Raw genomic sequence first — 87,676 nt, 5'->3', positions numbered from 1 at the left:
ACTAATAAGTATATTATTATCTTTACAATTAAGATCAATCGAAAACACTGATGTTGCGAGTAACGACTCAGCTGGTTCGGCTTTATCGCTTAACTTTGCATACATGGTGTAAAGTGCCAATGAAGATTTTTCTACACGTTCATTTACTTTGTATGCATCAACTAGCGCACTACGTGTTTGAAGAGCCGTAAGAGGAGCTCCCGGTGGAAGTATATTCTGTATTCCATCAAGTATGTCTAACGATACGTCTATATCAGAAATATTGGAAATTTCCGACTCTCTAATGAAACCATAGTGTTCTGATGAGGTCCAAGAATATTTAAAGGCTAGACCTAATGTATGATTTTCTTCTTCAAAAACTATTTTATCGCCAATGGTGTTTTTATAAATGTTTCTTTGTATTTCATATAGGCCTTCATGGTGCTTATTAAACGGTTCCCATAATTTAATATAATCACTATTTTTGACTCTTACTATTGTTTTTGAACCAGTGTTTTCGGCGTTTTCATGGATATGATCTACAGAGCGGTATGGGAAGAGTGCGTTCTCTGGTCTAACTCTCCCTGCTGACAGAGAACCTGTTGAGGAAATAAAAATATAATGATCGCCTGATGAAACTACACTTATGAAAAAAGGTGACATTTCATCGACGTTCGATATTTTGTAAAATTTTTCTCCTTCGAAATCTAAAATTTCACCCGAGACCTGTCTATTTTGAATGAAATTGAAATTCATACTAGATCCTTACTACATTAATATTAAGTTTTTTACTGTTTTTCCTAGAGGGAACGCACAGATATTTATACGGTAAAAAATTGACCTAAGAGTAAATATGATGACAGCGTACATAATGATCCTCTGCGACTAGAGTAGGCGCAGGAAGAGTACTCTTACATTTCTCTGAGGCTTTTAAACATCTACCTACAAATGGACAACCAATACTGGTAGGCTTCCAAAAAGGTATTTCCGCTTTTTTTGCCGAAAGTTCGCGTTTTCCTGCCTTTCCTACCTCAGGAACTGCAGAAAGCAACAGTTGCGAATAAGGGTGATGAGGATTTTGAGTAACTTTATCACTATCACCCCATTCAACAAGATGTCCAACGTACATAACCGCAGTTTTTTCTGCGAAATAACGCGCTGTGGCTATGTCGTGTGTTATATACATAAATGAGATGTCATGTTTATCTTTAAGATCTGACATAAGGTTTAGAATACCTAACCTAACGGATACATCTAACATTGATATTGGCTCGTCTGCTAGAATAACCTCTGGGTCTACGGCTAGAGCACGTGCTATAGCTACTCGTTGTCTTTGACCTCCGCTCAATTCATGGGGATACTTTTCAGCGGTTTCTATGGCGGGTGAGAGACCAACCAAATCTAGTAGCTCGTATACGAGTTTAGGAATAAATCTCTTTTCCGCCCGATTATGAATTATAAGGGGTCTTGATATATGGTGATAGATAGAGTGTACAGGGTTCAACGATCCGAATGGATCTTGAAAAATCATTTGAACTTGTCGAGCATATTCAAGCTCACCGTTCTCTTTAATATATTGGTCTAACTCCTGGCCTTTAAAAAGTATATTTCCAGATGTTTTATCGAAAATACGTGTCAATATTCTAGCTCCGGTACTTTTACCCGAACCAGATTCACCGACAATCGCTAATGCTTCTCCTTTTCGTAGTTCAAAGGAAACATCGTTTACAGCTCGCATAAGGTTACTTTTCAGTGACTGGCCAACCGGAAAGTCTTTGGTCAGTCCTTGAATTGAAAGAATTATCTCAGGAAGATTATCTTTTTTCATTTCATTTACCTATTATATAAGATGGCATGACACATAACTGCCATTGCTGGCACTAACTAATTCAGGCTCACTTTCTTTACATCGCGAAAAGCATTCATTACAACGAGCTTGAAAATTGCACCCTTTAGGTAAATCTAAGAGATTAACGGGGTTGCCAGGAATGCCGTAGAGTCTTTCTTTTGGGCCATGAATTGTAGGAAATGATGAAATGAGTCCTTTAGTATATGGGTGTTGTGGCTCAGAAAACACCTTTTCCGCAGTACCAATCTCTACGATATTACCCGCATACATAACAGCAATTCTATCAGCAATTTCTCCCATTAGGCTAAGATCATGACTGATGAAAAGGATTGAGAATCCGAATTTTTCTTTCAATTCATAAAGCTCATTAAGAATTTCTCTCTCAACAACGACATCAAGAGCTGTAGTTGGCTCGTCCATAATAATAAGCTTGGGTTCAAGTGCTAGAGCTATTGCTATAACTACGCGTTGTCTCATTCCACCACTAAGTTGATGGGGATAGCTTTTCATTCTATCTCCGTGCATACCAACTGTGTTTAACAGCTCGACACCCTTCTCATAGGCTACTTTGTATGGAATGTCTTTATGAGCTTGAAGAACATCAGTTAGTTGCTCACCAATGGTGATGACTGGATTAAGCGAGTTCATTGCGCTTTGGAAAACGATAGAGACGTCATTCCATCTGAACTTTCTCAATTCTTTATCGTTCATTTTCAAGACGTCTTTTTTGTTGTAAATGATCTCACCTTCTGAGACTAGAGCAGGGGCCTTGTGTAAACGAGAAATAGCGAATGCAAGTGTACTTTTACCACATCCCGATTCTCCAGCTAGGCCAATTGTTTCACCTTTAGATATAGAAAGATTCGCACAATTTACTGCTCGAGCAAGACCGTTAGGCGAAACGTAGTCTACGCATAAATTATTAATCTCTAACAAGTGGCTCATTTTATCCCTCTTTTAATATCTGCTTCTCTTTTTAGCCGATGCCATACTTTTATGTGACGACCTGTTTTAAGTTTAGGGTTACTGACTTGATCAATGGACATATTAATCAATGAGAGAGCACCACCTGTTATAGCTAGAGCAATTGCGGGAACTAACATTTCCCACCATGCACCTGTATATAAAGAAGAAGACGTTTGCGCCCAATAAAGCATTGACCCCCAACTAACTTCAGTCGCATCTCCCAAACCTAGTATCCCTAATCCAGCTTCTGCGCCCATGGCATAGATGACTGCTCCTAAAAATCCACCGAATACAATAGATACCAAGTTAGGCAATATTTCTACGAGCAAGATGCGCAGCTTGGATTCGCCCATGACTTCAGCAGAAGTGATAAACTCCTTATTTCTTATTGCTAGAGTTTGTGAACGAATCACTCTAGCTCCCCAGGGCCAGGATGTAATTCCTAGTAGTAATGTGATCACTAATGAGCCAACTTGTCCTAAAAACGCGGCTAAGACAATTAGTAATGGTAACTGCGGAAATACCAGGAAGACATTTGTCAGAAAGTTTAGTCTCTCGTCAATTTTTCCACCAAAGTATCCAGCAGATATACCGACAATGACAGCAATCGTCATTGCAATACCACCTGCTGTGATTGCAACTGTCAACGATTTTCGTGCACCGAAAAGAACTTGGCTGTAAACGTCTCGACCACTTCGGGTCGTTCCTAAAATGTGCTCTGCATTTGGAGCCACGTGAGGTCTTGCAACCCGACGATCCGGGTCATGAGTCGCAAGAATAGGAGCGAATAACGCTGCAACCAACATGACGACAATCAGGAACCCACCAATAATTGCTGGAGGGTTACCAAAAAAGAATGAGTATGTTTTATTCAGAGTATCTTTGACTCTCTTCTTTAAAGAGCTAGGAGTATACAAATTGCCACTTGAGCCGTCTGAATGTTCATCGTAAATATACTTGTCCATAATATACCTTAATTGGAGATTCGAGGGTCAAGCCAAACATATAGAAGGTCAGCTATAAAATTTGCAGTTAAAACAGCTGTGACTAATATAAGTAAAATCGCTTGAATTAGTGGATAATCCCTTGCGACTATACTCTTTAGCAAAATATTCCCTAGACCCTGATAATTAAAAATAACTTCAGTCAGTATCGAGCCGGCAAATGAGAAACCTATTGCCATGGCAATAGCAGTAGCTACTGGTAAAATAGCGTTTCTACCTGCATACCGATACATAATACGATAGGTACTTAGTCCCTTTGCCTCAGACATCGTTACATAATCTTCACCCAGTACATTTATCATTGCATTTCTCATGTTAAATACCCAAGGAGAAATCCCGACAATGACCATCGAACCAACTGGTAATACTGCATGCTTTGCCACACTTTTCACGAATTCCCAGGTAAATCCAACATCGATTGCTGGATCATGAGTATAAGCAAGTGGAAGCACCTCTAGTTTGAGACCGAAAATGTAGAAAAGTAATAGAGCTGTAACAACATAAGGGAAGCTGCTAATGAAAGCTAAAATGGGTGGAATAAATTGACCAAAAATACCTTCTCTTCGATAAGAAGCGTATGTCCCAATACTTACTCCAATGATAAGTGAAACGATCAAAGAGCCGACTGCAAGAAATATTGTCCATGGTAACGCCATTGCTATAACTTCTGAAACACTGACAGGAAACATAAGTATAGATGGACCTAAATCAAGAGTGAAAATGCTCTTCATATATGAAAGATATTGAACAAATATATTGCCATCTACGAATCCATACATTTCTCGAACCGCGTCCATTTGTGACGGATCCATTTGCCCCTGGGCTGCGGCAAAAAGTGCATCTACTGGGTCACCTGGCATTAATCTCGGCAACATGAAATTGAATGATATCGCTATGATAAAAGCAGTAAAATAAAAGCTGAATCTGCGAACTAAAAACCACATAATTAATCCTTAAATAGAGACGCAAGCAAGCTTGCATCTCCCTTTTTAAATAAACAATTATTTCAAATGTAAATTGTTAATAATGATTACTCGTTTTCCTCCATCATACCATACAGGTTGAACGTACGGATTTTCCTCATTTGGCCAACCAACAATACGTTCAGTGCTATACTGGAACCATGTTGGATTGGAAAAGAGAGGGATGAAAGGGAGTTTTTTAGCCGTGAACTCCTGAAGCTTGGAAATGATTTCCTTTTGCTCTTTTTTATCGCCAGTTTGACCAAAGCTTTCTATCAGTTTGTCAATTTTTTTAGAGTGAACACCGTGGCCAGCATGCCATGTTTTTCCAATTCTAGACGTTGCGTAATATTCTTGAAAGGCCATGATCGGATTAGCAGCGACCATTGACCAATTAATTGCCATACTATAATTTCCGTCTTTTAGGTTTTTATCATACACAGCCCAGTCAACAGTCTTTATATTCGCCTGTATACCAATTTCGTCATAGTATTCTGTTACCATTTGGACTACTTGAATCCAATCCGTCCATCCATTGACAACTTCTATATCAAAACTGATTTCCGAACCATCTTTATTATCACGGTAACCGTCACCATCGCGATCAATAATACCTGACTCATCGAGGAGGCTCTTAGCTTTATCTGGATTATACTCGGTTAAAAACCCATAATCTTTGTTAACATCTTTGTCGATATGATTCTTGTATAGTTCAGCAATGCCTCCGGTATTATAGTTTGCTGTTGGATATCCATATGCAGCTATATCGACAATGGCTTCTCGGTCTAGCGCCATTGAGAGGGCTTGACGTACTTTTACGTCATCGAACGGTGGCTTTTTAGTGTTTACATACAAGTGGATAGCATCGTTAGCTGGATACCAGTAATGATGATTCTCTTCATTTGCTTTAACAAAGGTTGATTCAACACTTGCGATAAAGTTTGAACCCCAGTCAATTTCTCCCTTAATAAGTGCAGGCTGTATCTGCGAGTTATCATTGTATGAGCGGAAGTTGATACAATCTAAGTAAGGCTTATTCTCAATATAGTAGTGTGGATTACGGCATAATTCCATTTGTTGAGATTTTAAATAGCTGACCTCTGTCATTGGACCGCTACCGACCGGATCAGGGTTGGTGAAAGTAGTAAAATCTTCGACTTCGCCCCAAATATGCTTTGGAACAATATGATAGCGCTCGAGGTTCCATACGAAGGTTGAATCGGATTCTTTTAACTCAAAGCTTACTGTGGTCGAATCTGTTGCGACGATACTTTGCAGGTTACCGCCAGACCAAATACCTTTTTGATCAAATGCGGGAGCTTCTTTAGTGAGCATGAAGCTAAACACAACGTCCTCGGCCGTCAAATCGGTTCCATCAGACCATTTCAGATCGTCACGAAGCTGTAACGTAATGGTTTTAAGATCATCTGAGTAGGAATAAGACTTAGCGAGTCGAAAGTCGGTTTCGCCTGTCATATTGTTGAAAACCATCAATGGTTCGAACATGACACCGTGTAGCAAGTCTTTAGTTGTATAGGGGTTATAGTTATCGACAAAGCCTGTGTTGATAATCGGAACTGTCAATGTACCTCCATGCTCGATGTCACTAGCGTGTGTTGCCGGTGTTATAGCGAGACTGAAAGCGAGTGTAGCAAGTAAGGTCATTCTCATTATTTTTTCCTCGGTTAGTTGTTCAACGTCTGATCCAAACCACGTAAGAAAGCGCTTTCTTTGTATCCCATCTAAAACCTATGTTCAAAAATCAATATTGAAAACCTCTAACAGATCACAATCTAACGGCGATTAAAATTTTTGGGAGGAAAATCATAAAATGTTGTTTAGTAAGCTTTTTTATTTCTGATGAGATTGATAACCAAGTGCGAAAAATTACCAATTAGTGACGATGAGGTTGTTACAAAAGAGAAATATTCTTAGTTTGTTGATCTGTATCAATGGTTTTTTTCTGTGATTTTGGGGTCGATCACATTATTCTCGTTCACCTTTAAGAAAGCGCTTTCTTTTCAGGTTTGAGTGGGTAAGGTAGCTACATTTAGAGGTGTGAGATTAGTCAAATGATAGAGTTTTGGAATGGTAACAAGTCSTTAGTGCGGCAGCATTATGAATTAGAAGTTCTTAAGTTATTGCTAGAGAAAATGCGCATCACCGAAACTCTAGTGAACAATACGACGAGCTATAGTGATCCTGTTCAAGAAGGTGAGGTGCTGAATAATGGTGCAAGCCTGCTTGCGACTGTAGCTGGTAATCAGAAATTTGTAGGTCGAGATTTTATTGAAGTTCCGCTTCCACTTGCAAGAGGAGTCATGGGTTGGCGGTTATTAGTGATAAACAACGATAGAAAATCTAAATTTGATGTGACTACAGTTAATGATCTAAGACAAAAGATCGCGGGAATACCAGCTCATTGGGCTGATGCTGAGCTATTCCGTAAAAATGGACATGAGGTGGTTGAAAAGGGAACGCTAGACCAGATGCTCAAGATGTTACGTGATGCTAAAGTAGATTATGTTCCACTGGGTGCTATTGAAGCTGAAAAGGTTATCGAAAACTCTTCTTTGTCAAGTGAACTAGAGATTGAGATGTCTTGGGCTATTTATTATCCACTTCCTATTGTTTTTTATGTGAATTCACAGCGACCCGATCTAGCAACAATGTTGGAAAAAGCGCTTATGAGAACAGAAGAATCTGGCGAGCTGCAGTCATTATTTGACCAGTATTACAAAGACATCTTGGACAGCGCTAAAATAACTGATAGAAAGGTGATATATTTGGACAACCCATTTTTATCCTCATACTACATTAGTTAATTAAATAGGAGTTTCAGTTCGAAGTGCAACTGAATCGCGTTCGATCAAAGTTGGAAGTAAGGGTCGTTGCTTGTGCGTAGGTATATCTTGAACCATTGCTAGAACGCAGTTAGCCGCTTGTTCTCCCATTTCTGCTACCGGGAAATTCACACTCGTTAATCGAGGTCTAACATGCGTACTTCTATAATCATTATCAAAGCCAACAACAGAGAGATCTTTGCCAATAGCTAAACCGCGTTCTGTAGCTACATCATATACGGATAGAGCAATATTATCGTTTTGACAGAAAATGGCAGTGATTTCAGGAGCTCTATCTAATAGGCGTTGAATGTGCATATCCTTGCTTTGATAGTCAAACCTTCCTTCTATGACGTAATGAGGGTTATAAGGAATGTGAAACTTGTTGAGTGCGGCTCTGTACCCTTGGAGCCTGTCTCTGCTGTCTCCTTTACTGAGCTGTCCAGTAATGCAGCCAACATAATGATGGCCTTGACTAAGAATATAGTGAGTTGCCAAGTAACCCCCATACTCATTATCTAAGTAAATACAATTTCCTTCTATGTCAGGTATATGGCGATTCAATATTACCGTCGCGGGTTTACGGTCAACGACATTTATTAGCTCATCATCTGAAAGTATATCCGAGTGGAGAATTAGCCCGTCGACGCCTTTGTTCATTAGAAACTCCACTGAGTCTTTTTCTTTGTCGTATGATTCTTGTCCACTAGTGACAATTAAATGATTGTTATGGTTACGGATAACACGTTCAGTGTGATGCATGAGCGGGCCGTAGAAAGGGCTGTCAAGTGAACCGACTAACATGCCAATACTGTTAGAACGGCTTGATGCAAGAGCCTGCGCGAATGAATTTGGTCGGTAGCCAAGTTTTTCAATAGCATCGAACACTTTCTGACGGTTAGACTCTTTAACTGAACTGTGACCATTGATAGATCTTGAGACTGTCGATTGAGAAACATTTGCTAATTCCGCTACTTCTTTAATAGTGATCAAGATTACTCCCCTATGTTTAGGGCTGATTTTAATTGGTCGAAATGATGCAACATTGTAACCAGAAATGAAAGAAAGCGCTATCTGTTGACCGAAAACTCTTGTGTCCGGTCCAGCGACAATTATCCTGACCTAATTCAGGATGGGGCAGGGTCGGGATACTTTGTTTCTGTCCCATTGCATGCCTTTCTGGTGACGACAAGGATTTTGCCTTTTGCCTCCACGGCATACAACTTCTGGATCTAACTCAGGACCTGTCTTCCCTGTTTCGAACTCAGACCGGGGCATTTTTTAAAGTGCGCCGGGCATGCGGCTAACATCCGAGGTGGTGTCATGTTTTCTAGTATTCGCCAAGCTGAGCAGCCGTCGGTCATGAGCGTGCCTTGTTAACCATCAAGGAAGGTCTTGGGATAAGTGTCCCACAGCCCCGGCCCGATTGGTAGTCGATCAGCACCACCGGCGCAGTGCTTTACTCCGGGCTGTCTTGTCTGGCACTTTCAGTGCATGAAGCTTCGTCTCGTCACCGTGGATAACCGGCTATCCGAGGTAGTTTTTCTTTATAGCGTAAGCGGTTAATAAACCGGTGAACGCCTACTCGACATCACTGAGATCCACACACCATGGCATCAGATCTGACATATCGTCCGATGGCGACCGCTTGGGTAATTCAGCGAACAGGTGCCGGAAGTAATAGTAGGGATTGATGTCATTGGCACGGCATGTCATCACCAAGCTATACAGATTAGCACTCGCTTTTGCTCCACCGACAGATGTCGAGAACATCCAGTTCTTTCGACCCGTGGCGAACGGGCGGATGTCTCGCTCCGTCACATTGTTGTCGATGCTAATGCGGCCATCTTCCAGATAGGTCAGCAGTTTGGGCCACTGATTTTTCGCATACGTGATGGCCTGGCCTAAGACGCCTTTGGGTAACACATGCATGCTATCAAGCCAGCGTTTAAAGTCATTTAACAAAGGCAGACTTTCTTGCTGTCTGAGTTGTTGCCGGGCCTCGGCCGATAAGTGTTTCCCGCGTCGTTCGATGCCGTAGAGCTTTTTGATGAAGGTGAGCGCTTTTTCTGGCTTGCCGGCTTTCTTCGAGGGCGACGCCTATTGCGCATTGGTAAATTTACGGCGAACATGGGCCATACACGCTGCTTGCGTCACACCGTCAACGGTATCGTAAGCACTGTAACCATCGGACAGAAGATAGCCCTGATAATCGCCCAGGAACGCTCGCACACACGCGCCGGCTCGATTGGGTTGATAATCATAAATCACCACCGGGTGGTCGGTAAATTCACCACTGCGATACACAGCGGCTTCACGTTTAAACTCAGCGCTGAAAGTTCGTCTTGTGCGTTTGGTTATGGTTTCACCTGTCATGCTATGAGGCGTATCTTAACACCTCTAATCAGGTGGCCAAATTCACTATGCCACTACACAGTGACAGTCCAGATAGGAGCTAGTGAAGCTGAGGTTTACTCAGGGTGATCACGACATCAGGCCTTGAGCGAGGCCACTTGAAGGAGCACTTTTCTAGGCAGCGGTAATAGAGCTAAAATCCATTCGTATTCCAGAACAGGATTTTGAACTTATCACGACCACGATTACAGAAGATGAATCAGGCTTCACTTAAGGATCCATTTCAAGCTGTTCGGCCAAAATTAATGATAGACCGTCAACTAATAACTCCCAGTCAACTCCGTTCCGAAGGTAAACTCTTACCGGGCCAACAAAAACACCGAGCAGTGGTCAGCTGAAGACAAATTCGCCACCGTCAGCGCTATGAGCAAACCCGATATGACTATCACCAATGCGAGCAAGCTGCTGAAACCAGTCGGGTAGTGATCGCGCAGAAGCCAGCCAGTATGATCCCTAAAAGGGTTGGCAGTTCAGAGGCGTTTGCCGCCGTCGTTACCGCAAAGTATGGGGATGCACTGCCGCTATATCGTCAATAGTCAAGTCGATATCCTAAATCGAGCGGATATCGACATTAGCCGTGTCACTTTAGCCAACTAGTGTGTAACTGGCCACCACTGTAATTGTTGCTCAATACAGTGCTTGCGACACCGTCGACGGTGTGACCAAAGCCGCGTGTATGGCCCATGTTCGCCATAAATTTACCGATGCGCAAAAGGCGTCGCCATCGAAGAAAGCCGCCAAGCTAGAAAAAGCGCTAGGAGTATTCCTTTTGGGATCAGTGTATTAGGTGAACTGTCAACAACCTCGCCCTAAAGAAAAAAGAACGTTCAGTCATTAGGTAGTTAGAAATACCCACTTATCTTAATGACCTGTCCTTGCTGAAAGCGTCAGATTTTTTACAGATTTGAGTTTTTTTTGTGACCTCATACGTAAGAAAGCGCTTTCTTTGTGATTCGGTTATCAGAAATGATCACTAAATGACCGTTAATGTAATAGTGCGCTTAATGCAGAGGCTGTGGAAGATTGGCAGTAAGCTCTTCGAAAGCCTTCGAGATCTTTTTGACCATTCTGACCGTGACTAGCGTCTTTTTTTGGCCTTATAAAGAAAGCGCTTTCTTTTTACCCTACATGTTGGTGGATTTATTATGAAAATTTCTAAAATTAGTCTTGCTATTTTGGCAGTGTCTGCAGGTTTTGCTTCACTACCCTCGTTCGCGGAAAAATCAGACGGATTTGAATTTCATGGCTACTTTCGAGCTGGTTCCTTATTCAGCGAAAACGATGAGTTCAAACGTTCTAAATTTCCGGGGTCAAAAGAGAGGCTAGGCCGCTTAGGTATCGAGTCTGATAGTCACTTTGAATTGGCGTTGCAGAAAAACTTTGAAAATGAGAAAGGTCAGAAAATCCGAATTAAAACACGAGCTGGAGCTAATAATGCTGAATATGCTACAAACCAGCTAGGAGCCAATGCAGATGCGGCGAATAGTGAGATTGGTATGATCGAAACGTTTGCCGAGTTTGAGGGTGTCACGGAAACTGGAACCATTTGGGGAGGAAAGCGTTTTTACGGAAAAGATAATTACATCTTTATGACTGACCTTTTTTATACTGATATGTCAGGCACTGGTGTAGGAATTGAAGGTGTAGAGTTAGGTGGGAATAAGTGGGACTTTGCGTACATTGCTAGCGACGACTCAGGAGATACCGAATTTTGGGGGGATAGCAATAACATCATGCATGCCGCCCATGTAGGTATCGATTTCGACGGCGTTGAGCTCCATGCAATGGGTAAATATTTGCCTGATAACATGATTGATATCGACGGTAATGGCAACTTAGAAGAGTATGCTTCAAGTGGCTTTGACCTTACAGCGATTTTTCACTCAGAGAGCGTGTTTGGTCTATCTGATAAAGGGTTTACCAAGTACATTGGCCAAATGGGCAAAGGTTTAGGTGCAGGGCAGTTACTCGGTGGAACACTTACAACATATAATACCTATGCGCCAGGAAACAACTCGTTAAGCTACAAGATCACAGGCACTGACTGTGGAACGTCTTGTGTAAAAGCAGTAGATAGTGATGACGTGTCGGCACGGGCTTTAGTCTGGGGGGGATACTTCTTCGATAACGGTGTTAGCGTTTTCCACTCAATCCAAGGACAGTATAATGACATGAATGATGGTAGTACTGACAGCTGGGTATCAGCGATGGTGCGACCAACGTTCCCTATTAGTGAAAATTTGTCATTTGTAACAGAAGCTGGCTACTTACAGAATCATGGTGAAGATGCTGCAGGCAACACGACAGATAGCTACGACTATAAACTAACTGCTGCGCCCACATTTAAAGTCGACACTGGGTTTGGACCAACTCCAGAGCTGAGATTACTAGCAACGTATATTAATGGTGATGAACGAGACTCAGATGTAATCATGGGTATTCAAGCAGATATGTGGTGGTAATAGCCACACTCTATGACTACTGCCTTGAGCTTTTATGGAATAAGGCTCTTTTAATGAGAGTTCGTTTTCTACTCTTGCCGCTGTTATTGGCGGCTCTTTTTATTTTTGATGGGGGAGGCCATGTTTAGTTTTAAAAAAGTGAGTTTGGTTACAATTTCTATTCTGTTTTTTTCAGGGTGTTACAGTTTAAGTGACGAAGGTACGCTATCTTCTACTATAGAGGCACCCTATTTCCCTGAATGGAAAAAAATTGATAGCGAGATAAAAAAAGAATCTGCTATGGAAGAAGAAATACGGCATATCGTTTCATTGATGACTTTGGAAGAAAAAGTAGGTCAAATGATACAGCCTGATTTGCGAAATATTACACCTCAAGAAGCAAAAGATTATAAAATAGGTTCTATTTTAAATGGTGGTGGAGCAGCGCCCGGTGGCGATAAATATGCCACAGCTCAAGATTGGGCTAATGAAGCTGATAAATACTGGTTAGCACTTAACCAAGCATACTCAGACCGCGATTTCAATATTCCGTTTATGTGGGCGACAGATGCAGTGCATGGTCATAATAATGTATTTAATGCGACTATATTCCCTCATAATATTGGCTTAGGGGCAACCCGTAATCCGGACTTGATTGAAGAAATTGGTCGAGTTACTGCTCGTGAAGTCGCTGCTACTGGTCTTGACTGGACTTTTGCTCCCACTGTTGCAACACCTCGTGATTACCGATGGGGACGAGTTTATGAAGGTTACTCTGAAGATCCGGCACTCGTGTATGAGTACTCGCAACGTATGGTGAGAGGAATTCAAGGCGGAGAAGAAGGCTTAAAAAGTGATAAAAATGTTATTTCTAATGTCAAGCATTGGATAGGAGATGGTGGTACGTTAAACGGTGAAGACCATGGGAAGAATCGATACACAGAAGAGTATCTTCGTAATATTCATGCGATGGGATATATAGGGGGTCTCAATGCTGGCGCACAAGTCGTCATGAGCTCTTTTAACTCTTGGTGGAATCCCAGTAATTAYGATCCGATGGTTAACACAGAGTCTGACTATATGCAGAACCAGAAAATCCACGGCTCAAAATACCTTATTACTGACATTCTAAAGGGAAAAATGGGTTTTGATGGGTTTGTTGTTACCGATTGGAATGGTCAAGGAGAAATCAATAACTGTACTACTGCTAACTGCCCTCAAGCAGTAATTGCCGGCAATGATGTGTTCATGGTTACTGCTCGTAATGACTGGAAAGAATTCTATCATAATGTAATCAAACAGGTTAAATCAGGTGTTATTCCCATAGAGCGCATTGATGATGCAGTAACACGTATATTACGTGTTAAGATGCGGGCTAACCTATGGGAAAAACCTAAGCCTAGTATGCGTTCTTTAGCTGGTAAACAAGAAGTTTTGAGTGCTCCTGAACACACTTCAATTGCACGTCAAGCGGTATCTGAATCTCTCGTTCTTCTTAAAAATGAAAATCAAACATTACCTTTAAAAAAGGATGGAAAAAAATATCTTGTTGTAGGTTCGGCAGCTGATGATATTACAAAGCAAACCGGAGGTTGGTCGTTATCTTGGCAAGGAGATGGCAATACTCTTGAAAAAGACTTCCCAAATGCTCAAACAATGCAAATGGCAATGAAAGAGGTTGTAGGTGAAGAAAATATAATTACTGATGTATCTGACGCCTCTCCGGAAGAAGCCATAGCAGTAGTTGTTATAGGTGAAGAACCATATGCAGAAATGTTCGGAGATATTCCAGCATCAAAAACACTTGAGTTCTCTACCCTTAAAAAGGAATATAAATCTGATTCAGAACTAATTAAGTCTCTTAAAAATAAGGGTTATAAAGTGGTAACGATTTTTTATTCAGGTCGTCCTCTTTATGTAAACGAGGAAATTAATCACTCAGATGCTTTTGTTGCTGCTTGGCTTGTTGGAACTGAAGGGCTTGGCATTACGGACGTATTGTTTGGCGATAAGGACTTTACTGGGAAGCTCTCTTACACATGGGGCGCGACTAAATGTTCAACAACAATTAATCGAGCAGCGGTTAATATTCCAAATTATATTACCCCCGTTGACGGTCTTACGGGCGAACCTATTGAACAAGAACTTGATGGTCAGTTTGGGCAGCTTTTCCCTTATGGTTATGGCTTGAACTATGCAGGCGAAACAGCTGTGGATGCAGCTTATAAAGATTTAAATAACCTGCCACTAGATCCACGCGATTTCGGCTGTGGTGTTGAAAAACCTGACTCGGATATGGCTCAATTACCTTTAGAAATTTTTGGTAAGAACGCTAAAGGTGAGTTTACAGCTCGTATGAGCGGCGAAGTAAATGGTTGGGTTGGTGTGGATATATCCAAAGGAGAAACATCTATCGGATCTGTTACTACAACAGGTATTGACTATCAAGGAATGCAACAGTCAGCAATTAATGTGAAATTCGCAGGAAAGTCAGATAGCTTTAAAAATAGCTCATCTGCACAAATTTATATGCAAACACCCGACGGTAAAGGTATTGATTACACTCGATACATGAATGCTAAGTCGACGGTGGAATTCGATATTCGTATGAGGTCTAACAAACCAGAAAAGTTAATATTATCTACGCATTGCGAATATCCTTGCCGTGGGGAAGTCAATATCTCAGACGTTCTTCCTGAAGAATCTATGCAATGGAATAAAGTAAAAGTTCCGCTAAAATGCTTAAAAGAGTCTGGTATGTCATTTCAAAAAATGAACACCGCATTCTTGCTCTTCACAGATGAACAAGTAGAGTTTGATATCGGAAATATTCGCTTTGTTCCTCAAAACGAAAAGCCATCACAGGGTGTAGTATCATGCGATGACTTGCTAAACGAGTAATTATTAGTTGACGTAAAAGGGAGTGTAATATTAAATTGCACTCCTCCCCCCTGCAGTCGTGAAGGGTTTTGATCATATGTAAAGCATATTACATGGACTGTCGGTATGGTCATAATTGGAATATTTTAAGATGGGTGTCAGGTGGGTTATATGTTTTCTGAAATCACCTAGGTTTGATGAAGATTTAGATGTTTATAGTAAGTCGCCCTAGTTATTCGTTTCTCGGTCTATCGCTTTTGATTTTGATTTAGGCGTAACTTTTGTAAATTCCGGAAGATGTCTGGTTTTTTTCATTAAAATAGGATTTTTTGATATGAGGGGATCAGTTTTAATAAGAATGTATTTGGGGTTCTCTTTTTTAGTGATTTTGTTTGTTGTGGCTGTTGTCTTGCTTATATTTAACATGAAGAATATGTATTCTGATTTTGAGGCTGTGAGTGAAGAATCTTTTCCATTAGTGTTGAAGTCAAATGAGGCTAGAACTAATCTTTTACATTTGGAGAAAGTTGTCAAAAACTATATAAATGAAAATGAAGTCAAAAAGCTCGACGGTATTAAAGATAACTTCTTTAAGGCGAAGGATGTTTTTGATGACAAACTTTCAGAGATAGAAGATAGCGCCCGATTTCTCTCCATGGAAGGGAGTCACAATAATCCACTTATCGTTTTTGACAGCGAATACTCTTCAATAGCATCTTTAATCATGAGCTCTCATAAAAAAACATTGATATCTGAGAATCGTTTTTCACAGTTAATGAGAGATTTTCAGCGTTTAAATATGAAGTTAACTGTAGGGCTTAAAGAATACGTTGCAAAAAAGAATGATATAGCACTAACTTTAATGGCGGATGGGTTCTTTAGTCAGTTGCATAATTTACAAAATGACACATCAGATGCACTATCAAGTCGTGATCTTGCTTATGTGGATCAAGTCATTAAGAAAAATAGAAAATCGCTTGTGCATCTAAATTATGCATTTAAACTTTTATCTTCACAGGATCCTGATTTAAAAGATAAGTTTGATTCTTCGTTGAAGGAATTTACCAAGCATATAGGAATGAATGACGGAGTTCTGGAAGAATATAAAATAGTTCTGCATGACAAAAAAGAGCTAGATGAAAGGGTTATAAGATTAGATATGATGGCCAAGCAGGCAAGTTTCGAGTTGGGTGAAATAAGTAAAGTTGCCAAAAGTAACCTCGATAAATCTTTGTATCTTGCTAGCACGAAATACAAGGATGGTGTGGTGCATACGTTTGCTGTTGGGCTTATTTTGACAATAATTGCGGCCGGGGTTGGAATTAATGTGTCACGTAATGTTCGTCGGCCCTTATCTGACATTGTGAAAGTTCTAGAGGGATTGTCTGATGGTGATTTGAAAGGGAGGTTATTAAATAATTATAGTAATGAATTTTCTATAATTGGTCGACACATAAATCACATGGCCGATAGGTTACAAGAGCTGATCCTGAAAATTGGAAGCGCATCTGAGGATATGAATAAGGCAGCAATGAAAAACAGTGATGCTATTAGTGATACAAATAGTAAACTTTCTGAACAGAACGCTTTAGTGTTAAAAGCTAATTCAAGCATGAGAGGTATAGAGTTTTCAGTATCTAAAGTTAATGATAGTGTGAATGTGACATCTAATAAAGTTATTTCTGCAAAAAAGGCATCCGATAGTAGTTTAAATATGATGAACGACAATATGGAAATGATGGGTGTTTTGGAAGATAGGTTAGCTTCGTCAGTCGTTGCGGTCACTGATTTGAAAAGGAGTTGCGATCATATTGGCTTAATGCTTGACGTTATTCATAACGTGTCAGAGAAGACGAGTTTACTAGCATTAAACGCTGCTATAGAAGCCGCTAGAGCAGGGGAGAATGGACGTGGATTTGCGGTTGTCGCTGATGAAGTACGAGAGCTTGCTAGAAAAACATCGGAATCAACTATTGAAATCGAAGATAAAGTTCAGTATTTACAAAGCCGCGCAAGTGAGACACATAGTGTTATTCTAAACTGCGTAGAAGATATGAAAAAGTCTAAATCTTATGCTCTAGGAACGAGTAAAGCTGTGAAAGTGATTCAATGTTCATTACAAGAAATAGCCAACGAAAGTAAAGATATCGAGAGTTGTATGAAAGAACAAAATAGTATGACGACTGATACAGCTATGAGATTGAATGCAATAAAGGAGCTGTCTGATGAAAGTAATCTTGCTATATCTAATATGACTGAGGTGAGTGCTGGTTTATCAACTATCGCTAAAGAACAATTTGGTCTGGTAAGACAATTTGATCTATAGCGATCACTGATATACCCGTGATCATTGAAGATGCTTGATTTTACGTAGAAACAGGATCATGATTCCTACCTATGAAAGTGACTTTAACCAAACAGCAGAAGCTTGAACTCGACCGCCAACATGGGACGATATCAGTAAGATCACCGAAGAAGGTAAGGTGCTTGCTAGGTCAGATAAAAACTGGTCATGAGCCGACTTAGAGCACTGCTTTGACAGTGGAAAGGCCTTTTCATATGTTACTCTTCATGATTTGCTCCGGGAGTCAACAGGGATCACGGATCCCTTTTAGGCGTGCTACTAAATAATAACTACTTATCTTTCTTGCTCGGGCTCAACTGCTTATCACACCATTTTTCAATAGAGGGTGCGTATAAGGTGAACAGGCCAATGATCATGGCGATGGCGCAGATTACATAGATAGCTGTCATTACACCCCTCCTTATTGGTTAACTTTAGTATACACCTTGTTTAGCCTTTCCTCGGCCTCAAGTGCCGAGGATGGCCGTATTTTTAGGTTAGGTTGATGAAGATGGTTTGGTATCTGTATCAAACTGCTTGATCAGGACTGAGGTATCACTTCGACCGTATCCGCGTTGTTGCAGCTGACTGTACTGTTGATCTACTTGCTCGGTTAAGGGAAGGTTCACGCCTAATTTGGCGGCTTCTTCTAAACAAAAGCCAAGATCTTTACGCATCCAATCAATCGCAAAACCAAAATCAAACTGATCCTGTGCCATGGTCGATGCGCGATTATCCATTTGCCAGGAGCCCGCGGCTCCATGCTTAATGGCATTGATCATTTTTTCGATATCGAGATCAGCGGATTGCGCGAAGGTGAGTGCCTCGGATAACCCTTGCAAGACGCCGGCAATACATATTTGGTTGGCCATTTTACAGCGCTGGCCACTGCCATGCGGGCCAATATGCTGGATTGCGCTGGCATAGACGTTCATGACGGGTTCAACGTCACTGAACACAGTTGGATTGCCACCGACCATAATGGTGAGGGCGCCTTTTTCTGCACCGGCTTGGCCGCCTGAGACGGGGGCATCGAGAAAACTTAGCCCTTGACGCTCGCATACTTGTGCTAACTCAAGGGCCAGCTCTGCAGAGGTAGTAGTTTGATCCACCAAGGTACTGCCTTTTTTCATATTGGCCAGCACACCAATGTCGCCATAGACCACACTGCGTACGTCATCATCGTTACCTACGCACATAAAGACAATGTCAGCGTCAGTGACTGCCTCAGCAGGGGTACATCCACTCTGTCCTTGATAGGTTGTACACCAGCTTTCGGCCTTGCCGGGGGTTCGGTTGTAAACCCGGATTGGGTAGCCGTTACGTTGCAGGTGGCCGGCCATCGAAAATCCCATCACGCCGAGGCCAATAAAAGCCACTTTGGTCTTGTTCACTTGCATATCGTCACGCTTCCCTGTTGTGGATTAGGTAGTAATCTATCAAAAACTTAACCTTTCTTGTATATGTCAATGTTAAGCTTGTATCATCTTCTTTTGTGTTGTGGCACGGATTATTATGACAGCACGACAACCATTCTCATTAACCATCGCGCATATTAACGATACGCACTCACACTTTGAGTCTACGCCTGTCTCGCTCAGCTTAGATAGCGAAGACACACGGGTATATGCCAATTGCGGTGGATTCGCACGCATTGCATCGGCGGTGAAGCACTTTCGTCATCAGGCTGAACAAAATCAGCACGGCTTTCTGTTTCTGCACGCCGGTGATTGCTTCCAGGGCACGCTGTATTATTCCTTGTTTAAAGGAAAAGCAAATGCCGACATGCTTAATCGCCTTGGGATCGACGCGATGGCCATCGGTAATCATGAACTGGATCAAGGTAATGGGCCCGTTGCCGATTTTCTCGATGATATTGAGTTTCCTTTACTTGCCGGTAATTGGCATGTGGATGATGAAGCAAAAGACAAGCAAAAACGGGTAAGCGATAGGCCTAGCTTGATGCCATACCTGCCAGAGCACGCACGTGCGAGCACCCTGATCAAAACCTACGCGGGCCATCAGGTTGGTCTGTTTAGCTTGGCGGTTGAGCAAATGGCGGCACTGGCACATCCCGATCACGATACGCCGTTTTTGCCTGCCACCCAGATAGCTAAAAATACGGTGGCGTATTTGCGTGCTCAAGGGGTCAACACCATTATTTTGTTAAGCCACCTTGGTTATGACAAAGACAAGGCACTCGCTGCAGCAGTCAAAGGCATTGATGTGATTGTGGGAGGGCACACACATGTCTTACAAGGCGATTTTCAAAATATTGGTCTCGAGGCCCAAGATCCATACGGGTATCAAGTGAATGATACTTGGATTGTGCAAGCCGGGTGCCATGCGCAATCTATTGGCCGTTTTACGTTATCCATCGATGAAAAAGGTCGGCCAACAGCCTTTAACGGTCAAAATTACGTGCTGCTTGGACGCAGTTTGGCGATGGATGCGTCGCGCGAGCAGCAATTAACCGACACCTCTTATCAAGCGGCGCGCGACTATCTGAGTAGTCAGTCGAATGTACTCATTTTGCCGAGTGATTTAGATCTAAAACGCCACTTGCAACAGACATATCGTCCACAAGTGGCACAATTAGAGCGTGATATTGTCACGCATGTGCCCGAGCGTTTACGCCATGTTCGCGTCCCTGACGGCGAAGGTAGTAGCGACGTGGCTCCTTTGGTCACCGAGAGTTTTCTTTGGGCGGCGCGTGAGCAAGGGATTGATGCGGAGTTTGCGATACATAATGCGGGAGGGGTTCGAGTTGGATTGAACGCTGGCCCGCTTTCTGCTGCATTAATTGCCGGTACACTGCTGCCGTTTGCGATCGACGTGATTGCGTATCGAGTGACAGGCGAACAAATCCGCAGCGCGTTAGAAGGGGCAATCAATAACGCGACCAACAATGGCGTTGCTGGCCTTGGGACCGGCAGTTTCCCGTATTGTGCCGCTATCCGTTATCGTTATGAAGCGTGGCGCCCGATGGGGCGCCGCATCACCCAATTAGAAATCAAACGGGGTGAGCATTGGGTGGCGATGGACGATGCGCACCGATATACCGGTGTGTCCTCATCTTATACGGCACAAGGAAAAGAGGGCTATGACGCACTGCAAACAGGCCGTCGTCGCTCAATTGGTTTATCAATGGCGGAGTGTTTTATTCGGTATGCACGGCAGCAAAACGCACTCGCGCTCCCGAGCCAGCCTTTAGTGTGTTATTTGAGTACACCCGATCAGACTCAAACCTGTTGGGGTCAATAATTTGGCCCATCCTTTGCTTATTCATCGATAGGTTGCACGTTCGGCATAACGTTGCCGTTAGATTAAGTTTGGGTCGTTATTGTCGATAACAGTAATGGGTGACCTGAATGTAGCCATACTATCGAAAGGTGAAGGTGATGGAAAAACGTGATTGGTTTGATGTGGGGTTGATTAGCTTTTGGCTGATAGCTTGGGCATCTTTGGTTTATTTTGTACCGGTTGTATAAATCAACCGCGCTAGGGTACCTGCGTGTCAGCGCGATGCGCGTGACGCATGGCCCAGCGAACCAAAAGTGGCTGTAGGTAAATGGGTAACTGAATGGCACCGATTAAGGGTAAAAATACCGGGCCAAGTGCGACGCCGGCAACAGTATAGGTCAGTAATACATTGCGATTTACGGCGGTCACCGCAGCGATCATACTGGCTGCTTGTCCTTGTCGCCGGTATAAACCGAAGGCAATGGTAAAAAAAAGCATGCAAATTGCGACTGAAATTGCTAACAGTTCTAGGGCATACGCTTGATCGTTTTGCCAGGTTTGTCCAAATGGCCCCACCAGCCCCAAAGGAAAGCTAAACACCAGCACAATAGTAAACTGTGCGAGCTTGCCGTGAATGCGTTTGAGTTTTTCGGGCTTGACCAGCGCGTGAAAAATCGCAGCGAACGCCATGGGGCCGAAAATAAATACCACTAATCGAATCACGTAGCTTTGTAAATCGAGTGAAAAAGCATCACCACTGAATATTGTTAAATTGACGAATAAGACAACTGGCATCAGCAACGTTGAGGCGATGGTGTAGGCCATGGCGATCAGCGCGTCCATGCCTAACGAACGGATAATGGCGGGTGTGGCAAACAAGGAGCCGGTTGCGCAGATCCCACTAATCGCGAGTAATAACCCTGTCGATGCACCCAATAACCAAGCGATCGAACAGGTTATCAGCGTTAATACCACCGCATGAATAAATGCATATACCCACACTTGCCACTGGCCCAGTGCTTTTACCAGTAAACCTTGGTGGATGCCAAGCAGTGTAAATAGCATCAGCGCAAACAAAACATAGGGAAGAAAAGGAAACAACGCTAGCGATACCGCTGGAAATGTAAAGCCAATCAGCGCAGCAATAAAAAGAAAGATCGCAGAGTGTCGGGCTAGAAACGCAAGCATGGTCAACACCTTAGTGACATGTGTAACATTGATGTTATCAGGTTTTAATTGATAATCGAGCGATAAATCGCCATTTTTAATAAGTAAGACACGGCTATGTGCAAGTGACAAGGTATCGCATGGGTGTGGGGACGGCTTTCAAACAAAATAAATATAATGACAGCTCAAGGGCACATAAAAGCAAATAGGCGCTTTTTTAACCGTAAGTTAACATGGTTTTCTGATTAGCGATTGCTTGCTTTTCGGATTATAAAAACTAATCCTATGCTTTAATTTTCATCAATTTATCATTGTGGGTTAGCCACCTATACTACGCGCCGAGTGATTCAGAAAATAAAGCGAGGATCGTATGACGACTGCAACGGTTAATATGACACGTTCACGTCGATCTTACGCGGTAACTATCAAAGGACTGATCGCTCATGCCATGGATGTGTTGTTTACCCGCAGCACGCAAGCACCTGCTTATGATGCAAGCCGTTTACCGGCGCATTTGCAGCGTGATATCGGCATAAACCGATAAGACGACAAAAACGTAGACAGAACGCGAAACGCCACATCATCGAGATGTGGCGTTTTTTTATTTGTGGTTTAATCACCCTTGGCATTAACCAATCATATATTGCCTGATTTGTCCGAGCCGAAAGATAAAAAGGAGTAAAGAAAGATGGGATGGTTTTCCACACTTTTTTCTGGTGGTCAATCGAAACAAGCTAAAGCGCCTGTGACCCCAACAGATTACAAAGGCTATTTGATTTATCCCGAAGCGACCGCAGAAAGCGGCCAGTACCGTGTATGTGGGCGTATTTGCAAAGAAATCGATGAACAGGTGATGACCCATCACTTTATCCGTTCTGATCTATTGGGAAATCAAGATGATGCAAATAGCTTGATGATCACAAAGGCCAAAATGATGATTGACCAGAATGGCGACAAGATTTTTGCGCGTGGCGGTTAGGCGATGCTGAGTGATACCAAAATTAATGCATAACTATGAACAATAAAAACAGATAAAGTGTCGATTGGATCACATTTATACCCTAATGGCGATCCTCGCCCTGTGGTGATTAAGGAATAAACTCGTTAAGTTAAGGCTGTTGCGTTGCTAAGCACAAAATTACTGACCCCCGCAACTGAGTGAATAATGGGTGAAACCGTTTTCAATACGAATTTAGTCAGTGAATGTCTCTCAGGTGGTACTCACCTGTGACCATTAAAAAATTTCTTATAAGCCAACATTCAGGGAATAGCTATGCAGATTGGTGTTCCAAAAGAGAGGCTCGTTAATGAAACGAGGGTAGCTGCGACGCCAAAGTCGGTGGAACAGCTTATCAAACTCGGTTTTGACGTGGTGGTAGAAAAGGGAGCGGGCGAAAAAGCAAGCTTCGAAGATACTGCGTACGAACTTGCCGGGGCGACCATTGTTGATACGGATGCCGTTTGGCAGTCTGAGGTCATATTTAAAGTCAACGCACCGGGTGTGATTGAACAAACCGGTCAAGATGAAGTGGAACGACTACAAGCAGGCACCACGCTTGTCAGCTTTATCTGGCCTGCCCAARACGAAGAGCTGCTTGAGCGATTATCGGCGCGCAATGTTAATGTGATGGCGATGGATGCCGTGCCGCGGATTTCTCGTGCACAATCTTTAGACGCGCTGAGCTCGATGGCAAACATTGCGGGCTATCGCGCTATTGTCGAAGCGGCCCACGAATTTGGCCGTTTCTTTACCGGGCAAATCACCGCGGCCGGTAAAGTACCGCCTGCCAAGGTATTTGTTGCCGGTGCAGGGGTGGCAGGTCTGGCTGCGATTGGTGCTGCCGGGAGCCTAGGTGCCATTGTTCGTGCCTTTGATGTTCGCCCAGAGGTGAAAGAACAAGTTGAAAGCATGGGCGCTGACTTTCTTGAAGTGGATTTCAAACAAGACAGTGCAGGCAGCAGTGATGGCTATGCCAAAGAGATGTCGGATGAATTCAATCAGGCTGCGCAAAAGCTCTATGCGCAACAAGCAGAAGATGTCGATATTATCGTCACCACGGCGCTGATCCCTGGTAAACCTGCGCCAACGCTGATTACTAAAGAGATGGTAGACAGCATGAAATCCGGGAGTGTGATTGTTGATTTGGCAGCCGCCAATGGTGGCAACTGCGAGTACACCGAAAAAGACCAAGTCATCACCACGCCAAATGGGGTCAAAGTGATTGGCTACACCGATATGGTAGGGCGCTTGCCGACTCAGTCATCACAACTGTATGCCACTAACTTGGTTAACCTCACCAAACTGCTTTGCAAAGAAAAAGACGGCAATATCACCATTGATTTTGACGATGTAGTCTTACGTGGCGTCACCGTTATTAAAGAAGGCGAAGTGACGTGGCCTGCACCGCCGATTCAAGTGTCGGCACAACCGAAAGCGGAACCTAAACCCGAACCTGCACCGAAAGCAGAGGCGAAAAAAACGTCACGGGCAACCAAGTATGGCTTAATGGCCGCCGGGTTGGGGGCGTTTGGCTGGGTAGCCAACTACGCCCCAAGTGAGTTCCTTTCTCATTTGACCGTGTTTGTGCTTGCCTGTGTTGTGGGCTACTACGTGGTCTGGAATGTAACCCATGCGCTACATACGCCACTGATGTCCGTCACCAATGCGATTTCAGGCATCATTATCGTCGGGGCGCTATTGCAAGTAGGACAAGGGATCGGTTTTGTTACCTTCCTCTCCTTCATTGCCGTGTTAATCGCCAGTATCAATATTTTTGGCGGCTTTACTGTTACAAAGCGCATGCTTGAAATGTTCCGTAAAGGGTAAGGAGAAAGAATGTCTGAAGGATTGGTACAAGCTGCGTATATTGTTGCCGCACTCTGTTTCATTCTGAGTTTGGCTGGGCTCTCAAAGCAAGAGTCTGCGCGTGCCGGTAACTACTACGGGATTACCGGGATGGCCATCGCGCTGGTGGCGACGATTTGGGGTCCCGATGTTCAAGGCGTTGGTTGGATTATACTCGCGATGATCATTGGTGGCGCGATTGGTATTTACTACGCCAAACGGGTTGAGATGACCGAAATGCCGGAGCTGGTGGCGATGCTGCACAGTTTTGTCGGCCTGGCGGCGGTATTAGTCGGTTTTAACACCTATATTGATCATCCACCGCTGACTGGTGCGATGCTTAATATTCATTTAGTTGAGATCTTCTTAGGCGTGTTTATTGGTGCAGTGACTTTCACCGGGTCGATTGTCGCCTTTGGTAAATTGCGTGGCGTGATCTCGTCGAAAGCGCTGGCGTTACCGCATCGTCATAAGCTTAACCTTGCCGCCGTCGTGGTTTCCTTTTTACTGTTGATTAACTTCGTCAATGCCGAAGGCTCCACGTTCGCACTCATTGTAGTGACGCTCATCGCGCTGGCCTTTGGTTATCACCTTGTTGCCTCGATTGGCGGCGCAGACATGCCGGTTGTGGTGTCTATGCTGAACTCGTATTCCGGTTGGGCAGCGGCAGCGGCAGGCTTTATGCTGGCGAACGATCTACTGATCGTCACGGGGGCATTGGTTGGCTCATCGGGTGCCATTTTGTCTTACATCATGTGTAAGGCCATGAACCGCTCATTCATTAGTGTGATTGCTGGTGGCTTTGGTTCAGATGGCACCGCGTCATCGGGTGATGAAGAGGTCGGTGAATACCGCGAGAGTACCGCTGAAGAAGTCGCAGAAATGCTAAAAGACTCCAACAGTGTTGTGATCGCACCCGGCTATGGTATGGCCGTTGCGCAAGCGCAATATCCTGTTTACGAAGTAACAGAAAAACTGCGTAATATGGGCATTGACGTGCGATTCGCGATTCATCCCGTTGCAGGGCGTTTGCCTGGGCATATGAATGTGTTGCTCGCAGAAGCGAAAGTCCCCTATGACATCGTATTAGAGATGGATGAAATTAATGATGATTTCCCAGATACGGATACGGTACTGGTGATCGGAGCCAACGATACGGTTAACCCCGCCGCAATGGATGACCCGTCTAGTCCCATTGCGGGCATGCCCGTACTTGAAGTCTGGAATGCTAAAAATGTAGTGGTCTTTAAACGCTCAATGAATACCGGCTATGCTGGGGTGCAAAACCCATTGTTCTTTAAAGACAACAGCACCATGCTCTTTGGCGATGCGAAACAAAGTGTCGAGGCTATTTCTAAAGCGCTATAGTTAAATTCAAAGGCACTATAGTTGAACTCTGGGACGCTATTATTTTAAAGAGCTCGTCCTTCAAAAGAGCCAGTGATTCAGCTGGCTCTTTTTTTGTGCACGATCGCCGGCGCTGGATGTGAGTAAAAGCTATCTTGCCTAATAGCTATCTTGCGTAAAAGCTATCTTGCATCCTGACAGTCTGAACTTACAATGCACTGACATTATTTATAGGTTTGGTGGTAAGCTGTCACTATGCGAATTCTGCTGCTAATTATTTTTACGTTGACAGCTTGGCCAGCGATGGCGGCGAGTACATTTTCAGAGCAAATGACTGCGTTCCGGGCTCAGTTACTGTTGGCGGATCCTGTTGCTCGTTATAACCTCATCGGTATTAACCGTGCTTTTCCACGCGTATTACTCAGTCCAGAGAGCCTATTGCCACAGACGGCGCGCTACCCACTAAAAGATATTCGCCGGCTGTATCAGGCTGCGCAAAAGTGTCAAGGACCTTGGCCAGTGAATCCGCAAGTGACAGAGCCTTTGGTGTTTACTCGTGCCATGTGTAATAACACCCAGCTTCCGGTTGCTTGGTTTTCTCGCTCTGGGTTTATTCATCCAGGTGGCGGGAGCTATGCGGCCAAATACGCGGAGAAATATCCAGCGCGACGCAGCGAGCTTGTGCGCTTTTTTCATATCCAAGAGCGACCCAAAGCCGAACCTGACAGTTTACTCGGTCGACTGCAAAGAATGGATTCATCAGCCGTCGAGGCATTGAATAGCGGCGCTAAAACCTTGGTCAGTCAAAATGAAATGTGGATCCGTGTGGGCAGCTATTACCATTTGTATGCCGCGCAGCAATGGCAACCTCTTGTTGCTGAATTTGATTTACACCTTACGCCTCGGGGGGAGCAAGATTTTTGTTTGGCCCGTGTGGGGAACATTTGTTGGAATGAAGAAAAAGCGCCTAGCTATTGGCCTTATCTTGTCGGCGCGCTGATTATCATCAACCTGGTTGCCCTCGGTGGTTGGGGATTCAACCGATGGACGGTACAGCGTCGGTTGATGCAAGAGCGTATGCTGGTATTACAAATATTGACGCACGAGTTACGTACCCCCATTGCCAGCTTGTCGATGACGGTTGAGGGGTTTCGGCGTAAATTCGATACGTTACCAGAGCCCTTTTATGATGAGTTTCGTCGTTTGTGTGAAGATTCAAGGCGTCTAAAACAGCTGGCGGAAGCGAGTAAGGATTACTTGCAGTCGAATCAAAAGCCATTGGGCAAAGAAACGATTCCGTCTATTGAAGAATGGTTAGGATACATTTGTGAAGAACATCAAGTGACGCTTCAGGTGAGTCAAGATGGCGCGGTGCGGGCCAATGTCTATTGGTTGACGACATCATTGAACAATTTGATTGCCAATGCGGTCAAATATGGTGTCGCCCCGGTTGAAGTGCATGCAAAGGTATCAGCGGATCGTTTCACCATTGCAATATGCGACCAAGGCGATCTGACCGCCAAGGATTGGAAGCACATACGTAAACCCTTTGTCAGCCAAAGCGGTCTTGGGCTCGGGCTGACGATCGTAGAATCGATGATTGAGAGAATGGGGGGCAAGTTAATCCTTTCTGGTCCACCCACCACATTTACTTTGGAGATTCATTGTGACGCAACCGACGTTACTTCTGGTTGAAGATGATGCCAATCTAGCAGACGGCTTATTGGCAAGTTTGGAGCAAGCGGGCTACCAGTGTTTATATGCTGATAGTGCGACGAAAGTTGCTGAGTTATGGCGTGATGCGGATCTTGTCATCTTGGACCGCCAACTGCCTGAAGGCGACTCAATCGAATGGCTCGCGGATTGGAATAAACTCAAAACCGTGCCAGTGATCTTGTTGACAGCCATGGTGTCCGTGCGTGATCGCGTTGGCGGGTTAGACTCGGGCGCTACCGATTATATCACTAAACCCTTTGCCGAAGCAGAGCTGCTCGCGCGCGTGCGTGTCCATCTTCGTCACCCTGTCGGAGAAGCGGAAATATCGAGTGACGATCTCGTGATCAATGAGGTGAGAATCGATACCGCGAGTCGTGCAGTCTTTTGTGGTGACCAAGAGATGACATTGACACGCACTGAGTTTGACTTGTTGCATTTCCTCGCCAAAAACGCAGGGCGTGTATTTACGCGTGATGAATTGCTCGATCAAGTGTGGGGGTATAACCATTATCCTACCACGCGTACGGTTGACACCCATATATTACAACTACGCCAGAAGCTGCCCTCGGTGAATATCGAGACGCTACGTGGCGTCGGCTATCGCATGAAGGCATGATGAAAACGCGCGCTCTCTTTGGACTATTAGCAACTATGCTGGGTGCTGGTGGCGCGCAGGCCGCGTGGTTTAACGGCAATGACGCGTTAACCAGTGCCCATCAGCGCCTATTAAATGGAAAAACCGCAGCCAGTGTAGAGGCCATGATTGAAGCCTGGCAGCAACCCAATCTTTCTGCTGCCAAGCAGGATCATCTCGCTCAGCTGCTTGCGCTCGCGATCACGGAAGACTGTGGGCGCAGTTTAAGCCAAAAGACATTGCCTGATTGGTTGAGCAATATATCTGTGCGTCGCGAAACGGTCCAAACCACGAGTCGGGTGTATTATCGGCTCCAAGTGTCAGGGGAGTCGCAAACGGGGGTGGATGCACTCACGTTAAAAAAATGGCCGGATAAAACGGTGATGCATGGTGAGTTCTCTCCGGCGCAGCAACACGGTTGGCGTTTGATCAAAGATGGCCTTTCCGATCCTATTTCCCAAGGTCTTTATCAACTCACAGCAGAGTCAGTATCAGGCCATACGTGGTCGAGTTGGTTGCTTCTGACCCAGCCTCAGCCACGTCAAACATTGAGCTGGAAAGATACCCGAAGCTGGCACATTGCCCCTTTTGATGATTTTAACTCAACCTGTCAACGGCCCTTTCTGAGCCTTAATCTGTATCCGCACAATCAACCGGATGGTGCCCCGATCTGGTCTGCTGAAAAGCATAAGCGGCTTCCTACTCAGCTGCCAATGTTAGATGTGCCTAATGGTCAATACTGGTTTAGTGTTGCCCTGATTGAACGGCGCTGGCAGGGCGCGCTGTCAATTGAAGAAGTTCAGCGTATCGGCCGGGCGATTGATTTACCGGATTTGGATCCTGACGCTTTAAATAGGATAGCGCCGAGCCGCTCGGACAAACAAAGTGACGAATAAATAGACATTTGCGTTATGGTCAATTTGATAAAGTTCACACCTTTTTAGTGAGTTCGGTCCAATTTTTCACTTTTACCTCTATGCTTGCCTTTTAAATAGCAAATCAAAACATAGGGGTAACGCAATGACCTTTAAAACAAAAGCGCTTGTGGTGGCACTGGCCGCATGCTCAACCAGTGCGTTGGCGGCGACTAACCCAACCGATGCCCGTGCCAATGCCATGGGTGGGGTAGGCGTGGCATCGGGGGATTATCTTTCCGCAGGCTTTCATAACCCAGCTTTGGCTGCACTTGATCCCGATAGCGCGTTTGGGGTGCTTATCCCGTATATTGGTGCCGAAGCGCGAGATCCCGATGAGCTTATTGACGGCCTCGATGATGTCGCCGATGCGTTTGACCAACAAGATGCAACAAAAATTGAATCTTCACTGAGAGCGGTGCAAGGCGATAAAGCCTACGTCAATGCCGGTGTTGGTGCTGCGGTGGGGATTCCCACAGGCTCTATCTCGGCGACACTCTATACATCGGGGCTAATTGAAGGCGCGGTGTTACCTGATGTTCGAGACTCAGATATAAGTGATGCTCAGGGAGGAAATAACAATTTTACACCAGAATCTTCCGCAACCATTCTTGCCGCCGGGGTTGGTGAGTTAGGGGTGGCACTGGCAACCAACCTTGATATTGCCGGCCAGCGCGTTGCGGTGGGCGTGACGCCGAAACTACAGAGAATTACCACCTATAATTACGGCGTCGCGGTTGACGACTACGATACGGATGATTGGGATGACAGCCGCTACCGCGAAGAAGAAAATGCTTTCAATCTTGATTTGGGCGCCGTGTGGCAATCGGGCCCTTACCGGGTCGGCCTTGCTGGTAAGAATTTGGTTAGCCAAGATGTCGATACCGTAACCATTAAAAGAACGGGTAACCGTTTCACTTATGAGCTTGAGCCGCAATTTACCCTGGGCTCGGCGTTTGTGTCTGATTTTGTGACCGTTGCTGCCGATTTAGATCTCAACAAGAAAAGCGGCTTTAAAGGGACGCTTAATGTGGATGATGACACCCAGTTTTTCCGAGTCGGGGCAGAGTTTGACGCCTTTGGCCATGCGCAACTACGCACCGGCTATCGTGCGGATCTAGAGGACAATGTCGATAATGCCTTTAYCCTCGGTCTTGGTTTATCCCCCTTTGGTGTCGCCAATCTTGATATCGCCGCGAGTATCATCGATAGCAACAGCTATGGTGGTTCCGCTCAGCTGGCCTTTACGTTTTAAATCAGTTACTGCATGACAAATGATTGGGCAGGCCCTAAAATGGCCTGCCTTTTTTAATCATCACTTACCAATCATTGATCATCAAGAGAGTAACCGAATGTTTGACGGCGTTACGCTAAACCACGAGCAACAACAAGAAGCGGCAGAGCGCATTCACGCGCTGATGGCAAAAGGCATGAGCAGCGGTGAGGCGATTATGCAGGTTGCCAATGAAATACGTTCGCAAGCAGCGCAAGCGGCTCAAGCCTCTTCGTCTGAAGAGTGAGACACACTGCAAACATATTGTGTTTTTATTTACAATTCCAACAATCCCTGATTAATTTAAAGTAGGTCAGTAAAGGAGTGTTGGATGGGTAGTCGGCTGGAACAAGCGCGAGAGTGGGCGAGGGTAAGACATGCCCTCCAGCGGTATGGCGCTCAGCCCTATCGTTGTCACCTGGATCATGTCGAGCGGATTGCCACGCCTTTTGGTGAACAAGCACGTATTGTGGCGCAACTGCACGATATTTTGGAAGACACCGCGACGCGTGTGGATGAGATCTCTGCGCTTTTCGGCCCCACGGTAGCCCGCGCTGTGATGCTGGTGACCGATCCGCGCCGACCCAATCGCGAAGAGCGAAAACGCGCGTTAAACCAGCGTTTGATTGTGCTTGATGTCACGGATGAGGCGGCTTGGCTTGCCTTGGTGGTAAAAACCTGTGATCGACTCGCGAACGTCATTGCCAGTAGTGAACACAGCCCAAAACGGTTTGAGCAATATCAACGCGAACACGGCGGCTTTCGCGTTGCTGTATATCGCCCCGGTTTGTGTGACAACTTATGGCAAGAGCTAGATGGCTTGATTGATGCCGGCCAACACGCAGACCGACATCCTGATCATCAGCTCCACGCGTCGATCTCTTAACCGCTGTTTTCGACGACGCTGTTAATGCTTAGTCGTTAGTTATCTAAGTCATACACAGTCGGGACGGGCTGTCGTTTGTGCTGCGTTGCCTGGTACACCTTAATAATCTTCTCTTTCACCGCATTATCGACTGGCTTACCTTCAAGAAAATCATCAATTTGCTCATACGTGAGTTGTAATGCGTCTTCGTCGGCTTTTTGTGGCGATAAGTCTTCCAAATCCGCGGTAGGGACTTTATGAACTAACACATCCGGCGCCTCTAAGTGGGCGGCAAGTTGACGCACTTGGCGTTTATTGAGACCAAATAAAGGGGCAAGATCGCAGGCGCCATCGCCGAATTTGGTATAAAAGCCGGTGATGTTCTCTGCTGAGTGATCGGTGCCGAGGACCAAACCTTGGGTTAAACCGGCAATTTCATACTGTGCAACCATTCGGGCGCGTGCTTTAACATTGCCTTTGGCAAAATCAATCCGCCCTTCGTTTGCTGGCAATAGGCCGACTTCCGACACTGCATCGAGTACCGATTGATGTGTACCGTCGACACCGGGTTTCACATTGACGGTCACGATTTTACTTGGTTGGATAAATGATAGCGCGAGTTGGGCTTCATCCTCATCTTTTTGCTCACCGTAGGGTAAGCGTACCGCGATAAACTGATATTGCTCGGTGCCTGCGGCTTGATTAAGTTCGTCAACGGCTAATTGTGCCAGTTTTCCACATGTTGAAGAATCGACGCCTCCACTAATGCCTAATACAAGACTCCGGGTCCCTGAACGTTGTAGCATGGCTTTGATAAACGCAATGCGACGGCGTACTTCGAGTGCTGCGTCAATCGTGGGTTGCACGCGCATTTCTTCGCGGATCGGGTGTTCCATGTTGTGTTCCTCTTTTTAACTCTGGCATGCGACTTTAATGAAGGTTTGGCTGCGTATTATTGTGCATGATCTCTGGCGCGTTGGGTATAGCCAAATCAATCCCTTCGCGTTGCTGGTTACGTGTTAGGTTTTTGATTGGTTTCATGGCATCATTATGCGCGATATCCACCGCATCCAGAATGGTTCGGCTAAGAGAATACGATGACAGAGCAAATTGCAGTGTTTGGTAGTGCTTTTAATCCGCCGACGCAAGGCCATGCGTCGGTATTAGCACAACTGAACCACTTTGATCAGGTATTGCTGGTCCCTAGCTACAAGCATGCTTGGGGGAAAGCGATGGCGCCTTATGACACTCGCTGTGCGTGGGTGCGGACGTTTATCGATGATGTCGCGCTCTCGAACCTGACACTATGTCAACGCGAGGCATCGCTTGGCGCTGAAGGTGACCCTGTCACAACATTTATGCTGCTGAGTGCGTTACAGCAAGATTATCCAGAGGCCGCGTTAACTTTTGTTGTTGGACCAGACAACTTGGTTAAGTTTGGTCAATTCGCGAACAGTGACGAGATCCTTGCGCGCTGGTCTGTATTAGGAATGCCAGAAAAAGTGGTGGTCCGAAGTACCCACATACGTGAACGACTCCAGCAGGGACTACCCATTAGTGAGTTAACCACCCCGAACGTCGCGGCACAGCTAACCGATTCAGCGTTCAGGGCGTATTAGCACATGATAGATTGATTCGTCTTGTGTATCACGCCTCGAAGGTGTCGGTATAACGCGCATACAGTGATTCTGCTTGCGCGTGCGCGATGCCGATATTTGTCGCCGCCTTGGTTAATGTTTGCCCCGATTTAAGGGCTGCACGGAGTTGTCTCACGATAAAATATTCGTGTAAATCTTCCATGGTCAGTTGCGTGAGTGCTTGTAATTGATAGTGTTGTTCAGCGTTTGCGGGTGGTTGACCTGTTTGCGCTCGTGTCACACAATCTGCCAAGCTTTGGGTTTGTCGGTCGAGTGTTTGTGACGGTGTCATGAGTGAAACCTGATCTAATGCGACAGCTTGAAGCCGGCGTGCTTGCGCTGATGATGACGGCTGATATCCTGACGTAAGCAGTGCACAAAGGCTGGCAACAAGCAGGGGGGACACCTCGATATGGCCAACTTGTGTAGGCAGCTTCTGCGTGACACGTGGCGATATGGCCAGTTGATGTACTCGAGTGTTTGGCGTGATGGTCAGGGCATGCAAACACTCAAATGGAAGCCAAAACCCTTGACCACTATGCACAGGGATGTCGGCTTTCCCTAAGCGAACAAATACGACGCCGTCTTCAACAAACAGCAAATTAGCCGTGTAACGACGCTTACGAGGCGTGAAAGTCAGTGATGATGGTTGGTAAAACGTATGTTCGCTGGTGTACTTCATAATGGCGTCTCAATGTAACAAGGCGGCAATGGTGAGCACTTTTGCTGTTAAGGTCAAGTACACACCCCGAAAGGGAACCCTTTTGGTACAATAAGGTCTGACCTCCAACCTGTGGAAAATATCGGTGGATTCACTTTGAATCCTTGTTTGGCTGCGTAAAATAGCGCGGTTTTTATTAGCTATAATGGAAGAACGTGCAGACAGTTAACGATCCCTATCAAGAGATTCGTCCTTATTATGACGAAGAAGTTCCAGGTGCGATTCAGCGTCTTATTCAAGATGATGAATTTATCAATGCGATTCTGTCTTATCGCTATCCACACGCATCCGGCCCGCTCGGTTGGCTACTCAAGCCTGCGCTAAAACTGTATCTGACCAAAAAGTGGAATAACATCAGAACCGTACAGGATGTGCAGCTACATGTTGCCAGCTATATGCGCAAGATGATCAAAACAAGCTGCGATAAAGTCACGGTCTTCGGTGTTGAAAATCTCGACCCAAGCCAAGCGTACCTCTTTGTCTCGAATCATCGGGATATTGCCATGGATCCCGCCTTAGTGAATTGGTGTTTGCATCAGCGCGGATTAGATACGGTAAGAATCGCCATTGGTGATAACTTGTTGCGTAAGCCGTGTGCAACGGAGCTGATGAAACTGAATAAAAGTTTTATTGTTAAGCGCTCTGCTAAAGCCCCCCGTGAAATGATGAAATCGCTATCACAATTATCCGCTTACTTACGTGTTTCTCTCGATGAAGGGCAGTCTATATGGATTGCGCAACGAGAAGGGCGAGCAAAAACCGGCGAAGACATCACTGATCCTGCGATCTTAAAAATGTTCTTTATGGAAGGCCGAAAACGTAAGCAAGATTTTGATACGTACATGGGCAACTTAAACGTGGTTCCTGTAGCAATATCGTATCAAAACGACCCTTGCGATCTGGACAAAGCGACGGAATTGGATGCGGTTAAACGATTAGGGGCGTACGAAAAGAGTGAGTTTGAAGACATTCAGACCATCGTCAAAGGTATCGTCGGCAACAAGCGCCATGTTCATGTCGCCTTTGGTGAGCCAGTGACATTGTCACAAGATACGCCTGACTCCATGGCGGCGAAGATCGATAGCCAAATTCATCAGCTGTATCGGCTGTATCCGGCCAACTATATTGCGGCTGGGGTAGAACATGACAGTGTCACACCAGCCGAACGCCGTCTTTACGAGCAAAAAATTGCTCAAGCGCCTGAAGCGGCGCGTGAATATTTGCAACAAATGTACGCCAATCCAGTTCTCAACCAACAGACAGTAGGTGCTGTTCTGTCAGATGACGACGTCGTCGACGTTGTAGGAGAACAAAACGCCGAGTGACCTTGTCACTTTATTGGCGATCCCAAGGCGGTGGATCGCCAATTTCATCACGCATGAAATCGACAAACTCTCTGACCTTGGGCGCAAGATGCTTACGCCGTGGGTAAACGATATAAATTGGCAGTTCGAGACAAGGCTGCCAGTCGGGAAGTACCTCAACCAGCTCACCCGTGTCTAACTCATCGTTTAATAGATAGGTCGCGAGATAGGCGATCCCTAATCCCGCTTTGACTGCTTCGAGCACCGCTGGGGCATTATTGATTGTGTATTGGCCGCTGATATGAACCACTTGTTCCGTGCTGGCCTTGGTGAAGGGCCATTGGTCATAACGACGTTCACGGCTTTGATAAGTAATACAGTCATGATGACGTAATTCATTAAGTTGTTGCGGGGTGCCGTTATTCGCAAGGTAGGTTGGGGCAGCAACCAGTTTGAACTGACAGTCTGCTAATTTTCTCGCCACCATCCCCTCAGGAGGGTGCTCATGAATCGCTACCCAACAGTCATAGCCTTCTTCGACCAGGTTAGGTCGATGGTCGAACAAACTAATGTCGAGATTAAGATCAGGGTACAGCTGTCGGAATTTGGCAAAATGGCGCGTCATTATAGTATTACCGAATGACTGCGCGACGCCGATTTTTAGCTTACCGGTTACCTCATTCCGATAACCTGCGACCATGGCTTCGGCTTCATCTAAGGTTGCCATTAACTGGCTACCATAATCCGCATATCGAGTTCCCACTTCGGTCAACGATACCGAGCGGGTGTTACGCTGTACCAGTTGGACGCCCAAACGATCCTCGAGGTAACGAACCTGTTTACTCACTTGTGATTTGGAAATACCAAGTCGTTCAGCGGCGCGCGTAAAATGCTGCTCTTGTGCAACGGCAGCCAACACCACAATTTGTTGGAGATGTTCGAGCATAGTCTGTGCTTCCATGTTCTCAGTCGGGTGAGACTACCACATATTTCCCTGCCTCTGGAATTAATAGTGACAACGTCACACTAAGCTATCAGAGAAGCACCGTAAAACCCCCTCCCTTTTCTTTTTTCTATCTTATTGTTTTTTAATGTCAATATATTATTGTTTCCTGTGAGATACACTGAAAACATTAAATGTAAGTGCTCACTTTTAAAACGGTTATAAACTTTCACACTATCTTTCATTTATTCTTATATCGGCTTATTTATTGTTTATATCGACAATGAAAACTGGAATGGCTGTTTTTATTCATGATGGATATCGCATAAAATTTAGCGAGGAGGTGATAGATGATTGAATTAATCAAACAGTTTTTCTTATTAGGGTGCATGTCGTTTGGTGGGCCGGCCGCGCATGTCGGCTATTTTGAGCGTGTGTTCGTCAAAGAAAAGCGGTGGCTGAGTGCGGATACCTTTGCTTCTGGTTTAGCCATCAGCCAGTTTCTACCTGGCCCAGGAAGCAGTCAGCTCGGTATGTATATTGGCTATCAACGCGCGGGTTATTTAGGTGCGTTTGGCGCATTTGTCGCGTTTACCTTGCCTTCTTTTGTTTTGTTGACAGCGGCGGCGGTATTAAACAGCGGTGCGCAAGCTTCTGATTGGGTCGCAAGCATCATTAGCGCAGCCAAATTATTAGCGGTGGTGGTAGTGATTGATGCTACTGTCTCAATGAGCCGAAAATTTATCGGCTCGTTAGCGACTGGGACAATGGCGGTGGCAACAACGTTGTGGCTATTGCTAACGCCATCGGGCGTATTATATCAAGTACTTCCCATTGTCATTGCAGGCATTGTAGGAGCTATTGGGTTTGCGAAGCCCCAATCACATCATGCGCCAGTTAACATTGCGTGGCGCCGCAGTAGCGTGATCCTGGGTCTCTTTTTACTATTGCTCACAGTACCTTGGCTGTTTAATCAAACCTTATGGGTACAGGTGTTTAATCTGTTCTACCAAGCGGGCAGTTTTGTCTTTGGTGGCGGGCATGTGGTTTTACCATTGCTCGAGCCTATTGTCGGTGACGTTGTCACTGATTCGGCGTTAATTGAAGGTTATGCGGCGGCTCAGCTAGTGCCGGGGCCGATGTTCACCATGGCGAGTTATCTGGGTGCCAGTGTTGAAGGGTTAGCTCCCATTTGGGGCAGTATCATTGCAACGATTGCGATTTTCTTGCCTGGTGCATTACTTATGTTCGGTGTTTTGCCGATTTGGGAGGCGGTTAAAACTCAGTCTCGCTTGGCCGGGGCTATCAGCCTCATTAATGCCAGTGTCGTGGGGTTACTCGCCGCCGCGCTGTATCAACCCGTATGGGTTTCCGCCTACACAAAACCTTTGGATTTAGTGCCCATCGCGCTTGGCTTAGTGGCATTAACTCAATGGCGAATTTCGGTGTTTTGGTTACTCCTATTAATGATGGTGTACCAGTTTACTCTCGCTTAATACGCGCCATACTTTGTGGCCCAGCTGTGTCTGGGCTACTTTTTATCACTTAGCGCACTATAACTTTATATGTTGTAAAGCAAAAAGCTAAGTCACATCGCTCATGTGGCTCAGCTTTTTAATTAATTTATAAACTGCAGCCTTAGAACTGCCAAGGTTGGCGAGTGCCTGTGTCGGAGGCTGTTTGTGCCAGCTCAATAGCATAGATGACTTTGCTTGCAGAAATTGGGCAAACAGGCGAGGGTTGGTTATCGGTAATTGCCTTTGCTAATCCATCGAACAGGCGGTGATATTGGCCGTTTTCAAGGGTGAGAGGATCAGGAGTGACGCTGTCACCAACTTCGAGCATCCCTTGATACGCTTGCTCACCAAAACCAGAGACAGTTACCATCAAACCCGCGCGTAGTTGCTCTTCTTGAATATCTAACCCTACGGTACTGAAGGTCGCTTTTTCACCCTGGACGACAAAGCGTTCTGTGGTACCTGAACGGTAAGGGCTGGAGGATAAAATTACTTCTGTGTTTGGGTAATGCAGCGTCACTTGAAAATAGTCGGTCGTTTCGCTGCTAGGGCGTAGCGCACGACAGGTGCCGGATACCGCATCCGGTTCCCCTAAAAGATGGAGGGCTTGGTCAATTAAATGAGAGCCGAGGTCATAGAGAATTCCGCTGCCTTCACCTGGCAATTCGCGCCAACGTTGGCGGACTTCTGGGCGGTAGCGATTAAAGCTGGAATGCATGACTTTGATGTCGCCAAGCTCACCTGCTAGGTGTAACCCTTTTAGGGTGAGAAAATCCCCATCCCAACGTCGATTGTGGTAAGGACACAACACCAAGCCTTTTTGCTTGGCCAGCGCCGCTAGCTCGAGACCATCACGGCTATTGGTCACAAAAGGCTTTTCTACCAAGACATGGCAACCGGCTTCTAATGCTTGTTTAACGTGTTGGTAATGGAGGTGGTTGGGGGTAGTAATCACCACCAAATCTGGGGTTTGTTGAGTGAGTAAAGTGTTGAGGTCGTCAAAGCAAGCCGCTTTAGGCAATCGCTGTGCAACTTGTTCGGGTTTACTGGACACAACAGCTGAAATAGCGAACTCAGAGATTGCACTCAAAAAAGGAACGTGAAATGTATTGGCAGAAAAGCCAAAACCGACCAAAGCTGTTTTTATCATAAAGCGTACTCGCATTGACGATGTATTATCAGCACTTTATCGGACATCGACACGCCAATCAATCTAAGTGCAAGATCTCTCTGTCTCAATATGGATATAATTATAGATTAAGTCCATAATGAGAGTGTGTGAGCATAAAATGGTGAATGATATGACAGCAGCACAAGCACCAAAGGCGGCAGACAAGAAGAGAATGGCTCAGGTCGGCTTCAAAGCTGCTGTAAAAATAATGGAAGGATGGGGCTGTACCGGCGCAGACATGCAGCGAATTCTTCGCATGCCAAGGTCTACATTCCAAAAGTACAAGGCGAACCCAGACACTATATCTATGGATGATGATCAGCTTGAGCGCTTAAGCTATATCGCAAACATTCACAGTAGCCTTCGAATCATCTTCGATAACCAAGAGAACGTTCAGGGTTTCATGTCGATGGAGAACAAAAACGCTTACTTCGAAGGGCAGACGCCTTTATCTATTATTAGTAGCGGCAAATTCGCTGATCTTTACGAAGTGTTCTGTCGTGTCGACGCGTTACGTTCAGGTCAATGGGGGTAGCATGCCGAATGCGAGAGAAAATCAAGCGGTAGGTTATAGGCTCATTCCGTCTAAGTACCCGACGATTGATTTGTTTGATTATGTCCTTAATCCGGAAGACTTTGAGGTGATGTATCAACTGCAAGCATTGACGAATCCACGTATTCTCGATGAAGTGGGTGATGTTTCCCTGATTAAGCCGGAGGAAATCCCGTACCACTGTGAACGTGGTCGTAGCTATGCGGTAGCCGCCTTTACGCACATTAACCGTGATGGCTCACGCTTTGCTGATGGCAGCTTTGGGATGCTTTATATTGGTGACACCGAACAAACCGCTGTAAAGGAGGTCATGTATCACCAGCGCAAGTATTGGGCTGGCGTTAATGGGCTTCACTATGATCGTTTGGTGTTTAGGGCGCTTCGTTTCACATTTGATGATAATAAGGTGATTGATGTGTGCGACAAGCCAATGACAGATCCAATTTACGACCTGATTGATTACTCTGCGGCACAGATGCTTGGCCGCCAGGTACGGCAAAATGATACATTATCAGGGATCCGCTACCACTCAGTGCGAAATGAAGGGAGGATCTGCTGGGCGATGTCTACGCCAAAAGTGGTTAGCGATGTTATCCAATGCTTCCACGCAGAAATGATTTGGAACGGGAAAGAAATCAGCCAGGTTGAGAAGATTTACGCAATAGACTGAGCGGTACGGCTGTATGTTAATAAATCAATCTTAAGTGCGCATTATGTATGTTATGTTAAATAAAGTGGTTATCAGATGATGAATCGTATCGATAAGACAAGCGTCTTGACTCCTCACCTCCATTTTCTCTCCCCCTTCAGTACTCTGATGCGATGATTCAACATAACTGACTATTTACCATAAAATAGCTAATCACCATTTTCTTTAATCARCTTAGTTCAAATGCTCCGCTTGACCTAAGATGCTTCAATCACGCAGTGATGAGCTGTAAATAGCTCTACATTTGCCGCTTTTCGCGAGCGACGCTTTTCTATAGGTCAAACATGGTTTGTCTTTAAGCATAACCGCCTTCGCTCGTATGATTGAGGTAGGCTCTGACCGCATCCATTCGATCGTGCTTAACCAGTTGTTCTGCGGTTAATCCGCCAAACTCTGGTAGCCCTTCGCTCCGATGATACCTTCTGCGTTCATGACGACATCTAAAATAGATCGGTTCATCGTAGCTACCATGTCATTTAAATTTGACTTATATACGTCTAAAATGGCTGACATTATGACAGTTGTCAAGCTGGGCTAAAATACAGCAGAACAGCAGGTGTTTACTGTACCGGGAACACAAATCACGGTTCGCTCCGGACGAATTCCACCCATTAACCTTTTTAGGTTCAGCAAGGTTTGCTACAGTTCACCAGTCATTAGATCATTCATTATAAGGATAACCATGAAAGCGCACATTTGGGCGTGTTTGCTCGTGGCGTTAGCCAGTTTTGGCGCGATAGCTCAGGACGAAAACGATGTTAAGCATACTAAGGCGGCCAAAGAGCCAACATCGTACGCCGAGCAAAGTATTTACGATAAACCATTGATGGAAAGGTATGTTTTGGATGAGATCCGGAACTTAAGAACCGATTTCCAAGCGTTAGAAAAACGTATGGTCACAGAGATTACCGACCGTGAGCTCGACGTGGCGGATAAGTCACTCAACTACGCTAATGTGACAGTGACCTACTTCTTTTATCTCATCGCGGGCGCAGCATCGCTCATTGCCCTCGTTGGCTGGCAGTCGTTACGTGATATTAAGACCAACACCAAAGAACTGGCGGATCAACAGTTATCTGAAATTGCAGAGCAATATGAGCGCAAGTTCCAAGCGCTCGAGCGAGATTTGAAGCGTAAAACGCGCATTATTGCTGAAAATAACAAAGAAATTGAACGCATTAACGAAATCCATAACTTATGGTTACGTGCGCAGCATTCGCAGACGCCAGAGCAGCGGATGGAAATTTATAATGAGATACTCAAAATCCGCCCTGGTGATCTCGAAGCGTTAACTCACAAAGCGGATGCCGCGATGGAAATGGGTGAATACCATTGGGCGCTAAGTATTAGTAACCGTGTCTTGGAAGTGGATGAGCGCAATGCTAATGCCCTATTCCAACGCGCTTGTGCTTATGCAAGGTTAGGTGCCGAGGACCAAGCCGTGTCTGACTTAGAGCTGGCGATAGCTGAAAGTGCTTCATTGCGTGAAGCGGCTCGAGAAGAGGCCGACTTTGAATCACTGCATGGTCACGAGCGGTTTGATCTGTTGATTGACCCTGATGGACTTATTTAAGCAACAAAAAACGTAAACAAAAAAAACCAGGCATGAGATGTTGCCTGGTTTTTCTTTTTACCCGCCGGCCAGTTTGACTGTGTGGCCTTTCTTTTCTAAGTACGTTTTGATGTTGTCGCGCTTATCCCCTTGGATCTCAATCACGCCATCTTTCACGGCTCCCCCGCAACCACATACTTTTTTGAGTTCGGCGGCGAGCTGTTTTAATTCAGCATCATCAAGGTCTAAGCCAGTGACTAAGCTGACGCCTTTACCTTTGCGCCCTTTTGTTTGGCGCTGGATACGAACAATGCCATCCCCTTTAGGGCGTTGAGGCTTCTCGGGCGTTTCTTTGATTTTTCCAGATTCTGTTGAGTAGACTAAGCGGTTTTCGTCAGACATGGTGATAGTTTTGCTTCGTTGAACATTTTAGACTTATACTATCAAAAGCAATGCTATGTTGGCAGTCACTATCCGCGCAGCTGCTCTCCATTCTTATCAATAAAAAGCTTTAATCCTGGTAGCGATCCCTTCATCAGTTTGCCTCGGACAATCATATACCAGCCCTTTTCATCTTTTTCTGGATCGTCGTTCATAATACGAAAACCATTATATTCTTCCACCTGCTTTTTTGACGATACGTCATCCTCTTCATCATCAAAATCGGCGGGATCGACAAGAATACTGGTGTCAGCCCACCACTCGATTGATTTTTTCACATTGTGCAAACTGCCAGATATCGATTTACCCCCGAGTCTAGCGCGGTAAACCTCTGTGGCCTCATCGCCACCTTCTGACTTTTCAATCGTATAACCACGATGAAAAAGGCGTCGGGTCATGTTTTTTCCTCCCGCAAATAGCCGTGTACGCCATGTTGCATTGAACTACGGCCTTGAGTCTGTTTTAGACTATTATCAGCCCTACTTAGAATTATTTCATTAATCCAAACCATTAACGGACTTAGGGTCTAGTGTAATGGGACATAAGTCTAATATTTTTCATTGTAGCGTGTTAGACTGATAACAAACATATAAAGTTATAGTGCGTTATGAAAAAGATTTTACCGCTTGAACCAAAGCATATTCCCGATAGCTTGGCCCTTTTCAATCAAGGCGTAGTCAGTTTGGATGAGTGGGAATTATTAACACAAGGCGCTTACAGTCGTAATTCATTACTCAGTTACCGTAATGACTGGCACGTATTTGCTGATTTTTGTCACGGCCAAGGGGTCACAGCCGTGCCATGTGCGATAACGACTTTGCGTCGCTTTGCCGAGCTTGCGGCTCAACACCGTAAAATATCGGCGATTCGTCGTGTCGTGGTCACCGTCGGTTTAGTACATCGACTACATCAACAGCGTGATCCCAGTAAACATCGCGAAGTAAAATACGCCATGGCTCGATTACTTCAGGCAAAGTTACCGGAAAGTAAAGAAGCCACCCCCTTTCACGCTCAGCACATGATACAACTCAATGAACAACTCGCCAGTTCGCAAAGACTGCAAGATCTGAGAGATCGGCTTGTATGGTCACTTTCTTATGAAGGATTGCTTAAACGCAGTGAACTTGCCGCACTGACCACAGACGATCTGATTACTCAAGGCACCCAAACGTTCATAATAGTTAGAGATCAACGGGTAGCATTGAGTGAGCAAACAGCGATGTTAGTCGCCCAGTGGTTGGATAAAACAGGAATGAATCATGGCCCCCTACTTCGTCGAATCAACAAACATGGCCATTTAGGTGAGACCGCATTAGACCCGTCATCGATTTATCGGGTCTTTCGACGCGCGAGTCGCTTGCTGGGTGAATCCGTTACTTTTTCTGGGCAATCGCCTCGCGTCGGTGCAAGCCGTGCACTTGCCAATAAAGGAATGACAATAAAACAAATCCAGCATCTTGGCCGCTGGAAAAGCCCCGCAATGCCGGCGCAATATGTCGGTAACACGATAGCAAGTGAACAAGCTAAAGCGCGATACCGACATAAGAAGCTGACGGAATAACTAGCTTACTCGCCGTCCCGTTGCATGGGTGATACGTGATGCGAGATATTCATCAAATGCTAACCCATGATGTTCGACCAATTTAGGGAACATGGAAATGGGCGTCATACCTGGAAAGGTATTAATTTCGTTGACGAGTACCGTACCGTTCTCAGTCAAGAAAAAGTCAATGCGCGACATGTCCTTTAATCGCAGTTGCTTAAACGCTTGATGGGCATAGTCGCGAATACAGGCAACTTGTTCCTCGCTAAGGTCGAGTGCTTCAATCTGTGTATTGCTCGAACTCCCTTCGCTGTATTTCTCTTCAAAGGTATAAAAACTCCCCTCTGGACAGCGTATTTCACCCGGCTTGGTGACAATAATTTCGTCGCCAACCTGAAACGCGGCCACCTCTAATTCACGCGGTTGAATCGCTTTTTCGATCAATACTTGGTCAGAAAACGTAAACGCATCTGCAATGCATGTTGAGAGCTGCTCTTCTTCAGTAACACGATAGCAGCCTACACTGGATCCTTGACTGGCCGCTTTGACGAAAACGCCTTGATGCTCAGCAAAAAAGGCAGACGCACGTGCCATGTTTTGGTCACTTTGATCGGTGATAAACACGTAGGGTGTGTTCGGAATGCCGAGGGCATCAAACCACAACTTCGAGGTAATTTTATTAAAGCAAATTTGGCTACCTTCCGGGCCGCATCCTAGGTAAGGCAGGCCGGTGATCTCGAGTAGTGACTGAATATCCCCCGTCTCGCCGGGAAAACCATGGAAGCAAGGGATCACATAATGAATTTGCCTATGCTCAACCTTGCTACAAAGCATGCCATCAGTATCAAGGTGACAGCGCATACCATCGTCAAGATGCCATCCCTCTTGGGTGATTTCGACTTTTTGGACATTGACTCGAGGGAGCTTCGCTAGCTGTGATTCAATATACTGCGCAGAAACGAGCGAGATATCGTGCTCCGCACCACCGCCACCGCACAGTAAAAGCAGGTTTAGTTTCGTCATAATTTTCTCTCACCACGTGCATTAACACGTTACCTGAATATACCGCCATAGTAGTCAAATGCGACGTTGCTTTCACCTATCGACGCGTATTTGTTGGTATTTTGGTGTTTGATTGCTGCGGGTTTGTTCAAAGCTGACCCAAGAGCCAGCTTCTATATTAACAGGCGCGGAGATTCGACTAGTTAACGCGTGTCATCTCAGGCGTTGATGAACGCTTAATGTCTGCGATGTCACGAACAAAAGGACCATACTGCTGAATGGTTTGCGGTAAAGCCTTAATGGCACGCTTCGCTGCATCTCGTGATGAATATTCACCATACAACAAGGTATACCAAGGTAAGCCGTCTACCATTTTCTTGTTGCTCCAAAGTGGCTTGTTACTTGGAAGCCGTTTGGCGTAATCACTAAACCCGCGATCATGGCTAAGTGCCACAATTTGAATGGTATACCCTGGGCCCTGGCTTGATGTTTTTACGGTTTGTTTTTTCGGCGCTGGCGCCGCTTCCTCTTTCGATGCAGATCGTTCTTTCGATGCGGATCGCTCTTTCGGTTGTGGTGCCGAGGTTTTCACAGTCTCGCGCGTATCGGTTGACTCAATGGTCTGACTATAAATTTCAGTGGTCACACCACCACCACTGCATCCTGATAGCAGCAGCGCAACTGCAAGTAAGCCCAGTTTTTTCATTGTGATTCTGTCAGTTATCCAAATTTGTTTCATTGTGCCCCCGACCCAATAGCCATTCAACCAAAAGTTAACCTGTTACATAAGGTTTCCGGTGATAGCTCACAGATAGAACGTTAAACGACGAGCTTGAGTGTATCGTAACAGCCAGTTTCTGCCACACCCAGATCACATTGCGTTAAAAAAGACCGTTGATTTCAACGCTGAACCGATAGACTGGCTTCAGAGCTTAACCAATTGATGTGCCCACCGTTGATGACGCTGGGCGACGCTTTTTCGGAGGAAACTATGGCCGGCATCGATCAACTCCTCAAGCCTAAATCTATTGCGGTTATAGGTGCGTCCGACCGCAGCGACCGCGCAGGCTACGTTATCACCCGCAACTTACAATCCGGTGGATTTCAAGGCCCTATCATGCCTGTCACACCTAAGTATCAAGCGGTTGCCGGCATTTTGGCGTATAAAACGATTGCGGACCTGCCACTTGTCCCCGATTTAGCTGTTCTCTGTACCCGTGGTGAAGCGACGCCAGCGCTTATCGAACAATTGGGAGAAAGAGGCGTTAAGCTCGTCATTGTGCTCGCAGCCGGGATGCGCGGCCAGCTCGACTCACTCGGCACAAGTCAGTACGCGATAATGCAACGGGTGGCACAGAGATACACCATGCGCGTGCTTGGCCCCAATAGTTTGGGCATGATTTTACCATGGCTTAACCTTAACGCATCCTTTGCACCTGTGCCGGCCAACAAAGGAAACATTGCTTTTGTCTCTCAATCGGCTGCCGTCTGTACCACTATTTTGGACTGGGCGCGAAATAAACGTATTGGCTTTTCAACCTTTATCTCATTGGGCGAAGCCTGTGATATTGATTTCCCCGAATTACTCGACTTTTTGTGTCGCGACAGTAAAACCGACGCGATTTTGCTCTACGTCGATTCAATTCGTGATGCACGACGCTTTATCTCCGCTGCGCGAGCAGCCGCCCGGAATCGTCGTATTCTCGTATTGAAAAGTGGTCGTACCCGCGGTGGATCTGTTGCTCTTGAGCAACTTAGTCAGACCAGTACAGGGTTAGATGCCGCTTACGATGCTGCAATTCGTCGCTCTGGGATGTTACGTGTGAACAACACGCACGAGTTATTTGCCGCGGTCGAGACGCTGTCTCACTCCGTTCCTTTACGTGGAGAACGGCTCGCGATTATCACTAACGGCGGTGGGCCGGCAGTAATGGCGGTTGACACGCTGATGGATGCTGGGGGTAAGCTAGCGACCTTGAGTGACTCAACGCTTGACGCCCTAAATCAGGTCTTGCCTGCAAGCTGGTCGCATACGAACCCCATTGATCTGGTCGGAGATGCTGACACGCAGCGTTACCAAGCGGCAATAGATATCATGTTAAACAGTGATGAGGCCGACGCGGTTTTGATCATGCATTCCCCATCGGTCACGGCACCTGGACTGGCGACCGCCAAAGCCATCATTCATTCATTAAAAGAAAACCCTCGCGCGCGGCGCTTTAATATTTTAACGAATTGGCAAGGAGAGGGAGACGACGCCACAGTCGCCCGGCTGGCGTTCACGCATGCCGGCTTCCCAACCTATCGAACACCTGAAAGCGCCGTGACTGCTTATATGCACTTAGTTGAGTATAGGCGCAACCAAAAGCAATTAATGGAAACCCCTACCTCGACTGGACTCATGGACTATGACTTATTGGCCGCACGGGCGTTTATCGAACAAGCAGAAGACATTGAGCATCTCACCCTAACGACCCATGAGGTACGACCCTTTTTAGAAGCTTATGGTATGCAGGTTATATCTACCTGGCTCGCGACCGACGCGGTAGAAGCCGCCCAAATTGCCGAACAAGTTGGTTATCCTGTTGCCGTGAAGCTTCGCTCTTCCGATATTCGTCATAAATCAGATGTACAAGGCGTAATGTTGAATTTACGTACAGGGGCGGAAGTCGCTAATGCCGCTCAAGCGATCCTTGATCGCGTGTCTGTCACTTTTCCCAACGCCCACATCCAAGGATTATTGGTACAGTCGATGGCTCCGCGAGCGGGTGCACAGGAGCTGCGCGTTACCATCAGTAATGATCCCGTTTTTGGTACCATCATTTTACTCGGAGAAGGCGGCTCTGATTGGGATGTCACCAAAGATGCGGCAGTCGGGATCCCGCCGCTGAATATGGCACTGGCGCGCTATCTTGTGATAGGCGCGATTAAAAGCGGTAAAATCAAGCAACGCGGCTTTCCTATTGCTATCGATGTACCGCGTCTATGTCAATTTTTAGTGACATTGTCACAAATGATCATTGATTGCCCGGAAGTCGATGAGCTCGATATCCACCCACTTCTGGTCGCTGGCGAGGAACTCACGGTTTTGGATGCATCGCTGCGGTTACGAGATTACGCGGGTAGCCAACAAAAGCGCTTAGCTATTCGGCCTTACCCTAAAGAATTGGAGCAATCGGTCACGCTTAAAAACGGACAAACCATTCTGCTGCGTCCTATTCTTCCCGAAGATGAGCCGACGCATAAGGCCTTTGTCGAAAAAGTGTCTGAAGAGGATCTATACCGCCGCTTTTTCTCTGACGTTGGCGAGCTAAATCATGAGGCGTTGGCGAATTTGACTCAAATTGACTATGACCGTGAAATGGCGATAGTGGCCACGTTCCAACTATCTTCCGGGAGAGAAGAAATCTGGGGAGTCGCGCGTTTATTGGCCGATCCTCAAAATACAGACGCCGAATTTGCGGTCTTAGTCCGCTCTGATTTAAAAGGTGTTGGTCTCGGCAGTGTGCTTATGAACACCATTATTAACTATGGCCGCCAGGCAGGCCTATCACGCATCACCGGGATGACCATGCCCAATAATCGAGGGATGATCGCACTCGCACAAAAATGCGGCTTTAGTATTGATGTGCAAATGGCCGATGGCATCGTCGATATGCAACTGCCGTTATCATCCAACGCGTAAGCGAAGACAACGCGCGACCAAAGCTGGTCAATTCAATCCAGCGCCTTCTTCATTCAAGACGAGGACTTATTAATCGGTATGTCGCCTGCTTGCATGTAAGGCGCAAGTAAATTGGGCAACTGTCTGACTAACCAGGATTTAGCATTGCCCATTCGATTGCGCTTCCAGGCTACTCCGAACTTGAGCTGAAACGGCTCTCCCCCTTTTAGGCGTTTTAAACGTCCGGCGTTGAGATCGTCTTGGACCCAAAACCAGGGCAACGTCCCGATGCCTTGGCCATTCAAAATAGCCGTATATTTGTCATGCATGGAACTGACGGTTAAGCGTGGTTGATTTTCCAGCACATTATAGGTTTTCGGCTGCATACCTCGCGCCGTGTCAGCAACCGCGACGCCACGGTATTTGGCGCGAACATCGGGTTCAACCGGGCGCGCTTCTTTATGTATCGGATGGTCGGGAGCGGCAACCCAATAGGCGCTCATTTCTCCCAGCGGCTGTACTTTTATCCCTTGAGGCACAGTATCGGGGATCGGCGCAATCAGTACATCTGCGCGCTCTTGTGCTAACGCCTCCCAACAGCCTGCTAGTATTTGCTCAGACAGTTTCAGTCGTGTACTACTCTTTTTAGCTAAACGCTCGATCAGCGGAAAAAAGAAGTCGCTCTTAAACAATCCATCGTAGGCAAGACAAATTTCCAACTCCCAGCCATGAGCCAATGATGCAGCATCCGCCACCATTTCATCTGCCGCTTTTAACAACATGCGCCCTCGCTCAACCAATAAATGGCCGGCATCAGTAAACGTCGCACGGTGGCCTGAACGATCAAAAATCACTAACCCAAGTTCGTCTTCAAGCTTTTGTACTTGATAGCTCAGCGATGAGGGCGCACGATTCAACGACTCAGCGGCAGCAGCAAAACTGCCTTTTCGCTCAATGGCATCAAGAACGTGTAAGGCTTCAAACGACAACATAATTTTCTCTCGATGATCACCCTAAAAAGGGCACGTAACAGATCTACACACTATATCAGGGTTTACCTTGCCACCCTATGGTAAATCGAAGGGCAATCACTCGTGAGGAAGCATTATGTGTTAGTCACGATAAATCAGGCATATAGCACAAAATAACCATCGATTTCGTTTCCTTTTTCGTCAAGGTGTCATACTCTAAAACAGAGGTGACAATGAGATTAGACCGTATAGAAATTGCAGGCTTCCGTGGCATCCGACGCCTATCACTCCAAGTCGATGAACTCACCGTGCTGATCGGCGAAAACGCATGGGGGAAATCGTCTCTTTTGGATGCACTGGAGCTCGCACTCCATCCCAGTGGCGATAAACCTCAGTTTAAACGCTCTGACTTTCATGTTGACCATGCCCTTGGCGTCGCACCAGAACAACAATTTCAGATTATTCTCCGTTGGCAGGAAAGTTTTCCAGGAGAGCATAAAGCTCGCCGTTATCGTCGTTTTAAGCCGCTCTGGAACGGTGAAAATGCCGGTTGCCGAACTTTAGATTACTGTCTGAACGCGACCATGCAAGAAAGTAAAGTTTCGGTACAGCGTGTATTCTTGTCTTGTCAGGGAGAGATAATTGAAAAGGTCGACAACGATGCGCTCGCAAGCCATTTAATGCAGATCCACCCCGTTGTCAGGGTACGTGATGCCCGACGTATGCGGGTACCTGGGCAAATGGTCAATAAAGACAATACGCGGGTTGAGCAACGTTTAGATAATACCTATCGCCGTTTATTAATGATGCCTGGGCACGTTAACAAAGGGGAAATCAAAAGTGGTCTGCATGCAATGCGTCAGCTACTCGATCACTATTTTGCCGCTGACGAGCATAGCCGCGCCCCCTATCCCATTCATGCTCCTGGCGCACTGTCGATTACCCATAATCAAATGCACCCCTTAGAAGCGGTTGCCGCCAATACATCTAACCAAAGCCGGCTCGTATTAATGGGGTTACTGAGTGCATTTGTGCGGGCGCGTGGCCCGAAACAACTCAAACGCAATGCCCGACCTATTATGTTGTTTGAAGATCCTGAAGGTCGGCTACACCCCACACTTTTAAATCAGGCATGGCGCCTCATCCAACTCATGCCTATGCAAAAACTGTTGACCACCAATAGCGGTGATTTGTTGGCTGGCGTTCAGCTCGATCATATTCGCCGGCTTGTACGCCATCCCACGGAAACACGTAGCCATCAAGTCCCTTCTCATCTACTGACGCAAGATGAACGTCGGCGTGTCACGTTCCACGTTCGCTTTCATCGTCCCAGCGCACTGTTCGCACGCTGCTGGTTATTGGTTGAAGGTGAAACTGAAATCTGGCTATTTAATGAGCTTGCACGATTACAAGGTTATGACTTTGCAGCGGAAGGTGTCCATTTAATTGAGTTTGCACAAAGCGGACTTAGGCCACTCATCAAGACCGCCAAGGCACTGGGCATTGAATGGCACCTTGTCGCCGATGGTGATATGGCAGGAAAGAAGTACGCAGCCACCGCGCGAGGACAAATCGAGCATCAGCCCGAAGGAGCAAGACTGACGGTACTGCCCGATAGAGATATTGAGCATTATTTATATAACAATGGCTATGAGCCGTTGTTTCGCGAGATGGCTGGCGTGGCGAGCCAGCAGCCGCACATGAACGATAAGCGTATCATCGCCAAGGCGTTAAAGCGCTACGCAAAACCCGATGCCGCCCTGGCCATTATTGCTTATACAGAAAATGAGCTGAATACGCCGATCCCTAAACTGCTCCGTTGGGTTATTCAGCGTGCCATCGGGCTAGCTAGAGGCGTTGGATAACGCCTCAAACACACTTATTGTTCGACGCGTTGGAAAAACAGCGTCACTTTGCCCACTTCAATGCCCCATTTTCGCATCGAGGTCACGTTAAAGAGATGATCATCATCTTGACGGAACATCCAGTCATCAAAGTGGAACTGATATTCACTCTCGCCAACAGGCACCACTAAATCATAGCGCCAATTCAGGGCATTACCCGCAACGACACCCCTTGCCTCGCCGACGATATCGCCAGCCGTCCCCGTATAAGTACCATCTTGATGACGCGTAATCGTCCACACGCGCGTTTGGGTTTCTCCGTCCGCATAGATAAACGATTCATCCAATGTGAGCGTGTCACCGTCGACCGTTCCCTCAATATCCACTTCGAAGCGGCGGGTTTGCTCCCCTGTAAAGTCTTGGACCATGCCCCACGCTTTGGTATGTCCATCAAAATACTCGAACATGTTGAACGCCGGCTCACGATCTTGATAATCATCAATATCCGCCGAACAAGCAGCAAGCATGATAACGCTTGCAAGGGTAAGGCATGCCCGGTTAAAACTGCGGGTCCACTTTGTCATGATGCTTCTCCTAATAATGCGCGTCGATGATCGGGGTACTCTGTGTTTTCTGATAACCAGATAGCTAAAAAGGCGTCGGCTAGATCTGTGTCATCGATCACTAATGTGGTGCGCCAATCTTGCCCTTGAGATTGATAATGGAAAACGCCTTTGTCCTTGTAGCGAACAAACGCAAGTCGATCGTCTTCGGCAATATCGCCCCACGCATCATTAAGCGCAGTTTGCCAGCGTTCACGTTGTGAAGCCGAATAACCTAAATGCGCCCATTGGTCGTTAGTGGCTTTCATCAAGCGCTCGTCGCTAATATCACGGGCATACGTGATCACCAGAGCATGAGGTAATGGTGGTTCGTAATCGCCTGATGGCGTGCGTAATGACGATTGATAAATCGTCCACCAGCCCCAAGTTAAGGTCGCTTCCCCCACTTCGGGCCATTGCTGCCAGGCCATCGGGCCGCCGGTCGTTGGCTGCTCAGCTTGCACGGAAGTTGCCATGGTGAGAATGAGGCTGGCGAGAAGTGCTTTCCATCCTGTCATTGTTGTCCCCTTGTTGCCGCCATTCGCGCCTCTACTTTGTGTTGTAACCAACGCATTAAGGCAACGAATAACACACTGTATATCGCCCAAACGCCGAGTAATACCACGCCCGTTATCCAAAAGGATTGCGGGAATGATAATGCACCGAGTCGCTCTCCCGCGAGATAACTGCTTGCTCCCCCCACACTGCCAATGCATGTGATCAACCAAATTGGCCGAGCGAGCACGAGTTCACGCATAAGCCACGCAAAGGCGCAAAAACCCAACCAAAGTAAAATAAGCCAAGAAGGCATGATCAGTGAGCTGGTGTCGACAGCTAACCACTGCGTATACAGCATCACACTGTCACCAATGATGCCTAATGGGGCAAGGGTTAAGATCCCAGCGATCACGGTACGATCATAGGCGATCGCAGCCAGTAACATCGCTCCCATCAACCATTGTAAACTCGGCGGCCCGATAGCCGCCGAAAACCAGTACACGTTGAACAATAAAGAGATCAACACAAAACGCATTATTTAGGCCTCTCGCCAAGCCGGACGACTGAGCAACAGCTGGACTGCACTGATGGTTCGCTCTCTGAAGCCGCCTTCGCAATAGCAAAAATAAAAACGCCACAGGCGCGCAAAACGATCGTCGTATCCGTATTCCCGCAAGGTCTCTGCTTGTTGATTAAACCGGGTATGCCAGTCAGCTAGCGTTTGCGCGTAATCCAAACCAATGTCTTTTAAATCCCGCATCACAAAGTCCGTTTGGGCGGTGAAGTGATCAAGTAAGACGTTTACCGAGGGCAAAAACCCTCCCGGGAAAATGTGCTTTTGAATAAAATCGACATTGCGACTGTAATGGTCATAACGTTGATCCGCTATTGTAATCGCTTGAATCGCCATCAAACCACTCGGCTTGAGTAGTGACTGACACTTCCGCACAAAGGTATCTAGGTATTCTTTGCCTACCGCTTCAATCATCTCTATCGAGACAAGTTTGTCGTACTCGCCGGTCAGATCGCGGTAATCCTCTTTAAGCAATGTGATCTGATTATCTAACCCCTCTCGTGCAATACACGCCTGTGCCCAAGCATGCTGTTCTTCCGAGATGGTGGTGGTAGTAACGCGACAGCCGTAATGCTTTGCGGCATAGATCGCCATGCCACCCCAACCTGTGCCAATTTCGATCAGGTGATCATCAGGCGTTAGCGACAGTTGTCGGCAGAGACGATCCATTTTTTCGATTTGCGCGGCTTCTAGTGAGGCTTCCTTTTCCGGATAAATCCCACTGGAATACAGCATTTGATCATCGAGAAAGTGACGATACAGATCGTTGCCAAGATCATAATGCGCGGCAATATTGCGGCGTGCTGTGTCTTTCTCGTTACGATTGCGCCAATGTGCCAGTTTATGACCGAGGCTCACCAACCAACCCGTGTGCTTTTCTATCCGATCAATCGCCGGCAAATTACGAGCAAAGACCCGAATCACGTCGGTTAGACTGGGCGATTCCCACCAGCCTTCAATATAAGCTTCGGCGGCTGCAATACTGCCACCGGTCAAAATCCGAGTATAAAAACGTGGATCATGGACTAAGACTGATGCATGTAATTGTGCCTGAGGATCTCCGCACTGCAAGGTCTGACCCTGCTCATCAACGAGCGAAATGGAAGCATCTTTGACGTGTGCCATTAACGTATAAACCAACTGCTTCGCGTAATGCTCTTTACGCGTCAATGTGCGTTGACTTTGAGGTACGTCCGTTACAGACATAATTACTCCTTCTTCGCACCCGGGTGCGGATAAAACGGTGCGCCCTTTATCCAAAGTTTGAGCGCTTGCCAATAAATACCAATGAGAACTTTTACTGTCTCTATCGGTGTCCGGATCAATAACTTACCCAATGTTTTTGAGGTAAAAGGCCGTCGTTGTAGGCCAAGTGTCGCGTCAAACTCCTTGGCTTCGCGGTGCGCTTCAAGATGCAAGTGCACGCGCTCGCGGGGAGGACGAAGACGCCAATGATAGCGTTGTTCTATTGGATTGAACGGCGACACATGAAACGCTTTATCATTTTCCCAACGCGTACCGGCCGGAACCGCGTAATAGTGGCGTTCGCCCCAAGGGGTGTTACTGACTTCTGCAAGCACGTAGCGCCAGTTATTGTCGTGATCATAGACGTAGTAAAAATTCGCCGGACTAAAATACACGCCGAGATAACGCAGCTGACACAGCGCATAAACTTTTCCTTCTATGCGCTCGCCCGTGAGTGTGTATACCTTGTCAAGACACGCCGCTTTGGTATCTTCTCGCCCATCTAAATAGTCTCGATAATCAAAGGCCGCCCAGCCCCATTTACCCAGCCGGAACCCCGTAACCTGTGACGACAGTAATGCCAGTTCGTCTAGGTCAATCAACGGCATAAAAACAGGATACGTGAACGTATGTTTGATCGGTGTATAGCGCCGATGCCGGACCTGGCCGACATACAAACCGCTATTCAAAGTTACAACCGACTCAGTCACGAATTGATGCCCTCCACCACGTCAAGTGCACTTTTAACACCATCTTCATGAAAACCGTTATACCAATACGCGCCACAAAACCAGCTTTGCTGTTGGCCATTAATCTGATGACGCTTTTGCTGTGCTGCGACGCTCTCGGTATTAAACACTGGGTGTGCATACACAAAACGACGTAAAATCTTACTGGGTTCTATTCTGTGTGTTTGATTGAGCGTGACACAAAACGTCTCAGGCGACTGAATTGATTGCAATATATTCATATTGTAGGTCAAAGCTGCCGGATCCGTGTCTATTTCTTCTGACAAGGGCAAATGATAATTCCAGCTCGCCCATGCACCTTGTCGCTTAGGTAACAGAGAGGTGTCCGTATGTAGCACCACTTCATTATCTTGATAAGGAATGGCGCCGAGAACGTCACGCTCTGCATCACTGGGATCGGCCAACATAGCAAGCGCTTGATCGCTATGACACGCGAATACCACCTGATCAAACACCTGCTCGCCCTTATCCGTGGTGACATAGACCGCGCCTTGATCACGTCGAACCTGTTTTACCGGCGTATTGAGATGAATTTTATCGGCAAAAGCCGGTGTCAGTTTTTTCACGTATTCGCGTGAACCACCTGGTATCACATACCACTGCGGTCGATTCGTTACATCTAACAAACCATGATTTTGGAAAAACCGTAGGAAAAAGGCTAATGGAAATCCACGCATATCCGACAGCGTTGACGACCAAATGGCCGCCCCCATCGGTAAGATATAGTTTTGACAAAAATAATCACTGAACCCATGTTGGTTAAGGAAATCCCCTAAGGTATTCAATGATGAAGACGAGGCGCTATCTTTCGCTGCGTAAGCGTCACGTGCGAGACGATTAAAGCGCATGATTTCGGCCAGAAAGCGATAAAAACGTACATTAACGATATTGCGTTTTTGCGCAAACAACGACGACAAGCTGTGGCCGTTATATTCTAAGCCGTTTGCATCGTTGCGCACACTAAAACTCATTTGTGAAGGCTGACGTCCAACCCCGATGTCATTGAGCAAGCGCTCATAATTTGGATAAGTTCTGTCATTAAAGACGATAAAGCCGGTATCAATCGCGTATTGACCACTTTCGACCTCAATATCAACGGTCGCCGTGTGACCACCGAGGTAGTCATTCGCTTCAAATAACTGAATATCATGTTGTTTGTTAAGGTAATGGGCGCACGTTAACCCGGCAATGCCCGAACCAATAATGGCAATTTTCATGGTTTAGTTCCTTGTCATACGTCGAGCAAGGGCTATCTGCCAAGACATAGGCAGTAGCGCTAAAAATTTAAGAATAAATGTGAATTTTCGTGGGAAATGCACTTCTGTCTTGCCTTTGGCTAATCCAGACTGGATCGCCGCTGAGGCTTGTTTAACACTGACTCGCATCGGCATAGCAAAGTCATTTTTGTCCGTGAGCGGGGTTTCCACGAAACCAGGAGAAACAAGTGACACTGTCACTCCTTGCTGAGCAAGATCGGCGGATAACGTATTGGCGATATAGCTGATCGCCGCTTTGGAGGCGCCATAAGCTTCTGCTCGGGGTAGCGGCATGTAACTGGCAGAGGAACCCACGATCGCAAGATGGGTCGCATCACTAAAACCCGCTTGTAATGCTTCAATACAATTGAGCACACCAAAGACATTGATATCAAACACGCGCTTAAACAACGACACATCGACCCGACCTTGATCGATATATTCGCAGGTTCCCGCGTTTAAAATGATCAAATCTGGGGCCATACTGAGTTTGCCCAATGCCTGATGGGTTTGTTCACTATCGGTCGCGTCAAACGCCAAGGGGGTGAGTGAGGCATGATCATTTGCCATTGCAAACAGTTTGTCTTGATTGCGCCCACACGCGGTGACTTGCCAGCCTTGTCGCGCATAATCTCGAGCCAACTGTTCGCCAATGCCAGAGGTCGCGCCTGTGATCACTACGTGTTTCATTGTCCTAACCTCGTTTTAATCTGTTTCAGTAAGCGCCCGAGTAAAGGCAATGCTTCATACAGCATTTCGCCCATGTCAAAGTAGTCACGATGACGGATAATTTTGCCCTCGCTAAAGCGCAAGTGAGAGCAACCTTGAACCTGACGCGCTTTGCCTTTTTCTAACTTTGGATGCGAGAGTGTCATGGTCCAGGTGACAAATGCGTCATCGTCTTCGACCGTGGTGTGATGAATAACAAATTGACAGTCAGTAACATTCTCATAAAGCACAGTAAAATACTGAATGAAGGCTGCCAGTCCGACAATCTCATGTGCCGGGTCACGAAACACGATCTCTGGATGATAAAGAGTTTCTAATGACGTTAAGTTACGTTTGTTTAATGCCTTATAAATAGACACAAACTGCTTCACTCCGGCTTGTGTTTCATGATGTGCCATTAAAACGACTCCTGAGGCTGGTTTTTAGCCGCTTCAAATAAGGCTAACGCTTTCTTTCTTTGTTTCGCGTGATCAACCACAGGTCGTGGATAATCTATTGATTGAGCGTACTTTTCTGCCCATTGCCAAGGTTGATGAACATGCTTGCCAGGCACCGATTTTAAAGCCGGAATCCAGCGGCGGATAAAACGGCCATCACTATCAAACCGCTCTCCTTGTGTTGTTGGGTTAAAAATCCGGAAGTAAGGCTGCGCATCGGTGCCGACAGATGCCGACCACTGCCAACCGCCATTGTTTGATGCAAAGTCGCCATCAATCAGTTTGGACATAAAATAGTCTTCGCCCCAGCGCCAGTCGATCAGCAAATCTTTGGTTAAAAAGCTCGCCACGATCATTCGTAAGCGGTTATGCATCCAGCCGGTTTGATTCAGTTGCTGCATGGCGGCATCGACAATCGGATAACCCGTTTTTCCGTTTTTCCACGCCTCAAACAAGGTTGAGTCGTTTTCCCAAACCACCGACTCTCCCCAGCTTAAAAAACACTGCCGCTTGCTAATTGCAGGGTTCTGCGCGCTGACTTCTTGATAAAAATCTCGCCAAATAAGCTCAGACAACCAGGTAGCAGCGCCGGTATCAGGCTCACGCCAATCGCCGTTTTCCGCCTGAAGTCGGGCTAAGCATTGTCGTGGTGACAAGGCGCCGATGGCGAGATAAGGGGAAAGCTGACTGGTGCCATCCATCGCAGGAAAGTCACGGTGCTTTTTGTAATCTGCCGCTCGCTCGCGACAGTATTCGCGCAAACAATCAAGGATCCCTTTTTCGTCACTCACCCACGCAGAGACATCTACGGTTGGGTAGACAAACTCAATCGGGGCGAGTTGAGAAAAGATGTCTCTCACCACAGATGTTTCTTCTCGCACAGACGGCGCTCTACGGGGCGATAAGTCCAAGTTATCAAGCGCGCGCAAGCACGCTTTTTTAAACGGGGTAAACACTTTGTATGCTTCTCCCTTGCCTGACTTTATCGTTCCAGGGGCAAATAAATTGCGATCGACATAGGTATGCCAAGCAATCCCTCGGGCAGCTAAATCAGCCTGCACGCGTTCATCTCGTTTGACTTCATTGAGCTCGTACTCATGATTGGCAAATACCGCTTGTGCATCTGTTTGTGTGGCATACTCTGCCACTGTCCGCGCCGCCTCAGTAAAATCATTCGCCCGTTCAACCACTAATGGGATGTTGAGTGCTTTTAGCTCCTCACGCAGCGCTTCGAGCCGTGCTTGAATAAGTCCGGCTTGTGTGGGTGCAAGCTGGTGCTCAGCCCACTGCTGTGGTGTTTCGATAAAAATCCCGACAACAGGGCTAGATGACGCACTCGCGGCACTCAACGCCAAGTTGTCTAACACACGTAAATCGCGCCGAAACCAAACTAGATGCATAACGTCTTGTTCTCCCTCAAATCCTCGAGCTCGTCACCGTGTACGGAGTAAATGAATGCCTGGCTCACCACCTCAATCTCATTTTGCGACAGACAAAGACGTAGTTGGTTAAGCTGCGTACGATCAAGTCGATGGTTTGCCATCACCGCCAGTGTTTTAATTTGCTGCTCGCGCATGACCTCTAAAATCAAACTTAACTGGCTGTGTGCCTGTGAAAGTATAGTGACGTTGTAACCTTTTTCGTGAAGAGCTACCGCCATTAACAAACGTTGATACTCACTGATTGGGTTGAGCGATACCAACCAACAAGTTGCTCGCGTGTTTCTCTTGGCATTCGCGGCGATCACCGACCGGCACTGTTCAATCACCGTGGTTTGCCAAAGATCACGCTGTAGCATACTGACCGCTCCATCGTGATGACTGAGCCATTGATCGACGGGTGTCATGACATGCTCGACCAACCAGTAAAAGGGATACTCTTTGAAGAGTTGGTCCAAACTTTGGCTAAGGCGCCTCACCGAGAACGTATGAATACAATCGATCAAATCTCGAGCGACACCGTTGTCTTGGACATCGATAGATGCGGACGTTTGCACCAACAAAGGTTTCACCTTGCTAATTGGCACACCTTTGTCTAACCACTGAAGAATGCTCACAATCGTGCTGACGTCATCGTCACTGTATAAACGGTGGCCTTTTGCGGTTCTTGCTGGTGACAATAAGCCATAACGACGCTGCCAAGCGCGTAAGGTCACAGGATTAACGCCCGTTTGCTCTGCGACCTGACTAATAGTGAGTGTGTGGGATCCCTCACAAGCCATAACGTAACCTCAGTGCGTCGGGGTATGGCTTGAGATAGACTTGATTGGCCAGATAATCGTCGGGATGATTATGTAAATGATGTGAAATTAAGGTCAAAGGCGCCAGTAATGGCATGGTGCCTTGACGATAGGCGTGGATAAGGTTCGCCAATTCTGCTTTTTGGCCTTTATCGAGATTATTTTTAAAATAACCTTGTAGATGCATTAGCACATTGGTGTGCTTTTTACGGGTAGCGCGAATGGCAATCGCCTGCATAAAAGCGGTCCGATACTGTTCAAAGAATGCATCGATATCGTAATGCCCAATGTTCGCCATAAAACGCCCTAACTCGCGATAACGTTCGGGCGAGTGTGCCATCAACACCAATTTGTATCGGGAATGAAAATCAACTAGAGTTTTTTTAGTGACGCCACCTTCCACACTTTTATAGAGATCATCGAGCGCGAACAAACGGAACACGAAATTCTCTTTTAAGATAGGATCATTAAGGCGACCATCTTCTTCTATAGGTAGCCAAGGCATCTGCGCCATCAGTGCTTGCGTGTACAAGCCAACCCCTGAAATATCAGAGGCGTAGCCATTTTCGCGATACACTTTGACCCGCTCCATGCCACACGTTGGTGACTTTGCGCAGACGATGTATCCGCGGAGTGCTTTGTGTTCCAGCTCTTCCGCTTTACGCTCACTAAACGCGATCATTTTATCCGTGTAGTCTTTTTGTTGATCCTTGGTTTCAACAAGCTTTACAGAAAGATCGCCTTTATCGACCAGCCTAATCGCCGGACGGGGAACAGGAAGACCAATCCCCACTTCAGGGCACACGGGCACGAAATCCACATAAGGACCTAACTCTTTCGTGACGAATGTGCTCCGCTTATGGCCACTGTCAAAGCGGACTTTTTCACCGATCACACAGGCGCTTACACCAACTGGAAACGACATGCCTTACCTCTACACTCACTGTGCGACGGGTGCCGCACTTGTACATTTATATTATCTTGTACAAGTAAAGGTAGAGGATAGATCAAAATTGTACAAATTTTTTTATTTGTACAATTTAAGAGAATCAAAGCGACGTGCTATTGCTGAAGGCATAACGCTTCTTTACGTTCCTTAGGCCACTGTTTAATCTCCCATTCGCGTTGCATCGCAGCCCGTTTTTCCATGGGCTCTGACTGCCACGCCAATAATAGTGGACCTTTACCTCGCAATGCTCGGGCGCCTTTTCCGGCTGAATGCTGTGCGAAACGACGAGAAACGTTAGTGGTAACACCGCAATACAAGTGGCCTTGACGCGTTCGAATCAAATACACAAACCAAGGCGTGTCCATGCTCAATTACTGCCCCAACAGTGTACCTAACAGTTGACGTAGCTCTGATACCTCTTGCTCGAGTGCCGTGACACGTTGAGAAAGGGAGACGTTATCAGACGCGCCAACCGCTTCTGATTCATCCTCTGAATGCATCAACGAATCAATCGACGCATCGGTAAACAAATGCCTGTACCGTGATTCTCGCTTACCCGCTTCACGGGGTAATTTTTGCACCCACTGTTGCTCAACCATGCTTGTCAGTGTTGCTTCGACGTCCGCCATGTCATCAAAGGCGCACAAACGTTGCGTTCGAGTTCTTAGTTCTCCGGGTGTTTGCGCGCCACGCAGTAACAGTACACAAATAATGGCTTTTTGCTGTTCACTAAACGTCAAGTCACCAAATGTCGTGTTACAAAACCGATGCTGGTATTTTGTCACACGACTTCCGCTCCCCTCTTGCGGGCTGACAAGCCTTGCTTCTTCCAACTGATGGATAACATCCAGCACGTCTGAGTCCGACATATCGTAAACAGGATCGCGATTGCTTTTCTGATTCACTGCGGTGGTCAGCGCATTTAAAGTCAGCGGATAGTGATCTGGCGTCGTGACTTCTTTTTCAAGCAAGCAGCCAATAATACGCTGTTGGTACGGGGAAAGCTGTATTGACATAGTAGAGATGGACATAGTTGATGTCTCTATTCGGCTAAATGATTGGCTTTATATCAATTGACGGTGATGCAAGCAATCGCTGTTCACTGCCTTAGGGAACACACGAGCCACTCAGCAACCCCGAATACTGGTAGCGGGATCACATCTTTATCACGCGCTTATCCGCCGATCATCCTCCATCAAAGCGTGGCTAATGGTATACTTTGACGAAATGAAGTATGTGGAGAGCACGACATGGGCCTGTTTAGTTCAAAATCTCATCCAAATCATGGGTTATCTATCATTGCCAAAAACTGCAAAGTGGTGGGTGATATCGATCTTGAAGGTGACATTCAAATTGATGGGTTTGGAGAGGGAAATATTACTCAAGCCAATGCTGTTGTTATTTCTGCTTCTGGCCATTTTCGCGGTACCATTCACGCTAAACATATCACTATCAATGGGTTAATCGAAGGTCAGTGTGATGCCGATGCCATCGATATCCTTTCACAAGGAAAAATGAAAGGCGTACTTAACACCGAACAATTAACCATTGAAAAAGGCGGCCTACTCGCCGGCGAAAACCGAGCTACCTTGTTAACGGATACCGTTGTCCCACTGCCTGAACAGAATCGTGCTGAGACCAAACAGGATCCGGACGCGCACCACACCGATCATAAAACACGCTCTTCCTCATCTAAAAAATCATAAGGAGAATCGGTGTATGTCTGATACCGATGCAAACCCAACACAAGTCAGTTTTGAAAGCTTCTCCCCAGAGCTGCAGTGCGTGATTCGCTATGAGCAAGCGCCTGAGGCCATATACGCAATGATCGCATCTGTCCATGATGCTTCTAGTTCAAGTGTCAAAGAAGCGTGGGAAATACTGCCTGCCAGCGCACAAAATATTCTCGATAACTATGACCAATTTCATGCGCTCGTTGCGATTAGCCAAAGTTATGCAGGTATCGATGCGCTGAGCGAACTCGAGAAAGTCGACTTAAGTGATATGTCTGACGAGGCGAAAGAAAACTACAAAGCCCAAGTACTCGACGATGTACTTAGCTCTTGTGTCAAAGATTTAGCTAAACAGCTTAAACAAGCACGCTTAAAGCCGGGCTTGAAACGCGAATTCCAAGCGATTTTTCAAAAATAAAGAGATAGAGACGGCTAGCGCTAGCCGCTAACCTTGGTCGTTAAGAGTAAGCCCCCAAACGCTGGGGGCTTTTTTTATCGACGAACATTTTTCCTCGGCGAACAAACCAATTAGGCAGACTCACTAAGACGAGCCGCTTTTTCTCGACGCGCTCGAACAGCTGCTGCCAACTGGTGTAGTGCCTTCTCGGTATCATCCCAACCAATGCAGCCGTCTGTGATGCTTTGACCATAGGTAAGCGACTGACCATCCGTTAAATCTTGTCGACCTTCGACCAGGTGGCTTTCAATCATCACACCGAAAATCGCCTGATTTCCAGCGGCGATTTGGCCCGCGATATCTTCACAGACGTCTTTTTGTTTTTGATACTGTTTGCTGCTGTTTGCATGACTTAAATCTATCATTACTTTTTGACGCAGTCCCGCGCCCGTCAACGCGCTGCAAATCTGATCCACGTCTCCGGCACTGTAATTTGGCACTTTGCCCCCGCGTAAAATCAAATGGCAGTCCTCATTACCGGCCGTCGCGACAATCGCTGAATGGCCATACTTGGTCACAGACAGAAATTGATGAGGGGCACTGGCAGAGCGAATCGCATCCGTGGCAATTTTTATATTGCCATCCGTTCCATTTTTAAACCCCACCGGACAAGACAGGCCTGACGCTAGCTCACGATGCACCTGAGATTCTGTCGTTCGCGCCCCGATTGCTCCCCAGCTAATCAAATCCGCCATATATTGTGGGGTAATCATATCGAGAAACTCACCCGCTGCAGGTAAGCCAGTATCGGCGATATCGAGGAGCAGTTTGCGCCCTAAGCGTAAGCCATCATTAATTTTAAAACTATTGTCCAAATAAGGGTCATTAATCAGACCTTTCCATCCAACGGTAGTGCGTGGTTTTTCAAAATAAACCCGCATGACAACTTCGAGATCCTCACTTAAGGTTTCACGTAATTGCTTAAGTTGACGTGCGTAGTCTCGCGCGGCATCTGGATCGTGAATCGAGCAAGGACCAACCACAACCACCAAGCGATCATCATCGTCGTTTAACACTCGGTGAATCGCCTGACGGGCGTTTACGACGGTCTGCTCTGCCGCCTCTGTTGCGGGGAACTTTTCCAATACAGCAATCGGCGGAAGAAGTTCTTTTATTTGCTGGATTCTTACGTCATCCGTTGGGTGTACACTCATGGGCTTGTCCTGTGTTTGCTTTTATCGTTTACGCGCTAATGCGGCCACTGATGGGCTTACGTTCTTATGGTTACACGTCTACGCTAACCTGACATCTCTGCGTGTGCAAATATTTTTTTACAGAGAAGTAGTCATCAATGTTTTAAAAAAATTGACAGGGAGAAATAGGCAGTATTTCCGTTGCGGTGCACGACAAGAGAATTCCCACTGCAAACACGACCTCGTTATTGCACTTGTCATACAGAAGCTATTACACTGATCATTAAATATAAAAGGAGTAAATGACGTGATCACACGCCTAACCACTAGCGCACTCTTGGCGATATGCCTTTGGGTTCCAACCGCCCAGGCGACCAACTTTGACTATAACCATATTCAAGTCAATGCATTAGGCAATCCTAGTGGGCTGGGTGGTTTAGCACGTTTTACGTTTACCGAAGGGGCGCATTTTGTCGTCAAAGGGAATACGCAATTTGAAGGGGACTGGTATACCTCTGGCGGGGTTGGTTTTCATGCTCCTATTAACGAATTTGTTGATTTATACGGCGAACTTGAAGGTGCGTGGTTTAGACGCCCAGAGGATGACAGGCATGATGCCGGCGATTTGGCGACGGTCATCGGTGGTGGTATGCGAGCCTGGATCGCACCGCCCTTTGAGGCGAACCTTTATGTCGGTTCGATTATTTTTGACCAAGACGATAGCACCAGCCTTGTCGAAATTGGTGGTCGTTTTCACTCAACAGAAGCGTTATCTCTCGGCGCGACCTGGCGTGCTAATGGTTTAGAGCAAAACCGCTTGATTTTCTCAGTCAGATACCTGTATTAATAGCCTGTGATTCGTTGCTCTTCTTCTACAGCGTGATCATACCAGTGTGATCTTCTCTCGCTGGTGAAAATTTTAATCTAAGCTAAACTAAACGTAGAGGCGTACCACTCTGGTAAAAAGTGGGCGTCTTTAGTGCGTGGTGTAACACTCACGTCTGACGCTCGTCGTCATTGTACGTGAGGACTGTCGGAGGGTATAACGATGGTGATGACTCAGCGTATTGGTGAATTTGAGAGAAAAATACAAGAGGCCTATCAAGAAGGTAACATTGAAACAGCTCACCGCTTAGAGGAGCAGGTCGCGTTATTGCGGCGGCGTAAGCTAAAACCTGCTGCTGATTTTAAAGCAGCCAGTCAGGTAGAAGACTTTCACGATGTTTCTGACGGGGATTACTACGATAGCTAACACATCACCATAGAAGCGTCCAGAAATCACATTCTCATAAAAATGTATTGTATGTAAAAAGCCTTCTCCAAAGGAGAAGGCTTTTTTATTTGCTGCCTAAAAACATGTGTTTAAAAAGGACGACTACAGCAAATTATTGTGCGGCACGCTCACGACGAACGATCCATGCCGCGGCAGTAATAAAGGCAACGACCAGTGCAGTTTCCACAGCAACACTCCAGTTTCATTGATGATTAAAAGACAAAAACCCAAGTTGCCAGCCACTCAAACCGTCTGAAGAATGAGCGACTATCAACAGATGCGCATAGTCTACGACTCCATGAGCTAAAAATCAGCTATAGAATCGATCTAACGCAAAGAAAAGCGCTTTTTTTGGCAAGATCGACACTTCGACAGATAAAGTTTCATCAACTCACAAAGTTAAACGTGACAATGCGCAGTTTTAGCTAGGTGTTTATTGTAAAAATCGCTGAGCTAACTGATTGAGAAAAGCTGAAATGGTAATAAAAGATTATTAGGCTCGTCGACTCCGCTGCACCAGAGGGATACAGCGGATAGTCACGACAAAAGATAGACGTATTGTGGCGTTAGGATTCAGGTTTTGTTTTCTTTTTTGCTAACGGCACATCGCCGACAGGCACATTGTTGTAAAAGCTCTTATCTCGTTTTTTCGGGGCTTTAGGCTGCTTTTTAACCGGTGTTTTCTGGCGTTTTGCCGGTCCAGGCGATTTTTTATTAGGGACTTTTTTCTCTTTAAAGCCTTTAAATTTACCCTCTAGGCCTTCTATTGCCGTAAATTCAAGCTTTTGTTGCAAGAAGCCTTCAATATTTTTAAAGCTTCGCCAGTCTTTCGGCCCAACCAGTGAGTAAGACAGGCCTTGGTGCCCTGCCCGACCAGTCCGTCCCACGCGATGCACATATTCCTCAGCGTGTTTTGGCATATCAAAATTAATGACCAAAGACACATTCAACAAATCTAAGCCGCGTGACGCAACATCGGTAGTGACCAACACCTCATGAAAGCCGCGCTCAAACTCATTCATAATACGACTACGTGATGCTTGGTTTAGCTCACCACTCAACGCAATCGCTTTATACCCTGCCTGTGTAAATCGCTCAGCCAATCGTTCCGTGTCTGCGCGAGTGGCAGTAAAGATCATGACTTGCTTGTGCACGTTGGCTTTCATCAAGTGCTCAAGCAAAGCCTGCTTATGATCCAAGTGATCACACAGTACAAAATGCTGCTCAATATCACTGTGCAGTCTTTCCGCTTCACCAACCGCGACTCGCTTAGGAGACTTTAGCATACCGGCAGCAATTTCAGTCACTTGCTGATGATCTAACGTTGCAGAGAACATCAGTGTCTGGCGCAACCTATGCTCAGCATGCGCATTCACGCTATCCAATTGTTCTTTAAAGCCAAGATCGAGCATGCGATCCGCTTCGTCTAAGATCAGCATTTCTAAACCAGATAAAGACACGTTGCGCTGTTTCAAATGATCGGCGAGTCGGCCAGGTGTGGCCACCACAAAAGTTGGCGACTGACGAAAAACCTTTGCTTGCTCATTGAAGTTTTCGCCACCCAGAACGAGGGCCGCTTTATGAGTCGTGCCACTGGTTAGCATCCGCAATTGACCATAAACTTGTTTGGCCAATTCGCGAGTCGGTGCCAATATTAACACGCGTGGATCACGACGACTGAGAGGTTTAGAACGCAAAACACGCTGCATCGCAGGCAGCAAAAACGCCAGTGTTTTTCCCGAGCCCGTTTTCGATGACGCCAGCAAATCTTTCCCTGCCATCACAACAGGAATTGCCTGACGTTGAATATCAGTTGGCTGTTCAAATCCACGGTGGGCAATGAGCGACAGTAAGCGTCTATCGAGTCCCAAATCGTCAAATTGCAAGGTATCACTCCAAAGGTAAATCAAAAGCAAAAGGCGCACACGCGCCATTTAAGGCGGCGAATGCTATCATACTTTACGCAAAAACACCGCACCAAAAATTTCGACACTCCAATATCCAGACGCTGTGATTACATGTATGTCTGTCTACGTTATCTGCGAAAAAAAGGCATCAGCCCGCAAGTTTGTTAACAAAATGTTGACGCACAAATAAACATCAATGTAGCGTTACAGGTAAGACCAGATAACAAGGAGTGTCTATGTTCTCGTCTCCACTCACCCGTGCGAATCAGCATCTATCACTATTCGGTTTCCTAAAAGTCCCAATGATTGGCTGGTGCCGACCCAAGATCCTTTCGATCGACGATAAACATGTCACGATGAAAATTCCGCTAGGTCGACGCACCAAAAACCATCTGAACAGTATGTATTTTGGTGCTTTAGCCGTAGGGGCTGATGTAGCGGGCGGCTTTCTAGCGATGGCGATGGCAGAGCAGCGCGGTGTGAAGATTAGCCTTGCGTTTAAATCGGTACAAGCCGATTTCCACAAACGTCCCGAAGGGGATGTCATTTTCACCTGCCAAGATGGCGAAAAAATCAGTGCCATGATTGGCAATGCCATAGAGACAGGTGAACGCATCAACCAGCCGGTGACGATTGTCGCAACGTGTCCAAGCTTACATGGTGATGAACCAATGGCAACCTTTGAGCTTACGTTATCAGTGAAACACATCACTGATTAGCGCGTCGGCTTAACCGTAACAGCCTCGGCAACGCAGAAAAAAACCAGATTATCGGTCAGCAGATAATCTGGCTTTTTATCAGTAATCGTTAGCGATAACGACAATACAAAAAGCTCAGCGCACTCATTCTGACATCCGTGATACGGGTGCAAGAATCACTGAAAAATCATTGACTTTATACAAGCACAATAAAGCTGCGGATTTCATCGGTAATACACCGAGTTATCAACCGTTTCTGTGGATGACTTTAAAGTTATACACAGCTGGCGTTTTTCTTACTTTGAAAAACACAGCACCGCGCTAAGCGATGCCGGTTGATCGTTATTCAGGGTGATAACGAATTTGATAGAAAATGCGATACAACACCGGCACCACAATCAAGGTCAGCACGGTAGCAAACCCAAGACCAAACATGATGGTCACTGCCATGGGCCGGAAAAATACATCAGGTAATAGGGGTAGCATCCCCAAAATGGTTGTAATTGCCGTCATACAAACGGGTCTCACACGACTAACCGCAGCATCAACCACGGCCTGGTATCGCTGTTTTCCACTCTCAACCTCTATATTTATCTGGTCGATTAGCACAATTCCGTTTTTAATCAACATCCCACTTAAACTTAAAAATCCCAGTAAAGCCATAAAGCCAAACGGTGTATCAAGTAACAATAAGCCAGTGGTCACCCCGATGACGGCCAGCGGTACCGTTAGCCAAATAATGACCGACTCTTTCACTGAGTTAAATAGCAAAATAGTGACCAAGAACATGAACAAATAGCCAAGCGGCATAATACTAAACAGTCCTTCTTTCGCCTCCTTGGAAGACTCATGCTCACCGCCCCATTCAATGCTGTAACCATCCGGCATCGGTATCGATTCAATATCGGCACGTACACGGCTCAATACGGTCGCGGCGGTCGTTTCTCGCAATGGATCAGGGTCGGCCAAAACAGTTAGCATACGTTTACGATTCTTCCGCATAATGATCGGATCTTCCCAACGCATGTCATAATCCAGGATGACCTGCTGCAAGGGAATATAATCTTGCAATGCTGGACTCCAGATTTTCATTCCTTCAAGCGTATTGATATTGACGCGCTCTTCATCCGGCAGTCGCGCAACAATGGGCATTAAATTGGTACCATCACGATAAACACCAATCCGCTTGCCACTAAATGTCATCGCCAGTAGCTCGTCGACATCCTTTTTGGTGATCCCATAACGACGTGCTTGGCTTTCATTAAATTCAGGTTCCAGCACCTTGGTACGGTTGCGCCAATCGTGGCGAATATTGACGGCATCGGGATCATCATGCAGCCGCGCTTCCACTTTTTTCGCTATCGCACGAAGTTCAGTGGGGTCGGAGCCAATAATACGTGCCTCGATTTTAGATCCCGTCGATGGTCCCAAAGAAATCGGTTTCAGTTTTAACTGTGCATTGGGGTGTTGGCGACGTACATACTCGCGCACCAATCCCATCGTTGATTTCACATGCTCATATTGGTCTACTCTTACTATCAGCTCACCGTAGGCGGCATAGCTTTTCTCAGGTGAGTAGGTCAGCATAAAACGTTGCGATCCCTGCCCAGCACTGGTAGACACATAGTTCACCCCTTTTTGCTCGCTGAGCCAGCTTGACACTTCGTCAAGCGTGTCTTGTGTGGCGCGAATATCAGTTCCTTCCGGTAACCACACATCAACCATGAACATAGGCGTGGTTGAGTCAGGGAAAAAGGACTGCTTAAGATGACCAAAACCATACACGCTCGCACCTAGCGCTAAGACCATCACCAGCAAAGTGAGGTAAGCATGGTGCATGCACGCAGTTAAAAAGCGCTTATACACCACAAAAAGAATACCATTATAGGGATCGCTTCCCTCGTCGCCCTCTTCTAAAGGCGTTTCTTTAAAAAAGAGGCTCGCAAAGAAAGGGGTCAATGTGATCGCGGTAAACCAGCTCAATAGCAAAGAAATTAGCAATACGGTAAATAGCGTTCCACAGTATTCCCCTGTCGCGTCTTCGGACAAACCAATCGGGGCAAACGCGGTGACCGCAATAACCGTCGCCCCCAACAACGGCCATTTCGTTTGTGTAACAATGTCATGCGCCGCTTGTAATCGTGTTCGCCCGCGTTTTAGTCCGACAAGGATCCCCTCCACCACCACAATGGCATTATCGACTAACATCCCAAGGGCTATCACTAAGGCACCAAGAGAGACGCGTTGCAGGTTGATCTCGAAATAGTACATGAACACAAAAGTGCCAAGCACAGTGAGCAAGAGCACTAGCCCAATCAATAGGCCCGAGCGCAAACCCATAAAGAACAACAGCACCACAATTACGATCGCCACCGCTTGTCCCAAGCTCGAGACAAAACCGGTGACTGAGTTATCTACTTCGTCAGGTTGGTTATAAACATGATGAACGTGAATACCTACCGGCTGATCGCTATTCAGCTCGGCTAATCGTTTATCTACTTTTTCACCCACTTCAACCACGTTGACGCCATCAGCAAACGAGATCCCAACCTGGAGTGCCTGCTTACCATTGTAAGCAATAATTTGACGCGGGACTTCTTGGTATCCACGTTTAATATCCGCCACATCACGTAGGTAAATTAATCCCTCGGAACCTGCTTCTGTTAAAATCAAACTGCCCAATTCTTCAACAGAAGAAAACTCGCCAGTTGGGTGAATACGGATATATTCATCACCGACCCGCAACGCCCCTGCGTTACTGACCAGATTTTGGGTCGCTAACAGGTTAAACAGAGTATCTGGCGAGATCCCCAGGCTACTCAATCGTTGAATTGAGACCTCGACAAAGACTTGTTCTTGCTGAGCCCCACTAACTTGTACCTTGCCCACGCCATCAACAAGCTCCAGCTCACGACGCAAAAAATCAACATAATCTTTTAGCTCGCTGTAACTGTAACCCTCTCCAGTTACTCCAAGTAAGATGCCGAATACATCGCCAAAATCGTCTTTGACTGAAGGTGGATTAACGCCAGGCGGTAACTCGCCTCGGGCATCATGGACCTTTCGTCGCAATTCATCCCAAATTTGCGGCAAATCATCTGAACGATATTTGGGTTTCATTTTCACTGTAATTTGCGAGAGGCCTCGGCTAGAAATCGATCTCACCTCGTCAACATAAGTCAGCTGTTGTACCGCTTTCTCCAGTGGATAGGTGACTTCTTCCTCCACTTGTTGCGGTGTCGCCCCCGGGTAACTGGTGACGATCATCGCATCTTTGATCGTAAAAGCAGGATCTTCGAGGCGCCCTAATCCTAGGAATGCAAGGGTGCCGCCGATAAGAAAAATCAGGGTGATCATCCAACTGATCACCTTGTTTTGAATAAAATAACCCGCCACACCTTGCTTCATGATGCTTGTTCCTCTTTTGACGCCAATTCTACTTTTTGTCCTTCAGACAGATGGTTGGCACCGCCGACGACGATACGCTCACCCATAGAAACTCCCGTTACGACTTCAATCTGTTGCCCATGAATGCGGCCCATTTCGACTTGTCGTTTGCTTACCGTTTGGGAGGCCTCATCGTAGACCCAAACATAACTATGATCGCGATCGAGTGGATCGCCATCTTGATTGAAAATCGCTTCGATAGGGACTGAAAGGCCTGTACGCGTCATTTTTAATCCATCACGAGCAATACTGACTTGTACCGGCATGCCATCCAATATGAATTGGTCATCAGGCATTGGCATTGTCAACGTCACCACGAATGCCCCACTGTTGGGATCTGGCTCTGCGGTGAATTCATCGACTGTGGCTTTGTATGACCGCCCTTGCTCAGTAACGACCTTAGGTTGCAAGCGTGTTTGCACAGATGCTGCATCCCCACCGGCATTGTGACTAAAAAGAACATCTGGGACCTGAACGCGAATATCAGCGCGTGACGCATCATGAATATTCATAATCCCTTGTCCCGGAGCAATCGTCTCGAAAGGTTCTGCGTTCACTTTCGATATCACTCCATCAGCGGGGGCTTTCAATGCGACATAAGATAAACGGAGATTAGCCAAGGCTAATTCTGCTTGTGCAATTTGTCGCTGCGCTTTTAGTTCATCAAACTGAGACTGGGCTAGCATTCCTTTTTCAACAAGCGGTGCCGAACGCTGATACTGTGAGTTAGCAACGTCGAATTTTGCGTTCGCATTTTCAACCGCTAAGCGATAGTCCGTCGGTTCGAGACGGGCGAGGACCTGTCCTTTTGACACACGATCCCCGGCTTGCACATTAATGGCTTGAATTTCGCCCGGCACCCTAAACGCTAACTTGGCTTTATCGGCGGCAGCGGCAACCGCGGGGAAAGCAATCCGCTCATCCAACTGTTGTTGTGCGACTGTATGAGTTGAAACAACAGGCAAAGGTGCTGAATGAGACGCCGGATCAGGTTGACAGCCACTGATAACGCTTAGCCCGAGTACCACGCTAAGCCAAAGCAGCACCTTGATTAATTTTATTCTCATAATCCTCGCTCCTTCACCCAAGCTCTCACTCGATCACCGGCTTCAAGTGCGCCCGCACCCGTCGCGACAATGACATCGCCATTGTCAAGCCCAGAGGTAATCTTGCCGTTTTTGAGCACGACAGGAACCAAGGTGATCTCTCCGTCTTCATTCACCCGCCAAACCGCACTTCCTGAGTCTGATTGCACCACTGCCGTATCAGGGATTTGGGGCTGTGATTGCGCCGGTATGGTGACATGGACTTTCGCAGCCATCCCTGGTAATACATTGACCGCATCGGGTCGACTCAGACTGACCGTGACATGATAAGACGCGGTTTTTGGATCCGCTTCAGTATCGATCTCTTTAAACTGAGCCGAAAATTGGCGATGCTCATACGTGTCAAAAGAAACACTCGGCGTTAAGGTATCAAGATGCTGGGCGAAATAGTGAAAGTAGCGCTCCGGTAACTGGAAACTCACGTTAATAACATCTTTAGATTGAATATGCAGCACCGGAGATTGTGCTTGAGTAAACTCGTTGCGCTCTTTCATTCTTAATGACACGGTGCCTGCATACGGCGCTTTGAGCTCGGTGTAATTTAGGTTGGTTTGTGCCTGTTCAAGACCAGCCGCAGCTTCGCTTAGTGCCGAACGCGCTTCATCAAACCGCTGCTCCGAAATAACTTTATCATTGTGTAACCGATCAGCACGGTTAAATTGAACCTGAGCAAGCTGGTATTGTGCACGCGCTTTGTCTAACTGCAGTGAGTACTGTTGATTATCAAGCGCCGCGAGCATCTGCCCTTTCTTGACATCCATTCCTGCTTTTATCGGCATAGATTCAATAACGCCTGAGACTCGAAATGACAGTAACGCTTTGTTATCTGCTTCAACCTGAGCGGGGAACTCCCGGGTTAATCCTTCTTCATTCGTTACCACAGTCAATAACTTAGCAGGACGCGTTGGCGTCTCTGAGGGAGAAGATATCGCTGGCTCACCACACCCAAAAAGGATGAGAGCAGCGCAACTGACTAATACAAAACGCTTTATCATCAGCTTATCCTTAACAATAAAACCTAGAGTCCGACAGCAACTGTCAGACCCTAGGTCTTTGATGGGTCTTTATTTTTCATTCTAACCGGCACTGAGTGTTATGCTAACCAGCGCCAGAGCATGTATCAAGATGTTTCCGATAAACTGGCTGTTTGTTCGACAATTAATGCTGTTTGTTTCTCAATAGGAAGAATGTAGGGCTGCAACGATTCCAGATCTTCATGCGGTGACTTTTCCAACTCTAGACACGTTTTCGACAGTTCGTTCGCTCCGATCATGGCTGCTGCACCTTTCATTTTGTGTGCGAGTTTTTTAACTTTACCCACATCTTGCTGTTCAAATGCTTGCTTCAGCGCGGTTAAATCTTGGGTTTGATTATTAACATATTTATTAAGTAGCATGGTCACTAGCTCCATACTATCACCTACTTGATCTTTGACATGCTGAACGTCAATGGGGTATGAGTCACTCATGGCAGGTTCTCCATCATCTTGGGGCTGAGCTTCAACGCCGCTATCATCGCCATAACGGACCGAGTCTGGGTTAGCGTAAAGTAGTAACAGTTCAATTAATTGATCTTTACTAAACGGTTTAGCTAAATGCCCATTCATTCCCGCGTCCACACATCGCTCAGCATCCCCAGACAACGCATTGGCTGTTACCGCTAAAATTGGCGTGTGTTTATCGAATTCACGGATCTGCCGAGTCGCTTCAAAGCCATCCATTTCCGGCATTTGGCAATCCATCAAAATGATATCGAAAGGGGTCTTTTTGTGCAGTTCAAGAGCTTCTTTTCCGTTCACGGCTAGCGCTCGTTGGCAGCCGATTTGTGCCAAAATAATATCAATAAGTTCTTGGTTAACAAGATGATCCTCTGCCACCAAGACATTGAGATCAAAATTGATACTGTCGTATTGCCCTACATCCGGACTTGGATCAACTAATGTATGTTCATCTTCGTTCAATACTCGATAAAGCTCAGCATGGTAAATGGGACAAGTCAGCGTGGCCATTCCTGTATCATGATGCCCATCATGACTGATTGCGATACACTTATGCACACTGCCGACAAATGCCTGGCAGCCTTGCATTTTGTCTTGATCGACCATTAGGACCGTCTGTTCAGGTTCGTCCAGTTCAAGGTTTCGTCCATCAGAGCATGGCGTCAGCGCGAGATTAAAACCTTGTAAATAAGCAGTCAGCGTCTTAGTCAATATTCTATCGCCAGAGACTAAAAATATATGATAACCCTCAAGAGCGTTGCTCAAGTCGTAACTTGATAAGAGCGTACAATCAGGATTAGGGACACTAATCGGCACTTCCGCGACAAAAGTAGTCCCTTGGTTTTCTTGACTGCGTATATAAATATCCCCATCCATTAAACGCAAAAGCTTGCGACAGACGGGCAAGCCCAGGCCGGTTCCTTGATAAGAGCGAGAATACGAGTTATCAACTTGCGTAAAATTCTCGAAAATAGCATCATGACGATCTTCCGGAATACCAATCCCGGTATCCTCGACTTCCATGACAAGCTTGGTGATGCCACTATCATCATGCGTTTGAAATAGATTAACACAGATATGACCGCGCTTAGTGAACTTCACTGCATTACCAACAAGGTTAATAATCACTTGTTTATAACGCATCGCATCTAATTTAATGTCACATGACATGTTGGGGTCGATATAGCAATGGAGACGTAATTGTTTTTCAGCCGCTTTCGCCGTAAATATACTTAGAGATTCATGTACGATCTCAGCTAAATCTACCGACTGCTTGCTAAGCGTCATTTTACCTGCTTCTATTTTGGTGAGATCGAGCACATCATTAATAATATTTAATAATGCCGTCGACGAATTCTGTAGGGTGTCAACAAAATAGCGTTGCTGTTGCGTAAGCGACGTTTCCATCAATAGATTAGACATCCCCACAATCCCATTCATGGGTGTGCGAATCTCGTGACTCATCATTGCTAAGAAGTTAGTTTTTGATTCATTTGCGCGCTCAGCTTGTTCCTTCGCTCGCGCCATTTCTCGTGAAATCATATCGTTCAGTGCTTTCTGTTGCACAAAGTGCACCATCGAACTCAAACTTGATAAAATCGGCTCTATCCAGCTTTGTAACTCTTCATTGTATGTCGTAGACTCATCAAAAAGGCAAACCACACCAACCATTTGATTTGACATGTAGAGCGGCGTGCCAAACACATTAACAATCATTTTCTGGTTATTACCGGCAACACCTGCCATCTGCAGACTACGCTTGCTCTGTTTCGTCTCAATAATATCTTCGATTAAGCTACGAACAAATTCCTCACCAATAAAGTTATTTTTAACCAGGCGCGTTTGTGCCAAAATACGGTAAGGGATGTTGTAATCTATATCATCATCGTCATGATGGCCGACTTCAACAATAATACCATGATTGCTCTCACCAATACGCAGTAGAATGTCTAACACATCTTTAAAGCTCTTTTTAAAGTCCTCACGTATCAAAAATTTATCTTGTAAACTCTTCATCGCCGAGAAAAGCTCAGCACCTTTGGACACTTTTTGCTTGTCCAGATGTTGCTCAGTGATATCACGTATAATGGCGACATTAAGTGCGCGAGGATCTTCGTCTTTAATGGGGGTCGATTTCACTTGTACAACGCGAACGCCCCCGTCAGTCTCTATTTCATAGGAGCGTTCAACACGTCCATTCAAGCCGTAAAGAGCTTGAGAAAAATATCCACGAGAATTAGGCGTAACACGAGAAATTATCGTGGATAAACTGATTGCTTCGTCGGGAACCGACTCAAGTTCGAAAAGCTTTTTTGCCGACTCATTGATTGTAATAATGCGGTGTTTTTCGCCCAGCACTAACAAAGCATCCGTATAACTATGAATAACGGTATCCAAATATGCGCGACTTCTCTCTGCACGATTTATTTGCTTGGCATATTTCCAAATAAAAAAAACCACTAATAGATTCAAAAGTACGATTTGTGTCGCTGTACGGAGCACTTCTGTATTTAACTCTCTATTAATATAACGACTATCTTGATAAATGATTAGTTTACCCACCTGGACAGACTGGCTGGTTTCATTGTAAACCATTGGAACGATGACTTTATTTAACTCGTCACTGGAGCGCATACCTTTGGAGTCAGTCACATAACGAAACTGATCATTAGAGTCAGTTAACTCTAAACGGTGTACATAGCGTGATCCCATTTCACTATCTAGATCATTTTGTACATTATTAAAGTCATAGTTCCACATTAACGTTGGTAACCGCTGCTTTAAACGTTGGGTAATCGAATTAATGTCTTGATTCATGTCTGATTCAAGGCGTTCTTTCGCAACGTGATAATTATAGTATCCGAAAACGCCCAGTAATAAGGTCGCCAATACCATTAAAACGACGGCTAGCCGCATCCCTACTTGATTCATCATTTACACCTGCATCGTTGCAGCCAAGGTCTGAGTTTGAAAACGTGCTTTATCGAAAGCTTTGAGTACAGCACGTTCTTTTAACGTCATTTTCTCACATACTGAGCCGACCCACTCCCAATTGGCATGCTCAATGTGCTTACATAACATTAACAATTCACCATAACGTCCTGATTGAGACAAGAGTGCATTTTTCGCTTCTTGGTCGAGATCAAGTTTCCCAACTAAATCTTCCATTGGCGCTGCCAACATAGCATCAAGCAGTGAAAAGGCACCAACTAAAAAGGCCTCATCAGGATCCATACCTTTTATCATTGGCGCCGCCTGTTGCATAAAGATGGCACGGAGTATAGAGGATGTCTGCAAATGAGAGCATTCTTGATGATTCATATTCGACATAATGAGTAAGGATATTAACCGACGCAACGACTCGAGCCCTAGATAGACAACCGCTTGCTTCGGGTTTGTGATCGGCTTTTTTTTCGATTTAGCCAGGATGTTCGCACTGGTTACAACTTTATAGAGTAACGAGACATCACGAGAAATCACGTCAGTGATTTCATCAATAACATGAGGACTACGATTAATCACGATGCAAGCATCTAATAAGCTGATCACGGATGGCGCCACATCATTATGACTTTTTACTTGCGGTTGTTCAAAAAAATAGCCCTGAAACAGGCTAAACCCAAGTTGCTTGGCCAGCATAAACTCTTCTTTCTTTTCAACTTTCTTAGCAAGAAACCGGATGTCTGGATAATCCGACATTGTGCTAACCCAGTTCATCGGCTCCTCTTTTGCCATACTGACAGTAATGACATCAAACAGATGCAAATGCCGCTGCCAGCGGTTAGTAAACACAGTGCTGTCACCCTGTATCGTAAACCCTGCTTTTCGGTAGGCCTCTAGCTGTTTAATCAGTACAGGCGTTGCTTTGCACGTCTCCGTAATATAGAGAACCAAACGCGCGACAGGAATAGAAAAGGGTATCTCATCTAATAAGGCCGTTTCTGAGAAACTCACGACATAGCGCAAATCATCATCAAGCTCCTTCCCCGAGAGAAAGTTAGCACTTAGAATCCGTGATGTTGCAGTATCTTCATCAATCGAGGGAAATTTGTTTTGTAACCCTTCACGAAATAATAAATCGCTACCCCACTGATTTTGCTTGTCGTCAAAGATCGGCTGGCACGAAAAAAAAATCTCACTCACAATGTACTCCCCCCAAAACGATCCCTTAGTACAAACTTAGACCAAAGGAAGGACTTTTGATCGTTTTTTTGATTAAAGTGAGTATGTTAAGTCCATTTCCCTACCAAGATAGTGCCTTTTACTTGGGAGAAATCATGAATTTTGCTACGCTTCCCGCAAAGACACTAAGAGGATAAATCATGGATATCTTAAACCAACTCGCTGATGATGCCCCCGAGCACGAGCCGGATTCGTTACCGTCACTCGACGAACAAAAAGCGATTGTGGCAAAACTCAAAGCGCTTGAGGAAAAAGGCGAGCTCACCGACGACGTATTGGCGCAGTATTTTGCCGCCAAACAAAAAGACACAAGCGACGAAGAAGAGTAAGAACAACACGAAAAAGTGACCGCGTCACTTTTGAAGTTTATCTTGCTCTATTTAGAGTTATGCCAATGAAAAGCATTGGCGGCGCAGGATTGATACTTGCGTGACAGGGATAGATAGCAAGTGAGCGAAAAAGATACGCCCCGAGATCACTCTCGGGGCTTTTTTTGGTTTACTCAGGCGCAATGCCGTCGGTTTTCGCCGCACAAATAAAATCATTTTTGTGCAAGCCTTTAATCTTATGCGACCACCAAGTCACGGTCACTTTACCCCACTCCAGCAAGATAGCAGGATGGTGGCCTTCTTGCTCAGCCAACTCAGCCACTTGGTTGGCAAACGCCCACGCCAATTTGAAGTTGCGGAAGGTGAACTCACGTTCGAGCTGATCAATCCCATCTCGTGTTACTTTGCGCCATTGCGGAATGTCTTTGAGCAGCGCCGGCATTTCCTCAGCGCTGACCAAAGGGGCATCAATATTACAGGCTTCACATTTCAACTCAGTTAATTCAGACATGTTGCGTTTCCTTTTGCTGTTCTGTCTTTTTCGGTTTAGGCGGGAACAAAGGCGCATGAAGGCCCAGTTCCATGGCTTGATGCACATCAGCAATCAAATCACGTTGGCTGATGGCAAATAAATCGTCAATCGACTCAATGGTAAAGTAAATGGGTTGCATAATGTCAATCCTATATGGCGTGCGCATGACATCTATCACTTCTAAAGGCTTACGCACCGCTTTGTCGCTATTAAAGGCGTACTCGGTCTCCGCCGGTGAAGACAAAATCCCGCCGCCATAAATACTGCGATTGCCTTGCGAGTCACTGAGTAAACCAAATTCGACCGTAAACCAATACAAGCGTGCAAGATAGACGCGCTCTTTGGGCGTGGCCTTCTTGCCCAGTTGACCATACATATGGGTAAATTCAGCGAACGCTGGGTGGGTAAGCATCGCACAGTGACCGAAGATCTCATGAAAATAGTCCGGCTCTTGCAAGTAATCAAAGTCTTCTTTGGTGCGCAAAAAGGTCGCCGCGGGGAATTTTTTATCCGCCAATAAGGCGAAGAAATGGTCGAAATCAATCAATGCAGGCACGGGGGCCACTTGCCAGCCCGTCTCTCGCATTAACACTGCATTGACATCTGGGATCTGTGGCACCGTGTCATGCGGCAAGTCGAGCAGTCGTAAACCGTCGAGATATTCCTGACACGCTTTGTCCTTGATACACGCAAGCTGCCGTGTGACTAACTGTAGCCATACATCGTTTTCTTGTGCCGACCAGGCTACACGACCTAGCTCATCAAGTGGTTTGGATTCGTATTTACTCTGTTTCACGTTCACCGCCTTGTGTCGTTGTCTGGCGTAAAAAGCGGCCCTTAGCCTTACGCAATGTTTCCGTTACTCACAGATTACGTCGACTTTGCAGAGAAAATCATCTCCTCACCTCGGTTTTAATTTTACTTTTGCGTAACATTTATTTTACATTGTGCGTTCAAAAGGCTGTCGCTACGGGTAATGCCTCACCCTCGAGGGATCCGCGTGCTTGCATGGCTCGTAGTGGTTGAGAAAGGCCTAACTGCAGGGACGAGTGATGAATTTACAACTGAGCGAACTGATAAATTACGACAACATTGACAAGATTCAGATCCGCGGCATTGATGGCATGTTATATCAAGCAATAGCCTTTTTGCGTCACGGCGATACGGTGGAGCAGAAGCTAATTTATCAAGGCGATAAACCTTATTTATCTCGCAGCTTGCTGGCGGTAAAAGATGATTTTGAATGGGTTATTGCCGCGCAATATGTATTGGTCACTGACACGGCATATGATGAAATGATAGGGCTTGGCACGGAAAAGCCTTTGTCGACTTTGGAGCAGCCATTGCATTGGAAATAACGCAACAATGCCCCAACCTATGGGGCAATTTCTTCCCCGTCCCACGCAAACAGACGCCCAGTATGACGACTGTCTAGGCCATCCAATACCGACAATAAGTAGCCAGCCGATTGAGCCGGGCTGAATAATTTACCGGGCTTAACATTGGCTTGGAATGGCGCGGATAAACGACTATCGACGGTCCCCGGATGCAGACCAACCACGGTCAATGATTTGTCCTGGCGGCCAAGTTCAATGCTCATGCATTTGATCAGCATGTTCACCGCCGCTTTACTTGCACGATAGGCGTACCAACCGCCCGCACGGTTGTCACTAATACTGCCCACGCGCGCCGACAAGATAGCGAGCTTCGCCTCAGCGTTACGTTTCAGTTTGGCCGCTAGATGTTTGCTCAACAGCAGCGGCGCAACGGCATTCACATCAAACAGCTGGTGCATGGCCTCACTGCTGCACGCCGCGAGGCGTTTTTCTGGGCTGACCGCATCATCATGAAGCATCCCCGAGGCAATKATCACCGCGTCTAGACTGTTGTCGTCGATGTGCTCGGCCGCCGCTTGTATCGATGCGTCATCGCGAATGTTCACTGTCACCGGGGTGACCTTTTCACTTATTTCGGCAAGTAGCGCGGGGTGACGCCCCAAGGCAAAGACTTGCTGAATGGATGGCTTGTCGAGCAATGCGCGGCAAAAAGCTTCACCAATCGCGCCACCTGCGCCGACAACCGCCACACGCTGCATGGAATCACTGTTCATTCTCTTGGCTCCTCAAACAAAAAGAGATGCAAACTGCATCTCTTTAGTTAGGGATGAGGCGATCTTGTCGATCACCGTACGTTAAAACTATAGCTTACGTAACACAACCATGAGGTAAAGCCCGCCTATCAAGGAAGCAATGATCCCAGCTGGCATTTCTTGCGGATACAGCCATTGTCGTCCTAGCCAATCGGCAAACAGCATCAATCCCATGCCAATCAATCCGGCGGTGATCATGTGCGCGCGGGCATTTTTCGCACCCCAACTGCGCGCAATATGCGGAGCCATCAAGCCGACAAAACTAAGCGGCCCTACCACCAAGGTGGCACTGACGGTCATGACCGCGACGAGGGCCAGCAACAGCATGCGGGCACGCCCTACCTTTACCCCTAGCGATTGAGCCGTTTCGCCACCGAGCGGCAAAATATCGAGCCACCGCTGACACATCAATCCCAGTGCCACCAGCACCGCCGCAACCAAGGCCAATGTAGTCACTGTGCTGTCGGTCACATAATAGGTTGAGCCTGAAATCCAAGCGAGGACTTGATACGCGCGAGGATCGCCGCCCGCCATCAAGAAGCTCTGTACCGCTTGCATCAGTGCGGCAATGGCTACGCCAGTGAGCAACACCTTTTCTGGCTGGAAGCCGGTTTTGTGATTGAGTAGTACAATCAACGCCAAGGTTGCGCCGGCACCGATTAATCCCCCGACATACAAACTCAGCATAGACGCGCCCATGCCCGCAAAAATAGTGACAATCAGCCCCAGCGCCGTGCCGGCACTGATCCCCATCACCTCAGGGCTCGCCATCGGGTTGGCACTTAAACGCTGAAGCACGGCACCCGCAACAGCAAGCACACCGCCCGCCAATGCCGCCGCCAGCAAGCGTGGCAAGCGCCATTCCAACAAAGACCAATCGCCGCTGAGCGCCAGCCACTGCCAGCCCTCACTTTGACGCGATACGGTGGCAAAAATCACCACACCTAACACCAGTAACATCAACGTTCGGCCTAACGGCCAATCCTGACGCGGTGCGGGCGATCCCGATTGCATCTGTTGGCGTTGACGATTCCCCAGTGACACCCGTGGCAACAACCACAAAAGAAGAGGCGCCCCTAACGCTGCCGTCGCCGCCCCAGTGGGCACCATCATGGCCCGGCGGCCAGGTAACAGTTGGACAGCCAAATCGGTGGCTGCCAACATCAATGCGCCTAAAATCATCGCCAGGCTCAATCGGGTGATGAGCTTACGTGCGCCACATAAGCGCGCAATCGCGGGCGCGGCGAGACCGACAAAGCCAATCACGCCAATCAAGCTAACCACCCACGCGGTCAGAAGCACCGATAGCCCCAGAGCAATTACGCGGATTTTCGCCAGTGATACGCCCAAGCTTTTCGCTCCTTCATCCGAAAGACTCAAGACGTTGAGCGGCTTTAATAAGGCAAGGATCAACACGACCGCCAATCCAACACGTGGCAGTAAGGCTTGCACACTGTGCCAGTCGGTTTGCACCATCGAGCCCGCGCCCCACACCATCATGCCGTGTAGCGCTTCTTGATTCATCAACAGCAGTACAGTGCTGAGCGCACCGCAGTATAGATTTAGAATCAAACCCGCGATCACCACCACGGTGGGCGATAGGCCGCGTCGCCATGCCAGCGCAAACACCACCAGCATAGTCAGCACCCCGCCAGACATCGCCACCATCGCGCTCGACCAAGTCAATAGCCAAGGGGCATAAAGCGTAGCTAGCATCAGCGCCAAGCTGGCGCCATTCGCCACCCCCAGCGTAGAGGGCGAGGCCAAGGGGTTGCGCAAAACCTGTTGCATCAAGGTACCGGCCAGCCCCAAACACGTCCCCGCCAGCAATGCGGTGACCAAGCGCGGCCACCAGGTTAAATGCATCACCACCCCAATCGACGCACTGTCATCCAGCGACCACAACGACTGCCAAAGCATGGAAACATTCACATCCCACTGCCCCAATTGAGTGGAGGCGAGGCTTAACAGTGCCGTCAGTAACGCCAAGGGTACCCATAATAGTTTCAGTTTCATGACTGCTCCCCTTGTTCAGGGTCGGTCAATGCCACGGTCACAAGGCGGGCAAAGCGTAACGCCGATGGAATCGCACCAAAACTCCATACGGGGTCAATCATCAATGGCGTACGTCCCGTACGTTTAACCAAATATTGCCAAAACATATTGGTCTTAAGGGTTTGCTCCACACCCGCGGGGAGCGGGCGCACAATCACCAGCTGCGCATCAAGGTCTAGCAGCTCGCGGGTGGAAACCATGCTAAACCCCCAACTGTTGGTGGTGTTTTGCCACGCATTGCTGAGCCCCAATTCACTGATGGCGGCGTGATACAAGCTGTTGGTCCCAAACACCCGCACATGGTTGGGGTCTAGGAACTGGATCATCAGCAGCGGGGGCTGTTCACCGGGGATCGTATCGCGCAAGCTCGCCAATTGCTGTTTCGCATTGGCAATCAGGGTTTCACCGACCTCCGGACGGTTGGCCTCATGTGCAATTTGCCGCGTCACGGTTTTGAGCGATGCCCAGCTTAGCCCACTTTCATAGAGAGGAATTGAGCTCACCGGGGCAATAGAGCTCAGCTTGGGCTTCATCGCCTTAAAAATGGGTGAAATTAGAATTTTATCGGGATGAAGCTCGGCCAAACGCTCCATGTTCGGCTGGGTGCGAAGCCCAATATCAACGGTTTTTTCTGGAATGGGCGGGGATTTCACCCACGAATTGTAATCCGCCTTTTGCGCGACCGCGACGGGCGTCACCCCCAAGGCCAATAAGGTTTCAGTTYGGGTCCAATCCAGCGAGAGAATACGAGGCGACGCGCTGACGCTCGCTGACATCATGGCCGCGGTCAGCCAGACCATAAGCGTCAGAAAAGAGGACTTGATCATACTGGCGATAACTCCCCCGGCATAGCGACCGCATAGCCGGCGGCATGATCGGCAATCGGCATTTCAATACCATAAATCGATTTGAGGGCCGACTCTTGAAACACATCACTAACCGCACCTTGAGTCAGGACTTGCCCGCTGTGCAAGGCGACAATCTCATCACAAAAACGCGCCGCCATATTAATATCGTGCACCACAATAATGATGGACTTATCCAGCTCTCGGCTGAGTTTTCGCACCAAGGTCATCACTTCAACTTGGTGGGCTACATCTAGTGCAGATAGCGGCTCATCGAGCAGTAAGTAACGCGTTTGCTGTGCCAGCAGCATCGCAATCCATAGCCGTTGGCGCTCGCCGCCCGATAAGGTATCGACCAAGCGCTCGGCATAATCTTGGGTACCGGTGAGCGCCATTGCCTCGTTGATCGCTTGGTGATCGGCTTTGGTCAACCGCCCCAGCAAGCCATGCCAAGGATAGCGACCAAAACTGACCAACTCATACCCAGTTAAGTTATCTGTTGCCGGTAAATGCTGTGGCAAATACGCCACCTCGCGCGCAAACGCTTTTTCTGACCATTTCGACAAGGGCTTTTGGTCTAATGCGATCTGTCCGCTGCTGGTTGCCTGTTGCTGCGCTAACAGCTTTATCAACGTCGATTTGCCCGAACCATTGTGGCCGACCAACGCACAGATTTTTCCTGGCGTAAACGACAAGCTCACCTTATCAAGCAACACTTTTCCGTTGACGGCAAACGCAACGTCCTTTGCCTCTAACATATCCCGATCCTACTGCTTAAGTACAAGCGCGGGATGCGCCTGTCAGTTAATTCTACAGTTGGTAATTTTCCGATGCTTAAAAGGCAAATGCAAACCATTTTGATTTCGCTTTGTACGCTTAGCGCTTGTTAATGAGAGAAATTAGACCTCAACCACGTCACCATCAGGGATCCAAACACCATTCAGCCTCGTATCACCGAAAGTGAATAGAAGATTGTTGTTACTACTGTCGAGAACGCTATGTCCGCGCCCATCAGCCTTGTGTGGCTAAAACGCGATTTACGCCTGCGGGATCATGCCCCTCTACAAGCTGCCATTGCCGCGGGGCGTCCCATGGTGATTTTGTACCTGTTTGAGCCACTGCTGCTTAACGATCCGCACCATAGCGAGCGCCACTGGCGATTTGTCTGGCAGTCGCTGTGCGATCTTAATCAGCAGCTGGCGCCGCTTGGCGGGCAGGTCACCATTTGCCAAGGTGAAGCACTCGCCGTTTTCGACGCCATCCACCAGCAGCAGGCAATTGGCACGGTCTACAGCCATCAAGAAATTGGCGTCGACGCGACATTTTCTCGAGATAAAGCGGTGGCGAACTGGCTGGAGACCCATCAGATCCCATGGCATGAATATCCCACTGGGGCGGTGATCCGCGGCGCGAAAAATCGGGTTGATTGGGACGCAGAATGGCAAAAAGTGATGCGTGCCCCTCTTGCCGATCCGGATTGGCAACAAGCGCGCTGGCTAGACACATCACTTACTCTACCCGCGCTCGATCACCACAAGTGGGATTCTCCCGCGCCACGCTTTCAGCCCGGCGGGCCGAGTTGGGCGTATAAAACCTTGCAGTCTTTTTTCCGCGAGCGTGGGCAAACTTATCAGCGCCACATCTCTAAACCGCTCGCCAGCCGCAAAAGCTGTACCCGACTGTCACCCTATCTCGCATGGGGTAACATCAGCTTGCGCGAAATGTATCAAATTACTCTCCTCCATTGGCAGAAAAAGGGTTGGCGGCGTGCGCTGGTCGCTATGGTGTCGCGTTTGCATTGGCACTGTCATTTTATGCAGAAATTTGAAAGCGAGCACCACATGGAGCATCGCCCCGTTAATCGCGGCTACTTACATTTTGAGTACGCGAACGGTCCGCAGAGCGATGCGCATCTGCTCGCATGGCAACAAGGTCATACCGGTTATCCGCTCGTCGATGCCTGTATGCGTTGCCTACACGCCACCGGCTATATCAACTTTCGTATGCGGGCGATGCTGGTCAGCTTTTTAACCCACCATTTGTTGATTGACTGGCGCCGCGGTGTCCATCATTTGGCGCAGCTATTTCTCGATTTTGAGCCCGGTATTCATTACCCCCAGTTTCAAATGCAGGCTGGCGTAACGGGCGCAAATACCTTGCGCATTTATAACCCAGTGAAACAATCGCAAGAGCAAGATCCGGAAGGGGCATTTATTCGTGAATGGTTACCTGAGCTTTCTCCCTTGCCCGACAGTTTGATCCACACCCCGTGGCAAATGACCGATATGGAAGCGATGATGTACGGGGTGGTGCTTGGTGAAGACTACCCGAAACCTATTGTCGATATCGAACAAACTGGCAAACGTGCGCGTGATATTTTATGGTCGTTTCGTCAACAAGACGCGGTTCGTATCGAAAAAGCACGGATCCTCGCCATCCATGTGCGTCCAAACAGCCCTGAGCGAACAAATAGCCCTGAGCACGCGGATAACGGCCAGACAAAACGACGTTCACGTGCCACGCAGTCTCCTGGAGGTAACCACGATGGCGCATAAAAAGCCGCATCTTCCCACCAAGGCATGTTTGACGTGCGAACGCCCCTTTACGTGGCGTAAAAAGTGGGCGCGCTGTTGGGACGAAGTTAGGTATTGCTCTGACCGTTGCCGCCGGGAAGGTCGTCGCCATGCGCGAGCGGCGACGCACTGAACGCATCTAAAAGCGAATTCAATTTCGGATGTACCCACTGACGTTTAATCGATACCGCATAGAACGGCTCATACACACTCGGCAGTAAGGCATAGCGGGTGAGCATGCCACTATCTAGCTCATCGCGGACCACCACTTCGGGCATCACCGCTAACGCGTCATTATCTCGGCTTAAAAGGCGCAACATCGCCATATCATTGGCTTCTGCCATGATGTAAGGCTTGAGTTGATACTGCGCAGAGATGGCATCAAACCCCGAGCGAATCGGGTTATCTCCATAAGGCAACACCCACGCTTGGTGCTGGTAGCTGGCGTCTAAGGTGGGCGATAAGGCTTTACCCGGCCAACCAATCACGGCGACCGGCTGGCGTGCCAGTTGCTGGTACTGCCAAATTTGTTTATTAGTCCCCCGCACCGCGATATTGGTTAGCGCCAAATCCAACTGGTGATCAGACAGCGCATGAAGCAAGCCGGTTTGATCCATCGACTGCAACACATAGCGGCACTCTCGTTGATTGACCAATGGCTGAATAAACTGCTCGATAAAGTTCCGCGACATGGTGGATAAGGTGCCAATGCGAATCGTGGCACTGGACAGCGCCCCGCCACTGGATAGCAACTGCTCTAACTCTTCCCCTTGGCGAAAAATCTCTTCGGCATAGTTCATCGCTTGATAGCCACTTTCGGTCAACGTCAATGTACGACCTTGCCGCTCAAACAATTGCACCTGCATCGCCTGCTCAAGCTGCTTGATTTGTGACGACAGCGCCGACTGCGAAATATGCAGGTTACGGGCGGTCTGGGTCAGGTTGCCATGGCGTGCCACCTGCCAAAAATAATACAAATGATGGTAGTTAAGTCGGCTCATCGTTCTCTAAAACAGAATGAAAAGTTATTTATTATGTATTTTACTTAACTGTAGTAAGTTTTCACAATGGTTCGCATAACTATTGCTGTGAGGTAAGTCATGTTATCCCTATTTCTCGTCACTCCGCTCAAACTGGTGCTGCTGGCACTGGTTGCTCTTCTTGGCGGTGTTATATGGCGATACAGTGCCACTGCGTTTGCGGGCGAAGCCGACAAACACCG

At 46.9% G+C, this 87,676-nt stretch carries 76 protein-coding genes and 5 pseudogenes; 34 read left to right on the top strand and 47 right to left on the bottom strand.

Going from position 1 to position 87,676, the window contains the following annotated elements:
• The 6 genes and pseudogenes from BZG81_RS07750 to BZG81_RS07725 form a co-directional block, all read right to left on the bottom strand.
• A pseudogene (locus tag BZG81_RS07750) lies at positions 1-735 on the bottom strand (hypothetical protein); the annotation flags it as partial.
• Between the two features lie 85 nt (positions 736-820).
• Complete coding sequence (locus BZG81_RS07745) at positions 821-1,807, bottom strand: ABC transporter ATP-binding protein (RefSeq protein ID WP_077677114.1); 987 nt, start codon at positions 1,805-1,807, stop codon at positions 821-823.
• A gap of 12 nt (positions 1,808-1,819) precedes the next feature.
• Entirely contained in the window at positions 1,820-2,773 is a 954-nt protein-coding gene (locus BZG81_RS07740; protein ID WP_077677113.1) for an ABC transporter ATP-binding protein, read from the bottom strand.
• Complete coding sequence (locus BZG81_RS07735; protein ID WP_077677112.1) at positions 2,770-3,759, bottom strand: ABC transporter permease; 990 nt, start codon at positions 3,757-3,759, stop codon at positions 2,770-2,772. The genes BZG81_RS07740 and BZG81_RS07735 overlap by 4 nt, the downstream gene beginning before the upstream one ends.
• An 8-nt stretch (positions 3,760-3,767) precedes the next feature.
• Complete coding sequence (locus BZG81_RS07730; RefSeq protein WP_077677111.1) at positions 3,768-4,742, bottom strand: ABC transporter permease; 975 nt, start codon at positions 4,740-4,742, stop codon at positions 3,768-3,770.
• 57 nt (positions 4,743-4,799) lie between these two features.
• A complete protein-coding gene (locus tag BZG81_RS07725) occupies positions 4,800-6,434 on the bottom strand; it encodes an ABC transporter substrate-binding protein (protein ID WP_198533638.1) in 1,635 nt (544 codons plus the stop codon).
• Between the two features lie 398 nt (positions 6,435-6,832).
• Between BZG81_RS07725 and BZG81_RS07720 the strand changes: the two genes are divergently transcribed.
• A complete protein-coding gene (locus tag BZG81_RS07720) occupies positions 6,833-7,585 on the top strand; it encodes a substrate-binding periplasmic protein (protein WP_077677109.1) in 753 nt (250 codons plus the stop codon).
• Here the strand turns inward: BZG81_RS07720 and BZG81_RS07715 are convergent, their stop codons facing one another.
• A complete protein-coding gene (locus BZG81_RS07715) occupies positions 7,586-8,596 on the bottom strand; it encodes a LacI family DNA-binding transcriptional regulator (RefSeq protein WP_077677108.1) in 1,011 nt (336 codons plus the stop codon). It abuts the gene before it with no gap.
• Between the two features lie 588 nt (positions 8,597-9,184).
• Positions 9,185-9,916 (bottom strand): annotated as a pseudogene (gene tnpC, locus BZG81_RS07710) (IS66 family transposase); the annotation flags it as partial.
• Positions 9,917-10,377: 461 nt separating this feature from the next.
• On the opposite strand from tnpC, the pseudogene BZG81_RS07705 reads away from it, so the two are divergent.
• The 4 genes and pseudogenes from BZG81_RS07705 to BZG81_RS07690 form a co-directional block, all read left to right on the top strand.
• Positions 10,378-10,772: pseudogene (locus BZG81_RS07705) on the top strand (IS66 family transposase); the annotation flags it as partial.
• Positions 10,773-11,163: 391 nt separating this feature from the next.
• Positions 11,164-12,480 (top strand): carbohydrate porin, encoded by a 1,317-nt coding sequence (locus BZG81_RS07700; protein WP_077677107.1) that lies wholly within the window; start codon positions 11,164-11,166, stop codon positions 12,478-12,480.
• Between the two features lie 120 nt (positions 12,481-12,600).
• A complete protein-coding gene (locus BZG81_RS07695) occupies positions 12,601-15,360 on the top strand; it encodes a glycoside hydrolase family 3 protein (RefSeq protein WP_077677106.1) in 2,760 nt (919 codons plus the stop codon).
• A 313-nt stretch (positions 15,361-15,673) separates the two neighbouring features.
• A complete protein-coding gene (locus tag BZG81_RS07690) occupies positions 15,674-17,665 on the top strand; it encodes a methyl-accepting chemotaxis protein (RefSeq protein WP_077677105.1) in 1,992 nt (663 codons plus the stop codon).
• 75 nt (positions 17,666-17,740) lie between these two features.
• On the opposite strand, the pseudogene BZG81_RS15925 reads toward BZG81_RS07690, so the two are convergent.
• A pseudogene (locus BZG81_RS15925) lies at positions 17,741-17,899 on the bottom strand (IS4 family transposase); the annotation flags it as partial.
• 281 nt (positions 17,900-18,180) lie between these two features.
• Positions 18,181-19,077, bottom strand: a complete 897-nt coding sequence (locus BZG81_RS07685) for an NAD(P)-dependent oxidoreductase (RefSeq protein WP_108743478.1) — start codon at positions 19,075-19,077, stop codon at positions 18,181-18,183.
• A 121-nt stretch (positions 19,078-19,198) separates the two neighbouring features.
• On the opposite strand from BZG81_RS07685, the gene BZG81_RS07680 reads away from it, so the two are divergent.
• A complete protein-coding gene (locus tag BZG81_RS07680) occupies positions 19,199-20,947 on the top strand; it encodes a bifunctional metallophosphatase/5'-nucleotidase (RefSeq protein WP_077677103.1) in 1,749 nt (582 codons plus the stop codon).
• 237 nt (positions 20,948-21,184) lie between these two features.
• Here BZG81_RS07680 and BZG81_RS07675 read toward each other — a convergent pair whose 3' ends face one another.
• Positions 21,185-22,114 (bottom strand): hypothetical protein, encoded by a 930-nt coding sequence (locus BZG81_RS07675; RefSeq protein ID WP_198533637.1) that lies wholly within the window; start codon positions 22,112-22,114, stop codon positions 21,185-21,187.
• Between the two features lie 349 nt (positions 22,115-22,463).
• Here BZG81_RS07675 and BZG81_RS15700 point away from each other — a divergent pair, with 349 nt between their 5' ends.
• From BZG81_RS15700 to BZG81_RS07630, 10 genes are all read left to right on the top strand, one after another.
• Positions 22,464-22,637, top strand: coding sequence for a hypothetical protein (locus BZG81_RS15700; protein WP_021023852.1), 174 nt, complete (start codon positions 22,464-22,466; stop codon positions 22,635-22,637).
• Between the two features lie 144 nt (positions 22,638-22,781).
• A complete protein-coding gene (locus tag BZG81_RS07670) occupies positions 22,782-23,072 on the top strand; it encodes an HlyU family transcriptional regulator (RefSeq protein ID WP_077677102.1) in 291 nt (96 codons plus the stop codon).
• Between the two features lie 294 nt (positions 23,073-23,366).
• Positions 23,367-24,920, top strand: coding sequence for a Re/Si-specific NAD(P)(+) transhydrogenase subunit alpha (locus BZG81_RS07665; RefSeq protein WP_077677101.1), 1,554 nt, complete (start codon positions 23,367-23,369; stop codon positions 24,918-24,920).
• 9 nt (positions 24,921-24,929) lie between these two features.
• Complete coding sequence (gene pntB, locus BZG81_RS07660) at positions 24,930-26,306, top strand: Re/Si-specific NAD(P)(+) transhydrogenase subunit beta (RefSeq protein ID WP_021023849.1); 1,377 nt, start codon at positions 24,930-24,932, stop codon at positions 26,304-26,306.
• 234 nt (positions 26,307-26,540) lie between these two features.
• Positions 26,541-27,980, top strand: coding sequence for an ATP-binding protein (locus BZG81_RS07655; RefSeq protein ID WP_077677100.1), 1,440 nt, complete (start codon positions 26,541-26,543; stop codon positions 27,978-27,980).
• Entirely contained in the window at positions 27,952-28,617 is a 666-nt protein-coding gene (locus BZG81_RS07650; protein ID WP_077460768.1) for a response regulator transcription factor, read from the top strand. Before BZG81_RS07655 ends, BZG81_RS07650 begins: the two co-directional genes overlap by 29 nt.
• A complete protein-coding gene (locus tag BZG81_RS07645) occupies positions 28,617-29,531 on the top strand; it encodes a DUF2861 family protein (RefSeq protein ID WP_241827372.1) in 915 nt (304 codons plus the stop codon). The genes BZG81_RS07650 and BZG81_RS07645 overlap by 1 nt, the downstream gene beginning before the upstream one ends.
• 124 nt (positions 29,532-29,655) lie before the next feature.
• On the top strand, positions 29,656-30,804 hold the full coding sequence (traF, locus tag BZG81_RS07640) for a conjugal transfer protein TraF (protein WP_077677098.1): 1,149 nt from the start codon (positions 29,656-29,658) through the stop codon (positions 30,802-30,804).
• A gap of 97 nt (positions 30,805-30,901) precedes the next feature.
• The gene (locus BZG81_RS07635; RefSeq protein WP_077460953.1) at positions 30,902-31,069 is read left to right on the top strand and encodes a YoaH family protein; all 168 of its coding nucleotides are present in this window, start codon (positions 30,902-30,904) and stop codon (positions 31,067-31,069) included.
• An 84-nt stretch (positions 31,070-31,153) separates the two neighbouring features.
• Positions 31,154-31,708 carry an HD domain-containing protein gene (locus BZG81_RS07630; protein ID WP_021023844.1) on the top strand — a complete coding sequence of 185 codons (555 nt, stop codon included), beginning with the start codon at positions 31,154-31,156 and terminating at the stop codon, positions 31,706-31,708.
• A gap of 35 nt (positions 31,709-31,743) precedes the next feature.
• Here the strand turns inward: BZG81_RS07630 and nadE are convergent, their stop codons facing one another.
• The gene (gene nadE, locus BZG81_RS07625) at positions 31,744-32,583 is read right to left on the bottom strand and encodes an ammonia-dependent NAD(+) synthetase (protein ID WP_077669203.1); all 840 of its coding nucleotides are present in this window, start codon (positions 32,581-32,583) and stop codon (positions 31,744-31,746) included.
• 201 nt (positions 32,584-32,784) lie between these two features.
• On the opposite strand from nadE, the gene BZG81_RS07620 reads away from it, so the two are divergent.
• Complete coding sequence (locus BZG81_RS07620) at positions 32,785-33,306, top strand: nicotinate-nicotinamide nucleotide adenylyltransferase (protein ID WP_021023841.1); 522 nt, start codon at positions 32,785-32,787, stop codon at positions 33,304-33,306.
• Positions 33,307-33,334: 28 nt separating this feature from the next.
• Here the strand turns inward: BZG81_RS07620 and BZG81_RS07615 are convergent, their stop codons facing one another.
• Positions 33,335-34,006, bottom strand: coding sequence for a hypothetical protein (locus tag BZG81_RS07615; protein WP_077576975.1), 672 nt, complete (start codon positions 34,004-34,006; stop codon positions 33,335-33,337).
• A gap of 194 nt (positions 34,007-34,200) precedes the next feature.
• Here BZG81_RS07615 and BZG81_RS07610 point away from each other — a divergent pair, with 194 nt between their 5' ends.
• Positions 34,201-35,370 (top strand): 1-acyl-sn-glycerol-3-phosphate acyltransferase, encoded by a 1,170-nt coding sequence (locus BZG81_RS07610; protein WP_077669202.1) that lies wholly within the window; start codon positions 34,201-34,203, stop codon positions 35,368-35,370.
• A 10-nt stretch (positions 35,371-35,380) separates the two neighbouring features.
• Here BZG81_RS07610 and BZG81_RS07605 read toward each other — a convergent pair whose 3' ends face one another.
• Positions 35,381-36,295, bottom strand: coding sequence for a LysR family transcriptional regulator (locus tag BZG81_RS07605; RefSeq protein WP_077460762.1), 915 nt, complete (start codon positions 36,293-36,295; stop codon positions 35,381-35,383).
• A gap of 347 nt (positions 36,296-36,642) precedes the next feature.
• Between BZG81_RS07605 and chrA the strand changes: the two genes are divergently transcribed.
• Positions 36,643-37,788, top strand: coding sequence for a chromate efflux transporter (chrA, locus tag BZG81_RS07600; RefSeq protein ID WP_077677097.1), 1,146 nt, complete (start codon positions 36,643-36,645; stop codon positions 37,786-37,788).
• 142 nt (positions 37,789-37,930) lie between these two features.
• Here chrA and BZG81_RS07595 read toward each other — a convergent pair whose 3' ends face one another.
• Positions 37,931-38,959, bottom strand: a complete 1,029-nt coding sequence (locus BZG81_RS07595) for a Gfo/Idh/MocA family oxidoreductase (protein ID WP_077460760.1) — start codon at positions 38,957-38,959, stop codon at positions 37,931-37,933.
• A 151-nt stretch (positions 38,960-39,110) separates the two neighbouring features.
• Between BZG81_RS07595 and BZG81_RS07590 the strand changes: the two genes are divergently transcribed.
• The 3 genes from BZG81_RS07590 (at position 39,111) to BZG81_RS07580 (ending at position 41,815) form a co-directional block, all read left to right on the top strand.
• Positions 39,111-39,515, top strand: a complete 405-nt coding sequence (locus BZG81_RS07590) for an antitoxin Xre-like helix-turn-helix domain-containing protein (RefSeq protein WP_025744909.1) — start codon at positions 39,111-39,113, stop codon at positions 39,513-39,515.
• A gap of 1 nt (position 39,516) precedes the next feature.
• A complete protein-coding gene (locus BZG81_RS07585) occupies positions 39,517-40,203 on the top strand; it encodes an RES family NAD+ phosphorylase (RefSeq protein WP_077669200.1) in 687 nt (228 codons plus the stop codon).
• A 721-nt stretch (positions 40,204-40,924) separates the two neighbouring features.
• Entirely contained in the window at positions 40,925-41,815 is an 891-nt protein-coding gene (locus tag BZG81_RS07580; protein WP_236719515.1) for a TPR end-of-group domain-containing protein, read from the top strand.
• A 57-nt stretch (positions 41,816-41,872) separates the two neighbouring features.
• Here the strand turns inward: BZG81_RS07580 and yciH are convergent, their stop codons facing one another.
• Both yciH and BZG81_RS07570 read right to left on the bottom strand, forming a co-directional pair.
• Positions 41,873-42,196 carry a stress response translation initiation inhibitor YciH gene (yciH, locus tag BZG81_RS07575; protein WP_077460748.1) on the bottom strand — a complete coding sequence of 108 codons (324 nt, stop codon included), beginning with the start codon at positions 42,194-42,196 and terminating at the stop codon, positions 41,873-41,875.
• 68 nt (positions 42,197-42,264) lie between these two features.
• The gene (locus tag BZG81_RS07570) at positions 42,265-42,633 is read right to left on the bottom strand and encodes a DUF3319 domain-containing protein (protein WP_077460747.1); all 369 of its coding nucleotides are present in this window, start codon (positions 42,631-42,633) and stop codon (positions 42,265-42,267) included.
• 209 nt (positions 42,634-42,842) lie between these two features.
• Between BZG81_RS07570 and BZG81_RS07565 the strand changes: the two genes are divergently transcribed.
• Positions 42,843-43,796 (top strand): tyrosine-type recombinase/integrase, encoded by a 954-nt coding sequence (locus tag BZG81_RS07565; protein WP_077677096.1) that lies wholly within the window; start codon positions 42,843-42,845, stop codon positions 43,794-43,796.
• Here BZG81_RS07565 and BZG81_RS07560 read toward each other — a convergent pair whose 3' ends face one another.
• Positions 43,797-44,801, bottom strand: coding sequence for a D-alanine--D-alanine ligase (locus BZG81_RS07560; RefSeq protein WP_077677095.1), 1,005 nt, complete (start codon positions 44,799-44,801; stop codon positions 43,797-43,799). It lies immediately after the preceding gene.
• 178 nt (positions 44,802-44,979) lie between these two features.
• Positions 44,980-45,486 (bottom strand): SPOR domain-containing protein, encoded by a 507-nt coding sequence (locus tag BZG81_RS07555; RefSeq protein ID WP_077677094.1) that lies wholly within the window; start codon positions 45,484-45,486, stop codon positions 44,980-44,982.
• Between the two features lie 285 nt (positions 45,487-45,771).
• Between BZG81_RS07555 and BZG81_RS07550 the strand changes: the two genes are divergently transcribed.
• Positions 45,772-48,465 carry a bifunctional acetate--CoA ligase family protein/GNAT family N-acetyltransferase gene (locus tag BZG81_RS07550; RefSeq protein WP_077677093.1) on the top strand — a complete coding sequence of 898 codons (2,694 nt, stop codon included), beginning with the start codon at positions 45,772-45,774 and terminating at the stop codon, positions 48,463-48,465.
• A gap of 53 nt (positions 48,466-48,518) precedes the next feature.
• Here the strand turns inward: BZG81_RS07550 and BZG81_RS07545 are convergent, their stop codons facing one another.
• Positions 48,519-49,436 (bottom strand): LysR family transcriptional regulator, encoded by a 918-nt coding sequence (locus BZG81_RS07545; protein ID WP_025744581.1) that lies wholly within the window; start codon positions 49,434-49,436, stop codon positions 48,519-48,521.
• Between the two features lie 212 nt (positions 49,437-49,648).
• On the opposite strand from BZG81_RS07545, the gene BZG81_RS07540 reads away from it, so the two are divergent.
• The gene (locus BZG81_RS07540) at positions 49,649-51,280 is read left to right on the top strand and encodes a DUF2813 domain-containing protein (protein WP_077661524.1); all 1,632 of its coding nucleotides are present in this window, start codon (positions 49,649-49,651) and stop codon (positions 51,278-51,280) included.
• Between the two features lie 14 nt (positions 51,281-51,294).
• Here BZG81_RS07540 and BZG81_RS07535 read toward each other — a convergent pair whose 3' ends face one another.
• From BZG81_RS07535 to BZG81_RS07475, 13 genes are all read right to left on the bottom strand, one after another.
• A complete protein-coding gene (locus BZG81_RS07535; protein ID WP_077460741.1) occupies positions 51,295-51,843 on the bottom strand; it encodes a DUF3833 domain-containing protein in 549 nt (182 codons plus the stop codon).
• Positions 51,840-52,379 (bottom strand): chalcone isomerase family protein, encoded by a 540-nt coding sequence (locus tag BZG81_RS07530; protein ID WP_241827371.1) that lies wholly within the window; start codon positions 52,377-52,379, stop codon positions 51,840-51,842. The genes BZG81_RS07535 and BZG81_RS07530 overlap by 4 nt, the downstream gene beginning before the upstream one ends.
• Positions 52,376-52,894 carry a DUF2878 domain-containing protein gene (locus BZG81_RS07525; RefSeq protein WP_077677092.1) on the bottom strand — a complete coding sequence of 173 codons (519 nt, stop codon included), beginning with the start codon at positions 52,892-52,894 and terminating at the stop codon, positions 52,376-52,378. Before BZG81_RS07525 ends, BZG81_RS07530 begins: the two co-directional genes overlap by 4 nt.
• 3 nt (positions 52,895-52,897) lie before the next feature.
• Complete coding sequence (locus BZG81_RS07520) at positions 52,898-54,139, bottom strand: SAM-dependent methyltransferase (RefSeq protein ID WP_025744576.1); 1,242 nt, start codon at positions 54,137-54,139, stop codon at positions 52,898-52,900.
• A gap of 2 nt (positions 54,140-54,141) precedes the next feature.
• Positions 54,142-54,888, bottom strand: a complete 747-nt coding sequence (locus BZG81_RS07515; protein ID WP_198532308.1) for a DUF1365 domain-containing protein — start codon at positions 54,886-54,888, stop codon at positions 54,142-54,144.
• A complete protein-coding gene (locus tag BZG81_RS07510) occupies positions 54,885-56,144 on the bottom strand; it encodes an NAD(P)/FAD-dependent oxidoreductase (RefSeq protein WP_037367761.1) in 1,260 nt (419 codons plus the stop codon). Before BZG81_RS07510 ends, BZG81_RS07515 begins: the two co-directional genes overlap by 4 nt.
• A 3-nt stretch (positions 56,145-56,147) precedes the next feature.
• Positions 56,148-56,873 (bottom strand): SDR family NAD(P)-dependent oxidoreductase, encoded by a 726-nt coding sequence (locus tag BZG81_RS07505; protein WP_077677091.1) that lies wholly within the window; start codon positions 56,871-56,873, stop codon positions 56,148-56,150.
• Positions 56,870-57,310, bottom strand: coding sequence for a nuclear transport factor 2 family protein (locus BZG81_RS07500; protein WP_077677090.1), 441 nt, complete (start codon positions 57,308-57,310; stop codon positions 56,870-56,872). The genes BZG81_RS07505 and BZG81_RS07500 overlap by 4 nt, the downstream gene beginning before the upstream one ends.
• Entirely contained in the window at positions 57,310-58,749 is a 1,440-nt protein-coding gene (gene phrB / locus BZG81_RS07495) for a deoxyribodipyrimidine photo-lyase (RefSeq protein WP_077677089.1), read from the bottom strand. The genes BZG81_RS07500 and phrB overlap by 1 nt, the downstream gene beginning before the upstream one ends.
• Positions 58,740-59,570 carry a MerR family transcriptional regulator gene (locus BZG81_RS07490; protein WP_077677088.1) on the bottom strand — a complete coding sequence of 277 codons (831 nt, stop codon included), beginning with the start codon at positions 59,568-59,570 and terminating at the stop codon, positions 58,740-58,742. The genes phrB and BZG81_RS07490 overlap by 10 nt, the downstream gene beginning before the upstream one ends.
• The gene (locus BZG81_RS07485; RefSeq protein ID WP_077460736.1) at positions 59,560-60,513 is read right to left on the bottom strand and encodes a YbgA family protein; all 954 of its coding nucleotides are present in this window, start codon (positions 60,511-60,513) and stop codon (positions 59,560-59,562) included. Before BZG81_RS07485 ends, BZG81_RS07490 begins: the two co-directional genes overlap by 11 nt.
• A 137-nt stretch (positions 60,514-60,650) precedes the next feature.
• The gene (locus BZG81_RS07480; protein WP_037367758.1) at positions 60,651-60,902 is read right to left on the bottom strand and encodes a GIY-YIG nuclease family protein; all 252 of its coding nucleotides are present in this window, start codon (positions 60,900-60,902) and stop codon (positions 60,651-60,653) included.
• A 6-nt stretch (positions 60,903-60,908) separates the two neighbouring features.
• Positions 60,909-61,553 (bottom strand): YceH family protein, encoded by a 645-nt coding sequence (locus tag BZG81_RS07475; protein ID WP_077677087.1) that lies wholly within the window; start codon positions 61,551-61,553, stop codon positions 60,909-60,911.
• Between the two features lie 234 nt (positions 61,554-61,787).
• Between BZG81_RS07475 and BZG81_RS07470 the strand changes: the two genes are divergently transcribed.
• Both BZG81_RS07470 and BZG81_RS07465 read left to right on the top strand, forming a co-directional pair.
• The gene (locus tag BZG81_RS07470; protein WP_077661612.1) at positions 61,788-62,243 is read left to right on the top strand and encodes a bactofilin family protein; all 456 of its coding nucleotides are present in this window, start codon (positions 61,788-61,790) and stop codon (positions 62,241-62,243) included.
• 13 nt (positions 62,244-62,256) lie between these two features.
• Positions 62,257-62,688, top strand: coding sequence for a DUF3069 domain-containing protein (locus BZG81_RS07465; protein ID WP_077677086.1), 432 nt, complete (start codon positions 62,257-62,259; stop codon positions 62,686-62,688).
• A 110-nt stretch (positions 62,689-62,798) separates the two neighbouring features.
• Here the strand turns inward: BZG81_RS07465 and aroG are convergent, their stop codons facing one another.
• On the bottom strand, positions 62,799-63,881 hold the full coding sequence (aroG, locus tag BZG81_RS07460) for a 3-deoxy-7-phosphoheptulonate synthase AroG (RefSeq protein ID WP_077460733.1): 1,083 nt from the start codon (positions 63,879-63,881) through the stop codon (positions 62,799-62,801).
• A 286-nt stretch (positions 63,882-64,167) separates the two neighbouring features.
• On the opposite strand from aroG, the gene BZG81_RS07455 reads away from it, so the two are divergent.
• Together BZG81_RS07455 and BZG81_RS07450 are read left to right on the top strand one after the other, a co-directional pair.
• Positions 64,168-64,707 carry a hypothetical protein gene (locus tag BZG81_RS07455; protein ID WP_077677085.1) on the top strand — a complete coding sequence of 180 codons (540 nt, stop codon included), beginning with the start codon at positions 64,168-64,170 and terminating at the stop codon, positions 64,705-64,707.
• Between the two features lie 207 nt (positions 64,708-64,914).
• Positions 64,915-65,112: a hypothetical protein gene (locus BZG81_RS07450; protein WP_128080777.1), complete on the top strand. Its 198-nt coding sequence runs from the start codon at positions 64,915-64,917 to the stop codon at positions 65,110-65,112.
• A 587-nt stretch (positions 65,113-65,699) separates the two neighbouring features.
• Here BZG81_RS07450 and BZG81_RS07445 read toward each other — a convergent pair.
• The gene (locus tag BZG81_RS07445) at positions 65,700-67,019 is read right to left on the bottom strand and encodes a DEAD/DEAH box helicase (RefSeq protein WP_028569685.1); all 1,320 of its coding nucleotides are present in this window, start codon (positions 67,017-67,019) and stop codon (positions 65,700-65,702) included.
• A 257-nt stretch (positions 67,020-67,276) separates the two neighbouring features.
• Between BZG81_RS07445 and BZG81_RS07440 the strand changes: the two genes are divergently transcribed.
• Complete coding sequence (locus BZG81_RS07440; RefSeq protein WP_077677084.1) at positions 67,277-67,759, top strand: PaaI family thioesterase; 483 nt, start codon at positions 67,277-67,279, stop codon at positions 67,757-67,759.
• A gap of 321 nt (positions 67,760-68,080) precedes the next feature.
• Here the strand turns inward: BZG81_RS07440 and BZG81_RS07435 are convergent, their stop codons facing one another.
• From BZG81_RS07435 to BZG81_RS07415, 5 genes are all read right to left on the bottom strand, one after another.
• Positions 68,081-71,146: an efflux RND transporter permease subunit gene (locus tag BZG81_RS07435; protein WP_077460731.1), complete on the bottom strand. Its 3,066-nt coding sequence runs from the start codon at positions 71,144-71,146 to the stop codon at positions 68,081-68,083.
• Entirely contained in the window at positions 71,143-72,252 is a 1,110-nt protein-coding gene (locus tag BZG81_RS07430; RefSeq protein ID WP_077677083.1) for an efflux RND transporter periplasmic adaptor subunit, read from the bottom strand. Before BZG81_RS07430 ends, BZG81_RS07435 begins: the two co-directional genes overlap by 4 nt.
• A complete protein-coding gene (locus BZG81_RS07425; protein WP_108743476.1) occupies positions 72,249-73,286 on the bottom strand; it encodes an efflux RND transporter periplasmic adaptor subunit in 1,038 nt (345 codons plus the stop codon). Before BZG81_RS07425 ends, BZG81_RS07430 begins: the two co-directional genes overlap by 4 nt.
• 125 nt (positions 73,287-73,411) lie before the next feature.
• Complete coding sequence (locus BZG81_RS07420; protein ID WP_241827370.1) at positions 73,412-76,723, bottom strand: ATP-binding protein; 3,312 nt, start codon at positions 76,721-76,723, stop codon at positions 73,412-73,414.
• Complete coding sequence (locus BZG81_RS07415) at positions 76,724-77,932, bottom strand: EAL and HDOD domain-containing protein (RefSeq protein ID WP_077677082.1); 1,209 nt, start codon at positions 77,930-77,932, stop codon at positions 76,724-76,726.
• Between the two features lie 179 nt (positions 77,933-78,111).
• On the opposite strand from BZG81_RS07415, the gene BZG81_RS07410 reads away from it, so the two are divergent.
• A complete protein-coding gene (locus BZG81_RS07410) occupies positions 78,112-78,300 on the top strand; it encodes a restriction endonuclease subunit S (RefSeq protein WP_077460727.1) in 189 nt (62 codons plus the stop codon).
• A 169-nt stretch (positions 78,301-78,469) separates the two neighbouring features.
• Here the strand turns inward: BZG81_RS07410 and BZG81_RS07405 are convergent, their stop codons facing one another.
• Both BZG81_RS07405 and phhA read right to left on the bottom strand, forming a co-directional pair.
• Positions 78,470-78,811, bottom strand: a complete 342-nt coding sequence (locus tag BZG81_RS07405) for a 4a-hydroxytetrahydrobiopterin dehydratase (protein ID WP_069586485.1) — start codon at positions 78,809-78,811, stop codon at positions 78,470-78,472.
• A pseudogene (phhA, locus tag BZG81_RS07400) lies at positions 78,804-79,640 on the bottom strand (phenylalanine 4-monooxygenase); the annotation flags it as partial. The gene BZG81_RS07405 and the pseudogene phhA, both read right to left, overlap by 8 nt.
• Positions 79,641-79,884: 244 nt before the next feature.
• Here phhA and BZG81_RS07395 point away from each other — a divergent pair.
• Positions 79,885-80,190 carry a DUF6482 family protein gene (locus BZG81_RS07395; protein ID WP_077669184.1) on the top strand — a complete coding sequence of 102 codons (306 nt, stop codon included), beginning with the start codon at positions 79,885-79,887 and terminating at the stop codon, positions 80,188-80,190.
• Between the two features lie 17 nt (positions 80,191-80,207).
• Here the strand turns inward: BZG81_RS07395 and BZG81_RS07390 are convergent, their stop codons facing one another.
• The 4 genes from BZG81_RS07390 to BZG81_RS07375 form a co-directional block, all read right to left on the bottom strand.
• Positions 80,208-80,942 carry an SDR family NAD(P)-dependent oxidoreductase gene (locus tag BZG81_RS07390; RefSeq protein WP_077669183.1) on the bottom strand — a complete coding sequence of 245 codons (735 nt, stop codon included), beginning with the start codon at positions 80,940-80,942 and terminating at the stop codon, positions 80,208-80,210.
• An 87-nt stretch (positions 80,943-81,029) separates the two neighbouring features.
• Entirely contained in the window at positions 81,030-82,997 is a 1,968-nt protein-coding gene (gene fhuB / locus BZG81_RS07385) for a Fe(3+)-hydroxamate ABC transporter permease FhuB (RefSeq protein ID WP_077677081.1), read from the bottom strand.
• Positions 82,994-83,863: an iron-siderophore ABC transporter substrate-binding protein gene (locus BZG81_RS07380; RefSeq protein WP_077677080.1), complete on the bottom strand. Its 870-nt coding sequence runs from the start codon at positions 83,861-83,863 to the stop codon at positions 82,994-82,996. Before BZG81_RS07380 ends, fhuB begins: the two co-directional genes overlap by 4 nt.
• Entirely contained in the window at positions 83,860-84,639 is a 780-nt protein-coding gene (locus BZG81_RS07375) for an ABC transporter ATP-binding protein (protein WP_021023558.1), read from the bottom strand. The genes BZG81_RS07380 and BZG81_RS07375 overlap by 4 nt, the downstream gene beginning before the upstream one ends.
• A 240-nt stretch (positions 84,640-84,879) precedes the next feature.
• Here BZG81_RS07375 and BZG81_RS07370 point away from each other — a divergent pair, with 240 nt between their 5' ends.
• Both BZG81_RS07370 and BZG81_RS07365 read left to right on the top strand, forming a co-directional pair.
• Entirely contained in the window at positions 84,880-86,436 is a 1,557-nt protein-coding gene (locus BZG81_RS07370) for an FAD-binding domain-containing protein (protein WP_077677079.1), read from the top strand.
• Positions 86,426-86,587 carry a DUF2256 domain-containing protein gene (locus tag BZG81_RS07365; RefSeq protein WP_077677078.1) on the top strand — a complete coding sequence of 54 codons (162 nt, stop codon included), beginning with the start codon at positions 86,426-86,428 and terminating at the stop codon, positions 86,585-86,587. The genes BZG81_RS07370 and BZG81_RS07365 overlap by 11 nt, the downstream gene beginning before the upstream one ends.
• Here BZG81_RS07365 and BZG81_RS07360 read toward each other — a convergent pair.
• On the bottom strand, positions 86,523-87,455 hold the full coding sequence (locus BZG81_RS07360) for a LysR family transcriptional regulator (protein WP_077677077.1): 933 nt from the start codon (positions 87,453-87,455) through the stop codon (positions 86,523-86,525). The two genes, BZG81_RS07365 and BZG81_RS07360, sit on opposite strands and share 65 nt — an antisense overlap.
• Between the last annotated feature and the right edge of the window lie 221 nt (positions 87,456-87,676).

The sequence above is a fragment of the Salinivibrio sp. MA607 genome, from assembly GCF_001996245.1.
Lineage (GTDB): Bacteria > Pseudomonadota > Gammaproteobacteria > Enterobacterales > Vibrionaceae > Salinivibrio > Salinivibrio costicola.
The sequence above is the reverse complement of the archived record's forward strand: the minus strand, read 5'-3'. Positions and strand labels throughout refer to the sequence as shown.

Excerpts from the sequence above, each read along its gene's own strand:
- BZG81_RS07580 (WP_236719515.1), top strand. The coding sequence starts at position 40,925 with ATGAAAGCGCACATTTGGGCGTGTTTGCTCGTGGCGTTAGCCAGTTTT.
- BZG81_RS07630 (WP_021023844.1), top strand. The coding sequence starts at position 31,154 with ATGGGTAGTCGGCTGGAACAAGCGCGAGAGTGGGCGAGGGTAAGACAT.
- BZG81_RS07520 (WP_025744576.1), bottom strand. The coding sequence starts at position 54,139 with ATGTCTGTAACGGACGTACCTCAAAGTCAACGCACATTGACGCGTAAA.
- BZG81_RS07405 (WP_069586485.1), bottom strand. The coding sequence starts at position 78,811 with ATGTCTGAATTAACTGAGTTGAAATGTGAAGCCTGTAATATTGATGCC.
- BZG81_RS07435 (WP_077460731.1), bottom strand. The coding sequence starts at position 71,146 with ATGAAGCAAGGTGTGGCGGGTTATTTTATTCAAAACAAGGTGATCAGT.
- BZG81_RS07430 (WP_077677083.1), bottom strand. The coding sequence starts at position 72,252 with ATGAGAATAAAATTAATCAAGGTGCTGCTTTGGCTTAGCGTGGTACTC.
- BZG81_RS07745 (WP_077677114.1), bottom strand. The coding sequence starts at position 1,807 with ATGAAAAAAGATAATCTTCCTGAGATAATTCTTTCAATTCAAGGACTG.
- BZG81_RS07475 (WP_077677087.1), bottom strand. The coding sequence starts at position 61,553 with ATGTCAATACAGCTTTCCCCGTACCAACAGCGTATTATTGGCTGCTTG.
- BZG81_RS07530 (WP_241827371.1), bottom strand. The coding sequence starts at position 52,379 with ATGACAGGATGGAAAGCACTTCTCGCCAGCCTCATTCTCACCATGGCA.
- BZG81_RS07670 (WP_077677102.1), top strand. The coding sequence starts at position 22,782 with ATGGGATGGTTTTCCACACTTTTTTCTGGTGGTCAATCGAAACAAGCT.
- BZG81_RS07740 (WP_077677113.1), bottom strand. The coding sequence starts at position 2,773 with ATGAGCCACTTGTTAGAGATTAATAATTTATGCGTAGACTACGTTTCG.
- BZG81_RS07535 (WP_077460741.1), bottom strand. The coding sequence starts at position 51,843 with ATGACAAAGTGGACCCGCAGTTTTAACCGGGCATGCCTTACCCTTGCA.
- BZG81_RS07645 (WP_241827372.1), top strand. The coding sequence starts at position 28,617 with ATGAAAACGCGCGCTCTCTTTGGACTATTAGCAACTATGCTGGGTGCT.
- BZG81_RS07500 (WP_077677090.1), bottom strand. The coding sequence starts at position 57,310 with ATGGCACATCATGAAACACAAGCCGGAGTGAAGCAGTTTGTGTCTATT.
- BZG81_RS07480 (WP_037367758.1), bottom strand. The coding sequence starts at position 60,902 with ATGGACACGCCTTGGTTTGTGTATTTGATTCGAACGCGTCAAGGCCAC.
- BZG81_RS07585 (WP_077669200.1), top strand. The coding sequence starts at position 39,517 with ATGCCGAATGCGAGAGAAAATCAAGCGGTAGGTTATAGGCTCATTCCG.
- BZG81_RS07395 (WP_077669184.1), top strand. The coding sequence starts at position 79,885 with ATGAATTTACAACTGAGCGAACTGATAAATTACGACAACATTGACAAG.
- BZG81_RS07365 (WP_077677078.1), top strand. The coding sequence starts at position 86,426 with ATGGCGCATAAAAAGCCGCATCTTCCCACCAAGGCATGTTTGACGTGC.
- BZG81_RS07440 (WP_077677084.1), top strand. The coding sequence starts at position 67,277 with ATGTTCTCGTCTCCACTCACCCGTGCGAATCAGCATCTATCACTATTC.
- BZG81_RS07675 (WP_198533637.1), bottom strand. The coding sequence starts at position 22,114 with ATGCTTGCGTTTCTAGCCCGACACTCTGCGATCTTTCTTTTTATTGCT.
- BZG81_RS07540 (WP_077661524.1), top strand. The coding sequence starts at position 49,649 with ATGAGATTAGACCGTATAGAAATTGCAGGCTTCCGTGGCATCCGACGC.
- BZG81_RS07485 (WP_077460736.1), bottom strand. The coding sequence starts at position 60,513 with ATGTCGTTTCCAGTTGGTGTAAGCGCCTGTGTGATCGGTGAAAAAGTC.
- BZG81_RS07360 (WP_077677077.1), bottom strand. The coding sequence starts at position 87,455 with ATGAGCCGACTTAACTACCATCATTTGTATTATTTTTGGCAGGTGGCA.
- BZG81_RS07700 (WP_077677107.1), top strand. The coding sequence starts at position 11,164 with ATGAAAATTTCTAAAATTAGTCTTGCTATTTTGGCAGTGTCTGCAGGT.
- BZG81_RS07505 (WP_077677091.1), bottom strand. The coding sequence starts at position 56,873 with ATGAAACACGTAGTGATCACAGGCGCGACCTCTGGCATTGGCGAACAG.
- BZG81_RS07470 (WP_077661612.1), top strand. The coding sequence starts at position 61,788 with ATGGGCCTGTTTAGTTCAAAATCTCATCCAAATCATGGGTTATCTATC.
- BZG81_RS07595 (WP_077460760.1), bottom strand. The coding sequence starts at position 38,959 with ATGATAAAAACAGCTTTGGTCGGTTTTGGCTTTTCTGCCAATACATTT.
- BZG81_RS07615 (WP_077576975.1), bottom strand. The coding sequence starts at position 34,006 with ATGAAGTACACCAGCGAACATACGTTTTACCAACCATCATCACTGACT.
- BZG81_RS07590 (WP_025744909.1), top strand. The coding sequence starts at position 39,111 with ATGACAGCAGCACAAGCACCAAAGGCGGCAGACAAGAAGAGAATGGCT.
- BZG81_RS07525 (WP_077677092.1), bottom strand. The coding sequence starts at position 52,894 with ATGCGTTTTGTGTTGATCTCTTTATTGTTCAACGTGTACTGGTTTTCG.
- BZG81_RS07560 (WP_077677095.1), bottom strand. The coding sequence starts at position 44,801 with ATGACGAAACTAAACCTGCTTTTACTGTGCGGTGGCGGTGGTGCGGAG.
- BZG81_RS07655 (WP_077677100.1), top strand. The coding sequence starts at position 26,541 with ATGCGAATTCTGCTGCTAATTATTTTTACGTTGACAGCTTGGCCAGCG.
- BZG81_RS07565 (WP_077677096.1), top strand. The coding sequence starts at position 42,843 with ATGAAAAAGATTTTACCGCTTGAACCAAAGCATATTCCCGATAGCTTG.
- BZG81_RS07635 (WP_077460953.1), top strand. The coding sequence starts at position 30,902 with ATGTTTGACGGCGTTACGCTAAACCACGAGCAACAACAAGAAGCGGCA.
- phrB (WP_077677089.1), bottom strand. The coding sequence starts at position 58,749 with ATGCATCTAGTTTGGTTTCGGCGCGATTTACGTGTGTTAGACAACTTG.
- aroG (WP_077460733.1), bottom strand. The coding sequence starts at position 63,881 with ATGAGTGTACACCCAACGGATGACGTAAGAATCCAGCAAATAAAAGAA.
- BZG81_RS07680 (WP_077677103.1), top strand. The coding sequence starts at position 19,199 with ATGACAGCACGACAACCATTCTCATTAACCATCGCGCATATTAACGAT.
- pntB (WP_021023849.1), top strand. The coding sequence starts at position 24,930 with ATGTCTGAAGGATTGGTACAAGCTGCGTATATTGTTGCCGCACTCTGT.
- BZG81_RS07735 (WP_077677112.1), bottom strand. The coding sequence starts at position 3,759 with ATGGACAAGTATATTTACGATGAACATTCAGACGGCTCAAGTGGCAAT.
- BZG81_RS07490 (WP_077677088.1), bottom strand. The coding sequence starts at position 59,570 with ATGGCTTGTGAGGGATCCCACACACTCACTATTAGTCAGGTCGCAGAG.
- BZG81_RS07425 (WP_108743476.1), bottom strand. The coding sequence starts at position 73,286 with ATGATAAAGCGTTTTGTATTAGTCAGTTGCGCTGCTCTCATCCTTTTT.
- BZG81_RS07370 (WP_077677079.1), top strand. The coding sequence starts at position 84,880 with ATGTCCGCGCCCATCAGCCTTGTGTGGCTAAAACGCGATTTACGCCTG.
- BZG81_RS15700 (WP_021023852.1), top strand. The coding sequence starts at position 22,464 with ATGACGACTGCAACGGTTAATATGACACGTTCACGTCGATCTTACGCG.
- yciH (WP_077460748.1), bottom strand. The coding sequence starts at position 42,196 with ATGTCTGACGAAAACCGCTTAGTCTACTCAACAGAATCTGGAAAAATC.
- BZG81_RS07550 (WP_077677093.1), top strand. The coding sequence starts at position 45,772 with ATGGCCGGCATCGATCAACTCCTCAAGCCTAAATCTATTGCGGTTATA.
- BZG81_RS07730 (WP_077677111.1), bottom strand. The coding sequence starts at position 4,742 with ATGTGGTTTTTAGTTCGCAGATTCAGCTTTTATTTTACTGCTTTTATC.
- BZG81_RS07420 (WP_241827370.1), bottom strand. The coding sequence starts at position 76,723 with ATGATGAATCAAGTAGGGATGCGGCTAGCCGTCGTTTTAATGGTATTG.
- BZG81_RS07375 (WP_021023558.1), bottom strand. The coding sequence starts at position 84,639 with ATGTTAGAGGCAAAGGACGTTGCGTTTGCCGTCAACGGAAAAGTGTTG.
- BZG81_RS07690 (WP_077677105.1), top strand. The coding sequence starts at position 15,674 with ATGAGGGGATCAGTTTTAATAAGAATGTATTTGGGGTTCTCTTTTTTA.
- BZG81_RS07545 (WP_025744581.1), bottom strand. The coding sequence starts at position 49,436 with ATGTTGTCGTTTGAAGCCTTACACGTTCTTGATGCCATTGAGCGAAAA.
- BZG81_RS07620 (WP_021023841.1), top strand. The coding sequence starts at position 32,785 with ATGACAGAGCAAATTGCAGTGTTTGGTAGTGCTTTTAATCCGCCGACG.
- chrA (WP_077677097.1), top strand. The coding sequence starts at position 36,643 with ATGATTGAATTAATCAAACAGTTTTTCTTATTAGGGTGCATGTCGTTT.
- BZG81_RS07450 (WP_128080777.1), top strand. The coding sequence starts at position 64,915 with ATGACTCAGCGTATTGGTGAATTTGAGAGAAAAATACAAGAGGCCTAT.
- nadE (WP_077669203.1), bottom strand. The coding sequence starts at position 32,583 with ATGGAACACCCGATCCGCGAAGAAATGCGCGTGCAACCCACGATTGAC.
- BZG81_RS07555 (WP_077677094.1), bottom strand. The coding sequence starts at position 45,486 with ATGAAAAAACTGGGCTTACTTGCAGTTGCGCTGCTGCTATCAGGATGC.
- BZG81_RS07570 (WP_077460747.1), bottom strand. The coding sequence starts at position 42,633 with ATGACCCGACGCCTTTTTCATCGTGGTTATACGATTGAAAAGTCAGAA.
- BZG81_RS07465 (WP_077677086.1), top strand. The coding sequence starts at position 62,257 with ATGTCTGATACCGATGCAAACCCAACACAAGTCAGTTTTGAAAGCTTC.
- BZG81_RS07605 (WP_077460762.1), bottom strand. The coding sequence starts at position 36,295 with ATGCTCGAACATCTCCAACAAATTGTGGTGTTGGCTGCCGTTGCACAA.
- fhuB (WP_077677081.1), bottom strand. The coding sequence starts at position 82,997 with ATGAAACTGAAACTATTATGGGTACCCTTGGCGTTACTGACGGCACTG.
- BZG81_RS07510 (WP_037367761.1), bottom strand. The coding sequence starts at position 56,144 with ATGAAAATTGCCATTATTGGTTCGGGCATTGCCGGGTTAACGTGCGCC.
- BZG81_RS07410 (WP_077460727.1), top strand. The coding sequence starts at position 78,112 with ATGGATATCTTAAACCAACTCGCTGATGATGCCCCCGAGCACGAGCCG.